Source organism: Paenibacillus sp. MDV22-iso6 (genome assembly GCF_058408365.1).
In genome coordinates, this window is sequence record NZ_JBZVDZ010000012.1 from 1 (window position 1) to 115343 (window position 115343).

At 44.4% G+C, this 115343-nt stretch carries 93 protein-coding genes, 9 tRNA genes, 1 other RNA gene and 1 pseudogene (1 of these 104 running past the window's edge); 93 read left to right on the top strand and 11 right to left on the bottom strand.

Annotated elements, in window-relative coordinates; all coding sequences use genetic code 11:
- The first annotated feature begins 94 nt into the window (after positions 1-94).
- The 39 genes from AC4PM4_RS26760 (at position 95) to AC4PM4_RS26950 (ending at position 36348) form a co-directional block, all read left to right on the top strand.
- A tRNA-Ser gene (locus AC4PM4_RS26760) sits at positions 95-186 on the top strand.
- Positions 187-233: 47 nt separating this feature from the next.
- Positions 234-310, top strand: a tRNA-Met gene (locus tag AC4PM4_RS26765).
- A gap of 9 nt (positions 311-319) precedes the next feature.
- Positions 320-395 (top strand) — tRNA-Val (locus AC4PM4_RS26770).
- Positions 396-400: 5 nt separating this feature from the next.
- Positions 401-476 (top strand) — tRNA-Thr (locus AC4PM4_RS26775).
- A 9-nt stretch (positions 477-485) separates the two neighbouring features.
- Positions 486-563 (top strand) — tRNA-Asp (locus tag AC4PM4_RS26780).
- A gap of 20 nt (positions 564-583) precedes the next feature.
- Positions 584-659 (top strand) — tRNA-Phe (locus AC4PM4_RS26785).
- A gap of 9 nt (positions 660-668) precedes the next feature.
- Positions 669-754 (top strand) — tRNA-Tyr (locus tag AC4PM4_RS26790).
- 8 nt (positions 755-762) lie between these two features.
- Positions 763-835 (top strand) — tRNA-Lys (locus AC4PM4_RS26795).
- 162 nt (positions 836-997) lie between these two features.
- Positions 998-2194 (top strand): PucR family transcriptional regulator, encoded by a 1197-nt coding sequence (locus tag AC4PM4_RS26800; RefSeq protein WP_240321503.1) that lies wholly within the window; start codon positions 998-1000, stop codon positions 2192-2194.
- A gap of 103 nt (positions 2195-2297) precedes the next feature.
- Entirely contained in the window at positions 2298-3422 is a 1125-nt protein-coding gene (locus AC4PM4_RS26805; RefSeq protein WP_063566522.1) for an ABC transporter ATP-binding protein, read from the top strand.
- A 263-nt stretch (positions 3423-3685) separates the two neighbouring features.
- Positions 3686-4624, top strand: coding sequence for an HPr(Ser) kinase/phosphatase (gene hprK, locus AC4PM4_RS26810; protein WP_063566521.1), 939 nt, complete (start codon positions 3686-3688; stop codon positions 4622-4624).
- 126 nt (positions 4625-4750) lie between these two features.
- Positions 4751-5788, top strand: coding sequence for a prolipoprotein diacylglyceryl transferase (gene lgt, locus AC4PM4_RS26815; protein WP_090955404.1), 1038 nt, complete (start codon positions 4751-4753; stop codon positions 5786-5788).
- Between the two features lie 6 nt (positions 5789-5794).
- Positions 5795-6445, top strand: coding sequence for a pyrophosphatase PpaX (ppaX, locus tag AC4PM4_RS26820; RefSeq protein ID WP_063566519.1), 651 nt, complete (start codon positions 5795-5797; stop codon positions 6443-6445).
- Entirely contained in the window at positions 6442-6963 is a 522-nt protein-coding gene (locus AC4PM4_RS26825) for an acyltransferase (RefSeq protein ID WP_063566518.1), read from the top strand. Before ppaX ends, AC4PM4_RS26825 begins: the two co-directional genes overlap by 4 nt.
- A 498-nt stretch (positions 6964-7461) precedes the next feature.
- Complete coding sequence (locus tag AC4PM4_RS26830; RefSeq protein ID WP_090955403.1) at positions 7462-8655, top strand: ATP phosphoribosyltransferase regulatory subunit; 1194 nt, start codon at positions 7462-7464, stop codon at positions 8653-8655.
- Position 8656: 1 nt separating this feature from the next.
- Complete coding sequence (gene hisG, locus AC4PM4_RS26835) at positions 8657-9316, top strand: ATP phosphoribosyltransferase (protein WP_063566516.1); 660 nt, start codon at positions 8657-8659, stop codon at positions 9314-9316.
- 107 nt (positions 9317-9423) lie between these two features.
- The gene (hisD, locus tag AC4PM4_RS26840) at positions 9424-10728 is read left to right on the top strand and encodes a histidinol dehydrogenase (protein WP_063566515.1); all 1305 of its coding nucleotides are present in this window, start codon (positions 9424-9426) and stop codon (positions 10726-10728) included.
- Positions 10721-11350 (top strand): imidazoleglycerol-phosphate dehydratase HisB, encoded by a 630-nt coding sequence (gene hisB, locus AC4PM4_RS26845; protein ID WP_063566514.1) that lies wholly within the window; start codon positions 10721-10723, stop codon positions 11348-11350. The genes hisD and hisB overlap by 8 nt, the downstream gene beginning before the upstream one ends.
- Before the next feature lie 3 nt (positions 11351-11353).
- Entirely contained in the window at positions 11354-11974 is a 621-nt protein-coding gene (gene hisH / locus AC4PM4_RS26850) for an imidazole glycerol phosphate synthase subunit HisH (RefSeq protein WP_072735752.1), read from the top strand.
- A gap of 101 nt (positions 11975-12075) precedes the next feature.
- Positions 12076-12810, top strand: coding sequence for a 1-(5-phosphoribosyl)-5-[(5-phosphoribosylamino)methylideneamino]imidazole-4-carboxamide isomerase (hisA, locus tag AC4PM4_RS26855; protein ID WP_024634114.1), 735 nt, complete (start codon positions 12076-12078; stop codon positions 12808-12810).
- Positions 12811-13041: 231 nt separating this feature from the next.
- Positions 13042-13803, top strand: coding sequence for an imidazole glycerol phosphate synthase subunit HisF (hisF, locus tag AC4PM4_RS26860; protein WP_072735753.1), 762 nt, complete (start codon positions 13042-13044; stop codon positions 13801-13803).
- Positions 13796-14524 (top strand): bifunctional phosphoribosyl-AMP cyclohydrolase/phosphoribosyl-ATP diphosphatase HisIE, encoded by a 729-nt coding sequence (gene hisIE, locus AC4PM4_RS26865; RefSeq protein ID WP_064641184.1) that lies wholly within the window; start codon positions 13796-13798, stop codon positions 14522-14524. Before hisF ends, hisIE begins: the two co-directional genes overlap by 8 nt.
- An 11-nt stretch (positions 14525-14535) precedes the next feature.
- Positions 14536-15360, top strand: a complete 825-nt coding sequence (gene hisJ, locus AC4PM4_RS26870; protein WP_400349247.1) for a histidinol-phosphatase HisJ — start codon at positions 14536-14538, stop codon at positions 15358-15360.
- Between the two features lie 270 nt (positions 15361-15630).
- A complete protein-coding gene (locus AC4PM4_RS26875) occupies positions 15631-16578 on the top strand; it encodes a ribose-phosphate diphosphokinase (RefSeq protein WP_063566509.1) in 948 nt (315 codons plus the stop codon).
- Positions 16579-16871: 293 nt separating this feature from the next.
- Positions 16872-19124 carry a helix-turn-helix domain-containing protein gene (locus tag AC4PM4_RS26880; protein WP_491614937.1) on the top strand — a complete coding sequence of 751 codons (2253 nt, stop codon included), beginning with the start codon at positions 16872-16874 and terminating at the stop codon, positions 19122-19124.
- A 334-nt stretch (positions 19125-19458) separates the two neighbouring features.
- Positions 19459-21060, top strand: a complete 1602-nt coding sequence (locus AC4PM4_RS26885) for an extracellular solute-binding protein (RefSeq protein ID WP_491614939.1) — start codon at positions 19459-19461, stop codon at positions 21058-21060.
- A 142-nt stretch (positions 21061-21202) separates the two neighbouring features.
- Positions 21203-22099, top strand: a complete 897-nt coding sequence (locus AC4PM4_RS26890) for an ABC transporter permease (RefSeq protein ID WP_491614940.1) — start codon at positions 21203-21205, stop codon at positions 22097-22099.
- 62 nt (positions 22100-22161) lie between these two features.
- Complete coding sequence (locus AC4PM4_RS26895; protein ID WP_063566505.1) at positions 22162-23034, top strand: carbohydrate ABC transporter permease; 873 nt, start codon at positions 22162-22164, stop codon at positions 23032-23034.
- Between the two features lie 95 nt (positions 23035-23129).
- The gene (locus AC4PM4_RS26900) at positions 23130-24884 is read left to right on the top strand and encodes a hypothetical protein (RefSeq protein WP_491615001.1); all 1755 of its coding nucleotides are present in this window, start codon (positions 23130-23132) and stop codon (positions 24882-24884) included.
- Between the two features lie 194 nt (positions 24885-25078).
- Positions 25079-26812 (top strand): tetratricopeptide repeat protein, encoded by a 1734-nt coding sequence (locus AC4PM4_RS26905; protein ID WP_491614941.1) that lies wholly within the window; start codon positions 25079-25081, stop codon positions 26810-26812.
- A 170-nt stretch (positions 26813-26982) separates the two neighbouring features.
- Complete coding sequence (trxB, locus tag AC4PM4_RS26910; RefSeq protein ID WP_063566502.1) at positions 26983-27942, top strand: thioredoxin-disulfide reductase; 960 nt, start codon at positions 26983-26985, stop codon at positions 27940-27942.
- A gap of 160 nt (positions 27943-28102) precedes the next feature.
- On the top strand, positions 28103-29134 hold the full coding sequence (locus AC4PM4_RS26915; protein WP_072735810.1) for an AI-2E family transporter: 1032 nt from the start codon (positions 28103-28105) through the stop codon (positions 29132-29134).
- Positions 29135-29625: 491 nt separating this feature from the next.
- Positions 29626-30576, top strand: coding sequence for an ROK family glucokinase (locus tag AC4PM4_RS26920; RefSeq protein WP_064641195.1), 951 nt, complete (start codon positions 29626-29628; stop codon positions 30574-30576).
- Positions 30577-30627: 51 nt separating this feature from the next.
- Entirely contained in the window at positions 30628-31527 is a 900-nt protein-coding gene (gene rapZ, locus AC4PM4_RS26925) for an RNase adapter RapZ (RefSeq protein WP_053782949.1), read from the top strand.
- Between the two features lie 13 nt (positions 31528-31540).
- Positions 31541-32527, top strand: a complete 987-nt coding sequence (locus tag AC4PM4_RS26930; protein WP_063566496.1) for a gluconeogenesis factor YvcK family protein — start codon at positions 31541-31543, stop codon at positions 32525-32527.
- Between the two features lie 6 nt (positions 32528-32533).
- On the top strand, positions 32534-33472 hold the full coding sequence (gene whiA / locus AC4PM4_RS26935) for a DNA-binding protein WhiA (RefSeq protein ID WP_063566495.1): 939 nt from the start codon (positions 32534-32536) through the stop codon (positions 33470-33472).
- Between the two features lie 241 nt (positions 33473-33713).
- A complete protein-coding gene (locus tag AC4PM4_RS26940; protein ID WP_017691248.1) occupies positions 33714-33983 on the top strand; it encodes an HPr family phosphocarrier protein in 270 nt (89 codons plus the stop codon).
- 147 nt (positions 33984-34130) lie between these two features.
- Positions 34131-34886, top strand: a complete 756-nt coding sequence (locus AC4PM4_RS26945; protein ID WP_072735758.1) for an SIMPL domain-containing protein — start codon at positions 34131-34133, stop codon at positions 34884-34886.
- Positions 34887-35250: 364 nt separating this feature from the next.
- Complete coding sequence (locus tag AC4PM4_RS26950) at positions 35251-36348, top strand: stalk domain-containing protein (RefSeq protein WP_072735759.1); 1098 nt, start codon at positions 35251-35253, stop codon at positions 36346-36348.
- Between the two features lie 284 nt (positions 36349-36632).
- On the opposite strand, the gene clpP is transcribed toward AC4PM4_RS26950, so the two are convergent.
- Positions 36633-37229 carry an ATP-dependent Clp endopeptidase proteolytic subunit ClpP gene (gene clpP / locus AC4PM4_RS26955; RefSeq protein WP_063566492.1) on the bottom strand — a complete coding sequence of 199 codons (597 nt, stop codon included), beginning with the start codon at positions 37227-37229 and terminating at the stop codon, positions 36633-36635.
- Positions 37230-37406: 177 nt separating this feature from the next.
- Positions 37407-37481, bottom strand: a tRNA-Arg gene (locus AC4PM4_RS26960).
- A 483-nt stretch (positions 37482-37964) separates the two neighbouring features.
- Here AC4PM4_RS26960 and AC4PM4_RS26965 point away from each other — a divergent pair.
- The 16 genes from AC4PM4_RS26965 (at position 37965) to AC4PM4_RS27040 (ending at position 58122) form a co-directional block, all read left to right on the top strand.
- Complete coding sequence (locus AC4PM4_RS26965) at positions 37965-38990, top strand: sugar-binding transcriptional regulator (protein ID WP_063566491.1); 1026 nt, start codon at positions 37965-37967, stop codon at positions 38988-38990.
- Positions 38991-39098: 108 nt separating this feature from the next.
- Positions 39099-40106, top strand: coding sequence for a type I glyceraldehyde-3-phosphate dehydrogenase (gene gap, locus AC4PM4_RS26970; RefSeq protein ID WP_024629503.1), 1008 nt, complete (start codon positions 39099-39101; stop codon positions 40104-40106).
- A 149-nt stretch (positions 40107-40255) separates the two neighbouring features.
- Positions 40256-41437: a phosphoglycerate kinase gene (locus AC4PM4_RS26975; protein ID WP_024629502.1), complete on the top strand. Its 1182-nt coding sequence runs from the start codon at positions 40256-40258 to the stop codon at positions 41435-41437.
- 33 nt (positions 41438-41470) lie between these two features.
- Entirely contained in the window at positions 41471-42223 is a 753-nt protein-coding gene (gene tpiA, locus AC4PM4_RS26980) for a triose-phosphate isomerase (protein ID WP_063566490.1), read from the top strand.
- Positions 42223-43767 (top strand): 2,3-bisphosphoglycerate-independent phosphoglycerate mutase, encoded by a 1545-nt coding sequence (gene gpmI, locus AC4PM4_RS26985; RefSeq protein WP_491614943.1) that lies wholly within the window; start codon positions 42223-42225, stop codon positions 43765-43767. The genes tpiA and gpmI overlap by 1 nt, the downstream gene beginning before the upstream one ends.
- A gap of 240 nt (positions 43768-44007) precedes the next feature.
- On the top strand, positions 44008-45294 hold the full coding sequence (gene eno, locus AC4PM4_RS26990) for a phosphopyruvate hydratase (protein WP_063566488.1): 1287 nt from the start codon (positions 44008-44010) through the stop codon (positions 45292-45294).
- Positions 45295-45514: 220 nt separating this feature from the next.
- A complete protein-coding gene (gene secG / locus AC4PM4_RS26995; protein WP_024629498.1) occupies positions 45515-45748 on the top strand; it encodes a preprotein translocase subunit SecG in 234 nt (77 codons plus the stop codon).
- Positions 45749-46199: 451 nt separating this feature from the next.
- The gene (gene rnr / locus AC4PM4_RS27000; protein WP_491614944.1) at positions 46200-48977 is read left to right on the top strand and encodes a ribonuclease R; all 2778 of its coding nucleotides are present in this window, start codon (positions 46200-46202) and stop codon (positions 48975-48977) included.
- Positions 48978-49157: 180 nt separating this feature from the next.
- Complete coding sequence (gene smpB, locus AC4PM4_RS27005; RefSeq protein WP_024629496.1) at positions 49158-49640, top strand: SsrA-binding protein SmpB; 483 nt, start codon at positions 49158-49160, stop codon at positions 49638-49640.
- Positions 49641-50255: 615 nt separating this feature from the next.
- Positions 50256-50620, top strand: a transfer-messenger RNA (tmRNA) gene (ssrA, locus tag AC4PM4_RS27010).
- Positions 50621-50941: 321 nt separating this feature from the next.
- On the top strand, positions 50942-52195 hold the full coding sequence (locus AC4PM4_RS27015) for a hypothetical protein (RefSeq protein ID WP_491614945.1): 1254 nt from the start codon (positions 50942-50944) through the stop codon (positions 52193-52195).
- A gap of 55 nt (positions 52196-52250) precedes the next feature.
- Positions 52251-55277 carry an Eco57I restriction-modification methylase domain-containing protein gene (locus AC4PM4_RS27020; RefSeq protein ID WP_491614946.1) on the top strand — a complete coding sequence of 1009 codons (3027 nt, stop codon included), beginning with the start codon at positions 52251-52253 and terminating at the stop codon, positions 55275-55277.
- 9 nt (positions 55278-55286) lie between these two features.
- Positions 55287-56924, top strand: a complete 1638-nt coding sequence (locus tag AC4PM4_RS27025) for an N-6 DNA methylase (protein WP_491614948.1) — start codon at positions 55287-55289, stop codon at positions 56922-56924.
- A 192-nt stretch (positions 56925-57116) separates the two neighbouring features.
- Positions 57117-57722 carry a JAB domain-containing protein gene (locus tag AC4PM4_RS27030; protein WP_491614949.1) on the top strand — a complete coding sequence of 202 codons (606 nt, stop codon included), beginning with the start codon at positions 57117-57119 and terminating at the stop codon, positions 57720-57722.
- A 37-nt stretch (positions 57723-57759) separates the two neighbouring features.
- Positions 57760-57939: a hypothetical protein gene (locus tag AC4PM4_RS27035; RefSeq protein ID WP_491614950.1), complete on the top strand. Its 180-nt coding sequence runs from the start codon at positions 57760-57762 to the stop codon at positions 57937-57939.
- Between the two features lie 12 nt (positions 57940-57951).
- The gene (locus AC4PM4_RS27040; protein WP_491614951.1) at positions 57952-58122 is read left to right on the top strand and encodes a hypothetical protein; all 171 of its coding nucleotides are present in this window, start codon (positions 57952-57954) and stop codon (positions 58120-58122) included.
- A 49-nt stretch (positions 58123-58171) separates the two neighbouring features.
- Here AC4PM4_RS27040 and AC4PM4_RS27045 read toward each other — a convergent pair whose 3' ends face one another.
- Positions 58172-58516 (bottom strand): helix-turn-helix domain-containing protein, encoded by a 345-nt coding sequence (locus AC4PM4_RS27045; protein WP_491614952.1) that lies wholly within the window; start codon positions 58514-58516, stop codon positions 58172-58174.
- A gap of 189 nt (positions 58517-58705) precedes the next feature.
- Between AC4PM4_RS27045 and AC4PM4_RS27050 the strand changes: the two genes are divergently transcribed.
- From AC4PM4_RS27050 to AC4PM4_RS27095, 10 genes are all read left to right on the top strand, one after another.
- Complete coding sequence (locus AC4PM4_RS27050) at positions 58706-59830, top strand: hypothetical protein (RefSeq protein WP_491614953.1); 1125 nt, start codon at positions 58706-58708, stop codon at positions 59828-59830.
- A gap of 8 nt (positions 59831-59838) precedes the next feature.
- Positions 59839-60405, top strand: a complete 567-nt coding sequence (locus AC4PM4_RS27055; protein ID WP_491614954.1) for a hypothetical protein — start codon at positions 59839-59841, stop codon at positions 60403-60405.
- Positions 60406-60524: 119 nt separating this feature from the next.
- Complete coding sequence (locus tag AC4PM4_RS27060) at positions 60525-61742, top strand: hypothetical protein (RefSeq protein WP_491614955.1); 1218 nt, start codon at positions 60525-60527, stop codon at positions 61740-61742.
- A 312-nt stretch (positions 61743-62054) separates the two neighbouring features.
- Entirely contained in the window at positions 62055-62618 is a 564-nt protein-coding gene (locus AC4PM4_RS27065) for a hypothetical protein (protein WP_491614956.1), read from the top strand.
- 7 nt (positions 62619-62625) lie between these two features.
- Positions 62626-64260, top strand: a complete 1635-nt coding sequence (locus tag AC4PM4_RS27070) for a DNA primase family protein (protein ID WP_491614957.1) — start codon at positions 62626-62628, stop codon at positions 64258-64260.
- Between the two features lie 190 nt (positions 64261-64450).
- Positions 64451-64636: a helix-turn-helix domain-containing protein gene (locus AC4PM4_RS27075; protein ID WP_491614958.1), complete on the top strand. Its 186-nt coding sequence runs from the start codon at positions 64451-64453 to the stop codon at positions 64634-64636.
- A complete protein-coding gene (locus tag AC4PM4_RS27080; protein ID WP_491614959.1) occupies positions 64609-65778 on the top strand; it encodes a site-specific integrase in 1170 nt (389 codons plus the stop codon). Before AC4PM4_RS27075 ends, AC4PM4_RS27080 begins: the two co-directional genes overlap by 28 nt.
- Positions 65779-65957: 179 nt before the next feature.
- The gene (locus AC4PM4_RS27085) at positions 65958-66566 is read left to right on the top strand and encodes a recombinase family protein (RefSeq protein ID WP_491614960.1); all 609 of its coding nucleotides are present in this window, start codon (positions 65958-65960) and stop codon (positions 66564-66566) included.
- A 325-nt stretch (positions 66567-66891) separates the two neighbouring features.
- Entirely contained in the window at positions 66892-69162 is a 2271-nt protein-coding gene (locus tag AC4PM4_RS27090; protein WP_491614961.1) for a hypothetical protein, read from the top strand.
- A 204-nt stretch (positions 69163-69366) separates the two neighbouring features.
- Positions 69367-70149 carry a hypothetical protein gene (locus AC4PM4_RS27095; protein WP_491614962.1) on the top strand — a complete coding sequence of 261 codons (783 nt, stop codon included), beginning with the start codon at positions 69367-69369 and terminating at the stop codon, positions 70147-70149.
- A 388-nt stretch (positions 70150-70537) separates the two neighbouring features.
- Here AC4PM4_RS27095 and AC4PM4_RS27100 read toward each other — a convergent pair whose 3' ends face one another.
- Both AC4PM4_RS27100 and AC4PM4_RS27105 read right to left on the bottom strand, forming a co-directional pair.
- The gene (locus tag AC4PM4_RS27100; RefSeq protein ID WP_072735766.1) at positions 70538-71467 is read right to left on the bottom strand and encodes a nucleoside hydrolase; all 930 of its coding nucleotides are present in this window, start codon (positions 71465-71467) and stop codon (positions 70538-70540) included.
- A gap of 23 nt (positions 71468-71490) precedes the next feature.
- A complete protein-coding gene (locus AC4PM4_RS27105; RefSeq protein WP_491614963.1) occupies positions 71491-72672 on the bottom strand; it encodes a NupC/NupG family nucleoside CNT transporter in 1182 nt (393 codons plus the stop codon).
- Positions 72673-72999: 327 nt separating this feature from the next.
- Between AC4PM4_RS27105 and AC4PM4_RS27110 the strand changes: the two genes are divergently transcribed.
- Positions 73000-74094, top strand: a complete 1095-nt coding sequence (locus tag AC4PM4_RS27110) for a carbohydrate kinase (RefSeq protein ID WP_491614964.1) — start codon at positions 73000-73002, stop codon at positions 74092-74094.
- A gap of 325 nt (positions 74095-74419) precedes the next feature.
- On the opposite strand, the gene AC4PM4_RS27115 is transcribed toward AC4PM4_RS27110, so the two are convergent.
- The gene (locus tag AC4PM4_RS27115; protein ID WP_491614965.1) at positions 74420-75142 is read right to left on the bottom strand and encodes a hypothetical protein; all 723 of its coding nucleotides are present in this window, start codon (positions 75140-75142) and stop codon (positions 74420-74422) included.
- A 201-nt stretch (positions 75143-75343) separates the two neighbouring features.
- On the opposite strand from AC4PM4_RS27115, the gene AC4PM4_RS27120 reads away from it, so the two are divergent.
- From AC4PM4_RS27120 to AC4PM4_RS27160, 9 genes and pseudogenes are all read left to right on the top strand, one after another.
- Positions 75344-76597, top strand: a complete 1254-nt coding sequence (locus AC4PM4_RS27120) for a mechanosensitive ion channel family protein (protein ID WP_090811508.1) — start codon at positions 75344-75346, stop codon at positions 76595-76597.
- Between the two features lie 226 nt (positions 76598-76823).
- Positions 76824-78074 carry a macrolide family glycosyltransferase gene (locus AC4PM4_RS27125; protein ID WP_063566481.1) on the top strand — a complete coding sequence of 417 codons (1251 nt, stop codon included), beginning with the start codon at positions 76824-76826 and terminating at the stop codon, positions 78072-78074.
- 167 nt (positions 78075-78241) lie between these two features.
- Positions 78242-79096 (top strand): aldo/keto reductase, encoded by an 855-nt coding sequence (locus tag AC4PM4_RS27130; RefSeq protein WP_491614966.1) that lies wholly within the window; start codon positions 78242-78244, stop codon positions 79094-79096.
- A gap of 106 nt (positions 79097-79202) precedes the next feature.
- Positions 79203-81008: an extracellular solute-binding protein gene (locus tag AC4PM4_RS27135; RefSeq protein ID WP_491614967.1), complete on the top strand. Its 1806-nt coding sequence runs from the start codon at positions 79203-79205 to the stop codon at positions 81006-81008.
- A gap of 80 nt (positions 81009-81088) precedes the next feature.
- Complete coding sequence (locus AC4PM4_RS27140) at positions 81089-82015, top strand: ABC transporter permease (protein WP_491614968.1); 927 nt, start codon at positions 81089-81091, stop codon at positions 82013-82015.
- A 29-nt stretch (positions 82016-82044) separates the two neighbouring features.
- Positions 82045-82929, top strand: coding sequence for a carbohydrate ABC transporter permease (locus AC4PM4_RS27145; protein ID WP_072735774.1), 885 nt, complete (start codon positions 82045-82047; stop codon positions 82927-82929).
- A gap of 49 nt (positions 82930-82978) precedes the next feature.
- On the top strand, positions 82979-85312 hold the full coding sequence (locus AC4PM4_RS27150; protein ID WP_491614969.1) for a helix-turn-helix domain-containing protein: 2334 nt from the start codon (positions 82979-82981) through the stop codon (positions 85310-85312).
- Positions 85313-85345: 33 nt separating this feature from the next.
- Positions 85346-86473, top strand: coding sequence for a glycoside hydrolase family 88 protein (locus AC4PM4_RS27155; protein WP_491614970.1), 1128 nt, complete (start codon positions 85346-85348; stop codon positions 86471-86473).
- Positions 86474-86598: 125 nt separating this feature from the next.
- Positions 86599-87131: pseudogene (locus tag AC4PM4_RS27160) on the top strand (GNAT family N-acetyltransferase).
- A 196-nt stretch (positions 87132-87327) separates the two neighbouring features.
- Here AC4PM4_RS27160 and AC4PM4_RS27165 read toward each other — a convergent pair.
- The 5 genes from AC4PM4_RS27165 to AC4PM4_RS27185 form a co-directional block, all read right to left on the bottom strand.
- Positions 87328-89049: a sulfatase family protein gene (locus AC4PM4_RS27165; protein ID WP_491615002.1), complete on the bottom strand. Its 1722-nt coding sequence runs from the start codon at positions 89047-89049 to the stop codon at positions 87328-87330.
- Between the two features lie 184 nt (positions 89050-89233).
- Positions 89234-90235 (bottom strand): 4-hydroxythreonine-4-phosphate dehydrogenase PdxA, encoded by a 1002-nt coding sequence (gene pdxA, locus AC4PM4_RS27170; protein WP_079697276.1) that lies wholly within the window; start codon positions 90233-90235, stop codon positions 89234-89236.
- Positions 90232-91527, bottom strand: a complete 1296-nt coding sequence (locus AC4PM4_RS27175; protein WP_491614971.1) for a four-carbon acid sugar kinase family protein — start codon at positions 91525-91527, stop codon at positions 90232-90234. The genes pdxA and AC4PM4_RS27175 overlap by 4 nt, the downstream gene beginning before the upstream one ends.
- Before the next feature lie 62 nt (positions 91528-91589).
- Positions 91590-92576 (bottom strand): 2-keto-3-deoxygluconate permease, encoded by a 987-nt coding sequence (locus AC4PM4_RS27180; RefSeq protein WP_063566472.1) that lies wholly within the window; start codon positions 92574-92576, stop codon positions 91590-91592.
- Between the two features lie 166 nt (positions 92577-92742).
- A complete protein-coding gene (locus AC4PM4_RS27185; RefSeq protein WP_256863772.1) occupies positions 92743-94452 on the bottom strand; it encodes a sigma-54-dependent transcriptional regulator in 1710 nt (569 codons plus the stop codon).
- Positions 94453-94656: 204 nt separating this feature from the next.
- Here AC4PM4_RS27185 and AC4PM4_RS27190 point away from each other — a divergent pair, with 204 nt between their 5' ends.
- The 18 genes from AC4PM4_RS27190 to AC4PM4_RS27275 form a co-directional block, all read left to right on the top strand.
- Complete coding sequence (locus tag AC4PM4_RS27190) at positions 94657-95361, top strand: PspA/IM30 family protein (protein ID WP_179132283.1); 705 nt, start codon at positions 94657-94659, stop codon at positions 95359-95361.
- A gap of 46 nt (positions 95362-95407) precedes the next feature.
- Complete coding sequence (locus tag AC4PM4_RS27195; protein ID WP_063566469.1) at positions 95408-96439, top strand: TFIIB-type zinc ribbon-containing protein; 1032 nt, start codon at positions 95408-95410, stop codon at positions 96437-96439.
- Between the two features lie 23 nt (positions 96440-96462).
- Positions 96463-97242, top strand: a complete 780-nt coding sequence (locus tag AC4PM4_RS27200; protein ID WP_491615003.1) for a TPM domain-containing protein — start codon at positions 96463-96465, stop codon at positions 97240-97242.
- Positions 97243-97281: 39 nt separating this feature from the next.
- Positions 97282-98298, top strand: coding sequence for an SPFH domain-containing protein (locus tag AC4PM4_RS27205; RefSeq protein ID WP_063566468.1), 1017 nt, complete (start codon positions 97282-97284; stop codon positions 98296-98298).
- Positions 98299-98500: 202 nt separating this feature from the next.
- Positions 98501-98728 carry a DUF896 domain-containing protein gene (locus AC4PM4_RS27210; protein ID WP_063566529.1) on the top strand — a complete coding sequence of 76 codons (228 nt, stop codon included), beginning with the start codon at positions 98501-98503 and terminating at the stop codon, positions 98726-98728.
- Positions 98729-98796: 68 nt separating this feature from the next.
- Positions 98797-99759: a ring-cleaving dioxygenase gene (locus AC4PM4_RS27215; RefSeq protein ID WP_491614974.1), complete on the top strand. Its 963-nt coding sequence runs from the start codon at positions 98797-98799 to the stop codon at positions 99757-99759.
- A 58-nt stretch (positions 99760-99817) separates the two neighbouring features.
- The gene (locus tag AC4PM4_RS27220) at positions 99818-100906 is read left to right on the top strand and encodes a low temperature requirement protein A (RefSeq protein ID WP_488732449.1); all 1089 of its coding nucleotides are present in this window, start codon (positions 99818-99820) and stop codon (positions 100904-100906) included.
- Positions 100907-101128: 222 nt separating this feature from the next.
- Positions 101129-103915, top strand: a complete 2787-nt coding sequence (locus AC4PM4_RS27225; RefSeq protein ID WP_491614976.1) for a glycoside hydrolase family 3 C-terminal domain-containing protein — start codon at positions 101129-101131, stop codon at positions 103913-103915.
- Between the two features lie 101 nt (positions 103916-104016).
- Complete coding sequence (locus tag AC4PM4_RS27230) at positions 104017-104205, top strand: hypothetical protein (RefSeq protein WP_024629467.1); 189 nt, start codon at positions 104017-104019, stop codon at positions 104203-104205.
- A 186-nt stretch (positions 104206-104391) separates the two neighbouring features.
- A complete protein-coding gene (locus AC4PM4_RS27235; RefSeq protein ID WP_161490621.1) occupies positions 104392-104562 on the top strand; it encodes a hypothetical protein in 171 nt (56 codons plus the stop codon).
- A gap of 170 nt (positions 104563-104732) precedes the next feature.
- Positions 104733-106121, top strand: a complete 1389-nt coding sequence (locus AC4PM4_RS27240; RefSeq protein ID WP_491615004.1) for an alpha-L-fucosidase — start codon at positions 104733-104735, stop codon at positions 106119-106121.
- Positions 106122-106263: 142 nt separating this feature from the next.
- Positions 106264-107130 (top strand): sugar phosphate isomerase/epimerase family protein, encoded by an 867-nt coding sequence (locus AC4PM4_RS27245; RefSeq protein WP_090955361.1) that lies wholly within the window; start codon positions 106264-106266, stop codon positions 107128-107130.
- A 259-nt stretch (positions 107131-107389) separates the two neighbouring features.
- Entirely contained in the window at positions 107390-108448 is a 1059-nt protein-coding gene (locus AC4PM4_RS27250) for a Gfo/Idh/MocA family protein (RefSeq protein WP_491614977.1), read from the top strand.
- Between the two features lie 365 nt (positions 108449-108813).
- Complete coding sequence (locus AC4PM4_RS27255) at positions 108814-110226, top strand: alpha-L-fucosidase (RefSeq protein ID WP_491614979.1); 1413 nt, start codon at positions 108814-108816, stop codon at positions 110224-110226.
- Positions 110227-110539: 313 nt separating this feature from the next.
- Positions 110540-111520 carry an ABC transporter permease gene (locus tag AC4PM4_RS27260; protein WP_090955356.1) on the top strand — a complete coding sequence of 327 codons (981 nt, stop codon included), beginning with the start codon at positions 110540-110542 and terminating at the stop codon, positions 111518-111520.
- Positions 111521-111535: 15 nt separating this feature from the next.
- The gene (locus tag AC4PM4_RS27265) at positions 111536-112444 is read left to right on the top strand and encodes a carbohydrate ABC transporter permease (protein WP_231952803.1); all 909 of its coding nucleotides are present in this window, start codon (positions 111536-111538) and stop codon (positions 112442-112444) included.
- A 142-nt stretch (positions 112445-112586) separates the two neighbouring features.
- On the top strand, positions 112587-114224 hold the full coding sequence (locus tag AC4PM4_RS27270) for a type 2 periplasmic-binding domain-containing protein (RefSeq protein WP_491614980.1): 1638 nt from the start codon (positions 112587-112589) through the stop codon (positions 114222-114224).
- 196 nt (positions 114225-114420) lie between these two features.
- Positions 114421-115343 carry the 5' end (the start) of a helix-turn-helix domain-containing protein gene (locus AC4PM4_RS27275; RefSeq protein ID WP_176854836.1) on the top strand. It continues 1300 nt past the right edge of the window, so the window shows 923 of its 2223 coding nt (coding positions 1-923); the start codon lies at positions 114421-114423; its stop codon lies beyond the right edge, outside the window.

Sequence of the window (115343 nt, forward strand, 5' to 3'; positions counted from 1 at the left end):
CTTATCCAATATGCAAGTTGTAAATCGCACATTTCGTTTCGGATCTAGTTTTCAGGGAGCAATCCTTGTAAGCATTGTTCATGATTCTCTATTTGGAGAGATACCCAAGTGGCTATAAGGGGACCCTCTGCTAAGGGGTTAGACTGCGTAAGCGGTGCGAGGGTTCGAATCCCTCTCTCTCCGCCATCTTTACCTTAAGATGGACAAGCAATCAAGATCAATATTATTAATATGGCGGTGTAGCTCAGCTGGCTAGAGCGTACGGTTCATACCCGTGAGGTCGGGGGTTCGATCCCCTCCGCCGCTACCATATTACCCAGGAGGCTTAGCTCAGCTGGGAGAGCATCTGCCTTACAAGCAGAGGGTCGGGGGTTCGATCCCCTCAGCCTCCACCATATACGCCGGTGTAGCTCAACTGGTAGAGCAACTGACTTGTAATCAGTAGGTTGGGGGTTCAAGTCCTCTCGCCGGCACCATTAATGCCTGGAACCGTGGTGTAGTTGGCCTAACATGCCTGCCTGTCACGCAGGAGATCGCGGGTTCGAATCCCGTCGGTTCCGCCATTAATCTAAAAATTAAATAAGGCTCGGTAGCTCAGTCGGTAGAGCAGAGGACTGAAAATCCTCGTGTCGGCGGTTCGATTCCGTCCCGAGCCACCATATAATTCTGGAGGATTAGCGAAGCGGCCAAACGCATCAGACTGTAAATCTGCTCCCGTACGGGTTCGGTGGTTCGAATCCATCATCCTCCACCAGTTTTTTCGAGTCATTAGCTCAGTTGGTAGAGCACCTGACTTTTAATCAGGGTGTCGAAGGTTCGAGCCCTTCATGACTCATCTTTTGAAAAAGAGTGATTGATCATTAATTTGATTAATCACTCTTTTTTGTTATAGATAAATAAATTAATAATATGGAAACTCTGATAAAGACTGAAAAGGCGATGCTGCGCAAGATATGATAAAATAATAGAAAAAAAGCAGAGTGGTGGCGTTCATTATATGAAGCTCATACCTGATCTAAAAAAACAAATCGAAGCAATTATAGGTACTACATTGGACGAATCCGTGATAACTATAGAAGAATGGAATCAATATGGATTGAGCTCAGCTCACCGTAGAACTGTTCCAGTGGCTCATAATACTCTTACAAAAGAGGCCGAAGGTTTCTTACGTGATGATGAGATGATGGATGGTTTAGCAAAGGATGTAAGCAGTTGGCGTACAGAAGACCAAATATATTTTAAAATCGGGATGAACGAGGAAGAAGGTACTGTTTTATATTGGGGATGCTCTGTTGATGCCGTTACGCTCGAAGTACAGCGTTTAATTGAACTTCTCATTACTAGTCATAGGGAATCGTTAGATGAAGAACAGCCTGTGATATATGAAAACGATAGAGAACAACAGCTTGCTGAATTGGGACAGTGGCTTCGGAAACAGGTTGAGCAAAGAGTTCAGCAGGAACCTATTCCGGATCATTTTTCATTGGATGGAGAATTGAACACAGAGAAAATCCCATTTTTGCTGCAATGTGAGACACCTGATGCTCATCGTATTCGTTCGAAGGAATTGAACAAGTTACTCGAAAGTTACTTCGGTGAAGAGATTATACTGATTCCTGTGGGAGCGCAGGAGTGGGTGTTTCTGGGTGATGAACAGATTGTCACAGGCGAAGCTGAAGAGGATACGACGGAAGCCAGAAAAGATTTATTGAATGCCTTCTGTCAGGGGCTCTATGAATTGGTAGCCAGTGAATGGGCGGGTGTATTTCATTTGTCCGCATCCTTACCGTGTATCCCTGCAAAACAGCTATCTTCTGTCACGGCACTTCTTCAAGAGAGTGTTCACTTGGGCAGAGCTTTCCATGTCGTGCAACACATTCATCTTCCTTGGGATCTGCACCTTGAGCGTTTGGTAGATAGTATTCCTGTGCAACAGCGACTTCGTTTTATACAGGAAACGGGGAAAGGCACTGTGTTGTTTAGTGATAGTGAAACACTGGCTACACTGGAGACCTTCTTCAATCTCGATTGTAATGTCAGCGAGACGGCAAAGCGACTCTTTATTCATCGAAATACCTTGGTATATCGTTTGGATAAGATCAAACAGGAGATTGGATATGATGTTAGAAACTTCGAAAGTGCTGTTCTGGTGCGACTTTTATTGCTTATGTACAAAGTGACGAAAAAGCTTTGATATTTTTGTGCAGTTTGCGAATAGTCAAACATCATGCAAATGGGTTAATATAAAACTACAAAATGTATTCGATTACAAAATGATCTCTGAGGAGGCAACAATCATGGCTGGTGTACGTTTAGAGCATATTTTCAAAAAATACCCGGGTTCTGATAAAGCAACAGTAGTTGATATTAACCTGGACATTAAAGATAAAGAGTTTCTGGTACTGGTAGGTCCGTCCGGTTGTGGTAAATCAACAACACTGCGTATGATCGCAGGCCTTGAGGAAATTTCTGAAGGTAAACTCTATATCGGTGACCGCGTCGTTAATGATGTTGCTCCTAAAGACCGCGATATCGCGATGGTATTCCAATCCTATGCCTTGTATCCGCATATGAGCGTATACCAAAACATGGCGTTTGGTCTGAAATTGCGTAAAGTGAAAAAAGATGAGATCGACAAACGTGTACGTGAAGCAGCTAGAATCCTGGATATCGAGCATTTGCTTGAGCGTAAACCTAAGGCATTGTCCGGTGGTCAACGTCAGCGTGTCGCTCTGGGACGTGCGATCGTCCGTGATCCACAAGTGTTCTTGATGGATGAGCCTCTCTCCAACTTGGATGCAAAATTGCGTGGTCAAATGCGTGCTGAGATCACTAAACTTGCGAAACGTTTGGAAACAACCGTTATCTACGTAACGCATGACCAGATCGAAGCAATGACAATGGGTGATCGAATCGTTGTTATGAAGGATGGTATCATCCAACAAGCTGCTTCTCCGGAAGAGCTTTACAACCTCCCTGCTAATCTGTTCGTAGCTGGTTTCATCGGTTCCCCGACAATGAACTTTATCTCGGGTAAATTGGCTGAGCAAGGTGCTAGCATGCATTTCGTAGCTCCTGGTGTGGACGTTGAAATCCCACAAGGTAAAGCACAAGTGCTGAAATCAAGAGGATACATTGGTAAAGAAGTCATTCTGGGTGTTCGTCCAGAAGACATTCACGAAGAGCCAGTATTCCTGGAAGCATCCCCGAACTCTGTATTCTCTACACACGTAGACGTAACAGAGAACCTGGGTCACGAAATGCTCCTCTACTTGAGCGGTGTAGGTAACGACACTACAATCGCACGTGTAGACGGACGTTCCAACACTCGTGATGGTTCTACAGTTAAAATGGCAATTGACATGAACAAAGTTCATATCTTTGACAAAGAGACTGAAGCAAACGTTCTTCTTCAAGACTAATAGTACTGAGATTCATCGGTAACGATAGAATCTATCAGTTAACGCAATCATACATGGTAATCTGAGCCCCTTCCGTTATTGCTGGAAGGGGCTTTTTTACTCATACACGGGTGGAAGCCAAGATTGCATTCATCCCGGAATTCATTTAAGATTATTTGAAGGTTAGATGCTGTAACAAACAACATGAATGCGCTATTAATGCAATGGAATGACGCTAATGCTGATGTACATAGAGGGCAGCGAATGCTGAAAGGAAGAGACAAATGGCGAAAAAAGTGAAAGTATCTGAATTGGTACAACAATTCCAGTTGGAGGTTGTTTCTGGATCTCACGGACTGAAGAGAGTCATTACTGTAGACGATTTAAACCGTCCTGGTCTGGAAATGGCCGGTTATTTTGAATATCATCCACAAGAACGGGTACAGCTGCTTGGTAGAACAGAGCTGGCCTTTTTTGCAATGTTGCCAGAAGATGAGCGCCGTGATCGGATGCAGCGCCTTTGTACGGAAGAAACGCCATGTATCGTAGTAACCCGGGGACTTGAAGTGCCACAGGAACTGATTGACATCAGTGAAGAACAGAACCTTGCTGTGCTTCGCAGCAACATGGCTACAACGATTCTGTCCAGCCGGATTACTGGATTTCTGGAGAAGAAACTGGCGCCTACAGCAACAATTCACGGTGTACTCTGTGATGTGTATGGAGTAGGCATGTTAATCACCGGAAGCAGTGGCATTGGTAAGAGTGAAACTGCACTGGAACTGGTGAAACGTGGTCACCGATTGATTGCCGATGATGCGGTAGAAATTCGTCAGACATCAGACTTCCAGCTGCACGGAACTGCGCCAGAATTGATCCGTCACCTACTTGAGATCCGTGGTGTCGGCATCATCAACGTAATGACATTGTTCGGTGCGGGTGCGGTTCGTAATAACAAAAGGATTACACTGGTTGTTCGTCTGGAAGCTTGGCAGCAGGATAAACAATATGATCGTCTTGGTCTGGATGAAGAGACGACACGCATCATTGACACAGATGTACCGCTTGTAACGATTCCTGTTCGTCCGGGGCGGAACTTGGCTGTTATCATTGAAGTAGCGGGAATGAACTATCGCTTGAAACAGATGGGGCTGAATGCTGCGTTACAATTTACGAACAAGCTGACAGCAACGATCTCTGAAGATATGGAAGACATGGACTAAGAAGAGAAGGATCTATTATACGATTAAAGGCCAATTGTTGATGTGTTTTACTCCTTTATAGAGCGTTGGAGACATACAGCAGTTGGTCATGCTAGTGAATGAGTCAATTTATAGGAGTGTGAATGAATGGATACATTATTACTGTTGAACCCGATAGCGTTCTCCATCGGAGCGTTAAAGGTTCACTGGTACGGGCTTATTCTCGGTACAGCGGCACTTGTAGGTTTGCTGCTCGTCATCCGGGAAGGCAAACGGTATAACATTCCGCAGGAAGTGTTCATGGACATGGTTCTGCTTGGTGTGCCTTCTGCCATTATCGGTGCCCGCATATACTACGTGGCATTTCGATGGGACGATTATAAGGATAATTTCTGGGATGTCTTTAAAATATGGAATGGTGGTATCGCCATATATGGCGCATTGATTGGTGCGATCATATGTGCAGTCATTTTCTTCCGTCGTAAAGGGTATAATTTCTGGCGTATGGCCGACATCTGTGCACCTGGATTGATCGTTGGACAAATGATCGGACGCTGGGGTAATTTTGTGAATCAGGAGGCCTATGGCGGTCCTGTAGAAGAATCATTTTTGAGAGACAAGCTTCATTTGCCAGACTTTATCGTTAATCAGATGAACGTGGAAGGTGTATTCCATCATCCTGCATTTTTGTATGAATCGATGTGGAGTCTTGTTGGTCTGGTCATCTTACTGGTGCTTCGTCGTCAGAAGTTCCTGCGTGCTGGTGAGCTGTTTATGTCCTATTTTATCTGGTACTCAATCGGTCGATTCTTTATCGAAGCGCTGCGTACCGACAGCCTGGGATTCCAGGCTCCGCAATGGGTTGCCTCCATGGTTAATGGATTATGGTCACCGATGACAGCTATGGGCTTCGAGCAAGGATATCTTGATCCAGCCTACGGTAACGTAAGAATTTCGCAGCTGCTGGCTATTGGGATCATTGTTGTTGCGGTAGTCTTCATCGTCGTGAGAAGAATGACAGGCAAGGCAGATGTACGTTATAGCGATCCTATTGTATCTTCCAAGGTTCCTTCAGAATCATCGGATGATATGGTGCAAACAGGCCCGGTTGCAGGCAAAGAGGACACGGTAACTCCAGTCTCGACCAAAGAGGATCTGAAGCAAGCTGAAGAGAAAAAGGAGTAATGCAACATGATTGACACGGTTTTGTTTGATCTGGATGGAACGATTATCGACACGAATGAACTAATTATTAACTCTTTCCTTCATGTAATGGAGGATTTGCAGTTATCTACCCCTTGGACACGCGAACAGATCATTCCTCATATGGGAGGAACACTGGAGAATCAGATGCGTACGTTTTCTGGGAAAGAGGATGTTGCGGAGTATGTCAAAGGATATCGGGCGTACAACGACGTTCATCATGAGGCGATGGTTCAGCCGTTTCCTCACGTGATTGAGGTTGTTGAGGCTCTTCATGAGGCAGGAATTGTGATGGGTGTTGTCACGACGAAGATTCGTCCATCTACTCTTAAAGTGCTGGAGCGTTTCGACCTGTTGAAGTATATGAAATCGATTGTAACAGTTACCGATGTAACCAATCCCAAACCGCATGCTGAACCGGTGCTAAAGGCGATCGAAGAGTTGGGTGCAGATCCGTCCAAAACATTGATGGTGGGTGACAGCCCTGTCGATATTCAATCGGCACAGAACGCGGGTGCGCTTGCGGCAGGCGTAGCCTGGTCCCTTAAGGGAGAGGCCGTATTGAGCGGCTATAACCCAGATTACATTTTGCACGACATGAAGGACTTGCTTAAGCTGATTGAAACGGAACGTTCATGAGAAAAGTAACCCGCTATCCCGTAGAAGGTCATAACGCACTTTGGCATATCTACAAGACAGTGAGTCCGTGGAAAGGCGTGCGTAATTTTATCTGGATTCAGTTGTCACGGTACTGCCCGATTCTATCGGTCAAGAACTGGATCTATCGTCGCATGCTTGGCATGAAGGTGGGTAAACATACGGCATTTGGTTTGATGGTGATGGTTGATGTGTTCTTTCCGGAGAAAATTACGGTAGGCGAAAATTCCGTGATTGGTTACAACACCACGATCCTGGCTCACGAGTATCTTATTAAAGAGTACAGACTGGGTGAGGTGATTATCGGAGAAAATGTACTGATCGGTGCTAATTCAACCATCCTGCCGGGTGTAACCATTGGAGACGGTGCGGTAGTAGCTGCAGGAGCAGTTGTTCATAAGGATGTAGCTCCGGGGGCTTTTGTTGGAGGAAATCCACTTCGTGATCTGTCTCGCTCGAATGCTTCAGCGGAGGATATTGTCATAAAGGCTGATGAGTAATGATTTTGGGAGACGGCCGAGACGGCCTACGGATATATCTGCAAAAGATCATCGCAAAGAATACACGGACGAAAATTAACCTGAATGGGTTCAGTCAGGGGAAGAGCAATAAGTCGAATTGACTGGAGTAAGGAAGCTGCTGATGGCAGCTTTTTTCGTATACAAATAGTTAGACTCATGTTCAGCATTGGGATCAAAATGGAGGATATAGTACAAGCCCCCCAAAGGGGCTGTATTGTTGACGATGGATAGTCATTCATGTTATCATATCCCATATCCTTTAGTTTGTTAGCACTTTACCATGTTAAAGAAAAGGGACAAAAGTTAAGTATAGTTAAGCAGAAATGAAGAACACTTACTAAACATTTTCTGAAGGCTGCCTGGCAGCAACAATAAAAATTCAGGTTACAAGATAGAATGGGGATTTACACTACATAAATCCTGTTGAAATAGAACGTCTACCAATCTTAAATTACTGACTCGGGGTGAATAATACCAATGTCCAAACCAAAAGGCTTTGAAAAACCGACAGGTTTTCGTGACTATACACCACATGTGGTGACCAAGCTGCGAACCATTGAGCGGAATGTACTGGAATGCATGGAACGCTGGGGTTACCGTCAAATCATTACGCCAACGATTGAATACTACGATACCGTAGGTGTAGCTAGTTCCACATCGGATCGCAAGCTGTTTAAATTATTGAACAGTCGCGGGACTACGCTGGTGCTAAGATCAGATTTGACAGCTCCGATTGCACGGGTGGTCTCTTCTCTATTAAAGGATGAGAAGCTTCCTCTGCGTTTGTCCTATCATGCGAATGTGTTTCGTTCCATTGAAGAGGAAGCAGGACGTGAGGCGGAATTTTTCCAGACAGGTGTAGAGCTTGTCGGTGATGATTCGCCAGAAGCAGATGCAGAAGTTGTAGCACTTGCGATTGCTTCTTTGCAGGCAGCGGGTGTGTCTTCCTTTAAAATTGCGATGGGTCATATGGGATTTCTGAACGGGTTACTGGAAGAAGTCATTCCGGGTCAAACGGTACAACAGGAACAGTTGAAAGAAGGATTGCTGGGACGTGATTATGTCGGCTATCGCCAATCCATTGAAGCATTGAATCTGGAACCGAAACTGAAGGAGCAGCTTGAAGCTATTTTGCGTCTGCGTGGCGGTAAAGAAGTATGTACACACGCAGCAGAGCTGAGTTCAAGTACTGAAGCAGCACAGTCCATTGCACATCTCTGTGCAGTATTCGAAGTGTTGGAAGCGTACGGTGTTTCTGAGCATGTGCTGATTGATCTGACGATGATTGGTGATTTCTCCTATTATACAGGCATGACGTTTGAAGGGTATGCGGCAGAGCTTGGATCCCCGGTATGCAGTGGCGGACGATATGATAATCTGTTACAGCAGTTTGGCCGTTCATTACCGGCTACAGGATTTGCACTCAAAACAAACCGTATTATCGATGGTGTTCATGGAATTACGATGGAAGAGAAGAAGCCTGTACTTATTCAATATACTTCGGAACACCGGGCTGAGGCTCTAACAGAGGCGGCGAGACTACGCAGCATTGGTCAGAATGTAGTAACATACCTCCTTCCTAAAGATGGGGCAGAGGCTCTAACAGGCAACAAGTCAATCCAGGCTGAGCAGGTTATCACGTACGGATCTGAAAATGGAGGGGGACGCTAAGATGTCGGATATTTTGAAGGTAGCTATGCCGAAGGGCCGAATCTATAAGAAAGCCTCCAAACTGTTCCGTGAAGCAGGGCTTGATATTCCGGAAGACGTGGACGATACGCGCAAGCTGGTCATCGAAGTGCCGGAAGCGGGGATGGAGTTCATCATGGCGAAGCCCGTAGACGTGCCAACGTATGTGGAGTATGGAGTAGCGGATATTGGCATAGTGGGTAAAGACGTTCTGCTTGAGGAAAATCGGGACGTATACGAATTGTTGAACTTGGGAATCGCCCAGTGCCGCATGTCTGTTATTGGACTACCGGACTGGACACCTGGCATTCAGCAGCGAGTGGCAACAAAGTACCCGAGAATCGCTTCCCAATATTTCCGCGAGCAAGGACAGCAGGTGGAAGTAATCAAACTGAACGGGTCCATCGAACTGGCGCCGCTGATCGGTTTGGCAGATCGAATCGTCGATCTGGTGGAGACTGGCCAGACGTTGCGTGAGAATGGACTCGTGGAGATGACGGGTATTCTGGATATCACAAGCCGCCTTATTGCCAATCGGGTCAGCTATCGGATGAAGAATGCACGGATTCAAGCATTATGCGATGCTCTCCAACAGGTCATTCCAGCCTCGAATGAGGTGTCTTCGGGGATCTTTCGGGGATAAATCAAGCATGTAAGATGGAGCAGAAGTAACTAATCGATGATTGATCATATAGCATAAACGGATATTAGAGGTATCACAGGTTATACAGGGATAGGGAGGTTGTACTCATGAAAATTGTACCTGCACGGGAGTTTGATTTGAAGCGGGAAGTGGAATACGGTACACCTGAGCAAAATGAAGCGGTACGGCGCATTGTCAGCGACATTCGCCGGGAAGGAGATGCGGCACTGCTGCGTTACACAGAGCAGCTGGATCGCACGAAGCTGACGGCTGCGGAGCTTCGCGTGCCGCAGGAAGAGCTGCAAGCAGCCTATGCAGCTGTGGAGCCTTCCTTCGTGACGGCGATCCGTCAGGCCGCCGCTAACATTCGTGCGTTTCATGAGAAGCAGAAGCGCAACTCATGGATGGATTGGCAGCCGGACGGCAGTCTGCTGGGCCAGGTAATCCGACCGCTGAAGCGGGTCGGCGTTTATGTACCTGGCGGCAAAGCAGCGTACCCTTCGTCGGTGCTGATGAATGTGATTCCGGCACAGGTGGCTGGCGTGCCGGAGATTGTTTTGGTGACGCCGCCGTCAACAAATGGCGGTGAAGGTATTAACCCGTACATTCTCGTGGCTGCTGCGGAAGCAGGCGTGAGCGAAATGTACCGGGTTGGCGGCGCTCAGGCAATCGCCGCCCTCGCTTACGGCACGGAGAGTATTGCCCCGGTCGACAAGATCTGTGGACCGGGCAATATTTACGTGGCGCTCGCGAAGCGCGAGGTTTATGGCGCAGTCGATATCGATAGTATCGCCGGGCCGAGTGAGATTGTGGTACTCGCCGATGATACGGCGAATCCGGTATATGTCGCCGCCGACCTGTTGTCGCAGGCGGAGCATGACGAGATGGCATCGGCCATTCTCGTCACGACCTCGGCCGTGCTGGCGGAAGCCGTGCAGGCCGAAGTGCGGCAGCAGCTAGAAGTGCTGCCGCGGCGCGATATCGCTGCTGCTTCCGTGGAGCAGCATGGCGCGATTATTGTGGTCGACTCCATCGATGAGGGAATCGATGTGGTGAACCGGCTCGCACCGGAGCATCTGGAGATCATGGTGCAGGAGCCCATGGCTTACGCTGGCCGGATCGAGAATGCCGGAGCGATCTTCCTCGGCCCGTATAGCTCGGAGCCGGTAGGGGATTATTTTGCGGGACCGAATCATATTATTCCGACAAATGGAACGGCACGATTCAGCTCACCTGTGGATGTGGATGATTTTATCAAAAAATCAAGTTTGATCTATTACAGCAAGGAAGCGTTGCTCCAAAATGGAGCGGCGATTATAGAGCTGGCCCGGCATGAAGGGCTCGAAGGACACGCCCGTGCGATCGCTGTACGGTTAGAACAGGAAGGAAAGGCGGAATCGGATAATGGATAAGCAGAATAATGGTTTGGACCTTCAGAATAAGGGTGCTGTACGTCAGGCAGAGGTAGACCGCAAAACAAATGAAACGAACATTCAGCTTTCTTTTGCCGTAGATGGAACCGGGCAATCCGAGATTGAAACGGACGTACCTTTCCTGAATCATATGCTCGATCTGTTCACAAAGCATGGACAATTCGATCTGAACGTACAAGCGCGCGGCGATGTTGATATTGATGACCACCACACGGTGGAGGATATCGGGATCTGTCTGGGACAGACCCTTCGTGAAGCATTGGGTGACAAGCGGGGCATCAAACGTTATGCGAGTGTTTTTGTGCCTATGGATGAGGCTCTCGCTCAGGTAGTCATCGATGTCAGCAACCGCCCTCACTTTGAGTACCGCGCACAATACCCGTCTCAGCAAGTGGGCAGCTTCTCAACCGAGCTGGTACATGAGTTCCTGTGGAAATTGGCGCTGGAAGCGCGCATTACCTTGCACGTTATCGTGCACTACGGACAAAATACGCACCACATGATCGAGGCGATCTTCAAAGCACTGGGACGTGCATTGGATGAGGCAACAACGATTGATCCACGTGTAACGGGTGTGCCTTCCACGAAGGGAGTGCTGTAGACGATGGCGATTGCAATTGTCGATTATGGTATGGGGAACCTGCACAGCGTCGGCAAAGCGGTCGAACGTCTTGGCTACGAAGCGCTGGTCACAGGTGACCGTGATGCGATTCTTGGTGCAGATGGTGTGATATTGCCAGGTGTAGGTGCATTTGGCGATGCCATGGTGCACTTGAGAGAGAGTGGCTTGGACGCAGTGGTGAAGGAAGCGGCAGCTGGACCAACACCGCTACTCGGCATCTGTCTGGGCATGCAGCTGTTGTTCAGCTCAAGTGAGGAGCATGGCGAGCATGAAGGATTGAATATTTTGCCGGGTAAAGTTGTGCGATTCGCACCGGGAGAATTAAAGGTTCCGCATATGGGCTGGAATCGATTGCAGTTCCTGCACCCGGAAAATCCGCTATTCGCGGGGCTTGAGGCAAGTCATGTCTATTTTGTCCATTCATATCATGCACGTACGGACGTAGAGAGCGATCTATTGGCAGTAACGGATTACGGACATCCGGTTACGGCGATTGTTGGCAGAGGCTCCAATTTCGGTATGCAGTTCCACCCGGAGAAGAGCGGAGAGCTGGGTATGAAGCTGCTTGGCAACTTCCTTGCGTTGACTGGATCAAAGGCGTAATCATAATCAGCGATCATATGATTTTTTAATTCCATCCTTATAAAATAATACGTAGCTAAACTTATATAGAGACAAATATGAATATATTCAGGAGGCCTTGTATGTCATCTTTTATCATATATCCGGCAATTGATATCCGGGACGGCAAATGTGTAAGACTGGTGCAGGGAGATTACAATCAGGAGACGGTATATAACGATGACCCGGTTCAAGTTGCTCTTTCCTGGGAGAAGCAAGGTGGTACATACGTTCATCTGGTGGATCTGGACGGTGCAAAAGCAGGTCATCCCGTGAATGATGAGCTGATCGGGCGTATTGCTTCGGCCGTGAACGTGCCTGTTCAGGTCGGTGGAGGTCTTCGTACAGTGGCTGATGTAGAACGTTTGTTGGGCCTCGGCGTAAGTCGTCTTATTATCGGAACAGCTGCGATTGAAGATCGCGCTTTTACAGAAGAAGTACTGGGGCGTTACGGAGATAAAGTAGCTATTGGTATCGATGCACGCAATGGCTATGTGGCGACACGCGGATGGCTGGAGACATCGGAAGTTCAGGCCGAGGTACTTGCGAAGGAACTGGCGGCATTTGGTGCCGAAACCTTCATCTTCACAGACATCTCCCGTGATGGCATGATGCAGGGTCCTAACGTGGAAGCGATCGTGTCTCTTGCAAAGGCGAGTGGCCGTACGGTGATTGCTTCCGGGGGAGTTAGTGTCATGGATGATCTGCTTCGTTTAAGCAAGCATGCGGAAGATGGTGTCGGAGGAGCAATCGTAGGGAAAGCGCTGTATACTGGTAGTATTGATCTGTCCGAAGCGGTACGTGCGGTAAATAAATAATAGCGATACTATATAGGCTCAAATAAACATTTGCACGATAACGGAGAGGACAGAAAAAACCTGAAGAAGTGAAACGTTCGCCTTTATCCCCGGATTTACCCTTTAAAAAAGGATCAAAAAATCTGGGGATAACAGCGATCGTAAGGTTGTTCTGTCATCGGAGTGGCTAGTGTGAATATTCTAAGTTGAACTTATACAGGAATGCGATCATGAGGAGAGAGGAAGAGGAGCATGCTGGCAAAAAGAATCATTCCTTGTCTGGACGTGAAGGACGGCCGGGTTGTCAAAGGCGTTAACTTCGTCAATCTCCGCGATGCGGGTGATCCGGTGGAGCTGGCGGCGCTGTATGACCGCGAGGGTGCGGACGAACTGGTGTTTCTCGATATCTCCGCTTCGGTGGAAGGCCGCGAAACGATGGAAGAAGTGGTGCGACAAACCGCAGGCGAGATCGCCATTCCTTTTACCGTAGGTGGAGGGATCTCCAAGGTGGAAGACATGAAGCGCATTCTGCGTGCAGGAGCGGACAAGATTGCGGTAAATACGGCAGCTGTGCTTAATCCTCAGCTGATTGCAGACGGAGCACGTCGCTTTGGTTCCCAGTGTATCGTCGTTGCAATAGACGCCAAGTATAATGAGGCTTGGGGCGAATGGGAAGTGTACACGCATGGTGGACGTAAACCTTCAGGAATTAAGGCGCTTGATTGGGTTAAACAGGCGGAGACCTTAGGCGCTGGCGAAATTCTGCTGACAAGCATGGACGCGGACGGAACGAAGGACGGATTCGATCTTAAGCTGACTGCAGCGGTATCCGAATCGGTACGTATTCCGGTCATTGCTTCAGGCGGTGCAGGCAAGGAATCCCATTTCTATGATGTCTTCACTACAGGCAAAGCGGACGCAGGTCTAGCAGCAACGATATTCCATTACAAAGAAATCGCCGTTCCGGCGTTAAAACAACATTTGAGAGAGCAAGGGGTGGAGATCCGTGACTAATGTAAGCAATGAGATTAAGGAGCAGTTATCCTTGGAGCAGGTTGTGGAACACATTCGCTGGAGCGATGGTTTGGTACCTGCCATTGTGCAGGATGCAGAGACACGTCAAGTTCTGATGATGGCTTATATGAATCGGGAATCCCTAAAATTGTCGCTGGAATCCGGTGAAACGTGGTTCTGGTCACGCTCGCGTCAAGAGCTGTGGCACAAGGGCGCAACTTCAGGTAACGTACAGACGATTACTTCATTGAAATACGATTGTGATGGTGACACCTTGCTGGTTGAAGTGAAGCCGAACGGACCTGCTTGCCACACCGGAGCAGTGACGTGTTTCCATAATGAAATCGTGGGCTTGCCAGAGCAATCAGCAAATCAGACTTCAGGTGATTCTATTGCAACGACTGCAAGTGCCAGCTCCGAAAGCCGTTTTGAAGTACTGGCTGAACTGGAATCGGTCATTGCAGAGCGTGAACGTGAGCGTCCGGAAGGTGCATATACGACGTACCTGTTCGATAAAGGCGTTGATAAAATTCTGAAAAAAATCGGTGAAGAAGCGTCCGAGACGATCATTGCCGCCAAAAATAAAGACAATGACGAGCTTCGTCTTGAGGTCAGTGACCTGATGTACCACTTGCTCGTTCTGTTGCAAGAGCGCAAGCTGCCGCTGGATGACATCATGTCAGAGCTGAGCCGTCGCCACGAGCGGCCTCGCCGCGATTAGGAGGCGAGCCTGTGCGTATAGACTATCATACACACCATGAGCGGTGTGGTCATGCGGTTGGCAAGCTGGAGGCTTATGTGCAGCGTGGGGTGGAGATTGGCTTGTCGCAGATTGGGCTGTCGGATCACATGCCTTTGCTGCATGTAGACCCTGCTCACTATTATCCTGAGATGGCAATGTCCATGGATGAGCTGCCGCGTTACGTGGAAGAGTGTTTTTCTCTGAAAGAGCGGTACCGTGGTCAGATCGATGTGCGTGTCGGCCTCGAAGGCGACTATATTGAAGGCTGGGAGACCGAAATTCGGGCCATTATTGAGCGGTATCCATGGGACTATGTGATTGGATCGGTTCATTTTCTCGGGGAATGGGACATTACGGATTTTCGCCAGACCCATCATTGGGAAGGCAAAGACGTACTAGGAGTCTATCGTCAGTACTATGATGCTGTGAGCAAAGCGGCAGCGACGGGAATGTACGATATTATGGGTCATACAGATGTGATCAAGCGCTTTGGCTTCACTCCGGCACCAGAGCAGACTGAAGAGCGTATAGCCCTTGAAAACGCAGCACTGCAAGCTATCGCAAAAAGTGGCTGTGCTATGGAGCTCAATGCATCAGGATTATCGAAGCCATGCGCAGAGATGTTCCCTGGTCGCCGGATGTTAACGGAGGCCATTCGATTGGGAATTCCGCTGACCCTTGGCTCCGATGCACATGATCCGCTGAAGCTAGGCGATTATCTGCCTGAGGCCGAGGCGCTCTTGCGTGAGCTGGGCTGTACGGAGGTAGCCGTTTTTGAAGGTCGACAGCGCTCGTTCCTTTCTTTAAATGTATAAGGTAGTGGAGTATAATGAGGGTAGGAAATAACCTTTTTAGAGGTAGTTCAAAAAAGTCCGCTTTTGATTACGAAGGATGCCTAATGGCATCATCAGCGTCGAAGCTGGAATTCAGCCGAAATGTTCGTTGCTCACGTAGTTTTGCCTACGCTCCGCTACTCCATTTCTAGCTTTATCCCATCTTCTCGGTACTGAAAACGGGTCTTTTTGAACATTCACTTTTAGACTGATAAAGGATCATATTGGGACTTCAACCCTCGGGAGGGCATTATGCAGCATTCGTTACGTATTTTTTCCGGTTCATCGAACCCTAAGCTGGCAGAACAGGTATGCGACAAGCTGGGTGTACAACTAGGCAAGATCAAACTGTCCCGGTTCAAGAGCGGAGAAATATACGTTCACTACGAAGAGACGATCCGCAACTGTGATGTATTTCTGATACAATCATTATCTCATCCGATCAATGAGTTGTTCGTAGAACTGCTCGTCATGATTGATGCAGCCAAAAGGGCTTCTGCCCGTACGGTAAATATTATTGTTCCTTATTACGGATATGCCCGTCAGGAACGCAAGTCTGCTCCGCGTGAGCCGATCTCGGCCAAGATGGTTGCGGATGTGTTAACTACTGCTGGGGCAAACCGGGTAGTTACCATTGATCTGCATGCAGCGGCAATTCAAGGGTTTTTCAATATTCCTGTGGATCACATGACATCATTGGATCTCATCAGTGATTATTTGCTGAGTAAAGGGATTGAAAATCCGGTAGTTGTCTCCCCTGATGCGGGACGAGCCTCGATGGCAGAGAAACTGGCGAATCGTCTGGATTCACCTTTTGCCATTATGATCAAAAAGCGGCCAAGCCACAATGAATCGATCATTACGCACGTTATTGGGGATGTTGAAGGTCGAACTCCAATTATTATTGAGGATCTGATCGATACCGGAACGACAATTCTCAATGTTGTTGAAGGATTGAAGGAGCGAGGCTCCAAAAACGTATATGTATGTGCAACACATGGTCTGTTCTCGGACGGAGCTCTAAGTAAACTTAATCACCCGTCTATAGCCGAGGTGGTGGTCACAGACTCCATCGCACTGCCGGATGATCACCCAGAATGCTTCAAAGTGTTGCCCGTAGCTCCAATGCTTGCACGTGCTGTTCGCATTATTGTGGATGGCGGCTCCATGGCGACATTGTTTAAAGATTCAGGGATTTAATCATGCAGCACAGATCTGTGCGAATCCAGGTGTATTGTACCGTGTTTGAGTGGTTTGCTGCTCAGCACGGTTTTTGTTTTTTTATGATGGATTAGGGTAAAGATGCGGATGAGTTAAGGAGAAGGAGGGAATCGATTACTGATTTGCTGCCTGGGGGCTTGTGCTATAATAACTTAAAATTGATTTTATGGCTGCGTATATAGGGAATTCAATCCCAGAGATGTAACTGATGTGATGAACAGTAGAACCACGGCTATTATACAACGGTGTCGTGGAGTGAGGAGTGGGGTCTATTGTCCCGGACTTGGTATTATCGTTTACTGTTTTCTTATTTTCCTATTTTCTTTCTTACCATGACCGTACTCATTTTTATCGCTTTTGTTTTCATTAATGACATCTCCAGGGAAGAAACAAGGAAAGCAGACCGTATCTCCTCCAGCTATTTGGTGGACAGTCTGGACCGGACGATCCGGGATATTGAGTTGTCGGTTATGGAAGCGGTGCAGAGTGAGCAGGCCTATAAGTACTATTTTAATAGCCAGAACCAGGTGGGCAAAGAGACCGTGTATAGCATTGCTCAAAACTTGCGTGAGCTGACGAGTTCCAACCCTTGGATCCAATCCATTTATTTGTATGACAAGAAAAATGAAAGCGTTTTAACATCAAGCGGCTCTAAGGAGGTAGATAGCTTTTCAGACAAGGCATGGATCGACCGAATCGAATCTGGTTCTCTTACTTCAGGCTGGCAGCCTGTCAGGGAATACGATGCAGGAGTTAATCAGCGTACGCCTATTCGGGTGTTGACGGTAGATAAGGATATGCCCTTGCCATTTGGCTCTGATGGGGTGCTTGTCATTAATATCAAGATGAGTAGCATCGAGCAGAGCATTGATAGTATGGTTAATGGACAGCTTTCTTTCATGAGCATTCTTGACCGTGGCGGTCAGGTTGTGTACGATGCGCATTCAGATCGTGAAGGTGCTGTAGAAGGCCAAGAGCTGAACACCCTTTCGCTGGAAAGATTGGGTTGGACGATCTCCAGTGGGATCAAGGAGGGGAACTTATATGGTTGGGTCTCGGTGGTTTCCTATGTATGGGTGATTATTGCGGTTGTTACCGTCATTTGTGCGATCGTCTATATTATCTATATCACTCGTCGCAACTATAAACCCATCCAGATTATTATGAATCGGATTGAGGCGCATCAGATTCGGGTGCTGGAGCAATCGGGCTCACGGACCGATGAGATGAAATTGATTGATGGCGTGTTGGAAAACCTAATAAACCATATGATGGATTCGGACAAAAAGAGCAGGGAAAACGTGCTGCTGCAGCGCAGCAAACTATTTAACGATCTACTGAATGGGGAGAATCTGGATCATGCGGTAGAGCGATTAAAGGATCTTTCCCCGTTAACTGGCGTGGATACTTCGTCATGCTTCGCTGTTGTGGTTGGCGAAATCAACCGATATGAGAAGGGATTCCAGGAACGGTTTACGAGAGGCGAGCAGAATACACTCAAATTTGCGTTAATGAATGTGCTGCAGGAGCTCTCACGCGATGCGGGTATGCAATGCTGGACCGAATGGGTCAGCTCAGATCAGATTGCGATCCTTTTCCTGTCCACAGACGGTAACGCGGATATGACGGAGCAAATTCGCTTAGTTGCGGAGGAATGCCGATCCTGGGTTGAGCAGAATCTGCGTATATCATTGAGTTTCGGTATCGGACCGATCGCGGAGGGCATCAAGGCTATTCGTGAATCATACGTAGCGGCTGAGACTGTGATGCACCGCAGATTACTGAGAGACGGTGATGTCGCTCTGGCTGGATATGGAGAAACTCAGCAGCAGCTACTTGATACCTATACCTATTTGCAGATGATTGCTGATTTTGTTAAACGGTTTCGGATGTCGAGCAGTCAGTGGCGTGATCAACTGGAGGAGATCTTCACGGCTTTTGAACGTGATAAGCTGCCAGATGATGAGATTCACTCCTTGATTCAGGCGATGCTACAGATGCTCAGCCGGGAAGTAGCGGTCATGTCCGAACAGCTGCAGGAGAAATTATCGGAGGAAAACATAAACAAGTGGTTGATGCTGATGAAAGAAGCGGAGACACTTGAAGGTGTCAAAGACATTCTGTTTGATGACCTGACGGACTTGTTCAGAACTTATGTGTCGGTAACTGAAACCAAGAGCTACAAAGCGATGGTCAATGAAATGAAAAACTATATCGAGGAACAGTTTGCGAATCCTGATCTTTCGCTGAAACATCTGAGCGATCGATTCCAGATTACCGGCAAACATGCAAGTTATTTGTTCAAGACAGAGTTCAATATGAAGTTTGTAGACTTTCTTACAGAATTGCGGATGAAGGAAACGGAGCGTCTTCTGCGGAGTACGGATCTTTCCCTACAGGACATTGCCTTGAAGGTGGGGTATGCCAATGGAATTACCTTGGGACGTGTATTTAAACGGGTTGAGGGTATTACACCGGGAGACTATCGCCGTATGAAACGTGAACATCACGATTCCGAGTCGTAATTCAAAGGCTCATGCTACGTATTATACCGTGCTAAGCACAGGGTGGAATTCATGCAGGTTTTTCTCAGGAGAAGCCATGTAGGAGTCCGCCTTTTTTGCTGCTAGTGTAAACCTATATTCCGTCTTGGAAGCTTGCGCTTATGCAAGAAATCCTTGATTTACGCCTGTTTTCGGGTCCTTTACGAATATAGTCAGTCTGCGAAAATCGTCGCTCGGGATAAACCATTATCCTTATGTAAGCGTTTCCGAAACGAGTTTATTGCCAGAGCGCGGAAAGATGTGGAATACTCTGGGCAAGCTTTAAACATTCACGCAATGCTAAGGAGATGACAAAATGACAGGAAAAGCAACCAAAGGGAGTCTAAAGAAATGGATGGGATTGGCGCTTACTATGGTAATGGGAGTTTCCTTGCTAGCCGGCTGTTCATCTGCATCGAATCAGGAATCAGAAGGCAGTGCATCAGGCAATGGCGAGCGTGTCACTTTAAAAGTGGAGGTGTTTGACCGCGGGAATAGTCCTTCACCTTATACCATTACGAATAACTATTTGTCCAAACTGATCCAGGAACGGTTCGGCGATCCGAATAACATTGATATACAATTCGTACCGATTCAGCGCTCGGAGGAAGTAACCAAGCTGAATGTCCTAATGGCGAGTAATACGGATGTTCCGGATATTGTATTTGTTTATGACTCAAGTGTATTTTATCGTTACGCCGAACAAGGCGGTCTGACTGATGTGGGAGAGTTGATTGATCAATACGGACCTAACCTGAAAAAATTCCTTGGCGAGGACACCCTTAAGTTTGGTCAATTAGAGGGCCAGCAGTTCGCAGTTCCTGGCAAACGTGCCATCACAGGCAGATATAGCTCTTATATTCGTCAGGATTGGCTGGATAAACTGGGATTGCCAGTACCGAAGACGACGGATGAATTGTATACCACTTTGAAAGCATTTAAAGATAAAGACCCTGGTGGACTTGGCAGCAAAAACATTCCAATGGGAATGGCACTGGCGCCAGCTCAGTTCGAAACGCTGATCTACTCATTCATCAAGCCAATCAGCGGAGATCTGACTTATGCCCAACGTTATGAATTGCCTCTCCATGAGGGCTTCAAGGATGCCATGAAGTTCATGAACAAGCTGTACAATGAAGGCTTGATCAGCAAGGACTTCAGTTTGGATGAAGATAAGGCCCAACTGGTGAAGGATGTACAGAACGGAAACATTGGCTACTGGTCTGAGGATGTCGACGCTATTTTCTATGCAGATGGCACTCTGGATAACTTGCTTAAAAATACGCAGGGCAGTAAAGTGCTTCCGGTTGATGCGTACACCAACGCAAACGTAGACAACAAACATATCAAATCCCGTTACGGTTCAAACGGCATGTACATCATGATTCCGAAGAGCAGCAAACGTTCGGTGGAAGCAATCAAATATTTGGATTGGATGGCATCAGACAATAATCTGATTGATATTTACAGCGGCGTGGAAGGAGAGAACTACGATTTGGTAGACGGAATTCCTGTTGTCAAAGAGGATGCTTTTCAGGAAGCGAAGGATCGTCTGTTCAACGCAGGGGATACAGCTATTATCTCAAATGGTAAAAATATCGGTGATCAGGCTACCAACGAAAAAGCATGGATCATGGGCTTCCCGCAAAATAATCAGGAAATGCTTAAACAGTCGATTGATATTGCTAACACCGATACGGTAGGACCCATCATTTTTGACAAACCGATTCAGGCAGAGATGAAGTACAGCACGGCGCTCAAAGATAAGCTTAATGTCATTATCGTAAAAACAGCAATGGCTAAACCGGAAGAATTCGACGCAGTGTATGAACGGGAAATGAATGATTTCATGTCCCTGGGCGGCACAGAATTGAAGAAGGAACTGGATCAAGCGGTTCAGGAGCTTGCTGCGAAGTAGCAGTCGGAGATATGTGTGAATGTACGAATCCAAAGTAATCCAACTTACACAAGCTTGATATCGGATCATTTATGAAGGGACTTGTGCCGTCGGCTGAGGTTAAGGCGGCACAGTGTTTCTTCGTTGTTAGGAGGAGACCGACTTGACCGCATACTTGAAGAGGTATTGGCAATTATACGCGTTGATTTCACTGCCCCTCATCTATTTCGTGGTGTTTCGCTACGGACCGATGTATGGCGTTCAGATCGCATTTAAAGATTTTAATCTGTTTCAAGGTATTAACGGCAGTGAGTGGATCGGTTTTGATGCCTTTCGCGAGGTATTCGGGATGCGAGATTTCTACACCACGTTGCGCAACACCTTTATGTTGAATTTTCTTGATCTGATCGTTTCGTTTCCTGCTCCCATTATATTAGCCATCATGCTCTATGAAATCCGGTTTAAGTGGTTTCAAAAAATATCGCAGACGATTCTGTATATCCCTCACTTTATTTCGTGGGTCATTATTGGGGGTATTGTGTACCAGTTATTCGGTAACCAATCCGGTATGGTAAACGGTGTACTTGAAAGTATCGGCTTAAATCCGATTCCATTTTTGACGGAGAAAAACCCGTGGCTTGTGACCTACCTGTTCACAGGTGTCTGGCAAAGTGCAGGCTGGGGAACTATTCTATATCTGGCTGCGCTGACGGGTGTTAATAAGGAATTGTTCGAAGCGGCAGAGATTGATGGAGCGACACGGCTGAAGAAAATCTGGCATATAACCCTGCCAAGCATCAAGCCTACTATTGTTACTCTGCTCATTCTTAATTTGGGACATATGGTCAGCATCGGATTTGATCGTCCTTATATTATCGGGAACACGGCAGTACGTGAATATTCTGATGTGCTCAGTACCTTTGCATACCGGGTCGGGCTGGAATCGGGACAATATACGCTGGCAACCGTCGTTGGACTGTTCCAGGCAGTCGTGGGACTTATATTTGTACTCGGTTCGAACTATATATCGAAAAAGACAACAGGTGAAGGAATTCTTTAAAAGAACAGAAGGTACGCTTAGCTGCTTTATATGTATACCATCAGTAAAGGAGTTGTGCGCATATGAGTGAACGCACCTCAAACCGGATTTTTGATACCGTTATCATCCTGTTTATTAGCTTGTTCGTCGTGTTCTGTCTCGCTCCGTTTCTGCACACGATTGCCATATCATTAAGCTCCAATCGTGCCATTACATCGGGTGAAGTCACCATTTTTCCTAAGGAGTTCAATTGGGATGCGTATGTTAAGGTGTTCTCCGATCATTCGATGCTGTATTCCTTGGGATATACGACCCTGTTAACGATTGTGACAACGGTGTTATGCATGGTGTTCACAATCGCAGCTGCATACCCGTTGACCAAGAAAAAAATGAAGGGCCGCAAGCTTTTCATGTACGTGATCATCATTACGATGTTCTTTAGCGGGGGGATCATTCCTGAGTACTTGCTCATTCGTGACCTGCACTTGCTTAATTCGCCGTGGGCGCTAATTCTGCCAGGTCTGGTCAGTCCGTTTAACCTGATTATCCTGATCTCATTTTTCAATGGTATACCAGAAAGTCTGGAGGAGTCCGCTGAAATTGACGGCAGTTCACATCTGCATACACTGTTGAAAATCATATTACCGCTGTCAATGCCGGTCATGGCAACTTTGGCGTTGTTCTATGCTGTTGGCCGCTGGAATGGCTTTCAGGATTCCCTGATGTACATTAATGATCCTAAGCTGTATCCACTTCAGCTCAAACTGTTCCAAATGGTGCAAAACAACATGGTGAGTGAGCTCACACAGATGGAAGGTGCCAACCGCGCTCCATTAACCCCGGAAAGTCTTAAGGCGGCCACCGTTATTTTTGCAACCGTACCGATTCTGCTCGTCTATCCATGGCTGCAAAAATATTTTGTTAGCGGTGCCATGCTTGGAGCTGTTAAGGGCTGATCATAGGTTTTCTTAAGCCAATCGTGATTAACGAGATGACAAGAATTATTGCGCCGAATATTCCGTTCATCGGCATTTGTTTGGAGGGACTGGACATGTACAGACAACTGGTGGAAAGCAATGACAGAGCAGTGCAAAAAGGGATATCGCGGCAAGTGCTTGATCCGGACAGCCGCTATTATGGAGGAACGATTGACCCCTCTACAGGTATCGCCTGGGTCAACCATACGACCGGAACACCTACGGACATGTGTTACTGGGGAGCTGCACTCGCCAATCCGGATTCGATCTATTATCGGGATGAAGATCTGTTAAATCGTCTGCAGCTTGCATCGGAGTACGTACTCCGTAATCAGCATGCAGACGGCTCCATCTCCCCCGGTTGGACCAATTCCCATTCTCCGCCGGATACCGCATTTCTTGTCGTGGGATATGCCCAGTTATATCAACTTCTTCAGCAGCAAGACTTGGAGCCATTGCAACCTGTGCTGGACAATATGCGCCTGTTTCTGGAACGAACTGCTCCAGTCTTGCTGACTGGAGGCTGTCATACGCCGAATCATCGCTGGGTGCTATGCGCGGCGCTCGGTTTCCTGCATCAATTGTTTGACCTGGAGGAAGCTGTGCAGCGTGCAGAGCAGTGGCTGGCTGAAGGTATGGATATTACGCCTGATGGGGAGTGGACTGAACGAAGCAACGGAATCTACAGCGCGGTTAGCGACATCATGCTGATTCATGCGGCACGCCTGTTGAACCGTCCCGAATTGCTGGACCCGGTGAGACTCAATCTTCGTATGATGGTGTATCTTGTACATCCAACAGGTGAGGTTGTTACAGAATACTCAGGTCGCCAGGATCTGGGGAGCGTGCATGATTTATCACCGTATTACTTGCCGTATGCCATTATGGCTCGGTTGGACGGTGATCCGATCTTTGCCGGCATGGCCGATTGGGCTGGAGAAATGTTAACAGATCCCGGCGTCTGCTCGGTCAATGCGCTCGTTCGGCTGCTGCTGGAGCCTGAGCTTCAGCAGCAGGCTGGTAAGGCACGGGAACAGCTGCCTGAGCGGTACGAGATCATACTGAACGAACGATTTGTGCGGGAGGGCTATTTACAGCGAATGGATTCGGCAGGTCATCATGGACACATCTCGCACAGCCGGTTGCATACGGACTTCGGCGCACCTGTAGCACGTATTCGTTCCGGTAATACAAGTGCGACTGTAATGACGGAGGTGCCTTCATTCTTTGCCCTTCGTCATGGTGCCGTACGTCTGCTGGCCGTTCAGTTGGCCTCCTATTTTAATCCAGGGTATGTGCTGATGCAGCATATGTCTCGATTGCCAGCAGGTTACCGTCTGACGGGCGAACAGAGGAAAGGCTATTACGGCCCGATCCCGGATAGCCAACTGCCTGAGACGGCGGGAACAGCTATCAGTCCGTGGTATTTGTTGCCCCATCAGAGTCGAGATCTCACCCATGAACAGACGTTCCTTGTACAGACGGAAGTATTAAGAACGGAAAATGGCTGGACCCTGAAGCTGGCGGGAGAGCAGCCGGAGCAGCTTATGGTGCAGCTGTCTTTCGTGTTCGGCAGCGAGGGCGAGCTTTCCCAGGGGGAATTGCTTGAGACAGATGAAGGCCATTATCTGTGGAAGAGCGGCACATTGCGTTATTCCTGTGGAGATGACTGGATTGAGCTGACCGGAGGCGAGGTAGGGCATTTGGCAGCAACCGTACGTGAGGCAAAGCTGCCAAATAAGTGTAAGGTTGTACTGGTTAACTTTATGACCCCTTTCCACAAGACAGTTCATATCTCTCTTTCGCCATCCATGGCGTTGAAGCTGTAATTCTGATGAATCTCTCTATAAGGAAGAGTACATGAAGCAAAAAGATGACATTTCATTCGAAAGGGATGAGGGGGTGTCATCTTTTTTTGCGCATTTTTGGCATAAACGACATGAAACTACATATTGAGAAGTGGGCCTTAAGATGTGGTATACTGGAGAGTATGAATGAAAGCAAAGAGGAGGTGCCTTGGAAGATGAAGGGCAAGCTACTGCGGGCTGAGGGACACCTTGCCAATGTAATACCGATTCACTTGGATGCTTCTTTCTTTTTTGAGAGAGCTGTCCGCTCGCTGGACCGTAATCACGTCGACAAGGCATTAAAATATTTTCGTAAAGCTGTTGAATATGAGCCGGAAAATCCGGTGAATCATTGTAATATGGCGGGTATATTATCAGAGAAGGGGGATTACGAGGCTTCCAATGCCGTTCTTGCGCATGTGCTCGACTTGGTAGATCCGTCCATGACGGAATGTTATTTCTACATGGCGAACAATTATGCGAATATGGATCGGTTTGAAGAAGCTGAGCAAGCGCTTGTTACGTATTTGGAGGAGGATACCCAAGGTCAGTTTATGACGGAAGCCGAAGAGATGATGGAGCTTCTGTACTACGAGCTGGATCGACCAGCCAAACTGAACCGGATCAAATCACGTAAGGGTGTCGTTGAACACGATCAGGCGCGGGAATTGTTGGAACAAGGGAAGTTTGCACAGGCGGCTGAGCTGCTGGAAGGCATGTCACCCGAGTATCCTGATTATTTGGCTGCTCGCAACAACTTGGCGCTTGCCTATTATTATATGGGGCTGTTTCCCAAGGCGAAAGAGACGATTGCCGAGGTACTGGAGCAGGAGCCTGGTAATTTGCATGCACTGTGTAATCTGGCGATCTTTCATCAGAACGAGAATCGAGCCGACCAAGTGCTGCTTCTGATCAAAAAATTGCGTGTCATCGTGCCTTTCCAGCACGAACAGGTCTACAAACTGGCTACCACGATGGGTATCCTAGGTCAACATGATACGGCTTATGTACATTTCCGTCGCCTGTTGAAGGATGAAGAAACCGCTGCGGACCCAGCTCTCGCACATTATGCAGCAGTCGCAGCTTATAATACCGAACGTTACGATTCCGCTGAACGTCTGTGGCGTCATGTAGGCAAGCTGGATCCAGATTCGGAAGTATCCCGGTACTATCTGTCGGGTCTTGAGGCTGTGAGACAGGGAGAGAAAGATCCGGAGAAACTAAGTTATCACTATCATCTGCCATTTGACGAGCAATTCAGACAATGGGAGAACTATGGCAACGGCATACCTGAAGAGATGAAAAATGATCCCTTGATCCGTTCCTCTTTCTTCTGGGCGTTGCGACATGGGGATCGGGCAACTAAGCTCCAGGTCATTCATGCTCTTGGCATGATTGGTGATTACGAGGTGCAGCAGGCGCTGCAATCCTTTATCGAGGAACCTGGTGAAGATCCGGATCTGGTGGAAGCCGCTCGTTCTGTATTAAACGGTCTTGGTTCAGAAGGAACTAAGCAGGATGATTCTCCTGTTTTACGACCGCTAACTGCGTTGAGCAAACGCACTATTCCGAAGATCGAGTCGATGACGGAACAAACGGAGACGAAAGCTTCTTCGCATTGGCAGGCGGTCGTGGACCGTGCGTTACAGATGTCTGAAGCCAAAGCCGAATTGCAGCAAGAAATGGAGCGGTTGTGGACCGACTATGTATCTCGCGTACACCTGGAGGTGCCTGGCACGAAGCAAATTGAAGGCTTGGCTGCGGGATTGGAATATCTGGCTGCTAAAATTCATAGTCGTCCAGTGACCTACCAGAGCATAGCCGACCGGTATGGCATATCAGCTGCCACAGTCAGCAAATATGCACGGCAAATCAATAAAGTGTGCAATTCCAACCCACCGGTCCAGTAAATGTTCCTTGAAATTCTCGCTTTGGGATAGACTTCATTGCGTGAAGGATACATAAGCCTGGAAAACGGGTAAACTTAACGAATAGGTCTCGACATGCCTGTAGGATATCATCATAGCAAGTTAATCGCCACTCAACACACTCTCAACCTTATTAAGGAGGCTGTATCTATATGTCTAAATACAGAACGATTGTGATCGGAACCGGACCTGCGGGTCTGACAGCAGCGATATATCTGGCTCGTGCTAATCTTAACCCACTGGTTATCGAAGGTCTTCAGCCGGGTGGTCAATTGACGACGACAACGGAAGTTGAGAATTTCCCTGGTTTTCCGCAAGGCATTATGGGTCCGGAACTGATGGACAATATGCGCAAGCAAGCGGAGCGTTTTGGAGCTGAGTTCAAAAATGGTTGGGTGGAAGAAGTGGATTTCAGTAAACCGCCCTTCAAGGTTAAAGTTGGAGGCATCGGTGAACTGGAAGCCGAATCAATCATTATCTCTACCGGTGCATCGGCCCGTTATCTCGGTATTCCCGGAGAGCAGGAGAATGTGGGACGTGGGGTAAGTACATGTGCCACCTGTGATGGATTCTTTTTCCGTGGTAAAAAGATCGTCGTTGTTGGCGGTGGAGACTCCGCGATGGAGGAAGCCAGCTTCCTGACCCGTTTTGCAACAGACGTTACCTTGGTTCACCGCCGGGACGAATTACGTGCATCGAAAATTATGCAGGATCGGGCTCGCAGCAACGAGAAGGTGAAATGGGCTTTGAACCGTACACCGCTCGAAGTTGTGCCTGAGGCTCTTGGTGTTAAAGGGCTTAAGGTACGTAATAACGAGACTGGACAGGAAGAATTGCTTGAAGCCGATGGCGTATTCATTGCCATTGGACATACACCGAATACGGGTTTCCTGAGCAACCAGATTACTTTGGATGAACACGGCTATGTTGTCGTTAAACCGGGTACAACCGAGACCAACATTCCGGGTGTGTTCGCCTGTGGTGATGTTCAGGATACGAAGTATCGTCAGGCCATTACAGCAGCAGGTTCAGGGTGTATGGCCGCAATGGACTGCGAGAAATTCCTTGAAGGCAGTATTGTGCATGACTGGAGCGAAACACTGGATAAGTAAGCATGAAAAGGGTATGGTTTGGCATAAATTAAGTAGAAGAGACAACGGGAAGTCTCATAATGTGAGAAGCCGGAAGGCTTCTCTTTTTTTGAAACCAAAGTGGGCATGAGATCGTATACATAATGGGCATATTAGCTGTGAGGTGAAGACTTTGGGGGAAATGATAAAAGATTGGTTACAGAATGCAACAGTGCGGCGATTTTTGATCCTGCTGTTGTTTTGTTTGGTTCTATTCAGCATGGGGAGTATGCTGCACATGATTTTGCTGTTATTCCTGGTGACCTATGTCATGAACAGGTTGCAGCATTTTATCACAGAGAAGTTGAATCGTTTATTTCCGGTTAACTATAAAGTTGTAGTCATCCTGCTCTATCTTATCGTTATTGCAGCCATTGTACTGGGCATCTCCAAGTATTCACCACGAATTGTGGATCAGGTCGTTCAGTTAACGAATGAGATCATGAAATTTCTTGATACCGCTGACGGAGATAATTTTGCTTCCAAAATTGCCGGTTATCTTCAATCGTTCGATATCAAAAACTATACCAACGATGCATTGAAGTATATTTTTGCGTTAAGCAAATGGTTGGAGTTCATTCTGTTGGTTATCATCCTGAGTCTGTTCTTCTTGTTGCAGAAGCGGGAGATTTCCAAGTTTACCTCCAAGTTCAAAACAAGCAAAATCGGCTGGTTCTATAATGAAGTGGCCTATCTCGGAGATAAGTTTGTATCTTCTTTTGGTAAAGTAATCGAGGCACAATTGATGATTGCTGTGTTTAATACGGCTTTGACGATCCTAGGATTATGGATACTTGGCTTCCCGTACTTGTTCGCCTTGACCATTCTGGTGTTTATGCTGAGTCTGGTACCCGTTGCGGGGGTTATCATCTCACTAGTTCCGCTGTGTCTGATCGGTTATCAACTGGGAGGATTACAGCTCAGCGTGATCGTGATTATTATGATCATCATCATTCATGCGCTGGAAACGTATTTCCTGAATCCGAAGCTGATGGCTCACAAAACCAAATTGCCGATGTTTTACACGTTTATCGTACTGATTCTGTCTCAACATTTCCTGGGGATCTGGGGGCTTATCATCGGTATACCGATCTTTGTCTTCCTGCTCGATATTCTGGACGTCAACAAGATGGAAAAAACGGAAGAGCCCGTACGTGTGGAAACGAAGCTGTGACCAGTAGCTGAATAGCTGCTGAAGGTATAGGTTTAGGTAATGTTCATAAAAGTAGAGAAACGCCTCCTGTTATGGGAAGGCGTTTTTTGCGCCGTTAGGCTAAGGGTTGCAACAACTGAACCACGAGTGAACTTATCCTGAATCACGTCTGGTCTATAAGATATTTCCATCTTACCGAACTGTCTGAGACGTGATTAGTAAGGATTGTCATGAAATTCAGATGACAATTGTCATCTTTTACGCATGGAACGAGTGGATATGCAATATCATGAGTTGAGGCTTCCTCCTCTATGGAGGAAGGAATGAAGCCTGCGTTTTTAATAGAGACAAATAAGGTTGTATACGTATTCAAAAATAGCCTGTGATGTTGTTCACAATAGCGAGGAAGCTAATCACAGCAAAGGTCTTATCGTCTTGACCCAGGCGTATCCTTCAATTATAGTTGGTACGTAGGATTAAACTATTATAGATAGATAAAGGTGGCTTGTAGCATGTCTGAGAAAATCTACGTTGGGGTCGATCTCGGCGGAACAGCAATCAAGGTCGGTATATGTGATGAACACGGTCAGCTTATGCATACGTATGAAGGACCGACTGAAGTGGATAAGGGCGTTGACACGGTCATTGCCAACATCGAGAAGTATGTCCGTCATATCGTTGCTGAATCGCCTTACAGCTGGGAACAGCTTGAAGGTGTAGGAGCAGGAGTGGCTGGGTTCACCAATGTACGCGAGGGAATTATCGTTCTTGCCCCTAACATTGGATTTCGGAATGTAGCCATTCGTTCGATTTTGGAAGAACGTCTGGGCAAGCCAGTCAAAATAGATAACGATGCAAACGTGGCTGCACTGGGTGAAGCTTGGGCAGGTGCTGGCAAGGGTGTGGACAACTGTGTATGTTATACGCTTGGTACAGGCGTTGGTGGCGGACTGATCTTGAACGGCAAGATCTATCAAGGTTTCTCCGGTATGGCTGGTGAGCTTGGTCATGTCAGTGTTGTTCCTGATCTGGAAGCCATTCAGTGCGGATGCGGCAAAATGGGATGCGTGGAAACTGTATCTTCAGCAACCGGAATTATTCGTATGGCCAAAGACGCTGTAGAGCGTGGAGATCATACATCACTGGCACTCGTGGACAAGATTGCAGCTAAAGAAGTATTTGATGCAGCTAAGGAGGGCGATGAAGTTGCTCTTCGTATCGTCAATCGTGCAGCGTTCTATCTGGGCAAATCAATGGCGGCTGTAGCGGCTGTGATTAACCCTGAGATGTTCATTATCGGTGGCGGTGTATCCAAAGCGGGTAATATTTTGTTTGATGAAGTACGGACTGTATTTGCGAAACTGACACCTGAACCGCTGCAAGAAGGGGTTAAGATTCTTGAAGCAACGCTTGGCAATAATGCAGGTATTGTTGGCGCGGCAGGTCTTCTCTTGCGTTCCTAGTAACCTCGTAACAGTATAATCCGACAGCAATATGATAAGGAGGGGACATTTATGCTTGAAGGTGAAGTTTCACCGGGCACAGGCGCCACGCTCATTATCATTACGGGCATGTCCGGAGCAGGCAAGACGATTGCAGTACAAAGCCTGGAGGATCTTGGTTTCTTCTGTGTGGATAATCTTCCACCGGTATTGATTCCAAAATTTGCGGAGTTGATTGAGCAATCGAACGGCAAAATTGGCAAGGTCGCACTGGTTATCGACCTTCGCGGTCGTGAATTCTTTACGGCTTTGTCCGAGTCACTGAACTATATTAAAGATCATTTTACCATTCATTGTGAAATATTATTCCTGGACGCGACAGACTCTGTATTAGTCCAGCGCTATAAGGAGAGCAGGCGCAGACATCCACTGGCTCCTGAGGGCATGCCGCTGGACGGCATCCGGCTGGAACGTAAGATGCTGGAGGAACTCAAAAATTCCGCCACTCAGGTACTGAATACCAGTACGATGAAGCCTGCTCAATTGAAAGAGCGCATCATATCCCGCTTTTCTCATCTGGAAAGCCATATGCTGTCGGTAAATATTACGTCGTTTGGGTTCAAATACGGTATTCCTATCGATGCGGATCTGGTGTTTGATGTTCGTTTCTTGCCAAATCCGCATTATATTGAACATTTACGTCCGAATACGGGACAGAATAGTGATGTATATGAATATGTTATGAAATGGCCGGAGACGCAGGCGTTTCTGACCAAGCTGCTGGATATGCTGCATTTTCTGATTCCGCAATACCGGAAGGAAGGCAAAAGCCAGGTTATTATTGGAATCGGCTGTACCGGAGGCAAGCATCGTTCGGTAGCAATATCGGAATATTTGGGCAAAATGTTGGGAAGCAGCGAAACTGAGGCTGTCACCGTGAGCCATCGCGACGCCGACCGGGACCGTCATTGAAGAGGGTGAAGGGATGAAAGAAGCCGGACCACGAAGAGAACGTCCGAGAATTGTAGTCATGGGCGGCGGAACCGGATTATCCGTGATGCTGCGCGGTTTGAAGGAAAAGCCGCTGGACATCACGGCCATCGTGACGGTGGCGGATGACGGAGGGAGTTCGGGCATCCTGCGTAATGAGTTGCAAATGCCGCCTCCGGGCGACATTCGTAACGTACTCACGGCGCTAGCAGATGTAGAACCGTTATTGTCGGATATGCTGAATTATCGCTTCAATACAGGCGCGGGGCTTGCAGGCCACAGCCTGGGTAACTTGATTTTGGCTGCAATGACGGATATATCGGGCGACTTTGTGACCGCTGTGCGGGAACTTAGCCGCGTGTTTGCCGTTCGGGGTGAGGTATTGCCCGCAGCCGGGCAGGCCGTTATACTGCATGCAGAGATGGAGGACGGATCGATTGTTACTGGCGAGTCCAAGATCCCTGAAGCTGGCTTACGGATCAAACGCGTTTTCCTTGAACCGGATCACGTGGAGCCGTTGCCAGAGGCTGTTGAGGCTATTCGTCAGGCAGACGCCATCCTGATTGGGCCAGGTAGTCTCTACACGAGCATTCTGCCCAATCTGCTTGTACCTAAGCTGGCTGAAGCTGTCGTTGAGGCTGACGCAGTAAAAATGTTTATTTGTAATGTGATGACACAGCCAGGAGAGACGGATAATTACACGGTGAGTGACCACCTCAAGGCGGTACATGAGCATGTAGGACAACAAATTTTCGACTATGTCATTGTAAATAATGGTGATATTCCGCTGCAGGTGCAGAATAAGTATGCGGAAAAAGGAGCTAAACCAGTTGTGCTGGATATGAATGTGCTGAAGAGTGCCGGCTATCAAGTGGTTGCGGATACGTTGGTCCTATTCCGGACTTATCTGCGTCATGATGCCGACAAGCTGAGCCATCACATCTATCAACTTGTACAAAATTGGATGTTACGGAAGAGGTGAAGTCCCATGTCGTTTGCAGCACAGACCAAAAAAGAACTAACGATGATCGAAAGCGAACCGTGCTGCGAAAAGGCGGAACTTTCAGCCCTCATCCGTATGCTTGGTGCGGTGCAGTTATCGAATAAAAAAGTCATCTTGGATATTTCGACGGAGAATGCCGCCATTGCAAGACGGGCATACTCTCTGCTTAAAAAGCATTTTCAAGTGCATACGGAATTGCTTGTCCGCAAAAAAATGCGGCTGAAAAAGAACAATGTATATATTGTTCGGATTCCAACCATGGTACAGGTGATTTTAAAAGATCTGTACATTGTTTCCGAAGGATTTCTGTTTACTCCAGGGATCAGTGGAGAGCTGTTCAAAAATAACTGCTGTAAACGTGCTTATCTTCGAGGAGCATTTATGGCAGGAGGCTCGGTCAACAATCCCGAAGGTTCGTCCTACCACCTGGAGATTGCGTCCATGTATGAGGAACACTGTCAGGCCCTGGTGGACCTGGCGAATGAATTTCATCTCAATGCCCGGTGTATAGAACGCAAAAAAGGATTCATCCTATACATTAAGGAAGGCGAGAAAATCATTGAACTGCTCAGTATCATTGGTGCACATCAGGCCCTTTTCAAGTTCGAGGATGTGCGTATCATGCGAGATATGCGTAATTCCGTCAACCGAATCGTCAATTGTGAGACGGCGAACCTGAACAAAACGATTGGAGCAGCCGTCAGACAGATCGATAACATCAGATTGTTGCAAAAGGAAGTTGGTCTGGAGTCGTTGCCCGAAAAGCTTCGTGAAGTGGCTGAAGTCAGACTTGCCCATCCGGATATCAACTTGAAGGAAGTAGGCGAACTGCTTAAGGGTACAGTAAGTAAGTCCGGGGTGAATCACCGGCTTCGCAAGATTGATGAGCTGGCAGAGAAGGTTCGTACCGAGCGTTACGGTTAAATAAAGGGTAGGGCTGCTAGCAAAACTGATTGCTTTGGTTTTTCACCAAAAGGTCAGTAATTATCTTGGAGAGCTACTCAGGTGTAATGAGGTGATGTAAAAAGGCTAAAATGGGTCATAATAATGACATCCAATCACCCTGAGTTTTTTCTTCTAGTGTCCTGCTCTGGTTATATGGTATAATGTTATAAATATAATTGTGTATTTAATGTCCAGATTTCATAATAGGGGGTAAGTTTCCATGACAAAGCACCCGGTAGTTGTCCGTTTGAAAACGGGTCTCCATGCCAGACCTGCGGCACTGTTCGTTCAAGAAGCGAATAAGTACTCATCTGAAGTGTTCGTCGAGAAGGACGACAAAAAAGTAAATGCAAAAAGTATCATGGGGATCATGAGCCTTGCAATCAGTACTGGTACGGAAATCCAGATTAGTGCAGAAGGCGCGGATGCCGAACAGGCTGTAAACGCTTTAGTTAGTCTGGTAAGCAAGGAAGAGCTTGAGAACCAATAAGATATGATTTGAACTCAATGAAGAAGTCCCGAAAGGGGCTTTTTTGCGTTTTATGACTGTCAAGTGCAACATTATGGAATTAAGCCCGTCTGTTAGGTATCAAATCGATTTGAGTTTGAGATGTTAAAACTTAAGGAGGCTAACGTGATGGGTAAATTATGGATGAAACCGCTGGGCGCGGTGATGGTCGCAGGTACATTGCTAGTAGGAGGTACTGCGTGGGTGGCACCAAGTAACTACGCATATGCTGCTGAGGTACAGGGGGTACAGCAAAACGTGATTAACGTTGTGGGTACAGGTGAGATTCAGGTGAAGCCTGACATCGCTTATCTTTCCATTGGAGTGAACAGTACGGCAGATACCGCAGCCTCTGCGCAAAAAGCGAATGCAGCGAAAATTCAAAAGGTTAGCAATCTGCTGAAAAGTACGTGGAAAATCAGTGCGGATGATATTCAAACCAGCCAGTTCTACGTACAGCCTGACTACACGTATAGTGAAAAAGACGGACAGAAGATCAAAGGGTACACAGCTCATCACACATTGACTGTAACTTACCGGGAGATGGACAAGATTGGTGAACTCCTGGATGCTGCATCCCAAGCTGGTGCCAACAATATTGAAAATGTACGTTTTACGGTAGAAAAACCAGAGAGCTTTGAAGCTCAAGTGATTGAAAAAGCTGTTGCCAATGCTGATGTGAAAGCTGGAGCTATTGCAAAAGCGGTTAAACGTCAACTGGGTGCTGTTCTGTCTGTGAGCCAAGGTGACGCGAATGTACCTGTATTCTATGCAAGTGAGGCTTTGATGTCCAAGTCGTTAGCTGATTCTGCTGGTAGCACACAAATTGAAACAGGACAGGTTAAAGTAAGTACTACGTTGAATATTACTTATGAAATGAAATAAGTGAAATAAATAAGGCTGGATGTCCGTTAAAGATATGCTTGAGCGGGCGAAAGGCAATAATGACAAAGACGTTGTCCATCGGACAGCGTCTTTTTTGTTATAAAGGCGCACTTTGATGAAGTTTGGAAAGAAGAGGTGAAATATGACGAAATGAATTGCTGGTTTTTGGTATCTTTTTTGTCCATTTGTTCGTAACAAAACCTTCATTATAGACATCTGGATCGAACAACATTGTAACTGGAGCTGTAAACCTTTCCGCAATCGGGTTAATTATAATAAAGAGGTGAGCGTATGAGGCATACGATCAAATCAGGATACATACGCAATGACACTCAAATTTGAATTCGAGAGAGGAGTTTTATATATGACATCATGGAAAAAATGGACTAGTGCACTACTGGCGGCAGGAATTATTGTGGGGAGCGGGGCTGTATGGCAGGATAGTTCTGTACAGGCAGCTTCAGTATCCACGAAAGTGACAACACCTACTGAGGTAACTCTGAAGTCGGGAGGCAAAACTCTTACTCAAAAAGGGCTCCTTCAAGGTGGCTCCACTTGGGTATCGCTTACCGCAGTGAAAGATGTTGCAGGTGGAAGCTTGAAATATGATGCAAAGGCTAAGGAGTACTCCTTAACGGCAGCTAATAATACGATGACCATCAGCCTGATTGATGGGGCACCGAGTGTTAGAATTAATAACTACTATCCACAAGTGGAAGCGAAGCTGATCAATGGCCGATTGTATATTCCGTTTTCTGCAATGAGAGATTATTTGGGTGTTCAGGGCAACTGGGATGGCAAAGCCAAGACACTGACGCTGAGCAAAGTGAAGCAAAATAGCGTGACAGTCAAAGCGGCAACAGTGAAAGTCAGCATCAAGAACGCTGAAGTCGATATTCAATATCCTCAGGTTAGCGGACTGGCTAACGATAAAGCAGAAGCAGCTATCAACAAGGTGCTGAAAGATGAAGTCGATGCTTTTGTAGCAGATTTCAAAAAACAAACTAAGGAATTTGGTGACGCAGCAGCGAACCGTCCATATGCATTTGAGAGTTCTTATGTCGTGACATACAACGAAAATGGTGTGCTTGGACTCATTACGCAAAGTTATCAGGACTATGCAGGTGCACATGGCATGACGTTCCGTTCAGGTCACACCTTTGCTCTGGATTCCGGCAAGGAATTGAGTCTGGATGATGTAATTCAAAATAACAAAACTGTGCGTCAGACAGTAAGCAAAAAAGTTGGAGATCAGCTTAAAGCTAGCGGTGGTTACCTTGAAGGCTATAAAGGTCTGAATAAAGATCAGGATTTCTATGTAACACCAACAGGTGTAGTTGTATTCTTCCAGTTGTATGAGTATACAGCTTATGCGGAAGGCTTCCCAGAATTCCCGTTCACATACAAAGAGTTGCTTCCTAAAGGCACAGAGCCGTTCAGTGGCTTAACAGCAGACAAGTAAAGTATTAGAATTTCATTTCGTTGAAATGATGGCTAATAGCGTATGCGTAGCTCGGTTCGTAAATGTAACTTTAGTATTAGTCTTGGGCTTATTGCAAACGTAACGCTAAGAGAGTTAAAGTGAATCAATTAAATATGTATCATGCACTTTTAAATTATCTTCAAAAAAAGGACGCCCTCGTCATATTGACGAGAGCGTCCTTTTTTCATATAGCCCACTCAACTGGGCGTTGCCGTTTGAGTGGGCTATATGGTATATCCGTTTAATTGGCGATTCGCCTCGGCTTAGATGCCTTGGGAACCTACGTTTTCAATAACTTTATCGATGATACCGTAATCGGCAGCTTCAGCAGCGCTCATAAAGTAGTCACGATCTGTATCTTTCTCAATACGCTCCAGCGGTTGGCCTGAGCGCTCAGCGATGATGCGGTTCAACGTATCACGCATTTTCAGGATGCGGCGGGCACGAATTTCGATGTCCGAAGCTTGACCTTGCGCACCACCAAGTGGTTGGTGAATCATGATTTCGCTGTTAGGCAATGCAAAACGTTTACCTTTGGCACCTGCATTCAACAGGAATGCACCCATCGAAGCCGCCATACCTACACAGATGGTAGATACATCCGGTTTGATGAATTGCATAGTATCGTAAATCGCCATACCGGCTGTAATGGAGCCGCCGGGGCTATTGATGTATAAGTGAATGTCTTTCTCCGGATCTTCCGCAGTAAGGAACAACATCTGTGCCATGATGGAATTCGCCACAACGTCATTTACATCACTGCCAAGGAAGATGATACGATCCTTCAGCAATCTGGAATAGATGTCATAGGCGCGCTCACCGCGGTTGCTCTGTTCAACGACCATTGGAATATAACTCACGTGAAAAACCTCCTCAGAAATGTAAATGTTAATTGGTGTTATATATAAACTGTTACCGTATTACCCACATCATAAACAATTCCAAACAAAAAGTCAAAGAAAGTCAAACTAAGTTTGAAAAAAAAGAAACCTATTCGGTTTCATTGGTTAAGAGTGTTATGAGCTACTAATTAAGAATGGCGCGCCCGCCAAGAATCGAACTTGGATCTCAGGCTTCGGAGGCCTACGTCATATCCATTGGACCACGGGCGCACATTGATTATTGCTGCAAACATAGTTGCATAAAAGCAGTTTTGTAATAGAAGCTTCAAATATGTGACAGCAATAATGATTATAGCTCATGAGTAATTTAATTGCAAGCTGATGTTCGCTGTTTTGGTTTGGAATACCCTGAAATTGATCATGATGAAAATAAGTGGATAAAGAGCGCAAATAGGTAAATGCTAAAAGAGGTTTTGGACATGCCATATGAAAAACCATAGCAAGCAATATGTAGATGAGAATTTTACTTTGCTTCTATATATGGTGTCGAACAGGTTGTTCTCGATCATAGTAGATTGACATTGTGAAAATAGGCGCGTACAAACGCCTGAAACGTGTCGATTTAACGCTTCGAAACACTTGCATGTCACGTCAGTTTTAGGTAGAATAGACGTGGGACTTAAAAAGTTAACCCGGGACGTTTTGGGGCCATGAAAGAAAGCTTGGAACGAGAAGCTTGCGGGAGTGGAAAGCATGCGAACGATTTTAGAAGTGCAAAAGCAGCTTCTGCCTGATCTCATGGATGTCTTGAAGAAGAGGTATACGATTCTGCACCAGATCATGTTATCGGATGTGATCGGACGAAGAACGTTAGCTAATTCCATGCAGATGACCGAGCGGGTTCTGAGGGCTGAGACCGATTTGTTAAAGGCTCAGGGACTTATTGAAATTGACAGTGCAGGCATGAAGATCAGTGAGGCAGGGCATGAATTGCTGCAGCAGTTGGAACCCGTCGCCAAAGAGCTGTTCGGATTATCCGAACTGGAAGAGCGCATCAAGCAAGCCTACGGTCTGCAAAAGGTAGTTGTGGTTCCTGGTGATTCGGACATTTCTCCATTTGCCAAACGGGAACTGGGTAGAGCCGGAGCGAAGGCTCTGGGTAATATTATGACTGATAACGATGTTGTCGCCGTAACTGGCGGTTCAACAACGGCTGGAGTCGCAGAGCAACTGACTCCGCCAACATCGCTGAAAGGTGTCTGGTTTGTACCGGCACGCGGTGGGCTGGGAGAAAGCCTTGAAATTCAGGCCAATACGATTGCATCCACGATGGCAAAACGGGTAGGGGCCCAATACAAACTCCTGCATGTACCGGATTTGCTTAGTGATCATGCTTACGAATCACTAATCCAGGACCCAAGTGTTCAGGAGATTCTGCAGCTGATTCGAAAATCGCGGATCGTCATTCATGGAATCGGTGATGCCGTAGAGATGGCACGGCGCCGTAAACTTGCGACAGAGATCATAGATGAACTTCAGGCGCAAGGGGCCGTATCTGAATCCTTCGGTTATTACTTTAATGATCAGGGTGAGGTGGTACACACCATGCTTACGCTGGGCATGCGACTCCAGGATATTGAACGAACCGATGTCGTGATCGGAATTGCAGGTGGCAAAAGCAAAGCTGCTGCTATTCACTCCGTGCTGCGATTTGGCCAGGAAGATATTCTGATTATTGACGAGGCTGCTGCCGAAGTCATCGTTGCCGAAATGGAATAAGAGTTTACTTTTCACCACAACCATTGTTGTCTTGACGGACTTCACGGTCTGTCTTGAATATATAAGTTTCATAAAAAAAATTAATCAAAACTTGGGAGGAACTTACTCATGATTAAAGTAGGTATTAACGGTTTTGGACGTATTGGACGCTTGGCATTCCGCCGTATTCAAAATGTAGAGGGCATTGAAGTAGTAGCAATCAACGACTTGACTGATGCTAAAATGCTGGCTCATTTGCTCAAATATGATACAACTCAAGGTCGCTTCGATGGCGATGTTGAAGTACACGATGGCTTCTTCAAAGTGAACGGTAAAGAAGTTAAAGTATTGGCTAACCGTAACCCAGAAGAACTTCCTTGGGGCGACCTGGGCGTAGATATCGTTCTGGAATGTACTGGTTTCTTCACAACTAAAGAAGCAGCTGAGAAACACCTGAAAGGTGGAGCTAAGAAAGTTGTTATCTCCGCACCAGCTACTGGCGACATGAAAACCATCGTTTACAACGTAAACCATGAAATCCTCGACGGTACTGAAACTGTAATCTCCGGCGCATCTTGCACAACAAACTGCCTGGCACCTATGGCAAAAACACTGCAAGACAAATTCGGAATCGTTCAAGGTTTGATGACTACAATTCACGCTTACACTGGCGACCAAAACACTTTGGATGCTCCACACCCTAAAGGTGACTTCCGTCGTGCTCGCGCAGCAGCTGAAAACATCATCCCTAACACAACTGGTGCTGCTAAAGCAATCGGTCTGGTTATTCCAGAACTGCAAGGTATCCTCGACGGTGCAGCTCAACGTGTGCCAGTAGCTACTGGTTCCCTGACTGAGCTCGTAACTGTTTTGAACAAAAAAGTAACTGCTGAAGAAGTTAACGCAGCTATGAAAGAAGCTTCCGATCCACAAACTTTCGGATACACTGAAGACGAAATCGTATCTTCCGATATCCAAGGTATCACTTTCGGTTCCCTGTTTGATGCAACTCAAACTAAAGTTCTGACTGTTGGCGACCAACAATTGGTTAAAACTGTAGCTTGGTATGACAATGAAATGTCCTACACTGCTCAACTGGTTCGCACTTTGGAGCACTTTGCAAAAATGATTAAGTAATATCTGCAATAACATAGAGCGGAAACAGATGCTATTGTTTCCGCTCTTTATATATCAACATTTTGCAAATTTCTCAAAAACACCAGGATTGACAAGGGATTTCAGCTCTTGATTGGTCCACCAAATACATGGGTGCGGAGGAAATACAGATGAACAAAAAAAGTGTACGCGATATCGAATTGACAGGAAAACGGGCTTTTGTCCGTGTAGATTTTAATGTGCCGCTCGAAGATGGTAAAATTACAGATGACAAACGTATTCGTGCCACGCTTCCTACGATCAACTACTTGATCGAAAAAGGCGCTAAAGTTATTTTGGCAAGCCACATGGGCCGTCCAAAAGGCGAAGTGGTTGAATCCATGCGTTTGACTCCAGCTGCTGAGCGTTTGTCCGAATTGCTCGGTAAAAAAGTCGTTAAAGCGGATGATTCCGTTGGCGAAACAGTAAAAGCTCAAATCGCTGAACTGAACAATGGCGACGTATTGTTGCTTGAGAACGTTCGTTTCCACGCAGGCGAAGAGAAAAACGATCCTGAATTGGCAAAACAATTTGCTGAACTGGCTGACGTATTCGTTAACGATGCATTCGGCGCAGCTCACAGAGCACACGCTTCGACAGAAGGTATCGCTCATTTGTTGCCAGCAGTATCCGGTCTATTGATGGAGAAAGAACTTGAAGTGTTGGGCAAAGCAATCTCCAACCCTGAGCGTCCTTTCACAGCAATCATCGGTGGTTCCAAAGTTAAAGACAAAATCGATGTGATCGACAACCTGTTGAACATTGCAGACAACGTAATCATCGGTGGCGGCCTGACTTACACGTTCTTCAAAGCACAAGGACATGAAATCGGACAATCTCTGTTGGATGATTCCAAACTGGACGTTGCTCTTGGTTTCATTGAAAAAGCGAAAAAATTGGGCAAAAACTTCTACCTGCCGGTAGATATCGTTGTATCTGACGACTTCAGTGCAAGTGCAAACACACAAATCGTTGGTATCGACGGCATCCCTGCAGACTGGGAAGGCGTGGACATCGGACCGAAAACTCGTGCAATCTATGCTGAAGTGATCAAAAACTCCAAGCTGGTTGTATGGAACGGACCAATGGGCGTATTCGAAATTGAGCCTTTCTCTAACGGTACACGTGAGGTTGCTGAAGCTTGTGCAGAGACAGAAGCATACACCATCATTGGTGGTGGTGACTCCGCAGCAGCAGCTGAGAAGTTCAAATTGGCTGACAAAATGGACCACATCTCTACAGGTGGCGGTGCATCGCTCGAGTTCATGGAAGGCAAAGTGCTTCCTGGCGTAGTTGCATTGAACGACAAGTAAGCTTTAAGCTATAGCATGAAGGAGTTGAAAACCATGAGAACACCGATTATCGCAGGTAACTGGAAAATGTTCAAAACGGTTTCCGAATCCAATGACTTCATTCAGGAAGTTAAAGGAAAAGCGGAAGTTGAAGGCGTAGAGACTGTTATTTGCGCACCGTTTACGAATCTGCCATCCCTGGTAGAAGCCGTTAAAGGCACAAACATCAAAATTGGTGCACAAAATCTTCATTTTGAAGACAACGGTGCATTCACAGGTGAAATCAGCGGCGTGATGCTGAAAGACCTGGGTGTGGATTACGTCATTATTGGTCACTCGGAGCGCCGTCAATATTTTGCGGAAACCGATGAGACTGTCAATAAAAAGTTGCATGCAGCATTCCGTCACGGATTGACTCCAATCTTTTGTCTTGGTGAGACGCTTGAAGAGCGCGAAGCTGATCAAACGAAAGACGTGTGCAAAGTGCAAACGGAAGCTGCTTTTGCAGGTCTGTCCGCAGATCAGGCAGCACAAGTGGTTATCGCTTATGAGCCAATCTGGGCGATTGGTACAGGCAAATCCTCCACTTCCCAAGATGCGAATGAAGTTATTGCTTACATTCGTACGCTGGTGAAGGATCTGTACGACCAAAAGGTAGCAGATGCAGTTCGTATTCAATACGGCGGCAGTGTTAAACCTGAGAACGTAACAGAATACCTCGGACAAAGCGACATCGACGGCGCGCTTGTTGGCGGTGCCAGCTTGCAGCCGGCTTCGTTCATCGCGCTTGTTGAGGGGGCGAAGTAATGACAGCTCCAAAACCTGTAGCACTGATCATTATGGACGGCTTTGGTCTTCGTAACACGGTGGAAGGCAACGCGGTAGCGCAAGCCAAGAAACCGAACTATGACCGTTTTATGAGCCAATTCCCACACACAACTCTCACTGCTTGCGGTGAAGCGGTAGGTTTGCCTGAAGGGCAAATGGGGAACTCCGAGGTAGGTCACCTGAATATTGGTGCCGGCCGGATCGTATACCAGGATTTGACTCGTATCTCCAAATCGATTCGTGACGGTGAATTTTACGACAATGAGACACTCGTTAAAGCTGTTCGCGAAGCGAAACAAAGCGGTAAAAAGCTTCACTTGTATGGTTTGTTGTCCGATGGCGGCGTACATAGTCACATCGACCACTTGTTCGCTATGCTGGATCTCGCCAAAAAAGAAGGAATGAATGACGTATACATTCATGCTTTCATGGATGGCCGTGATGTTATGCCAGATAGCGGTAAAGAGTTCATGCAGAAGCTGATTGCCAAAATCGAGGAAGTCGGTGTAGGACAAATCGCAACGGTTCAAGGTCGCTACTATGCGATGGACCGTGACAAACGTTGGGAACGTGTTGAGAAATCATATCGTGCCATCGTTTATGGTGATGGACCAAAATACACTGATCCACTCAAAGCAGTTGAAGAATCGTATGAAAAATCCGTATTTGACGAATTCGTTGAACCAACGGTTATCGTTAAAGCGGATGGCCAGCCGGTAGGTTTGGTGGAGAGCGGCGATTCCGTCATTTTCCTCAACTTCCGTCCTGACCGTGCGATCCAACTGTCGCAAGTATTCACGAACCAGGATTTCCGTGGTTTCGACCGCGGTCCGAAGTTCCCTGTGGGCTTGCACTTCGTGTGCCTGACCTTGTTCAGCGAGACCGTTGAAGGTTACGTGGCTTACTCGCCTAAAAACCTCGACAACACGCTGGGTGAAGTTCTGGTACAGAACAACAAGAAACAATTGCGTATTGCAGAAACCGAGAAATACCCGCACGTAACCTTCTTCTTCAGCGGCGGCCGTGATGTTGAGCTTCCAGGGGAAACACGCGTGCTGATCAACTCACCAAAAGTTGCAACGTACGACTTGCAGCCGGAGATGAGCGCGTATGAAGTAGCTGACGCATGTGTTCGTGAGATTGAAGCAGACAAACATGACGCCATCATTCTGAACTTCGCTAACCCTGATATGGTTGGACACTCCGGCATGCTGGAGCCTACCATTAAGGCAGTAGAAGTAACAGACGAATGCATGGGCCGTGTTGTGGATGCAGTTCTCGCTAAAGGCGGCGTTGTGCTGATTACTGCGGATCATGGTAACGCGGATATGGTGTTCGATGAGCAAGGACGTCCGTTCACTGCTCACACAACGAACCCGGTTCCACTCATCGTTACAGATGCTAACGTTACCCTGCGTGAAGGCGGAATCCTCGCGGATATCGCTCCAACGATTCTTGACCTGATGCAATTGCCTAAACCGGCTGAAATGACAGGTGCATCTGTCATCGCTACCGGTAAATAATATAATTTTAATAGGTTATTGAATAAGGCCTAAGTTGAACCTTAACGAAGCGGGCAGAACCGATCTGTAGAAGCGAAGCGTTCGCCTTTATCACATGATTTCAACTTATAAAAACAATTTCAAAGAAATCAGGGGATAACAGCGATCGGAAGACGGTACTGCATGCGGAGTGGCCTGGTGAAACTCAACTATTCTGAACGTATTAAAATAAAATTCCAAATTAAAAGGAGATTATCACTCATGACTATTATTTCTGACGTGTACGCTCGCGAAGTCCTCGACTCCCGCGGTAACCCTACAGTTGAAGTTGAAGTATACCTGGAGTCCGGCGCAATCGGACGCGCTATCGTTCCATCCGGTGCATCTACTGGTGCCCACGAAGCTGTTGAGCTTCGCGATGGCGACAAATCCCGTTACCTGGGTAAAGGCGTTCTGCAAGCTGTTAAAAACGTAAACGAAACAATCGCTCCAGAAGTAATCGGTATGGATGCATTGGATCAACTGGGTATCGACAAATTGATGATCACTTTGGATGGTACGCCAAACAAAGGTAAACTGGGTGCTAACGCAATCTTGGCTGTATCCATGGCAGTAGCTCGCGCAGCTGCTGACGCTTTGGATCTACCATTGTACGTTTACCTGGGCGGATTCAACGCTAAAGTACTGCCAGTACCAATGATGAACATCATCAATGGTGGTGAGCATGCTGACAACAACATCGATGTTCAAGAGTTCATGGTTCTTCCAGTTGGAGCACCAAGCTTCAAAGAAGCTCTTCGCGTAGGTGCGGAAATCTTCCACAACCTGAAATCCGTACTAAGCTCCAAAGGCCTGAACACAGCTGTTGGTGACGAAGGCGGCTTCGCACCGAACCTTGGTTCTAACGAAGAAGCAATCACTACAATCATCGAAGCGATTGAAAAAGCAGGTTACAAACCAGGCGTTGACGTATTCCTGGGTATGGACGTAGCTTCCACTGAGTTCTACAAAGATGGTAAGTACACACTTGCTGGCGAAGGTAAATCTTACACTTCCGCTGAGTATGTTGACCTTCTGGCTTCATGGGTTGAGAAATACCCAATCATCACAATCGAAGACGGTATGTCCGAAGATGACTGGGATGGTTGGAAATTGCTCACTGAGAAATTGGGAGACAAAGTACAACTCGTTGGTGATGACCTGTTCGTAACGAACACAGAGCGTCTGGGTAGAGGTATCGAACAAGGTATCGGTAACTCCATCCTGATCAAAGTTAACCAAATCGGTACATTGACTGAAACATTCGATGCAATCGAAATGGCTAAACGTGCAGGATACACTGCTGTAATCTCTCACCGTTCCGGTGAGTCCGAAGACAGCACAATCGCTGACATCGCTGTTGCAACAAACGCGGGTCAAATTAAAACGGGTGCTCCTTCCCGTACAGACCGTATCGCGAAGTACAACCAATTGCTCCGCATCGAGGATCAACTGGGCGAACTGGCTCAATACAATGGTCTCAAAGGTTTCTACAACCTCAAAAAATAAGTTGTCTTACGACAACTCATGGGCAAGCCGGGTAACCGGCTTGTCTTTTTTATTAAGTTGATTTTAATTACTAAAGAAGATTAAAAGGGTTGAAAATGTTGGCTATATCTCAGTAATTGAGGAAATGCCACTACTTGTATCACGTTAATAGCTGTGTTACAATTAAAGTAACTGTTTTTATGGTGAGATGTTATGCCCACATGGGTAGGAGGTGGAAAGAATGGATATTGCTTTGAAATTGCTGCTCGTGGTGTTTTCGATCGGTCTAATCACTGTAGTATTGCTGCAGCACGGGAAAAGCGCTGGTTTGGCGGGTGCCATCTCCGGTGGTGCGGAACATCTTTTCGGTAAAACGAAAGCGCGCGGACTGGATCTTTTCCTGCAACGTGCAACAGTTGTACTGGGTGCAGGATTCTTCATTTTGTCTATCATCGTTACGGTTGTCTCCAAGTAAGAGTTGGAGTGCCTTATGTAACGCGATAGTTTCGAGCAGGAACGCTTGAATGATTAACCTTCGTTTCGAGAAGAAACGGAGGTTTTTTAATAAATTCATTCATAACCAGTCTTTTCCAATGAACTACATGATTCTGATCTTCGATTTCTTCTCACTTCCGTTCGGTTACCTTCCTACATATTCGCCCTGTTCTGGGCCGATTCTTTTCTGTCTTTTCGAGAGCAAAACACATGTAGCATAAATGCTGTTATGATGCATGAAAGCGCGGTTATGCAAGGGGCCATGCATGCTTGGTTTATTTTGCAGGGTACGGATGCGCCGGATTGAATTCGTGTATACTAGGGTATGAGATAGTGAGGCCTGAGTTAAATGGCTTTTCTATTTGTAAGGTTTCTGATACATAGAGAGATGAAACAAGATTACACTTTTATGTTTCCCGAGGTGAATATTAATGATAACAGAACAACAATTGCTCGACTTCATGCGGGATACCGCTTATAAACCGATGACTTATCAGGAACTGGAACAGCACTTCGAGATTGAAGACGCGGCTGATTTCAAAGCCTTTTTAATTATGCTTAATACGTTGGAGGAATCCGGCAAAGTCTTGCTGACTCGCAATAACCGCTACGGCATGCCAGAACGTATGGATTTGGTGCGCGGACGTTTGCAGGCTCATGCGAAGGGGTTTGCTTTCCTCATCCCTGAGGATCGGGAACACCCGGATGTGTACATCCATGCCAATGATATGAAAAGCGCGATGAACGGAGATACGGTATTTGTTAAAGTGACTTCTCAAGGTCCTTCCGGTGGGCGTTTGGAGGGCGAGATTGTCCGTATTGTTACCCGTGCGGTCACGCAAGTGGTCGGTGTATTCCAAAGCCACGAGGTTTATGGCTTCGTCATTCCGGACGACAAGCGGATTAACCGGGATATCTTCATCCCACGGACGAACTTTAATGGAGCTGTTGATGGGCAAAAAGTTGTTGCGAAAATCGTCAGCTATCCAGAGGGCCGGGCAGCAGCAGAAGGTGAAGTGATCGAGATTCTCGGTCATAAGGATGAACCGGGCATTGATATTTTGTCAGTGATCCGTAAACATCAGCTGCCTGAAGCTTTCCCGGATGAAGTGGTGGAAGAATCCGAAAAAGCACCGGATGCCATTACGGAAGAAGAAATTATCCAGCAAGGTCGCCGCGATCTGCGTGGGTTGAATATCGTTACGATTGATGGCGAAGACGCGAAGGATCTCGATGACGCTGTCAATGTGGAGAAACTACCTAACGGTAACTATCGTCTGGGCGTTCATATTGCCGATGTAGGCTATTATGTGCAGGAGAACTCCAAGCTGGACCAGGAAGCGTACAATCGGGGATGCAGCGTGTATCTGGTGGACCGTGTTATTCCGATGCTTCCGCAACGGTTGTCCAACGGGATCTGTAGTTTGAACCCGCAGGTAGACCGCTTGACCCTGTCTTGTGAGATGGAGTTCAACGACCAGATGAAGGTTGTGAAACACGACATTTTCACAAGTGTTATCAAGACCAAAGAGCGGATGACGTATTCCAACGTTCGTAAAATTCTTGAAGGTGAAGAGCCTGAATTGTTGGAGCGTTACAAGGACCTAGTGGATGATTTCCACTTGATGAAAGAGATTGCTTTGAAGCTTCGTGCGATGCGTATGCGCCGCGGTGCGGTTGACTTTGATTTTGAAGAATCCAAAATCATCGTGGATGAAGAATGCAAACCAGTCGATATCGTGAAACGGGAGCGTTCGATTGCGGAGCAAATCATTGAGGAATTCATGCTGGCAGCCAATGAAACGGTAGCAGAGCATTTCCACTGGTTGAAGGTTCCGTTCATTTATCGTGTGCATGAAGATCCAGATCAGGAAAAACTGCAAAATTTTCTCGCCTTTGCGGCGAATTTCGGACACCACGTCAAAGGACGTGGCAACGCGATTCATCCACGGGCGCTTCAATCCCTTCTTGAGGATATCAAAGAAACGAAAGAACAAACCGTTATTAGTACAATGATGCTGCGTTCCATGAAACAGGCGAAGTATGATTCTGAGATGTCTGGTCACTTTGGTCTGGCGGCAGAGTTCTACAGTCACTTCACATCACCGATCCGTCGTTATCCCGACCTCGTCATTCACCGTGTTATTCGGGAAGTGATTGAGAACAATGGGGCTTTGCCTGAGAACCGTCAGGAGTATTTGGCTGGACGTATGGCCGATATTGCGCAACAGTCTTCGGAACGCGAGCGAGTGGCGGTTGAAGCTGAGCGCGATACAGAGAAAATGAAGAAAGCCGAGTATATGCTTGATAAGGTCGGCGAAGAGTTCGAAGGCATGATCAGCAGTGTTACCAGCTTCGGTATGTTCATTGAACTGGAAAATACGGTAGAGGGTCTGATTCGCCTGAGTGCGCTCACAGACGACTATTACCATTTTGACGACCAACATATGGCTCTGATTGGCGAACGCACCTCCAAGGTCTTCCGCATCGGTGATGAGGTGAAGATTCGTGTAGCGCGTGTGAGCATGGAAGAGTACACGATTGACTTTGAAATGGTTGACATGAAACCTCGCGGCGAACGTCCAGGTGGCTTCAGCGGTGGACGTGGCGGTAAAGGTGGACGTCCTGCTGGTGGCGGAGCACGCGGCGGCGCGAAGAGTGGTTCTGGTGGATTCAGTGGCTCGCGTGGTGGTAAAGGCGCGCCAATCGGTGCTGGAGGCAGCCGTGGCGGCAGATCAGCCGATGAAAGCAGCAAAGGCGGACGTGGCGGTCGTAGCGGAGCTTCGAACACAGTAGGAAGCGCGGGTGGCAAAGGTGGCGGCAAACCGAGAGGTGAGCGTCGTGCTGGAGATGCCGGCGGATCAGCAGGCCGGAGCAAGGGAGCGGTAAGCTTTGGTTTTGGTTCGGGCAAAGGTGGTTATAGCTCTACCGCAGGTGGCCAGGAAGGCACTTCAGCTAGTGGACAAGGGAATGCTCTGAACAGCGGCAGCAGTCGTGGTGAAGGAAGCTTCAAATCCGGTAAAGGCGGAGGTAAAGGTGGCAAAGGCGGTAGTGGACGCAAAAACACCTCACCTAGCGGTGTGTTTATCGGAGAAGGAGCTACACCGGGCGGTGTTCAGGAAGGCGGAGCACCACGCCGTAAGCGCAAGAAGAGTAAAGGCGCACCAGCCAACGGAACGGCGGCTTTTGTACGGAAGAAGAAAAAGTAATCGCGTTTCGCTGAGCATGAAATGAGTGTAATGGGAAGGGGCGGCGCAGACCGCCTCTTTCTTGATTTTAACAGCGGTCCTTGCTACAATTAAGGTCTGGCATGTGGTACCTGAGGAAATGTATGGTGCGCTGCTGTAGAGCATAGGTACCGGCTTATTTTACGGAGAAGGAGTGAGGACATGGGCAAGAATGATGGACAGAGTAAAGTGCTTGCACAGAATAAAAAGGCTTCCCATGACTACTTCATTGAAGATACGTATGAAGCGGGCATGGTGCTTACCGGAACGGAGATTAAATCTCTTCGTAACGGCCGTGCGAATATTGGAGATGCATTTGCCACGATTCGGAACGGTGAGATTCATATTCACAATATGCATATTAGTCCTTTTGAACAAGGGAACCGTCATAATCCAATTGATCCAACACGTACACGCAAACTGCTGATGCATAAAGTGCAGATTCACAAGCTGCTTGGGCTGTCGAAGCAGGATGGATACAGCATTGTACCGCTGAAGATCTATATTCGTAACGGGTATGCGAAGCTATTGCTCGGACTGGGTAAAGGTAAGAAGCAGTATGATAAACGGGAGTCTGCTGCAAAACGCGATGCACAACGTGATATTCAACGGGTACTGCGCGAGAAGCAGAAAGTTGCTCGTTGATTGGGTTGCTATGTGTTGAATGACGCATGGTAAGTTAGTTAGTGATAAGCAGGTTATGCTAGAAATTAGGATCTCAGGTTTTACCCGTAGTTGGGTAGAGCTTGGGATTTTTGTTTTGATTAGAGGTCCCAGTTACGGTGGTCTGTCAGATTTTTGTGCCAGGTCTGATAGGAGATACAACACTTTGCCATGTAACCTGTCTATTAAGATGTTAGGTTAGTAAAAGTTAAAACTGTATGGTTTATTGGCAAGGTTGATGGAGTAAGTTTGCAGATGGCTGCGTAGTTTGTTCGGATCGTGGGTAAGATAGTTAAGTGGAACTGTTTGTGAATCGTTGGCATTCGGTACTCAACTTTACTTCCCTTGAGGGACGCGGTATAATATGTAGACGCTTGAGCATCATATGTGTGTTGGTTAAACTTGCACAGTTGCTCAGTCTGCTGGAACGTCTTCCAGCACTCTGTACTATATCGGTGATTGTTCCTGTGTTATGATGTTCTTGTAGCAGACAGGAATGCCGAGTTTGAAAGAAGCATCTTTTTACCTTGGAGGAAAAAGATGTGCAGCACCTTTGCTCCGTATTCACGGATTAATCCTGGAGCCCTTCTTATATGAGGGGGCGTTTATGGATTCGACGGGGATAGTTCGAGCATGGGTAGCGGGTAGTGGGGACGCGTCCGCTTCATCAACGCTAAAGCCTATTAAACGGCAAACAACAAACAAACTACGCTTTCGCAGCCTAAGAAACTGTGTGCGTGCTTCTAACCTGCATCGCCCATGTGACAGGATTAGGGGCTAACAAGTAGTGGGATACGCTGTCACATCTCCGCCTGGGGTGTGCTGAAGAAGACAATCAGGCTGACCCAACGTATAGCCGGTTACGGGGCGATACTCGGGTGACATCAAAACTGTGACTACACCCGTAGAAGCTTATGTGTCGTTATCTTCGGACAGGGGTTCGACTCCCCTCGCCTCCATTTTAAAAACCCGCTCAGTGAGCGGGTTTTTTTCATTTATATGGTGATTTGTAGACGATATGTAGACGGAAGGGTTATATAAGTATAGATTTAGCGAACATTGTAGACCTGGTGCCTACAATATTTTATTATTTAAGGATATGGTTATAGTCTAGCATTTCATAGTTGAGATGAAGTCAAAGTCTAGATTTTAATGATTAATTTTTTTATATGTTGCTCTTGTGTCCCCAAGATACTTAAGGGTACAGCTGGCGATTGTTGAGTAGTAGTGGGAGCCACATATCTTATTGGAATCAAATAAGTATGGGAAATGGAGTGCGGTATATGGATATCAAATTTTTAGCCCAAGGGTATCAGAGAACAGAGGAAGATAACCAAATAGGAGAGATTTTAAAGCAATCATTTTTAGATGTAAGATATAACGATTTTATGGGTTTTATTGCTTTTGTAACAGAGGGTGGTATTAACCGAGTTATGAACGAATACATATCTTTTTCAAAAAAACATGGGAACAGGTCGCGATTATTTATTGGAGTAGATCAAGAAAGTACACCGAAAACTGCACTAGATCTGTTATTACTTTTAGGGTTTCCAGTTTACATTTTTCATAACTTAAATCCATCTGTCATTTACCATCCAAAAATTTACATATTTAAAGGTGTTGAGAATAACCGAGTAATTATTGGCTCCTCAAACCTTACAGGGACAGGACTGTTCAGTAGTATTGAAGCTTCAATAATGATAGATTTTACAAAAGAAGAAGAAGAAGAGCGCAAAATAATTTCTGCTATTGAAAAATACTTCGATGGTTTTGTTACAGTTCCTCCAACCAACCCGAACTTACAATTACTTTCAACAGAATTAATAGATGGACTTGTTGAGGCTGGGATAGTACCAGAAAAAAGAAAGAGGAATGTAACATATTCTATAGCAAAAGATAGAGAAACAAGTGAAATAAGAGAGAAACTGACTAATTATTTTCCAATAACGGCTGCAAAAAAATTACCACCTAGGATAAAGAATGTAATACCTGGTGTGGAACTTGGAGATGTTGAAGATGACTCCTTGGATGTACTAAAAAGTGAACTGACATCAGTACCAGTTCCAGTAGTAGCACCAACACGAGTGCGATCCCTTGTATGGAGAAAATCTAATCTTCCCAGATCAGATGCTCAATTTATTCCTATTGGAAAAGGCAGCAGCAATCTAACAGGGAATTTAAAATTGGCACAAGCGAAATTCAGAGATAATTCTGGAAAAATAATAGATCAAAAGACTTATTTTAGAAATAATGTTTTTGGAGCGTTATCATGGAACAGAGTATCAAAATATGGTAATACATCAGTATACGAAACAGCAAGTGCCCTATTTCATATTGAAATCAAAGGAGTTAGTTGTGGGGAGTTTCAATTAAATATAAGCCATGATCTGGGTAGAGTCGCGGGTCAAGGGAATATTCCTACAATAATACATTGGGGTACCGCGATGCCAACTATTAGAAGTAATAATCTTACAGGTCTTGATTTAGAACTTTATAACTTATCTGGAACAAATGAATATGTAATCACTATAAGTTAGTTGAAATTGTTATGGGATTAATATTATCGAGAAAGATTAAAGGCGGTGCACTACGATGGAATATACATTAGATAAATTAGTGGAGAACTTCAGAAAAAATATTAGTACTTTCAAAGATAACAAGGCAAAATATAACGAACACTCAACCAGAGTTGAATATATTGATCCCCTCTTAGAGCTTATGGGATGGGATGTGAAAAATACTAAAGGGCTATCTCCAGGGATTAGAGAGGTCATTCCTGAAAATTATTCAAAACAAGGTAGTAGACCTGACTATACTTTTACAGTCAGAGGAGTTAAAAAATTTTTTCTTGAGGCAAAAAAGCCAGGTATAGACTTGTTAAATGAGCAATCACCTGCATTACAAGCGAGAAGCTATGGAGTTTCGGCTGGACACTACATCTCAGTTTTAACTAATTTTGAGCACTTACTAATTTATGATACAACCGTGATACCTAATGAGAAAGACAATCCAAGAGTTGCCCTTCTTAAAGTTTTTCATTTTGAGGAATATATACAGAAATGGGACGAGATTGTATCACTAATTGGACGTAATACTGTCTATAGTGCAAAATTTGAAGAGAATTTTAAAGACTTTACGAAAAACCGCACGATCATCTCTATTGATCAATACTTTTTAACTCAAATAAATGGATGGCGAATTTTACTCGCTAATGATTTGTATAACAAGAATCCAGATTATACGTTGGAGTATATTAACGATTCAATTCAGGATTTCATTAACCAAATGATTTTTTTAAGAATATGTGAAGATAGAAATTTACCAACGTATCATAGGCTCCAGGAAACAATAGCAGAAGAAGATACCCTAAAAGACCAATTAATCGAGGTACTAAGGGATGCTGATACTAGGTATGATTCTGGGTTGTTTTCTAACAATGAGCTTGTGTTGGATTTAAAGAATGAAATTATCCATAGTATAATAGAAAGTCTGTATTTTCCTAAGAGTGTTTTTGCTTTTAACGTGATAGAGGCTAACATTCTTGGAGACATTTATGAACTTTTTTTGGCTGAAAAATTAGTTATTATTGATAATGTTATTACGTTGGCTAAAAAGGCTGAAAATTTAAATAGAGATATTGTCTCTACACCATATGAAATTGTTAAATATATGGTAGAAAAATCACTAGGACCACTTTGTATTGGAAAAAATCCTGATCAAATACTAAAACTTAAAATAGCTGATATCGCCTGCGGTTCTGGAATATTTTTGACCGAGATCTTTAACTATCTTTTAGAATATAATAAACAGTGGTATTTTGAAAATGATAAGAATCATTTGATTGAAGGAGAGAATGGAGACTACTTCCTTCCCTTTACTGAAAAGCGTGAACTATTAATATCTTGTGTTTACGGAATTGATATTGATCCCAGCGCTGTTGAAGTAGCCAAATTTAGTCTTTTGTTAAAACTTCTTGAAGGCGAGACTACTCCTACTTTAGGTAATTCGAATAAATTGTTACCTACGTTAACTGAGAATATTAAAGTAGGTAATTCCCTAGTTGAATATAGCCATATTCGAGGTAAGAATATAAGCCTTATAGATAAAATAGCATTGTCTCCTTTTGAATGGAAATTTAAGAGTGAGGAGATTTCATTTGATGCTATAATTTGTAATCCTCCTTATGTAGCAACTTCTGATATGAAAAGTATACTCCCCAGCGAGGAAATTAATGTTTATGAAAAAAAATATTCTTCATCATTTAAACAATATGACAAATATATGATATTCCTCGAAAGGGCAATACAAAAAGTGAAAAAAGAAGGGTTTGTATGTTTCATAATCCCTAACAAATTCTCAAAGATCATTGCAGGCAAGAATCTAAGAGATTTATTGACAAGTGAGTCTTATGTAAAAGAATTTATTGATTTTGGATCAGCACAGCTTTTTAAACAGAAAAACGTTACAGTTTATAGTTCAATCTTACTCTTGAAGAAAGAACGAAATAGTACATTTGATTTTGAGGAAGTATTCAACTTACAAGAATGGTGGGCAACTCAGGAAGGAACAAAAAGAAATAAAGTCGTTGTTAATAGCAATATTATTAAAGATACTCCATGGGTACTTGTTTCAGATAAGAGCAAAGCAGAATTAGTTAACAAGTTATATACAAATTCATCACTCTTGGGCGAAGCTAAGTTAGCTGATATTTTTAATGGAATCCAAACAAGTGCAGAACGACCTGTGCCTATTTACTGGTTTAGTGCCGAAGAGATAGAAAACAGAGGGGATAATGAAATAGTTATTAAAGTGGCAAGAAATGGTAAGTCATATTTTATAGAAAAAGATATTCTTAAACCCTTTTTTAAACCGACAAAACACTATGAAAAAAATCTTAAAACTTATGATGTGGTAACTCCTAGTAAGTGGATTATATTCCCTTATGATGTTAATGGTAAATTGCTAAGTGAGGAGATAATGAAACGAAACTACTCTGGTACGTGGGAATACCTTCTTGACCATTATGATAATTTACTACCAAAACAAATTTCTGGAAATAAAAACGGACGGGATGTACCACATGCAAATAAAGGTACGTGGTATCACTATGGTAGGATTCAAGCACTTACAAGATTCATAAATACACCAAAACTTATCGTTGGCATACTCAGCAAAAATCCACTATACTTGTATGATGATCAAGATATGCTGATAGCATCTGGTGGGACAGCAGGCTATTGTTCTATAGCTGAAAGTGCAGAAAGTCAATATAAATTAGAATTCATACAAGCCGTATTAACTCATCCTGCAATTGATTGGCTATGTAGTATTATTGGTAGTGATTTTGACAATGATTTTTATTCAAGAGGAACTTCTGTTTTGCAAAGATTACCTATTGTTAATGTGGATTTTAACGACACAAAACAGTTGCAACTATATAACGATATCATCTCTGATACCCAAAGGATTAACGAGATAAATAAATATTTATCCGGGAATACCTTGGAGCGCAGAAGTAGGTCTGTATTGGAAAGCGAAAAAGAGGTACTAATTAATCAAATTAGTGAGAATGTTTCTGATTTGTATGGAATTAAAGAGTTAATGCACGTAATAAAGTGAGGGTTAGTTATGAAATTAATGGCTCAGAATACAGAGCAAAAATTGCGTGGGGGCTACTATACCCCAAAAGAGCTATCTGATTTCATTGTTAAGTGGGCATTTGACGATGGACTAAAAAAAACAGTATTGGAGCCGAGTTGCGGAGATGGAGCATTTCTTGAAAGCTTAGTCAAGCTAAAGGCTGATGAAGTTATAAGTTGTACAGGTGTAGAACTTGATCCTGCTGAGGCGGAAAAGTCAAAGTTAGTTATAAAAGATAAACCTGATTTTAGAGTTATAACTGATGATTTTTTTAATGTTTTTGAGAGTACTTTGGTTCATAATGAATATGATCTAGTAGTTGGAAATCCCCCATATATTCGCTATCAATATTTAACGCCTAACCAAAGGGAAGTGCAGTCTCAAATACTGATAAACAATCAAATGAGAGCGAACAAGTTAATTAACGCTTGGGTCTCTTTTGTTGTTGCGTCGGTGCAACTCCTTAAGTTTGGGGGGAAGATTGGTTTAGTTATTCCAGCAGAACTTTTGCAAGTTGCTTATGCAGAAAATTTACGACTATTCCTTGTAAACAGTTTATCTAAAATTACTGTAATCACTTTTACCGAATTGGTTTTTCCGGATGTTCAGCAAGAGGTTGTTGTTTTGTTAGGTGAAAAAGGGACTGATGTAACTGGTGATAATCGTATATCACTAGTAGAGCTTTCTAATCTTCAAGATTTGGAGAAATTAGATTTGAGTTCTCCGACTGAATATAAAGAGGTTGATCATAACTCTGAGAAGTGGACTCAATACTTTCTCTCAAATGATGAAATAAACCTTGTAAGGCAGATCAGGTCGGATAAACGGTTTAACTCCTTCTGGGAGATCGCTCAGATAGATATAGGGATTACAACCGGTAATAATAAATATTTTTCAGTGTCTAAAGATGTGGTTGAACGTTATGATTTATCCTCAGTTTCACTTCCATTAATTGGAAGGAGCGCTCATGCATCAGGTATCTTTTTTGATTATGAAAACTGGCAAGATAATGTTAATAAAGATTTACTTGCTCAATTGGTGTACTTTCCTGATGTTGCGATAGATCAGCTTTCCCCTCTGCAACAGGAGTATGTAAGGTGGGGAGAAGAGAATGGACATAATAAAGGCTATAAACTTGGACTTAGAAGGAATTGGTACCATATCCCTTCTGTGTGGAAGCCGGATGCTTTCCTTTTAAGAAGAAATGACTTATTTCCGAAATTTGTACTAAATAAGATTGAGGCAGTAAGTACAGATACAATGCATCGTATTCGCTTTAATGAGGGTTATGATGCTAATAAGGTTTTGCTTTCATATTATAACAGTGTTACTTTAGCCTTTACAGAGATTGAGGGAAGAAGTTATGGTGGTGGGGTTTTAGAAGTACTGCCAGGTGAAGTTGAAAAAATCAGGCTTCCTGATCTTCAACACTTTGATACCAAACTGACAATGGAACTTCTAGATAAAATTAATTATACAATTAAAAATAACATTGAAATTGAGCCTTTGCTTGATGAAATTGATAAAATTGTATTAGTTAAATTTTTGGGAATTAAGCAAAGTGTGGTTAATCATTATAGGGTTATTTGGAAGAAATTAATGGAAAGAAGAAGGCGGAGAAAATAAAAAGAAAACAGGCGGTATGTTTCATTATTCTAAATGAAACATACCGCCTGTTTTTATTGATTTTATAATAGACTAAGTGATCGTCCGACTGATATATCTTATTACTAATCGTTAAATTAGTTGAAGTATTTATATATTATGCTACTGTATAGTGTTTACCAGAGTTCTAGTATCTATATAGGAGTGATGAGGGTGGCCCTTTTTAATGAAGAACTAAAAATTCTTTTCTCACAAGCGCTAATGATAGATTCAAATTCCAAACTTTTAACTGATTTGTCGGAAAATTATTCTACTATTTCAGAGTTAGTAAGTACTTCTGAGATAGAACTAAAGATGAGGATAGGAAATACGGGCAATAGAGCAAAGCAAATAATTTCGATTTTGAGTCTTTTCAGAATTTTGCAAATTCAAGAAGTAAGTGATCAGTATATTAGAACGCCTAGTGATGTAGTAACACACTTAGTTGCAGACTATAAATTTGCTCATAAAGAATACTTTATTGGGATCTTCTTGAACAGCAAAAATAAAGTGATTCACAATGAAGTAATATCTATAGGTACACTAAACGCTTCCATCGTCCATCCTAGAGAAGTATTCAATGCAGCTATTAGGCATTGTAGTGCTTCTCTTATTTGTGTTCATAACCATCCTAGTGGCGACCCTACACCTTCTCAGGAGGATATCCAGATAACAAAGCGATTGGTTGAAGCAGGGAATATCATTGGTATTGACGTGTTGGATCATGTAATTATAGGGGGAGATCGTTTTTATAGCTTGAAAGAACACGGACATATGTGACGTGTTCTTTTGTTTTATGGAAAGGAGGTGAGGGAACTTGATTAAAAAGCCAGTATCAGTAATTGTAGAGACATTAAATATGGCAACAGGAACATTGGTTGGAGGGGCTGCAGGAGCTAGTGTTGGAACGTTGGTTTTACCTGGTGTTGGGACAGCAATAGGATACCTCTTGGGGGCAAGGATGGGCATAAGAGTTGCAACTAAACTTAAAAGCTAGGAGAGTGATGGAATGATTAACCGTTGGAAACAAGCGCAAAATGCTGCTTCTGATGCCATTGTAAAAACGTTGGAAAATGGATTCGACTTATTCAAAACCGCAAAAGATTTACATGAGAAGCATAGTAGTAGGGAAAGTGAGTCTAAGGATGTAATTAAGCTGTATGAGAAAAACCAGCAGTAGCAATCTACATCTAATAAAGAGGTGGCCACTAAATATGGGGGCCACCTCTTTATTTTTTATCTTTAAATATGAGAAGTTGTTGAATGAAATGATAAACATCTTTTTGTTCTTCTGTTGTTCTTCCATTTAGTTCATAGACAATTCTATCAATGAATTCTGTAGTAATTATGCTTTCTTGTTTAAGATCAGATTCAAAAATATCTTTGATATCAATCAACAGAGCTGAAGCGATTTTGTCTATCACTGATATAGTAGGGCTCTTTTCGCCACGTTCTATTTGTCCCAGATAAGATGTGTTTAACCCAGCTTTGAGGGCTAATCTTTCTTGACTCAGTCCCCTTTTTTGTCGTGAGTTTCTTATATTTTCCCCAACAAGTGCGTTAATTTTATTCATTCATACCACCTGTTTCCTAAGAGATACTATAAGGAAACGATAATGGTATAATCAGAACACCTCAACGTGCTATAGTCACTTATTAAATAAGTTTCTAAAAGCATTGAATATGTAGTTCATTTTACCTATAATCAAGTAAGTGCTTTGTAATTTATGTAATTATATCTAAATTCATTAGGGGAGAATATTATGAAAAAGGCTGTATTTCTTATGTTGTTGGTTGTTCTAGCTGGGTGTAGCACAGAAACCGACCAAGTTGTTCAGGATGTAACTTCAAAAGTACAAGATCAAATCAGTAATATCTCAGATCAAAGCAATGAGAATGTGCTGAATGTAAAGAATGGGCACTTTCAATCTTATCCCGATAAATCAATTGGTGAGGCATTTGACCGATTTTTCGAGGGCAATACGTGGAAATATTTCAAGGCAGAATCGGGCGAGGACGTGGTAGAATTCACGGGATATACGGAGTATAGAGATGCAAAGGTTAAAGCCAGGCTTCAATTTATTTTAAATGGAACTAGCACCTTTGAAACAGCAGCACTTTCCTTCAATGATGTTCCGCAAGATAACATGGTTAGAGCCGCATTGCTTAAAAGTATTTTCGAGAGAAAGGTTAATGAGTTAGAGATTGAATCTACGTCACTTAGTAATAATGAAATCGCAACTGGATCAGAAGAGAAAAGCGAGGAAATAGCGAAAGAAACTGAGAGTGAACAAGCTATTTCATCTAAGAAAGATGTATTTTCTAAACTAAGTTATGACGAAAAGAAGAAGCTAAATCTATTCTTCAGCAATTTAAGTGAAGCTTACTTTAGCCAGTTCAACAAGGATAATTATGATGTAGAGCAATTAATTGATTTTGCAGTCGTACATAACAAAATCAATTACGCAAATCGAGTAAAAACGACTCAGGTTAAAGGTGGATCTTATGATGAACTTGACAGTAAGCATGTAATTGATACAGTAAAAAGGTTTTTCGGGATTGAAATCAAGGCAAAGGCAACGGAGGTATATCCATTAGAGGGACGAGACTATCAGTGGCCCTCTGCTGATGGTGAGCAGTATATGAACTTCTCTCAGATTAATAATTTCTACGATAACGGTAACGGTACATTTACAGCAGAAATCCAAATATATACTTCTGATTTTGAGAGCCAAGGAGAGAGTGTTTTGTACGAACCTAAGGATGAGGCATGGGGAAATGATATAGGATATGATAACTACGGAACTGCTACTGCTGTTGTAAAGAAGGCGAAGTTGTTAAATAAGGATACGTACCAAGTTATTGAATATAAAGTTATAAATAAGTAGAGATAATAATGAATGGAGATGTGGATCAGTTGCCTGGTTTAGTTACTGAAATTAATGATGATAAAACAGAACTGCTAGTCCCTATTAACGGGTTTAAAAAATATTATTTCTTTCTTATTGCTTTTGGAGGAATTGTATCAATAAGCGGTGGATTATTCTTGATGTGTGCAGGCATGGTTATTGGTTGGGCGCTAGCATATCTGATAACAAACGGCATTGCAGGATTTAGAGTATTGAAAATGAATTTTAAAACATACCCGTTACAAATTGAGATTTCAAATGACGAACTTTATGAGCAACTTAATTCTACTTTCTCTCATCCAGACTTTAAAGTAGAGATAAGAAAAAATGGTGTTTACTTCATCTTCAAGGGGAGATCTCAGCATCGAATTTGGATTGATAGTAAGAAGAGTGAATTTTCAATAATTTCTAAGATGAAAAGTTCGGTATTCAATAAACATAATTTAGGGATTAAAGAGTTGATGTACGCTTATGCAGCGACACCAATAATCATACCGGCAATTAACAATGTGCTACTCTTGAAAGATACCGATCAGGGGCATAATGAAAATTAACTGAACTCACCAGAAGATATCAATTATCTTCTGTTTTTTTTGTCTCTATAATATCCAAGTAGCTCAATGTCGATAATATTCATTGACTAGTTGAAGTATATTATGTTAGGAGACAAATGATGAGGTATAATCACTATTTAAATCCAGAGGACAGAAAGTTAGTGTTGGATACATTTATTATTGGAGATGACAAGAGTGAAGTGAAAGAAAGTACAGAGGAAGAAATTTTACAGTCAGCTCTTATAATTTGTATAGATCACATGCCAGATGAGTTGCAGAGTTTAATTATTCAAAGCGATAGAATCACTGCATTTAGAAATAGTATGATAGAACATCTGAAGATTAACAGTTACATCATAAAAAAAATTGTTGACGCAGAAGACAGGGAAAAAAACAGTGATGGCTTCAAAAAAATGTCTGATTACATTAATGGATATGAGGAACGAAATATACTAGGGGTAATAAATTCATCAAAATCAAGTCGTACATTCCAAAAGGCAGTGGAGGGAATTATAAGCAAGTACTTTAAAATTGAAAATAGAACTTCGAACTCTGAAAATATTACTGGATATAAAGACAATCTTTATATTCCGTTTCTAGCAAAACCTTTTATTTTTTTTATAACTTGGATAAGCACTCTGGATAAATTAGACAGAGAAGATCTGAGCATTAAGGAACTACGCAATATATTTATAAGTGTTATAGAGAATTATACAGAAGAGCAACAGCTAGTAAGTAAATACTTATTTGAAAAAGAATATAATGTTGATCTATTTGAATCAATTAGAAAAAATATTATATATTTTCCTGCTAATCAGAGAGAGAAAGTTATAGAACTTCTAAGTTTGATATCTATTTTACCCAACGTGAATTTTAGACCTCAGTTAGTAGAAATGATGTGTAGATTATTACTTAATAAAGATTATAATGAGAATGATAAAGTTGGGCATTATGGATACTATACTTCGGATGATTTCGCAGATAAAATAAATATTCTTCAAGAAGCTATTTTATACTTAGCCTTCATAACGATACCTTTAGCAGAAATATACTTTTACGATCTGATAGATAAGAACTGTTTAGAAATCAATATTAATGAGAAGTATTCAGAGGAAACGGAAGGTGATCTGTCGCATATACTAAAAGCAATTGAAAATTATAGCGGCTTAATAGATTCATTAGTGAACTTTCATCTTAAAGACTTTGTACAAAAACAAACGGAGATGAAACAAAATAAGAAAGTAGAGTCAGAAGACAGTTTATTGGATGATCATATGGAATATAAAACGGCAATAACTAATTTTATTGGAGCAGTGAAATCAGAATTTAATTTATAAGCTTAAGAGGAAAAGACACAATTCGAGGAATTGTGTCTTTTCTTATACAATGAGATGTTTAATGATCAATTAAAAGTGTGAATGCTGTTGTACTATTTTTACGGTTGATTATCAGTTGAAATATATGCGGTGTGTTGAACTTTGTGAAATAACGATAAATGAGAATAATACCTCAATTCAAAAAAAGATATATTATACCATAAAAATCAGGGTTACATAGTATCATTTTGGGGCAACACTCTGCAACACTTCGATTGGATGATAGGTATATTATTAATTTTGTACTCAACATCCAAAGGAGCTGAACATTGAATGAATACTAATAACAAATCAGAGCTAGCGTATTACCTTAAGAACCTTGATCGTGCTGAAGTAAAGAAGATAAATGATTTAACTAAAGGAGAAAACAAAATTAGTTTGCTCGCACACAGTTCAAGTTTATCTCACACTACATTATTTGGGGTGAACAGAAAACCGTATATAGTAGTTGTCGCTATAATTACTGAGAACAGCCGTGCATACTACGGAGATTTCGGAAACGGATCATTGCAGTTTGGCAATCATTCAATTGATGAGGATTTTGTAAGAGTGATTATTGATTCAAGAAATACTCTAAATAAGAAGATGTGTGTTCACTATAACAATAATACTTCTTCATATAGCACTAAAGACGAAGTCAATAATAATCTTATTTTTATGTATGTAGAAACCAAAGATTATGCTCATTACTGTCTTTATGATGGGCTAGTAATGGGGAAATTCTCAGAAATCTATGTTCGTGAATCTAGCGCTAAAGAATCACTTAGGACAATTACAACTTCTACAATAAGAAGAATGTTTCCCGAACACGCTAATGAACACTTTTATGGGGAGTGAATTAGTAATGACAGAAAGAAGAAGAATAGACCTCGATGCAAACATTCCTCCTCAAAATGATTTGGATAAGGAGCAGTTTAACTGCGATTACTTTGATGAAAATTGTTCTACTAGTAGCCCGATAGATTCTTTTTCTATGATGAGGCCTACTGATTTTGACCAATTAAGACTTAGTGATATTGAAGCGACTCTTTCCATAGAGCAGGATATGGATGGTGCACAGAGTAACTTTTCAGAGTTTTTGGATCAGAATGCTATCCCGGAAAGTATAATTTCCGAAAAGAGTGATACAGATTTTACAACAGCTAGTGTCTTCCCTAATAGAAGTAAGCGGGTTACTTTCGAGACTCAAGTAGAAAATATCATGCTTACTAGGTATGAAATAATTAGCACTGGTGATAATTTAATGATCTACCAGCCAGAAGAAGGGTATTTTAGACAAATGACAGATAGAGAAGTGGCGGTTTTGATTCGGAAAAGTTTAACTGATGATCAAGATCGATTGGTACGGAAGCAGAAGATTGATGAAATTATTTATCGTCTAAAGACACATCCTGAGCTTCAGAGAGAGCTAAATCAGAATAATGACTCTGGGCTAATAAACTTTCGTAATGGGGTGTATGATTTATTCCGTCAAGAGCTTATTCCGCATAATTCACACTACTGTTTCACGAGATATATAGATGCGGATTATGATTCTTATTTGAGTAGGGAACTCCATATTGATAGTTGTTTTCACTCAAGTAATTTTCTTCGTTTCCTTGAAGACTGCACTAATGGAGAGGAATTAAAAATGAAGTCGTTGCAACAAATGGTTGGCTACATCATTTCTAATCATACTAGAGCAAAGAAAATGTTTATTTTAATTGGTAAGCCGCATACCGGAAAGAGCGTTTGGTTGAGCTTGCTACAGAACTTGGTTGGAATACGCAACACCACATCAATGACTCTTAAACAACTTGCTGAGAACCGCTTTATGCAGTCGAGATTGGCTCATTCACAACTGAATATTTCTCCAGAAATGAGCGAAGATACTGATTTAAAAGGCATTGAATTTATAAAAGCAGTTACTGGTGGCGACTTAATTACAGGAGATAGGAAAGGAGAAGCCCCAATTGATTTTAGGGGACAAACAAAGTTGGTTGCAGCAGGGAACCACATGCCTAAGATCTCGAGATATGATGGAACCAATGCATTTATGGATCGTTTGATGTTCATTACATTTAATTTATCAACACCGGAGCACAAGCGGGATAGGTTTCTACTTGATAAGTTGTTAGAAGAGCGGAGTTTGATTGTTCAATGGGCTTTAGAGGGTCTCCATGAGCTTATTGAGAATAATTTTAAATTTATTGAATGTGATGATGGCATCCAGTTTAAACGACAATATATGAACGAATTAAGTAATTTCTCAGAATTTATCTATGATATGTGCTACATCGAACCGCATAACCTAGAGCTGAAGGTGCACAGGAAGATGCTTTACGAGGCCTATAAAGAGTACTGCAAAGATAATGCATCTCAAGTACTGACCAAAACTGAACTCTGGAGAGAAGTTGAAAAATTAGAAGTCAAGAGTGAAAAGTTGAGAATAGAAGGATCGAATCCATTAATGGGTTTTAGGGGTATAGCTTTAAAGTAAGGTATAAGTATGTCTAGATGGATCTGGTATTCATGGCTACGTTAGCTACGCTTTTTGAAAAAGACTCGTAAATCATAGCTTATAAGATTAAAGTACGAAGATTTTTGAAGATTCTCGATTCTACTAGATGACTACGGACAAGAAGTATTTTGCATTTTTTCGTTCATATATTATTAAAGGAGATGACAGGATGAGTGAAACAGATAGTAAGTTGTTCTACACTATGAACGAACTTCACGAAATTTTACCTCTAGGGAAAAATACTCTTTATAGACTGGTCAAGGAGGAGGGATTTCCTAAAATAAAAGTAGGAAAAAAAATACTGATTCCCGTAAAAGGGTTCAAGTCATGGGTGGAGCAAAATACGTATATTTAAAACAAAATACAGAGGTGAACAACTTGGCTGGAAGTATCAAAAAGATAGGGAGAAAATTTAGAGTAACCTTTGAATTAGGAAAAGATATCAATGGGGTAAGAATGAGAGAAACCAAAACTGTTGCAACGGAAGCAGAAGCAAAGAAACTTCTTAATGAATTTGAGTATAATAAAAATCGTAACCTTGTAGTACAAACTAGTGGAATGAAATTTGTAGAGACAATCCATCATTGGATGGATAACTATGTAAAGTACAATTGTGAAGAGACTACGATTTATGGTTACCGGAATATTCAAAATAAGCACATAGCTCCTTTTTTCAAAATTCTTGAACTACAAAAGCTCCAGCCAGGCCACATTCAACAATATTACAAACATCTGATGGAAGAGAAGGGGTTATCGCCAAACACAGTCCACAAACATCACGCACTCATTCGTAAGACTTTGGACTATGCTTTGAAACAACAATTAGTCCATAGAAATGTAGCCGACGCTGTATCTTTACCAAAAAAGAGGAGGTTTGAAGGGAAGGCTTACACCAAAGAACAACTTATTGTGCTGTTGGAAAAGGTAAAGAATACAAGGTTGGAGGTCCCAGTTAACCTAGCTATACATTTAGGGCTTAGAAGAGAAGAAATCGTTGGCCTTAAATGGGACTATGTTGACCTGGATCAAAGGAAAATTCATATAGAAGAGGTTCGTACAAGTGCGGGTAACAAGGTAATAACAAAACTACCAAAAACAGATAAAAGCAGGCGATCACTTCATATGAGTGATGACCTACACTATTTACTATCAGATTTAAAAGTTATACATGAAGAAATGAAGATACTGTTTGGAACTGAGTATGATGATTCTGGCTACTTGTACTGTCATGATAATGGAAAGCCTTATCGAGTGAACTCAGTAACTGAGCAGTTCAAGGACTTTCTTGAAAAAAATGAGTTTCCTAAAATTCGTCTTCATGATCTTAGACATTCTTTCGCAAGTGTGCTGCACAATGAGGGAGTAGACTTAAAATCAATTTCCGAGGCATTGGGGCACTCAGACATAGGTACAACCAATAAAATATATACTCATGTATTTGATAAAACGCACAAAGAAACCTTAAACCTAATGAGTAATGCACTCAGGGGTCGATGATATGAGAATAGGCACATAAAAGAAGCGGAGAGTACTGCTTCTTTTGTGTGCCTAAAAGCATGCTTTTAGGCACGTCTCCAAGAGTTATCTCTTAACGTGCCAAAATATTAATAATTTACTTTTGGCATGTGCCATGGTCGTCGCATATATTTTGGCACAAATTTTTGGAGGTATAGTTGATGGAGATGGGGTATGGAAGAGTATCAGCTAAGGATCAGAATCCGGAAAGGCAACTTTTAAAATTTCGAGATATTGGAATTGACGAAAGATATATATTTGTTGATAAGCTAAGTGGAAAGGACTTTAATCGACCACAATATCAAGCTATGCGTCTAATGATTCGCGAAGGTGACTTAATCTATATTGATGCTTTGGACCGATTAGGGCGTGATTATGAGGGAATCATAAATGAGTGGAAGTATGTTACTCGTGAAGTGAAAGCAGATATTGTTTGTCTGGATAACGAGACACTTTTTGATTCAAGAAAATTCAAAACCATGGGTGATTTCGGAAAGGTGATGGAGGATCAATTTTTGAGTTTGCTGGCGTATGTAGCAGAACAAGAAAGGAAGAAAAATAAGCAACGTCAGGCAGAGGGGATTCAAGTTGCTAAGAGTGATGGAGTTAAGTTTGGTCGTCCGAAGATTGAAGTAAACGAAGCATTCATTGAAGTGTATCAGGATTGGAAGTCTGGTTTGGTGACGGCTACATGTGCTATGAATAAATTGGGGATGAAACATAGAACGTTTTATAGGAGAGTTAAAGAATATGAAATGTTTAATCTCTAATTTTGGTGAGAACCTGATGGGAATATGGGTTAGTTATAATTAATAGTATATATTTGTTGCGGGGGAATGAGAGTTAGTTAATGCCATCTAACAGTGTTAGAAAATATTACACAAGAGCGATCCCATTTAATGGGATCGCTCTTGTGCCTTCACTGAGTAAAATAATACGTCAATTGGTCACAAAGGAGAAATTAATAAACTTTTTTTCTTCTATAAAAACATAAGTTGAAGAAAGAAGTTGACTCATGTTTCTCCTAAGTGTATCATCTTTTTTAGATTAGTGTTGATGTGTTATTAAGTTACTACAAAAAAAGGAGCGCTATTTATGACAAGTACAGATGAATTTAGTGGTTCGTTAATTTCGGATAACGGCTATCACAAGATTTTATTTTCCAAGGATGGGAGAAGCTTGAAGTTTGCGGTAGGTAAGATATTTGGTGATGAATTAACAACAGAAAAAGCACTAGCGATCGTTGAAGAAGTCAATGTGCTTGTTAACGGTAAATATACAAAGAGTTTTCTTGAAAATGCACTTATGTATAGCATTAAGCACGGATTGAAGGGAAGATTCGACAATAGGGCTTTAGAATTGGCTCTTCGAATAATAGATTTTGATGAGGCAAAAGTAGAGGGGTTAAAAAAATGTTTTACAGTTTTGAACATGGGGGTGAGTACTGCTGGTAAATCTTCTTTTACTCTAAATGGGGCGGTTAAACAAGAATATCGTTCATGTTTTTCACCGTTAGTGAGCTTAAGAGAGACCACATCATTTGAAATGGGGATAACCTTAAACGACAACAACTCCGAAACAGAAATTCAAGTGTATGCTTTTTTAAAGGATAGTATGGAGATAATTAATAGTATTGAAAATATTATTTCAGATTTATATATTGAGACATTCAATGCAATGGGGAACATATTAATTGATAACCCGCAAGCAAATGATGCCTTTGAACAGGCGACGGTAGACCTTGTAGATAGATTGAAAAAAACACAGGATAATACGATTAACTTAAACAGAGCAATTGGGAAAGAAATTGAAAAATTGCGAACAGATTTTGATAGCGGGCTGAGAAACATGTTCTTATCCGTGGAAAGGAAGTTACTGAACAGTTCATCTTATGCAAAAAGCGAATATGATGAAGTGATTATAAGAGGGATAGAAAAAGTGGCATATGAAGAGAAAAACAAAGTTGAAGCGGGTGAATTAGATAAAAGATTAATGGTTTTGATGGAGACAAATGAGGCGAGAGAAACAATAGAGAAGGTTACAAATCTGCTCGAAGAAAGAATGAATAAATTCAAGAGTGATTATAATGAAGTATTTAAAGAACTTAAAATGAAAGATCTAAGTGGGAATACAAGAACATGTTATGTTATTACTAAAGAAATTGGAGAAACAAAGAAGGAAAAACTTGAAACCAAAAAATTTTTATCGGTAATATTCGACAATAAAAGCATGACAAGTGTAGAAGGATTTTATACTATTGCACCTTTTATTGCATCTGCTGAAATTAAGCTCCCTTACTATGATGTGTTAAGTGAACTTCCTACAATAAGAGTAGTGGATACAGTTGGCTTGAATCAAAAAAAAAATGATGTCAGAAGTCAAATTTCGAGTAATCTTCAAAAATATAAACCGGACATCATTTTATATCACACTAGATTGGATGAGAAGGATGAATCATTGAATGGTAATGTAGAGTTTATTAATGCACTAGGCTACGGGAAAAGAACAAGAGTAATCTATGGTAGAATTGATACTTGTCTAGAAAGGTACGCTGAGACCTTCTTTGACATTGAACAAGATGAATTGAACGGTGAAATTCTTCAAGACATAGATATTTTAAAATTTGAAGCTCATATAGATGATGAATACTTAGTGTCGGAAAAGCAACATCTTAGTAAAATTGTAGGGAATGAAAATATCTATTTATGTGACAAGAAACAAGTGTATCCGTATTTTAAGGATTATTCTCCACAAATTCTTATGCTTAAAATTTTATCGATTAAATTTGAAGAGACTAGAGTTAGATACCCTGAAGGATTTAAAGATGGGTTTATCAAACTCTTATATAGAACAAGTCTTATGCAGGATATATTTACTGAATTTACTGAAAAAAGAATAGAAGAAATGATACCTTTGCAGTATCGTCTTCTAATTTGGAGTCCTTTGCAAAAAGCTATAGAAGAAATGTATTCTGATCGTGAGGGATGGAGGAGAATCCAGCCAGCACTAGAATTTAAGAGTTGTATAGTGAAAATGATGGAGACGCAACAAGTTTCAATATTCCTTGACGAAAACTATAAAGATAAGGATAATTTTATTAGAGAGTTTCTTGAAACGATTTATGATGTTGTAAAGTTTCACTTGATTTCTCAATACAAAGATGAGTTTTATGCTTTGTTGAAGCTAAGATTTGATTATAAATATCGAAAGATGATTTGGTGTTCAATGACGGATGAAAGAAAACATAGGTTACGAAGTGATCTAAAGATGCACTTAACTGGTGATGGATTTATAGGAAAAACGGCAGTAGTAGAGAATATTATTGACACAACTTTGTCGATAATGGAGGAAAACGGAGAAAAGTAATTCGCTAGTCGATACAAATAACTTCATTAATTAAATTCAATATTATGTTTGAGCATTTTACAATTGGGAGCAACCTTTTGAAGTTGCTTCCTTTCCTTTTTTGTTTTTTTAAGCACAATTCAACTCGAAATAAATATGTGTGGAAACACCCACACTAATTTTTTGGATTTTGGATTTTGTAATAGAATTATAGGGGTGGAGCTAATGGATTTGGTTAATTTATTTAGAAACTATTCATCTACTGAGGTAGAATCAACTGATTACTATCTTGAAAAATTACTGGGAATTGTGCTAACTCACGAAAATGATAATGATAATTATAAAAGTGCTTTAATAAAGCGCATGATTTCGACGATTAAAAGTATTAAGGTGTTGAGGGAGAATGTCTACTACTTAGAAACCCCCGTACTGTTAAGGGTTACATTTGAAAGTGCAGCGAGACTATATCAATATACATACTATAAGTCATCAGTTTCTAGAAGATCCCCTGATGCATTCAAAATCCTTGGTAGAAGTCCTGGGCCTAATTATGCTATTAATAGAATAGGGGAAGGTAGTGATTTTCTAAAATATATTTATCGTTTTCTATGTAGTTTTGCGCATCCAGATGTGTTATCCCTAATCCTATCTTTGGAAGACGAAGAAAAAAACAAGACAACAATTGATATGATTTCAAGGTACAGCATTATTGGAATCCTTTATGTGTTGTCTAAGGTTTATCCTGGAGAAGTAGATGAAACCGATTTGGCTTCAATGACAGTAGGGCTTGGGGCATTTATTCTAGATCAAACGATAATATCAACTCAACAAAAAAATAACGTTGAGGGGCTGAATAATCTAAATGAGCAAGGCATCGAAGTTTTTGCTGACGAATTCCTTAATGAGGCCATGGTACATTTATCTGAAACACTGTCTAGTTCTCAAGGTGAGAATGGGGTAAAGGAAGCTCTGATAAACTATATGATTAGAAACATTCCTAAGGATTGACATTCTCAAAACTCCTGTCCGATTTCTGTAGACAATAGTAGTCAAAGAAAAGAAAACTTGATAATTAGGTTTAATATGTGTTAAAAAGTTACAGAAGTTATCCGAGTTAAAAGAAGCGTATGATAAGGGTTTGTGAGATAGAGAGGTTTAAATTAATCTTTGTTAAAATTGGTAGTACAGGGGTTCGACTCCCCTCGCCTCCATTAGAGTGAGCAAAAACCATCAATCAGCGTTCTGATTGGTGGTTTTTCAGTTTTTAATATAATAACCTTAACAATAATAAAAACGGAGGTGGTCAAGACGTTTGGAGATCGAAAACAGCTCCAGGAAATTTTAAAAAAAGTAAATCAACATGCACGAAGCAAACCAAAGGTGCTATCACTAGATTCTAGTATTTTTTAAGTGCGTCAATCATTAGTTTCCAAAAACCGTCTACATCAAGTTCTAAACCAAACTTAGCATTAACTTTTCTACCAGTAACCCCGTGCAGATCAACTAGGGTTGTTCCCGCGGTATACTCACCTTTCGTTTCCACGACAATATTCACATCTTTAGTCTTGAACAATTCTGGTGCCACACAATAGGCCACAGTTAAGACATCGTGTACCGGTGCCCCATCAAAATCGAACATTTCTTTATAGGTCGATGCAAAAAATACTAGTAGTTCGCCCACTATTTTAGCGACATGGTTATCGATTTTATTTACTTCGTCGATGACTTCTTTGGTCGCCAAGGCTTGATGTGTAATATCCAGTCCCATTACTACGGTTGGAATACCGCTATCAAAAACTTTTTTTGCGGCTTCTGGATCAGCCCAAATATTAAACTCAGCAGTTGGTGTCCAGTTGCCGATAGTTCCGCCGCCCATGAGTACAATTTCATCAATATTGCTTTTTATTTCCGGTGCTTTTGTTAATGCTAACGCAATATTGGTTAACGGTCCTGTTGGAAGAAGGGTAACTGGCTCTGTCGACTCTTTTACAAGTCTAATAATGGTATCAACGCCATGTTCTTCGCTCCAGCTGCGGGAAGGTTCAGGAAACTTAGGACCATCCAAGCCTGACTCCCCATGAATGCCAGGAGCATTTTCACGTAATCGGACCAAAGGCTCACTGGCACCTTTTGAAACCACAACATCATTTAACGAAATCAAATCACAAATTTGTAAAGCATTTTGAGTCGTTTTTTCAATTTCTGCATTTCCGGAAACTGTTGTAATCGCTAGAATCTCCAATTCCGGTTGTGCAGCAGCTAAAATAATCGCAATGGCGTCATCATGTCCTGGATCACAATCCATAATCACTTTTCTTGTTGTCATTATATTTCACCTCTACGTTTTATTTACATGACAAGTCCCATCATTGTGCCTGAAATAACAGATGCTAATGTTGAACCTAACAGCAATTTAAGAGCAAACTTCGCAACATGGTCTCCTTGCTTGTCGCTGATCGATTTGATTGATCCGGAGATGATGCCTAGCGTTCCGAAATTTGCGAAACTAACTAAATAAACAGATATAATAGCGACCGTTTTCGAGGAGAATTGGTTCGACATATCACCAAAGCTCAACATAGCAACAAATTCATTCGTAATCAGTTTGGTAGCCATAATTCCGCCTGCTTGTACAGCTTCTGTCCACGGAACTCCCATTAAGAAGGCGATTGGCGCAAAAATATAACCAATTACCGTAACGAATGAAATGTGTAATGCGCTTTGGAAAATCACATTGACCAGCTCCATCAGGGAGATAAATCCGAGCAGCATGGCACCAACAATAATGGCGATTTTAAAACCATCGATTACGCTTTCCCCAACCATTCGGAAGAATGGTAGTCGTTCTTTTTCCTCAATTTCAACTAAGTCCTCATCCTCATCCAGATCATATGGATTAATTATATTGGCAACGATAAGAGCGCTGAAAATATTCAATACAACAGCCGTTACAACAAACTTGGGCTCCAGCATATTGGCGTATGCTCCAACCATCGCCATGCTTATTGCACTCATTGCAGATGTACAAATCGTATATAATCTTTCTTTGGACAGATGAGGGATTTGTTTGAGAATGGTTAAAAATACTTCCGGTTGTCCAAGTGCAGATGTAGATATGGCAAAATAACTTTCAAGTCTGCCCATTCCCGTTATTTTGCTTAGAAACAGACCTAAATATTTAATGAGGAAAGGCAATACTTTGATATAATTCAGAATTCCAATCAATACAGACATGAACACAAGGGGCATTAACACGCCAAGGAAAAACGGGACTTGACCTTCATTCGCCAAGCCGCCAAATACAAACTGTATTCCCGCATTGGCAATCCCCATCAGCTTTTCAAACAACAAGCCCACTTTTGTAATCGCAATGATCCCTATACTCGTGTTCATCATAGAGTAAACCAAAAGGATCTGTATGACCAACATGATCAGAACACGGTTGTATTTTATTTTTTTGCGATTGTTGCTTACTGCAAAACCAATAATAAAAACAAGAAGAAGGCCAGTTAGTAAGAAAACAAAATCCATGTATATCTCCTCCATGTTAATGCCAATGTCTCATGCAAGATTGACTTGTCTGTCCACAAGATAATTAACAGCCAATGTACACCTCCTAATAGTTACAAACAAATGTTTATATATAAAACATATGTTTAGTATACGCTTTCATTTTATTGTGTCAATACACAAAATTAAATCATGATGCTAGAGATCCATAACAATCCATAACAAATGGCTAAATTTCGCATGGCACTACTGCATGAATTCATTTGAAGGTAATTTTAGTTGTATAATGAATACGACAGACAAACACGCGGTTGTATTGAGGAATATAAGAAGAAATGAGGTTACTTCGTGGATAAAGAAAAACAAATTTTAGACCATATAAAAATGAATCCTTATATATCTCAACAAGAGTTATCCGCTAAGGTTGGTTTATCCCGTCCGACGGTTGCCAATTATATTGCCAGCTTGACCAGACGCGGTGAAATCAAGGGACGGGCTTATATTTTACGGGAAGACTCGTCGGTTGTTTGTATTGGAGGGGCCAACATAGACAAGAAAGCGCGATCCAATCAGATGATCAGTTATTCTTCATCCAATCCGGTAAAAATCAATGAATCCTGCGGCGGCGCAGCACGCAACGTTGCTGAAAATTTAAGCCGGCTCAATTGTAATACTTCCATTATGACTTGTGTTGGAGACGATAAAGAAGGCGACTGGATCCTAAATGAAATAAAGAGCCAAGGTGTTGATGTTAGTCAAGTTTGGGTGTTGCCAACTGAGCGGACTGGGATTTTCATCACTCTTCTGGATCCAACCGGTGAGAGCGTGGTCTCGATGGATGATATGCAAATATATGAAAAAATGACGACGTCCATGTTTGAGGAGAAGTGGTCCTACATCGTTTCCTCGCAAGCCGTTTTTATGGATACGAATATTCCTAAGGAATGTATCAGCTATATCATTAAACGTTGTGCCGATGAACATATTCCTTTGTACATAGATCCTACATCTGCAGCCAAGGCGCAAAAACTTCCATTTCGTCTCGACGGAGTAGAACTGTTGCTCCCCAACCGAGTTGAAGCAGAGGTGCTTGCCGACATGAGAATTGACTCAATTGAGGATTGCCAGATCGCGTGTGAAAAAATTAGAGAACGTGGCGTTAAACAAGTAATGATTACGCTTGGCGATCAGGGGGCGTATTATTCTTCCTCGGAGGAATCTGGACATTTACCTGCTATCCAGACGGATATTGTGGATACCACAGGGGTTGGTGACGCGTTTTCTTCTTGTGCCATATATGGAATCATGAACAATGAATCGCTTCATAGCGCGTGCCAGCTGGGACTTGCCGGTGCTGTTCTTACCCTTCAAACGGAAGAATCAATTTGCACATCTTTAAAACCTGAAAAAATACATGAAGTCGTACAGGTATATTCACGATAATATTTACTTCTTCGCTACATTAAATGCGCGATGTCTATGGCGAGTCAAATAGGACGTTGGTTTAACAATAACTATGTAGGCGATCCCCATGCCTCCACCAAACTTTGAAAAAAGCGACCGTATTAGGTCGCTTTTTTGCTTTTCCGTAATCTGTCGGGGATCATGAAATCGTGTGGTTGAGGCAACATTAAATAAACTGGCATCTATAAGGTCAAAAAAGGGCGAATCCAAAGTGACCTCATGCACAGGTATGAGGTGAACGAGTACGTCATTGCAATCTACGCAAAGATTTCATCGTCAATAACAGTGAATCTTTTAATTCATATTAATTATTGAACAACGGCTCCGTGCGAAGCAAATAGTTACCCCTTACCTCTGCAGCCCAATAAGCAAAAACTTCTCTCCATTGAACACTGTTAAAGAAATCGTCTACGGATTGGTTGTCGGAATCCCAGTCAACAAATATGTTGAGAGGTGTGATTCCTCCGGCCCAAATTCCATTACTGACGTCAGTGCCTTTCTCCCTCACTAATAAGATTGGAATACCGAATTGAAAGGCCATGGCAGGCTCGATTTGAGAAAAGGTCGATCCTTCCCAGAACGGAGTGGTCGTTGGTGGCTCCCCTACATTGGATTCAAGAATTTGAACAAAAAATCTGCGGAAGTTGATCGCGAGCAGACCATAGCTTGAAAAAACCAAGCGTCGTATATTCGTTAGAATGTTTTCCGGGTATTGTTCACTAACGGGCAATGTGCGGGGAAAGAGCAATGCATCTTCAATTTCCCTAATCAGACGGTTCAAAAATTGCTCTTGCGGGCCATTTACCGTGTTGGTTGTACTCAAAAATATAGGAATACGAAAAGCACGGTCTACACATGCATCGATAGCGGATGTTTTGTCCTTTTCATTATGAATGGCCTTATTTGGATTTGAGGAAGAGGTTCTTAAATTACCGCGGACGGGAGGAAGCTCCGTTACCATGCTTACGGGGGAAAGCTTTTTCATGGCAATAGGCTGAGTCTTAGCCTTATTTTTTGTATTACTCAATGTTCACATCTCCAATGCAAGAGTCTGGTTTATATTTAGCCCAGTCTATGCACATTAGCCCATTTGTGTGAAGTGATACTCATGAGCGGGGGCAAGTACCCTTTACCCATCAACCGATTACTGTATTATTTTGAAATTTTACTTCGTACTAGAATGTAATTTATAATAATAAGTTAATATAAACCGCGTCAGGAGGATACAATGGACTTTATTAAAAATCAACTAGACGGAACTGGCATGAGTGAACAAACCATTGGATATCTTTCGAATTTGATCATGGTGGTATTTATAGCTGTGGTCTCCATACTGGCCAATTTTATAGCCAAAAAAATCGTACTGAAGATTATTATCCAAATCATCAACAACAATCGGTACACGTGGGATAAAATCATTGTGGAGAAAAAAGTGTTCCACAACCTCTCGCATCTGGTACCGGCGATTATCATTTATTATTCTGCGTATGTCTTCCCGTCCTATCAAGCTTTGATTGAAAAAGCAGCTTTAACTTATATGATCGTCATAACCATCACGGTATTAAATGCGCTGCTTAATGCCTTTGATACCATATATCGTTCCTATGAAATCTCTAAGATCAGACCCATTAAGGGATACATTCAGGTAGCCAAGATCATTCTTTTCATCATTGGAGGCATTATCGTCATCTCGAGCCTCATTGGTCAGAATCCGTTGATTATTCTCAGTGGACTCGGCGCTTTATCTGCCGTTCTGATGCTCGTCTTCAAGGACTCCATATTGGGACTGGTGGCAGGCGTGCAATTATCATCGAATGACATGGTGCGTGTCGGTGACTGGATTGAAATGCCCAAATATAATGCAGACGGCGACGTCATCGATATTACATTAAACACGGTGAAGGTTATGAATTTCGATAAAACGATCACGATGATTCCGAGCTACGCGCTCATCTCGGATTCTTTCAAAAATTGGAGAGGCATGCAGGTATCCGGTGGTAGAAGGATTAAGCGAAGCGTCTATATCGATACAAGCAGCATAAGCTTCTGCACCAAGGAAATGATTGGGGAATTTCAGAAGATCCACTATCTTACGGATTATATCGCGACAAAATTAAATGAAATTAACGAATACAACATGGAACACCACATTAATACGGACAGCATTGTGAACGGTAGACAGCTTACGAATGTGGGTGTATTCAGGGAGTATATCCATCAATATCTAAGGAATCATCCGAAAATTCATAAGGATATGACGTTGATCGTGAGACAGTTGGCGCCTGGAGATAACGGACTACCTCTTGAAATCTATGCATTCAGCAATGATATCACCTGGGGTGTGTATGAATCGGTTCAAGCGGATATTTTTGACCACATCTTCGCGGTTGCGCCGACCTTTGGCCTTCGTGCCTTCCAAAATCCAACAGGACATGATATCGTGCAACTAAAAGAAAGCCCCCAATATTCGAGAGGATATTGAGATCTGTTATTTACCTGATCCAAAATGAATATGAACAGAGAGAGCACCGTAAAGGTGTTTTTTTTGTTCAAAAAGTGACATATACACTATTTACAAAATTGGAAATAATTAATAGTATATTCATATGGGCATGATTTCCAGATTTTATTTTACACGTATCGTATCTTGAAGCTAGAAATAAAATGTCCCGCTTTGAAGATTGGAAAATTTAATGGAGGTGAATTTCGTGGCACGTGTATTAGTTGTAATGATGCCTGCAGAAGGGCATATCAATCCGACGCTCGGAATAATCAAGGAACTGATAGAGAACGGCGATGAAGTCGTCTACTGTTGTACGGAAAAATATCGGACGAAGATTGAAGCGTTAGGCGCACAATTTAAAGCGTACTCCTTCAACGAGGCAAGCCTGCTCAACAACCCAGATATGAAGCCATTTGAAATCAAGCACCCTTACCAATTTTTATATATGGTTTTGAAAAAAATTATTCAGCGGTTTATTCCGGATGTTCTGAATCTGATCGAAAATGAAACCTACGATTATTTGATTTTTGACTCCATAATAGGCTGGGGAGGGCAAATTTTAGGCGAAAAGCTGGGTATTCCAGCGGTATGCTCAACCACCACTTTTGTTTTTGTGGAGCCTCTCGGATCAGGTAATCAAAATCAACTGAAGGATGACGATGAGGAGGTCAAGGAGCTGTATAACAGCATCATTGAGATGTCCCAGCAATTAGCTTCCCAGTTCAATGTGGCTGTTCCTTCTCTAGCGGATCTTTCAGGGCACCCAGGACAACTGAAGATTGTTTATACAAGCCGTTATTTTCAACCCATGGGGGACAAGCTGGACGACAGCTTTGTGTTCACTGGCCCATCTATTACCCCCCGCAAGGATGCACCATCCTTTGCAAAGGAATCTCTGCATGCCGTTTATAAACAGGCGGTTTATATTTCGATGGGAACCATTTTAAATAAGGATCTTGATTTTTATAAGCTGTGCTTTACGGCTTTTCGTGATTTGCCTGTGCAGTTTATATTGTCTTCAGGGAAGGATACTGATTTGGAGCCCATTGCTGATCTTATTCCTGACAACTTCATCATCAGACCCTATCTCCCACAATTGGAAGTGCTGCAGGGTGTAGATGCTTTTCTGACACATGCGGGCATGAACAGTGCAAGTGAAGCTTTGTATTATAATGTACCGTTGGTCATGCTCCCGTTAACCTCGGATCAGCCACGTGTAGCAGGCCGGGTGCAGGAGCTCGGAGCAGGTGTCATCGTGGATAAAAATAACCTTACACCCGACGTACTGAGAACCGCGGTGTTAGAAGTGCTCGGTAATGCCTCCTACAAGGAACATGCTGAGGTTATTGGGAAAACGTTACGCGATGCTGGTGGGTACAAGCAGGCTGCTATCGCCATTCAGAACTTTATGGGCAAGCGGTCGTTATCGGCCACGCCCATCTCTTCGCTTGAATAAAGAGGCGACTTGCCTCTATTAAAATTAGACGAGAAAGCCACCACCCCATCAACGGGGTGGTGGCTTATATTTGATTCATCCGCGTATGGAGGGGTAGAATAAACGGAGAGGGCATATCACCTTTTCCATATCGTTTTAGTATATCTTTCGCAAAGGAGAGTTTACAGATGAATCATACAATTCCGGAATATACGTTGAATGATGGCTTAAAGGTACCTGCCATTGGCTTTGGTACCTATAGCTTAAAAGGAGAAAAAGGTGTTAAATCCATAGCGTCCGCGATGGATGCAGGTTACCGACTAATTGATACAGCGTATAACTATGAGAACGAGGCGACTGTTGGGAAGGCCATTAAACAGAGCTCCGTTTCCAGAGAAGACCTGCTCATTTCATCTAAACTGCCAGGGCGTTACCATGCCTTTGAAAAGGCGATTGTAGCCATCCAAGAATCTCTATACAGAGCAGATCTTGATTATTATGATCTATATCTGATTCACTGGCCAAATCCCAAGCAGGATATGTATGTGGAAGCGTGGCAGGCACTCATTGAGGCGAAGAAACGCGGATATATCCGTTCAATCGGAGTTAGCAATTTCCTTCCGGAACACAATGAACGCCTGATTAAGGAGACCGGAGTAGCGCCAAGTCTGAATCAGATTGAACTGCATCCATTCTTTGATCAAGCGGATCAGCGGGAGAAGGATTCGCAGCATGGCATTGTTAACGAATCGTGGAGTCCGATTGGTCGTGGCAATGATGCTGTACAAGATATCGTAAAAGATGAGCAGATCCTTCGTATTGCCGAGGCTCATGGCAAAGCGGGTACGCAGGTTATTTTGCGCTGGCATACCCAGCTTGGGTCAATTCCGATCCCTAAAGCAGGCTCGCTTCAACACCAGCAAGAAAATATCGATATTTTTGATTTCGAGCTGAGCGAGAAGGAGATGGAAGTCATTTCTTCTTATAATCGTAAAGATGGACGGTTGTGGAATCAGGACCCGAGTGAATACGAAGAATTTTAAATGCTTATTATAAAAAGTTCGGTTCACCTTACGGTGAGTTGAATGGTTATAAAATAAAAATAGCCTCCTAACCTACAGAGATGTAGATTAGGAGGCTTTTTGATGTATGTTTTTACAAACGTTCATCACTTATTTACTCACCGTTCAATCTGGATATATGATCTTGATCTCTTGCATTCATGTGCAAATCCTGCGCCGCGCATGGAAATATCAAATTTTGGATATGTCGGCAAGAATGGAGGATAGCCAATATAGCGGACAAACGGTAACTTTATGGAGAGAGATGACAGGGCTGCTTATCCACGATACAAATTCAATGGGGGGACGTGAAGTGATGAAAAGGTCATGGAGAAAACGACTGACAATTGGAATCTGTCTAATGATGAGCATTGCTGCTCTTGGGGGCTGTTCAGGAGACAACGGAAGTGCAGGTGAAGCAGGAGGAGATGGACCTACCCCCATTTCAATCTGGATGTCGATGAATACCAATGCTTCCATCACACTCAAGAGCATGAATGAAATCACGGCGATTAAGGAATGGGAGAAGAAAACCAATACCAAAATCGAATTCCAGCATCCCGCTGTGGGTGCCGAGACCGAACAGTTCAATGTCATGATTGCCTCGAATCAGCTGCCTGATGCCATGTTTGTCAATGGAGATTACGCCAAGCTATTCAATGATGGTATCATCATTCGACTTAACGATCTTATTGATGAATACGCTCCCAATTTGAAAAAGATCCTGGACGAGAATCCCGAGGTTGCCAAACAGTTAAAAGCCGACAACGGAGATATCTATGCGATACCGCATCTGCGGCTTGGGGAATACAAAACCTTCGGCGGTACGTTCATCCGTCAGGATTGGTTGGATGAGCTGAAGCTGGAGAAACCGGAAACGATTGAGGAATGGGAGACGGTACTCAAGGCCTTCAAGGAGAAAAAAGGCGTAGCAGCGCCCCTGTTGTTTGGTGCACCACCCAAAATGAGCACGATGGGACCAGCCGCACCGACATATCTGGAGGCTTACGGCATCACTAATAATACGTTTATGAAAGATGGCAAGGTGGTCTATGGACCAATCGAGCCAGAATATAAGGAATTTCTAACGATGTTCCATCGCTGGTATCAGGAGGGATTGATTGATCCCGATTTTGCTACCAATGATCAGAAAACATACGACGCCAAAATTTTGAGCAGTCAAGCTGGTGCGTTTTTCACCTTCATCGGTGGAGGTGTAGGCCGCTACCTGCCCGCTCTGCAGGAAACGGATCCGAACGCCAACCTGACAGCCACTCAATATCCGGTGCTGAATAAGGGTGATGAACCACTGTTTACCGGACGCTCCTGGGAGTGGAGCAGTAGCGGCGTTGTGCTCACCAATAGCAACAAACATCCGGAGGAAACGGTCAAAGCACTCGATTATTTCTTCAGTGAAGAAGGACATATGCTGAAAAATTTCGGTATGGAGGGCCTCACCTATACGATGAAGGACGGTTACCCGACCTATACTGATGAGATTTTGAAAAATCCAGACGGTCTGTCGGTTGCTCGGGCCATGGCCAAACATTTTATTGCGAACTATCCCTTCGTGGGGGAGGATGACGATCGGTACAACGAGCAATATTATCAGCTCCAACAGCAGAAGGATGCGGCGGTTCTGTTCTCCAAATACAGCGAGAATACACTGAAGGTGGGCCTTCCTCCAACCAGTCTGACAACAGAAGAATCTACGGAGTACAGCAAGATCATGAGTGATATTGGAACCTACCGGGACGAGATGTTCGTCAAATTTGTCATTGGGGTTGAGCCGATTGAGAACTTTGACAAGTTTGTGGATCAGATCAACAAGTTTAACGTGAAACGGGCTATTGAAATTCAGCAAGCTGCCCTGGACCGTTATAACGCCAGATAAGGAAGAGATGTCCACGGTGGTGTAGCCGTTTTACGACTTTGCTGCCGTGGATGCCCTCTTTGGAATGAAAAAGGAAGGGGATGAAGGAGTTGTCGCACAAGCTTTCCTTGTTATGGCTCAATTACAAAAAGAATAAAGCCATCTATTGGATGGCTTTTCCCGTCGTTTTATATTTTCTCGTCTTCAAATACCTGCCGATGTACGGAGCCATCATTGCGTTCAAAGACTACTCGGTAGGCAAAGGTATATGGGGCAGTGATTGGGTCGGATTGCAGCATTTTCGTGATTTCTTTCAGAGCTATTATTTCTGGCGGATTCTGAAGAATACTCTTTTGCTAAGCTTTTATCAGCTGTTGTTCGGTTTTCCGGCTCCCATTCTTCTTGCTCTTCTGCTTAACGAGCTCAGACATGAAATCTTCAAACGTACGGTGCAGACGATCTCGTATATTCCTCACTTTATTTCCATTGTTGTCATCTGTGGCATGATTGTTGATTTCTCATCTCGTGATGGACTGTTTAACACCATCATTGGCTATTTTGGCGGTCAGAGCAGCGCGCTTCTCAGCGATCCGGCCAATTTCCGTACCATTTATACCGCCTCATCGATCTGGCAGGAGCTCGGCTTCTCCAGCATCATTTATTTGGCTGCACTTAGCGGCATTAACCCTGAGCTCTACGATGCTGCCAACGTGGACGGAGCGAGTCGGCTTCGCCAGGTGTGGCATATCACGCTTCCCGGCATCATTCCGATGATTATGATCCTCCTCATACTCCGCATTGGTGGACTGATGGAGATTGGGTTCGAGAAAATTATTCTGCTCTATAATCCGAATGTGTATGATACAGCAGATGTGATCTCGACGTTTGTCTACCGCAAAGGGATTAGTGAAAGTGCCGAGTTCAGCTATACCACCGCGGTGGGTCTCTTCCAGTCGGTCATCAACTTTACGCTGCTAATCGGTGCCAATCGCCTGTCCAAGGCGATATCCAATACCAAGCTGTTCTAGCCAAGAACGAGGTGAAGGGAGGGATTTCTTTGCGAATGAAAAGGTCCATTGGAGAGCGTCTGTTTGGCGGTGCGAACGCAATTCTGATGACAGGGCTAATTATCGTAACCTTGTATCCGCTGCTGCATGTGCTGAATGCATCGCTTAGCGACTCAGGTCAACTCATGGCCCATAGAGGCCTGCTGCTTTTCCCCAAAGGAATTACAATGGAGAGCTACAAGCTGGTGCTAAGCAACCCCAATATTCTGTCCGGATACCGGAATACGATATTCATTGTGGTGGTGGGCACGGCGCTTAATCTGCTGTTCACCATTCTGGGGGCGTACACGTTGTCCCGCAAAAGCTTTATGCTCCGCAATCCGATTATGCTGGCGATTGTATTTACGATGTTTTTTAACGGCGGAATCATACCGTCTTATCTTTTGATCAATAACACGCTTCATATGGGCAACAGCCTCTGGGCTCTGATTGTACCCGGTCTGATCAGCAGCTATAATCTGATTATTATGCGAACTTCCTTTGCGGAAATCTCGGAAAGTCTACTAGAATCGGCCCGTATAGACGGGGCGGGAGAGATGCTCATTCTGTGGCGGATCGTCGTACCATTGTCCATGCCCGTTATTGCGGTGATGATTCTCTTTTACGGCGTCGGTCACTGGAATTCATGGTTCAGTGCGATCTTGTATATTCGGGACCGGAACCTGTTTCCACTTCAACTGGTGCTGCGAGAAATTCTGATTCAGAACAGTACAGACTCGATGACCACAGGAGCGACCGCTATGGACAAAGAAGCCATCGGGGAAAGTGTAAAATACGCAACCGTCATGGTAGCCACCCTGCCTATATTGTTCATCTATCCGTTTCTGCAGAAATACTTTGTTAAAGGTGTTATGATCGGAGCAATCAAAGAATAGAGTTGCCTTATCAAGCCATACCAAATAACAAACGGTGAGGAGGAGACGCATGAAGAGAAAAAGCATCCTGTTATCCTGGGGCATTTCTTACATGGTCATTCTGCTCATACCGATTGTGATCGGTGCTGCTGTTTTTGCCGAGTCTCGGATGTTGCTTGAGGAAGAAGTGAATCGTTCCAACATGGTGCTGTTATCTCAGGTACAGGAAACCATTGATAACCAGATTGGTGATATTGGCAGCATTAGCAATCAATTAATGGCTGACTCCCAACTCATGAGCTTCATTAATCATGCGTCTGAACAGGATGCCCGCTGGAGGTTCATGGGGATTGATCTAATCAAAAACCTGAAATCTACACGCGTCGGAAACGGCTTGATTAGTGAACTGTATATTTATATCAAACAATCCGATATCGCGTTGTCCTCGTCTTCACTTATTCAAAAAAATTATCTATATGACATGTTCTATCAGGGCACCAATGTAACCGAGGAAGCTTGGACCCGGCTTATGCATGATTCCGGTAAGAGCATGTACCGAAAGATGGAGGTTCGGAGTGAAGATCGACGGATTGAAGACACGCTGGTCTATATTCAGCCGTTTCCTATTCAGAATGGCGCTGACAGCCCTGCGACCTTCGTTGTTAGCCTGGACCCTAACCGATTCCAGCAAGCCATTGATAACGTACGTTTGGAAAAAGAGAGCACTGTGTTCATTCTGGATCACGACGGTCAAACGTTATTTTCTACCGGATCACTTGAAACCCCTTACATGAGTGGGGAGGACCTTAACCTTTTCAATGATGCTGGGAAAAGAACGGAAACGATCGATTGGAACGGAGAATCCGTGACCATATCGCAGATTTCTTCTAAGATCCAGGACTGGAAGTATGTATCCATCATACCTACCCGAATCTATGCCAAGAAGCTGACGGTAATCCGCGATATTACGCTTGGAGGTGTTGCCGCAGGGCTTATCCTTGGTGGGGTGGCAGCCTGGTGGTTCACCAGACGGAATTACCGTCCGCTGGGACGGATCATGAACATTATCTCGGATAAGGTCAAATGGAAACTGGAGCAGCCAGACGATGAATATGGCATTTTGCAATCTGTTCTGATCCAAGCTTGGGAAGAGCAGGATCAATTTGCGAACAGGCTTAAGGATCAGCAAAGCGTTATAAGGAGCAGTCTGCTCACCAAGTTGATGAAGGGTAGGGTACAGGTGGGTGAGGGGTTTGCTTCGACCTTGGAACGTTCAGGTATTCGATTCGAGACGGAGTCTTTTGCTGTATTGCTCCTGCACATTGAGGATGTTGAAGGGCTGTTCCGTTCCAGAGTACGTGAGCAGGACCAGGAGGAGAAGCATCAATTTGTGCATCTGATTCTGACCAATGTGCTGGAGGAGATGATCGGCTCAATCGGTCATGTATACTCTGCGGACATTGATGGAAGAATTGCGTTCCTGATCAATATTCGGGAGTGTGAGGAGGATACCAGTCATCGGTTAATTCGTGCAGTCGAAGAAGCCCAGCGTTTCATCGGCTCCCGATTCTGCGTGTACTTCACTGTTGGCGTTAGCCATGTTCATCACCGTATTGGGGAAATCGCGGATTGTTTCCGGGAATCGGAAGAAGCGCTGGAATACAGGCTGATTCTGGGGATCGGTCAAATTATTGATCCGAACCGGATTCGTCGGCCCAAGGAGGAGCTGTATTACCCTCTTGATCTGGAGAGACAGCTCATCAATTATATTGCTACTGGAAATTATGCCCGTTCCACGGAAGTGATGAATGAGATTCTCATGACTAATTTTGCGGGAGAGCCCTTGTCTGTTGAACTGGCTCGCTGTCTGATGTTTGAGTTGATCGGTACCTTTCTGAAAGCTACGGAGCAGATCAAGACGGACGACCAGAACGAGATGACGCAGCGCAACGATCTGATTCGGCAATTGTTTGCATGTGAGACCTTTGAGGAGATTGAGTCCGAATTGCTGCGGATACTGGAGACGGTATGCCAGACGGTGCATGAGCGCAAGCGGTCCCGCAGTGAGGAATTGAGGGATCAACTGGTGGAATTCATTCATGAGAGTTATGCAGATGTCAATCTGGGCTTGACCCATTTATCCGAGCGCTTTCGGTTTCATCCAACCTATGTCTCAAAGTACTTCAAGGAACAGACCGGAGTCAACGTGATCGATTACATCAACCAATATCGAATTGAGCAATCCAAGAAAATTCTACAGGCAGAGGAACTGACGATCCAGGACGTATCCGAGCGGGTAGGTTTCCTGAACAGCAATTCGTTCATTCGTGTTTTCAAGAAATATGAGGGGATCACTCCCGGTCAATATAAGCAAAATAGCAGACTTGTCCAGCAAGAGGCTTGAAGAATATGACTTGTCTAGAGGAGGAACTGTTCCATGTGGAAAAAAGCTATTGAAGATGCACTCCATGTCACTCGGCATAATATAGATCGATTCGAAGGACGCTTTCCCCATGTTAGTAATGGGGATGAGCATTATGTGCTTAACGATAATATGGAGTGGACGGCAGGGTTCTGGTCAGGCATCCTGTGGTTATGCACGGAGTATACTCAGGACCAGAGGTTTCGTGAGGCTGCCGTGGATAGCGTCGATAACTTCCGTCGGCGAATGGAGCAGAAAATCATTTTCGATCATCATGATATTGGCTTCCTTTATTCGTTGTCTTCTAAGGCACAATGGATTGTGGAGCATGACGCCGCTGCAAGGAAACTTACGCTGGAGGCAGCCGATATGCTGATGAAACGCTGGCGGGAGGATGCTGGACTGATTCAGGCCTGGGGGCGGAAAGGTGATGTGAATAACGGAGGGCGAATTATTATCGATTGCCTGCTCAATCTTCCACTGCTGTTCTGGGCGTATGAGCAGACCAATAACGAGGAGTATCGCCGCGTTGCCGAACTGCATGCACTGAAAAGCCGCCGCTTCCTCGTTCGTGGAGACGACTCAAGTTATCATACCTTTTATTTTGACCAGGCTACCGGAGAGGCTATTCGAGGCGGTACGCATCAAGGCTACAATGATGGCTCTACCTGGACTCGCGGACAGGCATGGGGAATATACGGATTTGCACTGTGCAGCCGCTATCTGCAAAGTACAGAGATGCTGGAGACAGCCAAACGTCTTGCCCGTTATTTCCTTGCCCATCTTCCGGAGGACGAAGTAGCGTATTGGGATTTTGATGCCCCGCAGACGTCAGACACGAAGCGGGACAGTTCTGCATCGGCTATTGTTGCCTGTGGTCTGCTGGAAATTGCCGGGCGGCTTGATGAAGCCGATCCTGAGCGGGAGGTTTTTCAGAACGCAGCGGAATCGTCCATGAAATCCTTAATTAATCACTACTCCACGCAGGGCTCGGATACAGCTGAGGGTCTGCTGAAGCATGGTTCATACTCCGTAAGAGGTGGAGATTCACCTGATGATTACACGATCTGGGGCGATTATTTTTATCTTGAGGCGCTGATGCGTCTGGAAAGAGGTATTCCTGGATATTGGTACGATCGATAAGGTGACTCCTTATATACATTAGTTTTTTGTTGTATCAACTTGTGAAGTAAGATTAAGGGTCAGTATAATGTTATCTATTGAGAGTATTGGGCCAAACATTTATATTCTGGTGGGTTTCATCGTCCATGCTCCAGAAGGGGGATGTTTTCTTGAAAGTTCTTGAAACAGATCGGTTAAACCTTCGTTGGCTGTCACCGGATGATGGGGAGTTTATGCTTGAGCTTTTGAATGATCCTTCCTGGCTGGAGTTATTGGCGACAGAGGTGTGAGAACCGTGGAAGGCGCACGTGAATATATCCTGAATGGCCCAGTCGAGATGTACAACCGCTTAGGGTTCGGGCTGTTCTTGATGGAGCGGAAAGCGGATGGTGTTCCGGTCGGGATTTGTGGGCTGATCAAACGAGATTCTTTGGAAGATGTGGACATCGGGTATGCTTTTCTTCCACAGTTCTGGGGGAATGGATATGCGTACGAGTCCGCTGCGGCAACATTGGACCATGGAAGAACGGTGCTGGGCTTCGATCGGATCGTGGCGATCACTTCATCAAATAATCAAAAATCTGCAAAGCTTCTTGAAAAACTGGGATTAAAATTTGAAAAAATGATCCGGTTTTCGGATGATGCAGAAGAGCTAAGATTGTATGGTTCAGATAAATAACGAAATTGGGCTTGGATGATGAGTCTTCATTTCAATATAAATATACAAAGGGGATGTCCCATAAGTCATGAACATGACGAGGACATCCTTTTTAGCTTATTACTATTTAACGAACCGAGCACATGTTAATAGCTGCAATTTCCATAAGTCTACGATTTGGTTTAACGAATGATAGGGATGTTATTTCTCCAAATCTCTATATCGTAGATTGATGAGGATACAAACGTTTTTGTTTCCGTTGTTCCTCCAGAAGTTGCATCATCCATTGCTGAATGTTCATCGTCTGCGGAGTGGCATAAGCAGAATGGGCCAGATTGCAGGTCTCCAGCGGGTCGTCCGTCAAGTTGTACAATTCATATTCATCAGGTACCGGCTGTGTTTTCGTTAACGTTACACATTGTCCTGAAGCGGGCTTTCCAACGGGCTGTGTGATGACATCTTTTACCCCAGGCTGACTCCAAAATTGAGTATTGTCAAAGTACCGGGAAAACTTCCAGATTTCCGGTTTGTTGTTTTTATAAAGGGTGGTAATTACGGTTTCGATATGGTTGGGTTGTACCACAGACGAATAGGGCATGCCTAATGGATTGGTTTGGTGCTGACCACGTGTGACATCATCGTCCGTCATAAAATAGACCGGTTGCTGGGTCCGCGACGGATTATCATCTCCATAAATTAGAGGTGTGAGATTCCGTCCTACCAAATGGCGGGCTTCACTGAAATTCTTTTGCAATCGTCCATGGATTTCGGAAACGTTAATATGGGCCAGACCCAGCATGGTTGGCAGCAGATCGACATGACTTGTCAGGCTATGCACATGTTGTTGCTCGGGAAACAGTTGTTTATTGTGAATCAAAAAAGGAACATGAAGGTATTCCTCATAGGCACAGTACCATTTTTGATGAAGATTGCCGTGAGCGCCCAACAGGTCGCCATGATCCGATGTGAAAATAACAATGGTATTGTCATAGAAGGAGGAGCGCGTAAGAGCCTCATACACTTTGAACATTTGGCAATCCGCATTTTTTTGCAATTGGTAATATAGCTGGCGATAGAAGCTCTGATCGGTGATAGGCTGTAAAGCTCTTGGATACAAGTCTCGGTAATTTGCCTGACAACGTGGTTTGGTACCCAGCCACTCGTGTATTGTCGGGGGAGCGTCGACTGCGGGCATCGGATCTACCTCGAATTTGAAATCGGGTAGGCGCGCGGCGAGATCACCATATAACGTAATATCATGGGGATTCACAAAGGAAGAGACAATGAGCCAGGGCTCGACTTGTTGGTGTTCATTCTTCCTGCGATCAAGGGACTCAATGAGATGAACTGTTTCGGCGGCGTATACCTCATCACGTCCACTTAAGCCAAAAGCGGCGGAGGAAGCGGAGTTTCGGGGGTTTCTGCCTATGGGATCAGGGCCGATCCAATCGGAGAATCCGAAGTCCTCCAAACGACTCGCGTGAAGGTACAGGCTTTCCAACTGGGGTTCAGGAACCCCGGTCAGGGGGTGGTAACTGGGAACGCTTTGGTGGGTGCCGGGAGAGATGATATCCGCATTGGATATATGCCATTTTCCCTTATAGTACGTCTGGTATCCTGCTGCTCGGAAGTAATTGCCCATCGTAGGCACCGTATTAGGATTCAGCCAGAACATGTCAGAGTCATACGATTCCTTGGCAATGCCGACAGTCTGACTGACACCGTGCAGTGATGGATACTGACCTGTGAAAATGGTAGCCCGGCTGGGACAGCAGGCGGTTGTTCCGATATAATGCCGATGGAATTCCATACTATGAGACTTTAAACGTTCCTGGGTAATCAGATTTTCTCTACGCCATGCCTGTATTTCTTTGCTCTCATATACAGGAGGATAACGCTCTTCATCCACAAGGATGACGAGAAAGTTGGGTTTCTCCATAGTAGAAGATGGCAGGGAAGTATTGTTCACGGAGTTCATACACCCTCAATCGTTTTTTTACTTTAAGGTATGTGATGATGATTACGAAAAGTCCATATCCACTGACTGCGCTTGTACACAAAACGACCGTTTCCCAGTAGAAGAATGGGGAACGGTCGTTACTGTATATATCTCTTGGATTACTTTAAATTTGCGTTTTGGGCGCAAGTTCAATGGCGGAACGGATGGCGGCCAGCATGCTTTTGTCATCGGCGATGTTTTTGCCTGCGATGTCAAAGGCTGTTCCATGGTCTACAGAAGTACGGATAATGCCGCCTTTGAGACCCACCGTAATGTTCACGCCTTCTTCAATGCCCATGACCTTAATTGGTGCATGTCCTTGGTCGTGATAACAAGCCACAACGATATCAAAATCGCCACGGCCAGCGCGGAAGAATAACGTGTCCGCCGGAAGTGGACCAACGACGTTAATGCCTTCCTTTTGCGCACGTTCGATGCCGGGCTGCAGTTTTTCTTCCTCTTCACCATTACCGAACAGTCCGTTCTCACCTGCATGCGGGTTAATACCGCAAACAGCTACACGCGGATTTTCGAAGCCAGCTTTTTTCAAAGTATCATGAGCCAGTTTAACCACAGTGTATGTTCTTTCCGGGTTGATGCTGGCAATGGCATCAATCAGACCCATATGCGTCGTAAGGTGAATCACTCGCAGATTGGGTGTAGTCAGCATCATGGAGAAATCCTCAGTATCGGTCAAATCAGCCAAAATCTCGGTGTGACCTGGATACAAGTGCCCACCTAGGTGCAGGGCTTCCTTGTTCAGAGGCGCTGTGCAGATGGAGTGAATTTGCTGTTTTTTCGCTAGATCAATGGCCTTCGCCAGAAACTGAAATGCTGCATCTCCCGCAACGGCAGACACTTTTCCATATTCCAGATCTGCAGGAATGAGATCCAAATCAATAACGTCCACTGTACCGAATTCATACTTGGCTTCGGATGGTTCATGAATGGCATTTACTTTCAGGCTCGATCCGATGACAGGCAGGACACGCTCCAATATTTTTGCATCGCCAATGACGAGTGGATTGCAATTTTTGTAGACCTCCTGATGGCCCAATGCTTTCATAATGATCTCGGGTCCAATACCTGCTGCATCGCCCATTGTAATTCCTACGGTTGGTTTCATACGGTAACTCCTCCTTTTAATTTTTCTATTGCATGGATGAAGACGTCGGGCTTGCCGAACCCGCCCGCTTTGGTAATCACGTGCAGATCCTCAATTCCAATAAATTTCGATATCGGTACACCAATTTCAAGCTCATCAAGCAGCTCAAAACCGCTGATATTCCACTTCATACAAATTTGTTTAGCTGTATCTCCGCCCGTCATAGATACACCTTTGAAATACCCATTCTCCAGCAGCTTGGCGCAGATTTCACCTATGGCCCGTACAATTTCATTGCTGACCTCGGTGTGATTAAGTCCTCTGACTTCACCCGTAGCACGTGCTAGTTCAATATCTACCTGTTCGGCGGTTGAATAGAGGACAACGTCATTGCCTTCTACGGCTTTGGCCATCACTTCCTCATACACACGCTCGATTTCTTGCTCACGATCTGCTGCTCCCGATACGGCTTTGAACGAGTGGAACGGGATGGGTGATACGTCGGTTTTCTGTAGCAACTGCTTGAGCTGCTCACGAGAGTTTTTGTTCACACTCCCTACAACGGTGAGGATCGGACCTGGATTTGCCGGAATGGTCAATTCCGCAGATTTGGCTCCCAAGCCGTAATGAGTGGGAAGATAGTTCGCAATTCCCGCCGATCCTGCCCAGGCAAATGAATAATCAAGCTTGCTGGTGATGCTTAGTACCTGCTCCAAATGCTGCTCATCCGTCGAGTCGACGAGGATATAGGGAATGCCGTTTGCCTTAAAGGTTTCCAGTTGCGTCTTCATATGATCTGTACCCGATTCAAGATCACTCACCGTAATCTCGCCCACTTCATACTTGGTCTGAAGCTTGAGCAAATCCGGAAGATATGAAAGGGTCACAGGTGTCTTTGGATCATTCGCAATCTCGGTATCGGCCAGTGGAACGCCGTTCAGATAATGCGTGCCATTAAGAATGGTGCGATTGTTCTTGGGATAGCCTGGGGCGATCATCATAAAATCGGGTTTGACCACATCATACAAAGCGTCGATCTCGATCCCGATGTTTCCGCGCATGGTTGAATCCATTTTTTTGAAAATGGTGCCAAATCCGTTCTTTAACAGCAGTTCGGCTGCTCGACTAACCCGCTGATACGCATCCTCCGGTGTGATGGAACGGCTGTCGGTATCAAACACGACCGCATCGTAATTACGAATGTTATTTTCGTCCATGTTGAATAGTACGCTTGTCTTTAATCCATGGCGGGCAAGCTGCACCCCGCTGTCATTGGCGCCGGTCAAATCATCTGCAATAATGGCTAATTTCATGCAGTCATCCCTCCTTGAAAATCAAAATTAAATATAAGTCCGGTCAGCTAAATTCAATGCATTTATGTGGACGGTCTTTGATTGTATTTCTCGACACCGCCTGATTTCTCCAGCCTTTTGGAGAGGAATCCGATGAAGATCGGCAGTAGAATGGCAGTCGTCACAACACTCGCAGCAATTTGTACTGTAGCAATCTCGGCAATCGGGGCAAATGAAGCATTGGCAGCCACGATGGCAGCAGGTGTACCTACAGCGTTACCGGCTGTGGAACCTTCCGAAGCTCCGACAATGGGATTCCAGCCAATGGCTTTGAAGAGCAGGTAGCCGACGCCGCCAGTAATCAATACAGTAATTACACCCAGCATGATGCCGCTAAGTCCGCCTTGAATGATGGACGAGAAGTTGATGCCCATACCGAGTGAAAAGGCGAAGAATGGAACGAGCTTGTCACTGCCTTTGTGCAGCCATTCAGCAAGGTTACGATCCAGGTTACCGATAACAACACCGACGATCAGTGGAAGCAGTACGGCTACAAAAGCCATCGGGGAGAACATGCCGTTGGCAAAGCCCATCGCACCGAAAATGGAAAGAGCAACCATGGTGAGGAACGGTCCGTCGCTGAGTGCGAGGAACGGATAAGCCGCTTTGTCATCTTCTTTGCCGTATTGTCCAGCCAGCGCGATGTACAGTCCACCATTGGAATTCGTCATTGCAGCGATAATGGCAAGCGGTGCCAAACCAAGGAATAAACCATTGGAATCCGCAAAATAGATGGCGATCAAACCTAATACTGCACCAACTGCCCACTTGAACACAAGCAAGGTAACGCCTTTACCAACCGAAGAACCGGCCGTCTTGAACGTAATTTGCGTACCAGCAATCAACAGGAACAGGGCGATCAATGTGCTTGAGCTATTTACGAACAGGGCTTCCGTGAAACCCCCGATTCGCAAAGCATTCGGAAAGAATGTGTTAATGGTTGCACCGAGCAACAGGGGAACAACCATCATACCGCCAGGAATACGATCTAATGTTGCTTTAATGTTCATAGTAGTGGCTCCTTATGAAGTAATCGTTTTTATAAAGCGTTTGCAGGGATTATGTTATCTCATATTGTTTATTTTAGCAACACTTAATTATTGTAAATTTTAAGTGATAGTTATAAGTGTTTAATTATGCAACACATATAATCGTAAAAAAAGCGTAAACCTAAAGTTACTCTTTAAGTTTACGCCATAACGTGGCACGGTTAATCCCTAAGCGTTCGGCCGCCTTGGATTGATTATTGTTTTCCTCATGTAGAACGAGTTGAATAATCTCTTTTTCGATTTCTTTCAGCGTACCACTAAGCTTCATCGTATTGGGTGAGGGTTGTTCACCGAGCAGGTGTGATAAGGTTTCGGCTGAGATCACGTAATCCTGCTCATTCAGTGCAGCCTGTTTGATAAGATGCCTCAACTGGTTCACAGTCATATGCGGGACTTGATCCCTAATTAGCTGCAACGCGTCCTCTTTCATCTTCACCGCAACCGTCCCATACTTCTGGTAGTAATCGCTGAGGAAATGCTGGATCAGTGGAGCGAGATCCTCCTGCCTGTCCACAAGGCTCGGCATAATGATCGTATTCAGCTCGACATCCAGCGTTCTGTTAGGATTCAATCCCTGTTCCCCCAGGATGAATACCCCGATCTGCCTCTGTAGACAGGTCTGAATGAATGAGATCAATTCCTCATCTTTCGAACCATTTTCCAAATGATTAATTTCTACGTTTCGCACTTTGGAGAGTGGTATTTTGTGCAAATGTCCTGGAGGAACCTGGGCAAGATCGATTTGGAGCATCAGCCCACCGCTGGAGTACATTTGATGAATATGTTTTACGAGAAAAGACTTGCCCGAATCCGCTTCGCCTAGCAGATAAATGGGTTCATGGTTTTCGTAAAGCGCCCGGATATTCTTCAATACGGCCTGCATGGCAGGGGATTCGGCAACAATCGGCTCCATGGATATATCGGTATATGCCGTTATGCCGAATTGTGCAAAAGCATAGGGCTGTCCTTTTTCAAGGGAGTATACTTTATAGGTTTTTTTACTTAACGTCGTTTCGTAGGCCGTCACCGTAAGCTGGTAATCATCCACGATGAACACATTTTGAACTTGGGATTGATGGAAATCCAGGTTGGTATTGGTGAGGTGAATCTGATTATCGGTCAGCGGATTCTGCTCAAAATCAGTTAAATTCTCGAATACAACTTCGTTCTGGTCGTCCAAGATCATGAGATTTGGATGCTCCTGGGTAACCAGGTTGTTCAGTATGATGGATATCGCGTGATTTTTGCTCAAGTACCGATATACCAACTGTGCATCTTCAAGCGCTCTGAGAATGGATTCCTTGCCAGACTGGATCAGCAATCCTTCCATTCCATAGGTTTTGGCTGTATTCACGGTGATAACATCGCCAACAATCTGACGGTAACCTGACGCTTTCAGCTCCAGCAGCAGCCTTGCCACATCCTCGGAGCTGCCTATGGTATACACCTTTAAAGGCAGTTCCATCAGATCGATAATCGACTGTGCTCCTGAAGTAATATTGGCAAAGCCAACGATAGCGGTTTGGCCGTTGAACTGGCTTGCCAGCGTTAGCGAACGAATCATGTCATATCCGGACAACTGCACATCAATGACGGGAATGGTTACGGCTTCCTTGATTAGTTGGGCAGTACCGCCGCGGCTAATCATAATCTCCGCTCCGTTTCGTTCAGCCTGAGCCGCCAATTCGGCGCCTTTCATCAGGTCGCCCACCTCATATTGAATGGCTAACTGGGGAAATAGCGGAATACATTCTTCTATAATAGTGGTCATGGATTCGTAAGGAGCGATAATATGAACTCGTGTACGCATAATTTTCCTGCCTTTTATAAAAATCATTCATGGTTCCTGCTGGTACATCAGACCAGAGGGCTTTCCTTATTATAGCCAACTTGCAGAGGAATGGCATCCCTGGCTCCTGACGGACAGGGAATATCCCTTAACCATCAGCAATGGTTATTGTTGCAGTGGCAGTAAATGAAACCTTCAACCTCATATTCATGTATTATAGTACATATGAACTGATCGAAGGAGGAACGGATGATGGGAATCTTATCGAGGTTTAGGGACGTGATGAAAGCGAATGTGAACCATGTGCTGGCTCGGTCGCAAGATCCGGAGAAGACGGTGAATGAATATATGCGGAGCTTGAGCAGTGATTTGGGTCAGGTGAAGGCAGAGACGGCTGCGGTTCTCTCGGATGAGAGCCGGGCGAAGAGAGCTCTGGACGAATGCAGCGCAGAGGTTAAGAAATTACAGCGGTATGCAGAGAAATCTGCGGAGTCCGGTGATGAAGCCAAGGCACGTGGTTTTTTGGAAAAGAAGGCAGAGCAGGCTAAGAAACGGAATGAATTACAAGCTGCCTATGATCGGGCTTCTGCCAAAGCCAAAATGATGAAGCATATGCACGAGAAGCTGGTTGCGGATATGGGGCAATTGGAAGCTCGGCATTCCGAGGTGAAGGGAAGAATGGCCGCTGCCAATGCGCAACAACTGGCCAATGAACGGAACGCCTCCGCTACCAATGCGAATGCTGCTTTGAAGGCGATGGAAGACAAAGCGAATCAGGCACTTAACGAAGCTGAGGCTTTGGCTGAACTTCGTGCTGGGGCACAGGAAGATGATCTGGATGTACTCATTGCGCAGTTGGAGCAGCAAATGAATGCCGAAGCGGGTAATAATGCACAGGTGACGCCGAGTCCAGAGGAAGAGCTTGCAGCAATTCAGAAGAAATTGGAAGATAAATAATGATATATATCATGTAGTACATTTCGTTAAACATTGAGGTGAGCAAATGCCGGTAATCGAGTACAAATGTCCCAACTGCGGCAGTGGAATGCTTTTTGACAGTGCAACTGGAGCGTTATCCTGCCCCAGCTGCGGACGACAGGATAATATCGAACAGATCCCCGATCCGCTGAAGAAACAGGTGTTCACGGAGAATGAGGTCAAGGAGTATCACTGTAACAGCTGCGGCGCGGATATTGTGACTGAGCCGGAGACAAGTGCAACGACATGCAGCTTCTGTGGAGCTGCCGTTGTTCTGAGTGATCGACTGACGGGAGATCTGGCACCGGCCATGGTCTTACCCTTTTCGATCAGTAAGGATGAGGCCAAGCAGGCGTTCAAAAAGTGGTGCAGAAACGGCTTGCTGACACCTAGTGGATTCATGACAGCTGATCGGGTCAAGAGCATTACCGGGATATATGTGCCTTTCTGGTTATATGAGTTACATAACAAAATCGAAGTTCATGGCCGTGGCACAAAAATTAGAACCTACACGCAGGGTGATTACCATTACACGGAAACGCAGCATTTCGATATTTACCGGAGAATACGGCTTAATTATGTGAATCTGCCCATTGATGCTTCGGAAAAAATGAAAGATGAACTGATGGATAAGCTGGAGCCATTTCCGTATAACCAGTTAAAGCTTTTCAAAACCCCGTATCTCGCCGGGTATATTGCGGAAAAATATAGTTATACCGATGAGGAGCTGTACCCGCGCGCCAAGGAAAAAACGAGCTCTTATATCGATTCTTATATTGCATCAACGGTTTCTGGTTATAACAGTGTCAGTTACACAGACAAACAGATTGATACTACGTTAAAAAATGCAGACTATGTGCTGCTCCCGGTATGGATGGTTTACTATGACTATAATCGTTCGCAGTATACCTTTGCCATGAATGGACAGACAGGTAAAGTGGTTGGTAAACCGCCTATTAGCAAAGCTAAAGTTGCCGGATGGTTCGCAGGAATTTCAGCCGTTTCTTTGTTGTCATTGAAACTGGTCTCCTGGATGATGGGAGGTGGATTCCTGTGAGGAAAAGAAAACATCCGGGATGGATGGCAACGCTCATTTTATTTGTGATTACTCTCTTGTCTCCATTGATTCCAATGTCAGTTGTATCGGCAGCAGACAGCAAAAACCTGATTTACGATGAAGCTAATCTGCTGAACGAGCAGGAGAAAAGTGAACTGAACGCATTGGCGAATGAGTATGGGGCGGAGAGGCAGACGGATTTTGTTATTTACACCTCAAATAATGAGGAGCAAAAGAGTGAAAAACTGCTGACTGAGGATTTCTACGATGATCAGGGGCTTGGTTATGATAAGGCTCATGGCAATGCAGTTATTTTGACAATTGATATGTATAACCGGAAGATGTATCTTGCTGGTTTTTATAAAGGGGAAGAGTATATCGACAACGGCAGAGCCGATAAAATCACAGCCAAGATTGCACCAGATGTAACGGACGGTAATTATAAACTGGCTTTTGAAAAGTATATCAAGCTGTCCTACGAATATATGGGAATTAGACCGGGAGTAAATCCTGATAATATCCTCTTCAATATTTGGTTCCAACTTGCTGCGTCAGTAGCGATTGGAGGTATTGCTGTTGGGGTAATGGCCTATCGTTCCGGTGGGCGAGTTACAGTCAATCGTGCTACTTATGAGGATTCAAGTACTTCCAGTGTGATCGATCGTCAGGATCGGTATATCCGTACTACCGTAACCAAACGCAAAATTGAGAAGAACAACAATAACGGTGGCGGAGGAGGAGGCGGGGGCGGAGGTACCAGCCGAGGCGGTCATTCACACAGTGGTAGCAGCAGATCTTTCTAAGATACGAAGTAAGACCAAATAGAAGGGATGGGAACGAGTATGGGATTTTTCAAAAATCAATTTTCGAATGTGGTGGAATGGGAAGAGTTCAGAGATGATATGATTTTCTGGAAGTGGAGTAACCGTGAGATCAAGAAGGGAAGTAAATTGATTATCCGTTCGGGGCAGGATGCGATCTTCCTGAATAACGGCAAGGTGGAAGGGATTTTTGAGGACGAAGGGTCGTTTAATATCGATTCCGAGATCATTCCGTTTCTGTCTACCTTAAAAGGCTTCAAATTCGGATTCAACAGCGGCATGCGGGTCGAAGTGCTGTTTGTGAATACGAAGGAGTTTACGGTTCGATGGGGTACGCAAAGTCCGGTATTGATTCCAACTCCTCAACTTCCAGGTGGAATGCCGGTTCGTGCGAATGGTACGTTTAATTTTAAAGTGAGTGACTATGTTACATTGATCGATAAAATCGCGGGTATCAAGCAGAGCTATCTGGTCGAGGATGTCAAAATCCGGATTACGTCTGTGCTGGATCAGTTGCTAATGAAATGGATTAGCCGTGAAGGTAAGGACATGTTCAACCTGCAGGCGAATGCCTCGGATATTGCCAAAGGTATTCAGGAAGATCTGGATATGCAAATGATGGACATCGGGATCGGAATCACAGGCTTCCAGGTGATGAGCTTCAATTATCCGCAGGAGATCCAGGATATGATTACGAAGACGGCTTCACATGAAATGATCGGCAATTTGCAAAAATATCAGCAGGTCAGCATGACGGATGGCATCTCATCCGGTAAAGTTAAGGGTGGCGGCGCTGCTTCGGATATGGCGGGCATGATGATGGGCATGAACATGGCAAATGAAATGATGAAGAATATGAATCAGAATCAGAACAACCAGAATCAGAATTCGGATCAAAAGCCTGCGGCTAATCAAAACAGCGATGCAGGTGCATCTTCTTCGTCTGGAGACAATAAAAAGCCGAACTTCTGTCCAAACTGTGGCGCCAAGAATGAAGGTGCAAACTTCTGTCCAAACTGTGGTCAGAAGTTGGGTTAACCTATATCTAAATATAAGAAGGGCTTACTCCAAGGTCAAACTTTGGAGTAGGCCCTTTTTTTCATTCTATTTTTAATGGTAGAAAACGGTTGACAACGGAGCATAAATCATTTATCTTTAAATTAAGATATTTAATTTGAATATAAATTACATCGAGAAAAGCAAATATCTTAATTCCGATTTACAAGGAGAGATCAAGATGATGATTCCAACATTGACCAGAATAAATGAACTTTCAAGAAAAGCCAACGCGGCAGGATTGACGGAGATGGAGAAAGCAGAACAAATTCGTCTGCGCCAGGAATATCTGCAAACCTTTCGCGGTTCGATCAACGATATTCTGCTGAATGTAACCATCTATGATCCGAACGGCGATGACGTCACTCCGGATAAACTGAAACAGGAACAGGCCCAACAAAATAATAACTGAATCAGTTCGGTTTAATATCTTAATATTAAGATAGTATAAATGATCTATAAACCTAGGAGGAAATGATGATGACCATTCAAACTGCAGGTATTCACCATATTACAGCTTTTGCGGGAGATCCGCAGGCTAATGTCGACTTTTATGCTGGTGTCTTGGGACTTCGGCTTGTGAAAAAAACAATCAACTTCGATGCACCTGATGTGTACCATCTGTATTTTGGGGATGAGAACGGAAGTCCAGGGACCATTATCACATTCTTCCCATCAGCCGGATCACCGCGAGGCAAAATTGGTGGCGGTCAGGTTGGCATCACCTCATATGTGATTCCGCCTGGGACTATTGGCTTCTGGCAGGATCGGCTGGAGCAGTATAACATTGAGGTAACCAAAACAAGTCGTTTTAACGAAGAGCTGCTGCAATTCGAAGACAGTGAGGGCTTGCGTCTTGAACTGGTTGAACGTGAAGAGGGGCCAGCCAGTACCTGGGTGCATGAAAGCATTCCAGCGGACAAAGCCATCAAAGGATTTGGAGGTGCCGTGCTATTCAGCGTCAATCCGCAGAGAACGATGGATGCGCTGGACAAAATACTCGGATTCACCAAAGTAGACGAAGATGAGGAGTATGTACGATTCCGGTCCGTCGGAGATATCGGTAATGTCGTGGATGTTCCTGTCACCCGGATGGCTTTGGGCGCAGGCGGAGCAGGGACGGTCCACCATATTGCGTGGCGTGCCAAAGATTTTGCAGAGCACGAGCAGTGGAGAGAAGCTGTACAACAGTACGGCTATCAACCAACCCCAGTTCGGGATCGTCAATATTTTAACGCAATCTATTTCAGAGAAGCTGGCGGAATCTTGTTCGAAATTGCTACCGATCCTCCTGGATTTGCGAAAGATGAGCCTGCGGAGTCGCTTGGACAGAAACTCATGCTGCCTGAGTGGTTTGAGCCATATCGTGCCCAAATTGAAGGCAATTTGCAGCCGATCCAAGTAAGAACGTTAGAGCCTTCGCATTCTATGATGGCACGTTAAAGAAGGGCCAGAACAAGCAATCTTTTTGATATGAGTTCAACTAAAGGAGCATTGAAGGATGATGGAGAAAAAGGTTACCTGGCTGGAGCTGTTCTATGATTTGCTTTTTGTAGCAGCGGTCTCCAAAGCGGGACATGTCCTGCTGCATGCCGAACACGGCGTGATTTCCTTTGAATATCTGATGAAATTTGTTTTGATTTTTATTCCTGTCTGGTGGGCATGGGTCGGTCAGACCCTATTTATTAACCGTTATGGTCAGGACATTTTCATCCATCGAGTCTTTCTTATCCTTCAACTCCTGTCTGTTCTGGTGATGACGGCGAGTCTCTCGGTTGATTTTGATCAATACTATCTTCCTTTCTTTGCGGGTTATATCGGTTCGAGGGCATTGACTGCCATTCAATATTTTATGATTCATAATTCCAAAAGCGAACATCAACAAAAAGCCGCTCGTTATCTGGGTGTATGCTTCATCATCGGCATATTGATCTCAACAGGTTCCCTGTTCTTTGATTCGTGGCTGCGATATGCCATTTTGTATGTGGGAATTGCCGTGGATATCATTCTCCCGCTCATTGGGCGCAAAAATCTGGTGAAGGTGCCGATACACACCCATCATTTATTGGAACGTTTCGCTCTGTTCACGCTTATCCTGCTCGGTGAGTCGGTTGTCAGTATCATCGCTGTGCTGCAAATGGATCACTGGGATGTACGATCTGTTCTGTTCGCGGCATTTACATCCATATTCGTGATTGCGATGTGGTGGCAGTATTTTGATAATGTTGAGAAAAAGGTCAGCAAAGAGATCCAGACCGCCGGGCAAGCGATCATATACGGCCATCTGTTCATCTATATATCCATGAGCATGATTGCCGCTTCTATTCAACTGTTATACCTGGATGAACTCAATTATGGTTTCATGTTAGCCTTTGTTTTTGGTTCAGTTCTGCTGTATTTTCTGTCCACCTCGCTGGTGTTCCACCGATATAGGCATGCTCATCTGCGGTTACGTCCGCGTCACTTGGTGTTAATGCTGGGGATAATGGCCGCGTTTATCGTTGTGGATCTGATCTATCGGGTGCCTAATTATGCTATCGTGGGAGAGAACATGGTGTTCTTCCTTGTCTATGCCAAATTAACGACATAATGCATAGGTCGCACAAGAATAAAAGTCACGAACGAATGACGTTCGTGGCTTTTTTAGTTGGATAATCGTAAAATCATGTCCACTGTGAGAAAAAACGTTTAACCTGATTTATTTTCTACTATAGAATCTGTTAATATGAGACTAGATACCAGTGAATCTACCAGATTAACGAATATATATAGTGATTCGTGGGTATGGAGATGACAATCAGGAGGGAAATCATTGAGCACACATCAAATCGGAGTTCCATTGGAAGGGTTTGCAGAGTTTAGCCGCACGGTTGCCGCTGAAGGCGCAGTGCTTTTGAAGAATGAAGGACAGGCTCTTCCGATTCAAAAAGACGAAAACGTTTCAGTGTTTGGACGGATTCAAGTCAACTATTATCGCAGTGGTACAGGCTCAGGCGGCAGCGTTCATGTGGCGTATACTACCAATTTGTTGGATGGTCTTCGCAGCAAAAAAGGACTTAAAGTTAATGAAGAATTGGCAGCTGTCTATGAAAAATGGATTGAGGAAAACCCGTTTGATGACGGTGGAAAAGTATGGGCGGCAGAGCCTTGGAATCAGAAAGAAATGCCTTTAACGGATGAAGTGGTATCCCAAGCCAGAAGTAAATCCAGCAAAGCAATCGTGGTGATTGGACGAACAGCAGGCGAAGATCAGGATAATGTGGATGCACCAGGCAGCTACCGGTTGACGGAAGATGAGAAAGCGATGCTGAAGCAGGTCACGAATCATTTTGAACAAACAATCGTCGTGTTGAATGTATCGAACATCATGGACATGAGCTGGTTGAATGATGAAAGTTACGTTCATCCGATCCAAAGTGTCATTTACTCGTGGCATGGCGGTATGGAGGGTGGTAATGCGATCGCCGATGTACTGGCCGGAGACGTTACACCAAGTGGTAAATTAACGGATACGATTGCGTATTCCATTGAAGATTATCCTTCCACAAACAATTATGGCAATGAGTTTAAGAACCTTTATCAAGAAGATATCTACGTAGGCTACCGTTATTTCGAAACGTTTCGACCTGAAAAAGTACAATTTGAATTTGGATACGGCTTGTCCTATACCACGTTCACAACCAAGGCAGAAGACGCAAAATGGATCTCCCAAGACGGAGAAAATAGCATTAAGGTGAATGTAACCGTAACCAATACGGGCACGACCTATGCCGGTAAAGAAGTAGTGCAGATCTATTATGAAGCCCCACAAGGTCAATTAGGGAAACCTGCAAAATCTCTGGTGGCATTCGGCAAAACGAATTTGCTTCAGCCGGGTGAGTCTCAGCGCCTGACCGTGAGCTTCCCTGTGGATTCCATGGCTTCCTATGATGATGCTGGCGTAACAGGACATGCATCGGCGTATGTACTTGAGGCAGGAACATATCGTTTGTACGTAGGAACCAGTGTCAAAAATGTGGAGCATGTCAGCATTGATGGCCAAGATGGCTACGTCGTAGAAACGATTCAACTCGTGGAACAGCTCCAGGAGGCAATGGCACCGACTGAAGGCTTTACGAGAATGAAGCCGGGAGCGCGCAAAGAAGACGGATCTTACGAGCTGATTTTTGCAGATGTACCGACGCGCCAAGTATCCATGGCTGAACGAATTGAACAATGCTTACCGCAAACGCTGGAGCAAACGGGCAATCAGGGCTACAAGCTGAGAGATGTGAAGGATGGCAAAGTCAGCCTGGAAGCATTTATTGCCCAACTGAGTGATCAGGATCTGGCAGCCATTGTAAGAGGCGAAGGTATGAGCAGCCCGCTCGTTACATCGGGTACAGCTTCCGCATTTGGCGGCGTGAGTGACAGTCTGTTCAATTACGGAATCCCTGTTGCATGTACTGCAGATGGTCCATCCGGTATTCGTATGGATAGCGGGGAGAAGGCTACACAAGTTTCCATTGGAACTTTGCTGGCCGCAACATGGAATGCAGAACTCGTCGAAGAGCTGTATGTGATGGAAGGTCAGGAATTGCTGAGAAATCAGGTGGATGCATTGCTCGGGCCTGGATTGAATATTCGCCGGAGTCCGATGAATGGACGTAACTTTGAGTATTTCTCAGAAGATCCGTTGATTTCTGGTGTATTTGCTGCTGCTTGCACAAAAGGAATCATGAAGGGTGGCTCTAATGCTACACTGAAACATTTCGCCTGCAACAATCAGGAGAAACATCGCAGTAAAGTGGATGCTGTTGTATCTGAACGTGCATTGCGTGAGATCTATCTGAAAGGGTTCGAGATTGCCGTGAAAGAAGGCGGTGCGAACTCAATCATGACCTCCTACAATCCGATTAATGGACATTGGGCGGCTTCGAACTACGATCTGAACACGACCATTCTTCGTGGGGAGTGGGGCTTCCAAGGTATCGTGATGACCGACTGGTGGGCTATTATGAACGATGGCGTTGAAGGTGGACCAGCAGATCGGAAAAACACCAACTGGATGGTTCGCGCTCAAAACGATCTGTACATGGTTGTACCTAACTATGGCGCAGAAATCAACGGCTGGGATGATAACACGATCGAATCTCTGGAAAATGGGACGTTGACACGCGGAGAGCTTCAGCGCTCGGCTATGAATATTTGTGAGTTCATCATGAATGCACCTGTCTTCTCCAGAAAACATGAGATTGTAGAGAATGTCGCTTCATTCCAAGCGAATGCTTCACTTTCCTCAGAGCAGGCACAAGTGCTGGCTAATGATGCACAGGTCAAACCCGCTGTGGGCGAACCTGTCTACATGAAAGTGGATGAAGCAGGTCAATATCGGATTATTGTACAGATCATGTCTCCTGAGCCGGAACTGGCTCAAAGTGCATGTAATGTGATTCTCAATGATCAATTGATGACGACCATTCAAACCAATGGTACTGAAGGTAAGTGGATCAGACAGAAACTTGTCAAAGTGGAGCTGGAAGCAGGCTTGTACGAATTGAAGCTGGACTTCACCAAACCGGGTCTGCAGATCGACTGGATCGAATTCAAACAAGTGTAACGCAGGATCGTCTGATCTGTTGTAACTGAACATGACGACTGTTATGATTGTGTTATGAGATCCGGAATTTCTGAACAATCTGGTCAGGAGTGTTGCGAAGGATGAGAAGGTATAATTTTTGGAGCCCCATTCTGCTGATTGCGGTTGCGCTGATTGTCAGAGGCCTGGTTACCAATCTGGGCGTTCTGTTCGGCATGTCGCATGATGCAGCAAGTAATATCGCAATTGTTGCCATGTTGATTGCTGCACTGATCATGTTTAATCGAATGACAAAGGCAAAGCGAAAATGAACATATATTATTCGATATCGATCAAGAGAGAGGCACCCTTAGGGGTGTCTTTTTTGTGTATTGACGTTTCATTCATAACGTCTTAGACTGTTTATGAATAAAACAATAACATTTTTATGATAACGAAAATAACAAATGTGATTACTCCAATGGCTAACCCATCATTTTCCGAAAGGAGACCCATTCATGAAGGTTATGGCGGCATGGTTTGCAGGCAAGCATGAAAAGGCAATGGATGTGGTGAGCAGGATGTGGGGACAGCAGGAGGGTTCGTGGATCGTTCCGCTGAGATTGGTAGAGTCTTCGTGGCACAGGGATCGAATTGCAATCAGGCAGCTGACTTTCAACGACAGATGAACATAATTAAGGACCGCTGGAGATGCTGTGCTCTGTCGGTCCTTTATGGCATTTGACGGAAAGCGGACAGAGAACCGGCATGAGAGGAGAGGAATCCAGTAAATACAACCGATTGGGTGAAGGTAGCAGCACAGGTCGTGCCATCAGAACGTCAGCTGAAATGGCAGGAGATGGAGTTCTATGCATTTATTCATTTTACCATGAATACGTTTACAGATCAGGAGTGGGGAACGGGAAATGAAGATCCCGATATCTTTAACCCTTCTCATCTGAGTGCCCGGCAATGGGTTCAGGCGTGCAAATCTGCCGGTATGACCGGATTAATTCTCACATGCAAGCATCACGACGGGTTTTGTTTGTGGCCAAGCCAGTACACGAAACATACGGTAGCCGCCAGCCCTTGGCGAAATGGTGCGGGTGATCTGGTGAAAGAAGTTGCCGATGCCTGCCGTGAAGGCGGGTTGAAGTTCGGTATCTATCTGTCTCCTTGGGACCGTCATGAAGCATCCTACGGAGATTCAGAGCGATACAACGAATTTTTCGAAAATCAGCTGCGTGAGCTGTTAACCCAATATGGTGAAATTTTCTGCGTGTGGTTCGACGGAGCTTGCGGAGAGGGGCCGAATGGGAAAAGGCAGGTCTACGATTGGGATTCCTATTATGCGCTGATCCGGGAGTTGCAGCCAGAGACTGTAATCTCGGTATGTGGACCGGATGTTCGCTGGTGCGGCAATGAGGCAGGTCATACCCGGACTTCGGAATGGAGCGTCGTACCTGCCTACTTGCAAGATAATGAGAAGATCCAGGAGCAATCGCAGCAGGTGGATGATGGTGAGTTTGCCAGCAGAATTAATACACAGGATGCCGATTTGGGGAGTCGGGAAGTGATCCGGCAACATGAGGGCAAGCTCATCTGGTATCCCGCAGAAGTGAATACATCCATCCGTCCGGGTTGGTTCTATCATGCAAGCGAGGACGATCAAGTCAAATCGCTGGAGGAACTGCTTGGCATCTATGATGGAGCGGTTGGCGGCAACGCCAATTTTCTACTAAACCTTCCACCAGATCGACGCGGCCTTATTCACGAACAGGATATTGAGCGGCTGCAGCAACTCGGAGACTTTTTGCGCAGTACTTATCGACAAAGTCTAGCTGTTGGGGCGAGAATTCAGGCATCGGATACCATGGGTGATGAACATGTGGCTACCCAGGTATTGCTTGAGGAATCTGATACGTTCTGGTGCCCATCTGAAGGAACTGAACTGGCTTGGCTGGAAGTAGAGCTGCCGGAGGAAAAGCGGTTCGACCGAGTTGTTCTCATGGAGCATATCCGTTCAGGCCAACGAATTGAGCGGTTTACGCTGGAGGCAAAGGGTGAGGGTGGGGATTGGCAGGAGCTGTATCGCGGCACGATTGTTGGTCATAAACGAATCTGTAGTTTCGAACCTTTTACCGCCAGAACTATTCGTCTGACCATTCATGAATCCAGATGGTATCCAACGTTGTCCTGGCTGGGTGTATATCTGAGCAAACAAGAGGTGCATGAAGCTGGCGATTGAGCCGTAACATTTGTAGATAAGCCGATTTTGGATTCATCCCATGGAAAATAGAGTAGCAAACGATTATTGGTAATTGTATGATCTTATGGAAAAAGGTATATGTAAGGTAGAGCCACACACCAGCAGGAGAGGATGAGAGGATATGAAAGTAGGACTCAGCACATACAGTCTGCAACAGGCATTGGATGCCAAGGAACTGACTGTACCCGACGCCATCCGTTACATCGCCGAGCAGGGCGGAGAACATGTGGAGATTGTTCCGATCGGGTACAGCCTGATCGACCAACCGGAATTAATTGACCAGATTCGAGAGGCTGCGCAAGACGTGGGAATTGATATTTCCAATTACGCAATAGGTGCCAACTTCGTTACTAGAGAAGGCCCGGATGCACTTGAAAATGAGATTGCTACTGTCATGAAGCATGTGGATGTCGCTGCCGCACTTGGCGTTACTAGAATGCGCCATGATGTTGCGTTTCGTCCTGCACAGGAGGGCACTGTCGCTCAGTTTGAGGCGGATCTGCCTGTTCTGGTGAAGGCCTGTCAGCGAATTGCCGATTACGCAGCGAGTCACGGCATTACCACAAGTGTGGAGAATCATGGTTACTATGTGCAGTCCAGTGAGCGAGTCCGGCGGTTGGTGCATGAGACGGCACGTGAGAACTTCAAGACAACGCTGGATATCGGCAACTTCCTGTGTGTGGATGAAGACCCGGTTAGCGCTGTTAAAAACAATATTCCTTATGCATCCATGGTGCACGCCAAAGATTTCTATCGGAGACCTTCCTACCGTAATCCCGGAGAGGGCTGGTTCCAGACCGCACACGGCAATTACCTGCGCGGAGCGATTGTGGGTCACGGGGATATCGACATGCCGGAAGTATTCCGTGTGTTGAAGCAGTCCGGTTACGACGGATACATCTCTGTAGAATTTGAAGGTATGGAAAATTGCAAAACAGCATCCCGAATCGCGATGGATAACGTCCGCCGCTTCTGGGAGGAAGTATAAGCAGCTACTTACTACTATATAAGTGGAATCAATTTTTATATGTAAGGCTGAAGTAACAGAGGTGAAGTTTGGAACTGTAGGAGCGGTAGCGTCCGCCTTTGTCTGCGGATTTCAACTGCTGAGAGCAGTTGATACAAGAAATCTGTAGACAACAGCGGCCGAAAGTCCAAACATTCACCGTTGTTACGTTAAGCCGATTATCATATGTTTTGAATCAACTGATATGACCATCATTCAACTTATTATGGAGGGAAAATCCATGTCCAAACTTAAAATTGCCGTTATCGGTGCAGGTTCAATTTCCGATTTTCATTTACAAGCGTATGACAGTAATCCCGAAGTTGAAATATACGCTATATGCGACCTGAATGAAGCACGTGCCCAGGAAGCGGCGAAAAAATATAACGCTACCCATGTATTCACCGATTATAAGGAACTCCTCGCACTACCTGAAATCCATTCGGTCAGCATCTGTACCTGGAATGATACACATGCAGAGATCAGCATTGCTGCTCTGGATGCTGGTAAAAACGTACTTTGCGAGAAGCCGCTCTGTCAGACGGTAGAAGATGCGTTGGAAGTGGAGAAGGCTGTTCATCGCAGTGGAAAGCTGCTTCAAGTTGGCTTTGTACGCCGTTATAGCGACAATGCGCAGATCCTGAAGAAGTTCATTGATGAAGGTGAGCTGGGAGAGATCTACTATGCCAAGGCATCCTGTCTGCGGCGTTTGGGCAATCCGGGTGGATGGTTTGCAGATGTGGAGCGTTCTGGCGGGGGCCCATTGATCGATATTGGCGTGCACATTATTGATATCTCCTGGTACCTGATGGGCAAACCGAAAGTGAAAACCGTCTCCGCGAATGTCTCCAATCGATTGGGTAACCGTGCAAATATCCGTAATCTGTCATTCTATCAGGCAGCGGATTATGATGCGAACAAAAACACCGTGGAGGATATGGCTAATGCGTTGATTCGTTTCGAGAACGGGGCAAGCCTGCTGGTGGATGTAAGCTTCACACTGCACGCGAAGCAGGATGAAACTTCGGTCAGACTCTATGGCGATAAAGGTGGCGCTGAACTGGAACCGGAAATTTCACTGATCGGTGAGAAATTCGATACCATTTTGAACATGACGCCACAGGTGGATTTCAAATCCCTTGATTTCGCAGGTTCTTTCCGTAATGAAGTCAATCATTTTATCGACAGTACCCAAGGGCGCAAAGAGACGCTAAGCCCCGTTGAGGATGGCGTTGAAATCATGAAAATCCTATGTGCCATCTACGAGTCCGCACGAGAAAGACGCGAAATTTCACTGTAGATATGGTGTTTCGATCCGAAAATGGCAACGCCACTCGAAGTAGTGAGGTCTAACAAGTCTATACTTGTTGAACCAAACATTTCGCCAAAACGGAGTTAGAACCAATCTGAAGAATGCACTGCAATCGAAATGACTGGGCTTATAGGTCTTTATAAGTTGAAACTGAACGTTTAAGCCAAAACGGAGATTGCAGAACCAATCTGAAGAAGCGAAGCGCTCGCCTTTATCCCCGGATTTCGACCAATTATAAAGTGAAATCAAAGAAATCCGGGGATAACAGCGATCGGAAGATGGTACTGCAATTGGAGTGACAGAGCTTAACTTGTGTAGTTTATCTTATATCCAATCCAAAGGAGATGAACGGGATGAGCGAAACCAAAGATACGGTGCTGGAACAGGAAGAACAGGTCGTCGAAGCAGGCGTGCATAACTTTAGCAAGGAAGAGGAATGGGTGAAGCCTGAAGATCCGTTGCTGAATGAACGCCTGGAATGGTTCAAGGATCAGAAGCTGGGGTTGATGATGCATTGGGGTCCCTATTCCCAGCTTGGCCTTGTGGAGTCATGGGCGTTAAGTGACGAGGATGGCGATTGGTCGCGCAATGATATCGACTGGACTGACGACATGGAGCATTTCAAGCAGGAATACTTTGATCTCAACAAAACCTTCAATCCCATTCGCTTTCAGCCTGAAGAGTGGGCACAGATGGCCGCTGATAACGGGTTCAAATATTTCCTGTTCACCACCAAACATCATGATGGTTTCTGCATGTGGGATACACATACCACCGATTATCGCATCACGGGCAAAGATACTCCTTTTCACACTCATAAGTATGCGGACATTTGCCGGGCGCTTTTTGACGCTTTTCGTGCCAAGGGGCTTGGGATCTCAGCTTACTTCTCCAAAGCGGACTGGCATACGCCATATTACTGGACACCTGGCATGGAGCGGGGAAGCCATATGTGGCGTGGACCATCCTATGATCCGAAAGCGTATCCATGGCTGTGGGAGAAATTCGTGGAGTTCACGCATGAGCAAATTATGGAACTGCTGACCAACTACGGACGAATCGAATGTCTGTGGCTGGATGCAGGCTGGGTACGTGAAGGACGCCACGGTCAGGATATTCGATTAGGCGAAGTGGTGGAGCGGGCGCGTCAGACAACACAGCCGTGGCTCCTCGCAGCAGATCGCACAGTAGGCGGACCGTATGAGAATATCGTAACTCCGGAACAGACCATCCCTGAGCATCCAATGAATATTCCTTGGGAGAGCTGCATCACGGTGGGCAATTCCTTTGCGTTTGGATATGATGATCAGTATAAATCAGCAAGACAGCTGGCGCATATTCTGCTTGAGGTAGTATCCAAAGGTGGTAACCTTGCGCTGAATGTGGGGCCACAACCGGACGGGCGTCTTCCAAAAGGGGCAGTGCAAAGCATTAAAGCCCTCGGAGAATGGATCGGTACTCACGGGGAGGGCATCTATGGTACGCGGATTTGCGGACCATACTTCACAGGAGAGTGGGCCTTTACACGTAAGGAAGATCTCAACGTATCGTATGCCTTCCGTCTGTACAGAAGCGAGAACGAGGCAGTACAATCACAGGTAATCATTCCATACGTGGAAAAGGTGGAGCGAATTGAACTCGTCGGCACAGATGATGTGCTGTCATTCCAACGGACAGAAGATGGACTTGCTGTAGAGTTGCCGCAAGCGGTAGTTACAGAAGTAGCACCTATCACGCTGACGTTCAGATTGTTGACAAACAAATAAATCTATACTTCAAATCCCGGGGGACTTTTAAAGTCCCCCGGGATTTTTTGGGTTGGTGATTTTTGCGATATACCTATCCTAAAGGACGATTTTCCCTTGTCCGGCAAGGGTTTTGGGAATAAGGAGAGGTGGGAGAAAATTGCAAATTGATAAAAGAACACCGCTCAAGGTACTATCGATTTAAGAAAGCGTTACCTGACATTAATCTTCACACGGATGACACTATTACAGAAAAAAGAGTCAAAGAAAAGGATGTTTAAGGGATGTAAATGTAATGTATTATTACACTTAAGGTGTAGAAGGAGTGACGCGAATGAGTCGAGCTACGGAAAGCATACCTGCACCGGTGGAGTTCCAGCAAGGAAGGAATGACGCAGAGCCCAAGCGACAGCATCCATTTATCAGAAGCCTAAAAAAGCATTGGGAGCTCTATCTACTGGTGCTTCCTCCCGTATTGTATCTATTGATCTTCAAGTACATTCCAATGGTCGGTGTACAGATTGCCTTCAAAGACTTCAGTGTCGTCAAAGGAATCTGGGGCAGCCCATGGGTTGGACTGAAACACTTTGAAGCCTTTTTTGAATCCCCAAACTTCTGGCTGCTGATCAAAAATACGATTGGGATCAGTTTCTACTCGTTACTCGCCGGATTTCCCATTCCGATCCTGCTGGCGCTCGCGCTGAATGAGATCCGAACAGGTTACTTTAAAAAGACCGTCCAGATGGTCACGTACGCTCCGCATTTTATCTCCACAGTCGTTATGGTATCCATTATCATTCTGATGCTGTCACCGCATGTGGGTGTTGTAGACAAGCTATTTACCTTCCTGGGTTTCCCGATGACCAACTTTATGGGCATTCCCGAATACTTCAAATCCATCTATGTGTGGTCGGGTGTCTGGCAAGGCATGGGCTATTCATCGATCATTTATATCGCGGCTCTCGCTGGGGTTGATCCATCCCTCTATGAGGCAGCGAAGATGGACGGCGCTTCAAGGCTTCGGAAAATTTGGCATATCGATCTTCCAACGCTCGTACCGGTCACCGTCATCATGCTGATTCTGAGTTTGGGCAGCATTATGGGCGTGGGCTTTGAAAAAATATATCTAATGCAGAATCCGCTCAACACGAGTGCTTCGGAAGTCATCTCCACGTATGTGTACAAGGTCGGTCTGATCGGGGCCAACTTCAGCTTCTCCTCGGCGGTAGGATTGTTCAACTCCGTTATCAACCTGATCCTGCTGGTTATCGTCAACGGCATTTCCCGCAAAGTATCCCAGAACAGCTTGTGGTAAAGGAGGAGCTCATCCATGTTTAACCTGATGAATCGTAACCGGATCAAGGACCCGCTCGGTGACCGTATCTTCATGACATTCAACTATATCTTTCTGTTCGCCATACTTCTAACAGTGTTTTACCCGCTCTTGTATATCATCAGTTCTTCGTTCAGCTCCTCGCGTGCCGTTACATCCGGTCAGGTGTGGCTGTTCCCGGTAGACTTTAACATCAAGGCCTATATCTCCATTTTCAAAAGCCAGCAGCTCATGCTTGGTTTCTACAACACGATCATCTATACCGTTGTAGGCACATTTATCAATGTGGCGCTAACGGTCATGCTCGCGTATCCGCTATCGCGCAAGTCGTTTTACGGACGGGGTGCCATCATTATTTTCATGATGATCACGATGTTCTTTGATGGCGGTCTGATTCCAACCTATCTCTTGATGAAAGACCTTCATCTGCTGGATACACGCTGGGCGATGTGGCTGCCAGGGGCGCTCGCAGTGTTCCAAGTTATCGTAGCGAGAACCTTCTTCCAATCTTCCATCCCGGAAGAGCTGGGGGAGGCGGCGGAAATGGACGGATGTCGGGACATCCGGTATTTGATCAGCGTAGTTCTTCCGTTATCAAAGCCGATTCTGGCGGTCATGACCCTGATGTATGCGGTGGGCCACTGGAATGCGTACTTTGATGCCCTGATCTATCTTCGTTCCGAGAAGCTGTTCCCACTCCAGTATGTGCTGCGCAATCTACTAATTCTAAACGCCGCAGACCCAGCAATGTTGGCCAATACGAGCCAGCAGCTAAGAGATCAGGGGTTCGAGCAGGTCCTGAAATACGCACTGATCGTAGTTGCCAGCATTCCTATTCTCATCATGTACCCGTTTGTGCAGAAGCATTTTGTTAAAGGGGTTATGGTTGGCTCGCTCAAAGGATGATCTTTGTCATCTGCGTCCGTTACGCCACTTGAAAGGAGGTGGGGGAACACTCCGGCTTCCGGCTTCCGGCTTCCGGGATAAGGTTTAACACGAGTACGTAATCAGAATGTTATGCCGTTTTCAACAAAAAGGAGGAGTCAGATTGAAAAAATCTTGGATTTCGATGTTGTTTCTGGTTATTGCTTCGATGGCTTTGTTGTCCGCATGTGGTTCATCCGAGGATGCGGGTACAGGGAGCGACGGTAGCGGGGAGAGCGGTGGCCCGGTAACGATGACCTTCTTTGCCCCACAAGGTAAAGCGTCCATGGAAGAAAATGAGTTCACCAAATTAATCGAAGACAAGTTCGATGTTACCCTGAAATGGGATCTGGCCCCGACGGACGCTCTGCAAGACCGCAGACAATTGCTGCTGGCGAGTGGGGATTATCCCGAAGTGTTCCTCCATGGCAAGTTCACGACCTCAGACCTTCAAACGTACGGAAAACAGGGCGTGTTCCTTCCACTGCAGGATCTGATCAAGCAGTACGGTCCGAATCTGACCAAGATGATGGAGGAGAAGCCGTACTTTAAAGAAGCGGTAACTGCGCCGGATGGCAACATCTATGCTCTGCCGATTTTCAATGAATGTTACCACTGTACGTACGCTCAGAAATACTGGATTAACACCGAGTGGCTGGACAATCTGGGTCTGAAAATGCCTACCACGACTGATGAACTCTACACAGTTCTGAAGGCATTTAAAACACAAGACCCGAATGGCAACGGCAAAGCCGATGAGATTCCACTCACGGGTGCACCCAACAAGTACGTGTGGAACGGCAACATCGATGCCTATTTAATGAACAGCTTTATCTATAATGACAACGATAAATATCTGATCGTGAATGATGGCAAGGTTGATTTTGCAGCGAATAAGGAAGAGTGGAAAAAAGGGCTGGAGTACATGCATAAGTTGTATGCAGAAGGCCTGATTGACCCGGCTTCCTTCACACAGAACGATCAGGCAATCGGGCAGTTGGGTAACAAGGAAGGTGATGAGGTGGTCGGCTCTATAACGACAGCGCTGGTCAGTTACCTCGTGAACACGTATGACAAAGATATCACCCGCCACCAGCACTGGGACATCGTGCCTCCGCTGAAAGGGCCGGATGGTGTGCAGACGACAGGTGCTACGCAAAGCGTAGGTGAGTTTGAGTTCGCCATCACCAATAAAGCGACCGAAGCACAACAGATCGCTGCGATCAAAATTGTAGATTATATGTTCAGTGAAGAAGGCGCTTTATATGCAGAGTACGGGCCGACCGAAGGCAAAGGCTGGAAGAAGGCGGATGCCGATGAGAAAAACATCAATGGTGAGCCTGCCAAATACAGCTACTACAACCTGCCTGAGCGTGACCCAAATGTTGTAGTCAACGAGAGTTGGTCACAGATCGGAGCACATGACTTGTCCAATACGTTCCGCAATCTGTTTGCAGAAGGTCAGAACCCACTGGAAGCGGAGGGTTACGGTACACGTCTAGCGCAAGCAACCAATGTATATGAACCTTATGCGCCAAAAGAAGTCTATCCTGCGAACGTATTTATCCGTCCTGAAGATACAGAAACCGCTGCGCAGCTCACGACAGCCGTCAAGGATTACGTGATGACCAATATGGCTCAATTCATTATCGGCAGCAAGAGCATCGATAAGGAATGGGACGCGTACGTGAAAGGTTTTGATGGTCTGGGACTCAGCAATTACCTTGAGATTTACCAGCGTGCGATTGAGAAGAATCAATAAAGATTAATGGATTCATGAATGAGGCTGTCCCGATGCCAACACAGGAATCGGGACGGTCTTCTCCTTTTGACTACCCCACTTCATTCGATATAATTTACTGAATATTTATGGAAACTTAGCGACCAGATTGGCGCGGTTGTCATTCTAACTTATGCAAAATGCTCATGCGTATAAACAGTGGTGGGGGGCCTCGGAGATGAACAACAGTTGGTTTAGACGTTTGCTGCTTTCGTATTTGCCTGTTTTTTTTATCGTGACCACAATCCTGTTTATTATCTTCTTTCAGGTATTCAATGAACAGAACCGGAGAGAAGCACTCAAGGCCAATGAATTTCTGGCGTCACAGGTAACGCAATATTTGGACAATTCACTGCGCTCCATCGACTTCAAGGTACTGCGTGATATTTTGACCAATCCCAACCTGAAAAATTATTATTCGGTAACCGGAAGCGAGGATGTGTATGCCGGAATTCAAGCAGTCCAGGTTATTGATGAATTAAAAATAGAGTATCCGCTGATTGATTCCATATATCTGGTGAGATACAACGACGATACGGTATTCAGCAACGGCAAGGCAGTGCCGATTGAGGAATTCCCGGATGCAGCGTTTATTAAAGACAGTCGTGCTGCGGCAACGCAAAAGTGGGTGGGGGCGAGATCCTTTAAGGCATTCCCGACAGAGGAAGGAAAACAGGTCATTACACTCATTCGCGGTGTCGGAAACGGCACGGGTCTTGTGGTTGTTAACGTCGATCTGCCGACCTTGCAGAAATCCATCATGCAGATGTATGACCCTGAATTCACCTTCGTGAATATCTTCAATCGCTCGGGTGGCAATCTGTGGGACGGAGGAATTCAGGATGGAATTACAGCGGTTTCTCCCAAAACAGACTCAGGTGAAGTATTCTCCGAGTTTACATCCAGCTACAGCGGCTGGAAGGTACAGACGGGACTGAATAATGGCAAGATCGTCAAATTTGCCCTGAAATTTTATAATATCTGGTTTGTTTTTGCCGTTGCAGTTGTCCTGATTGGTGTGGTGTGGGTGATCTATGTGACACGGAGAAATTACAAGCCCATCCAGCAGATTGTCACGTTGATTGAGACGGTGGCTTCGCA

Coding starts and splice junctions, on each gene's coding strand:
- AC4PM4_RS26800 (WP_240321503.1), top strand. CDS start 998: ATGAAGCTCATACCTGATCTAAAAAAACAAATCGAAGCAATTATAGGT.
- AC4PM4_RS26805 (WP_063566522.1), top strand. CDS start 2,298: ATGGCTGGTGTACGTTTAGAGCATATTTTCAAAAAATACCCGGGTTCT.
- hprK (WP_063566521.1), top strand. CDS start 3,686: ATGGCGAAAAAAGTGAAAGTATCTGAATTGGTACAACAATTCCAGTTG.
- lgt (WP_090955404.1), top strand. CDS start 4,751: ATGGATACATTATTACTGTTGAACCCGATAGCGTTCTCCATCGGAGCG.
- ppaX (WP_063566519.1), top strand. CDS start 5,795: ATGATTGACACGGTTTTGTTTGATCTGGATGGAACGATTATCGACACG.
- AC4PM4_RS26825 (WP_063566518.1), top strand. CDS start 6,442: ATGAGAAAAGTAACCCGCTATCCCGTAGAAGGTCATAACGCACTTTGG.
- AC4PM4_RS26830 (WP_090955403.1), top strand. CDS start 7,462: ATGTCCAAACCAAAAGGCTTTGAAAAACCGACAGGTTTTCGTGACTAT.
- hisG (WP_063566516.1), top strand. CDS start 8,657: ATGTCGGATATTTTGAAGGTAGCTATGCCGAAGGGCCGAATCTATAAG.
- hisD (WP_063566515.1), top strand. CDS start 9,424: ATGAAAATTGTACCTGCACGGGAGTTTGATTTGAAGCGGGAAGTGGAA.
- hisB (WP_063566514.1), top strand. CDS start 10,721: ATGGATAAGCAGAATAATGGTTTGGACCTTCAGAATAAGGGTGCTGTA.
- hisH (WP_072735752.1), top strand. CDS start 11,354: ATGGCGATTGCAATTGTCGATTATGGTATGGGGAACCTGCACAGCGTC.
- hisA (WP_024634114.1), top strand. CDS start 12,076: ATGTCATCTTTTATCATATATCCGGCAATTGATATCCGGGACGGCAAA.
- hisF (WP_072735753.1), top strand. CDS start 13,042: ATGCTGGCAAAAAGAATCATTCCTTGTCTGGACGTGAAGGACGGCCGG.
- AC4PM4_RS26875 (WP_063566509.1), top strand. CDS start 15,631: ATGCAGCATTCGTTACGTATTTTTTCCGGTTCATCGAACCCTAAGCTG.
- AC4PM4_RS26885 (WP_491614939.1), top strand. CDS start 19,459: ATGACAGGAAAAGCAACCAAAGGGAGTCTAAAGAAATGGATGGGATTG.
- AC4PM4_RS26895 (WP_063566505.1), top strand. CDS start 22,162: ATGAGTGAACGCACCTCAAACCGGATTTTTGATACCGTTATCATCCTG.
- AC4PM4_RS26900 (WP_491615001.1), top strand. CDS start 23,130: ATGTACAGACAACTGGTGGAAAGCAATGACAGAGCAGTGCAAAAAGGG.
- AC4PM4_RS26905 (WP_491614941.1), top strand. CDS start 25,079: ATGAAGGGCAAGCTACTGCGGGCTGAGGGACACCTTGCCAATGTAATA.
- trxB (WP_063566502.1), top strand. CDS start 26,983: ATGTCTAAATACAGAACGATTGTGATCGGAACCGGACCTGCGGGTCTG.
- AC4PM4_RS26915 (WP_072735810.1), top strand. CDS start 28,103: ATGATAAAAGATTGGTTACAGAATGCAACAGTGCGGCGATTTTTGATC.
- AC4PM4_RS26920 (WP_064641195.1), top strand. CDS start 29,626: ATGTCTGAGAAAATCTACGTTGGGGTCGATCTCGGCGGAACAGCAATC.
- rapZ (WP_053782949.1), top strand. CDS start 30,628: ATGCTTGAAGGTGAAGTTTCACCGGGCACAGGCGCCACGCTCATTATC.
- AC4PM4_RS26930 (WP_063566496.1), top strand. CDS start 31,541: ATGAAAGAAGCCGGACCACGAAGAGAACGTCCGAGAATTGTAGTCATG.
- whiA (WP_063566495.1), top strand. CDS start 32,534: ATGTCGTTTGCAGCACAGACCAAAAAAGAACTAACGATGATCGAAAGC.
- AC4PM4_RS26940 (WP_017691248.1), top strand. CDS start 33,714: ATGACAAAGCACCCGGTAGTTGTCCGTTTGAAAACGGGTCTCCATGCC.
- AC4PM4_RS26945 (WP_072735758.1), top strand. CDS start 34,131: ATGGGTAAATTATGGATGAAACCGCTGGGCGCGGTGATGGTCGCAGGT.
- AC4PM4_RS26950 (WP_072735759.1), top strand. CDS start 35,251: ATGACATCATGGAAAAAATGGACTAGTGCACTACTGGCGGCAGGAATT.
- AC4PM4_RS26965 (WP_063566491.1), top strand. CDS start 37,965: ATGCGAACGATTTTAGAAGTGCAAAAGCAGCTTCTGCCTGATCTCATG.
- gap (WP_024629503.1), top strand. CDS start 39,099: ATGATTAAAGTAGGTATTAACGGTTTTGGACGTATTGGACGCTTGGCA.
- AC4PM4_RS26975 (WP_024629502.1), top strand. CDS start 40,256: ATGAACAAAAAAAGTGTACGCGATATCGAATTGACAGGAAAACGGGCT.
- tpiA (WP_063566490.1), top strand. CDS start 41,471: ATGAGAACACCGATTATCGCAGGTAACTGGAAAATGTTCAAAACGGTT.
- gpmI (WP_491614943.1), top strand. CDS start 42,223: ATGACAGCTCCAAAACCTGTAGCACTGATCATTATGGACGGCTTTGGT.
- eno (WP_063566488.1), top strand. CDS start 44,008: ATGACTATTATTTCTGACGTGTACGCTCGCGAAGTCCTCGACTCCCGC.
- secG (WP_024629498.1), top strand. CDS start 45,515: ATGGATATTGCTTTGAAATTGCTGCTCGTGGTGTTTTCGATCGGTCTA.
- rnr (WP_491614944.1), top strand. CDS start 46,200: ATGATAACAGAACAACAATTGCTCGACTTCATGCGGGATACCGCTTAT.
- smpB (WP_024629496.1), top strand. CDS start 49,158: ATGGGCAAGAATGATGGACAGAGTAAAGTGCTTGCACAGAATAAAAAG.
- AC4PM4_RS27015 (WP_491614945.1), top strand. CDS start 50,942: ATGGATATCAAATTTTTAGCCCAAGGGTATCAGAGAACAGAGGAAGAT.
- AC4PM4_RS27020 (WP_491614946.1), top strand. CDS start 52,251: ATGGAATATACATTAGATAAATTAGTGGAGAACTTCAGAAAAAATATT.
- AC4PM4_RS27025 (WP_491614948.1), top strand. CDS start 55,287: ATGAAATTAATGGCTCAGAATACAGAGCAAAAATTGCGTGGGGGCTAC.
- AC4PM4_RS27040 (WP_491614951.1), top strand. CDS start 57,952: ATGATTAACCGTTGGAAACAAGCGCAAAATGCTGCTTCTGATGCCATT.
- AC4PM4_RS27045 (WP_491614952.1), bottom strand. CDS start 58,516: ATGAATAAAATTAACGCACTTGTTGGGGAAAATATAAGAAACTCACGA.
- AC4PM4_RS27050 (WP_491614953.1), top strand. CDS start 58,706: ATGAAAAAGGCTGTATTTCTTATGTTGTTGGTTGTTCTAGCTGGGTGT.
- AC4PM4_RS27055 (WP_491614954.1), top strand. CDS start 59,839: ATGAATGGAGATGTGGATCAGTTGCCTGGTTTAGTTACTGAAATTAAT.
- AC4PM4_RS27060 (WP_491614955.1), top strand. CDS start 60,525: ATGAGGTATAATCACTATTTAAATCCAGAGGACAGAAAGTTAGTGTTG.
- AC4PM4_RS27065 (WP_491614956.1), top strand. CDS start 62,055: ATGAATACTAATAACAAATCAGAGCTAGCGTATTACCTTAAGAACCTT.
- AC4PM4_RS27070 (WP_491614957.1), top strand. CDS start 62,626: ATGACAGAAAGAAGAAGAATAGACCTCGATGCAAACATTCCTCCTCAA.
- AC4PM4_RS27075 (WP_491614958.1), top strand. CDS start 64,451: ATGAGTGAAACAGATAGTAAGTTGTTCTACACTATGAACGAACTTCAC.
- AC4PM4_RS27080 (WP_491614959.1), top strand. CDS start 64,609: ATGGGTGGAGCAAAATACGTATATTTAAAACAAAATACAGAGGTGAAC.
- AC4PM4_RS27085 (WP_491614960.1), top strand. CDS start 65,958: ATGGAGATGGGGTATGGAAGAGTATCAGCTAAGGATCAGAATCCGGAA.
- AC4PM4_RS27090 (WP_491614961.1), top strand. CDS start 66,892: ATGACAAGTACAGATGAATTTAGTGGTTCGTTAATTTCGGATAACGGC.
- AC4PM4_RS27095 (WP_491614962.1), top strand. CDS start 69,367: ATGGATTTGGTTAATTTATTTAGAAACTATTCATCTACTGAGGTAGAA.
- AC4PM4_RS27100 (WP_072735766.1), bottom strand. CDS start 71,467: ATGACAACAAGAAAAGTGATTATGGATTGTGATCCAGGACATGATGAC.
- AC4PM4_RS27105 (WP_491614963.1), bottom strand. CDS start 72,672: ATGGATTTTGTTTTCTTACTAACTGGCCTTCTTCTTGTTTTTATTATT.
- AC4PM4_RS27120 (WP_090811508.1), top strand. CDS start 75,344: ATGGACTTTATTAAAAATCAACTAGACGGAACTGGCATGAGTGAACAA.
- AC4PM4_RS27130 (WP_491614966.1), top strand. CDS start 78,242: ATGAATCATACAATTCCGGAATATACGTTGAATGATGGCTTAAAGGTA.
- AC4PM4_RS27135 (WP_491614967.1), top strand. CDS start 79,203: ATGTTTTTACAAACGTTCATCACTTATTTACTCACCGTTCAATCTGGA.
- AC4PM4_RS27140 (WP_491614968.1), top strand. CDS start 81,089: ATGAAGGAGTTGTCGCACAAGCTTTCCTTGTTATGGCTCAATTACAAA.
- AC4PM4_RS27150 (WP_491614969.1), top strand. CDS start 82,979: ATGAAGAGAAAAAGCATCCTGTTATCCTGGGGCATTTCTTACATGGTC.
- AC4PM4_RS27155 (WP_491614970.1), top strand. CDS start 85,346: ATGTGGAAAAAAGCTATTGAAGATGCACTCCATGTCACTCGGCATAAT.
- AC4PM4_RS27165 (WP_491615002.1), bottom strand. CDS start 89,049: ATGGAGAAACCCAACTTTCTCGTCATCCTTGTGGATGAAGAGCGTTAT.
- pdxA (WP_079697276.1), bottom strand. CDS start 90,235: ATGAAACCAACCGTAGGAATTACAATGGGCGATGCAGCAGGTATTGGA.
- AC4PM4_RS27175 (WP_491614971.1), bottom strand. CDS start 91,527: ATGAAATTAGCCATTATTGCAGATGATTTGACCGGCGCCAATGACAGC.
- AC4PM4_RS27180 (WP_063566472.1), bottom strand. CDS start 92,576: ATGAACATTAAAGCAACATTAGATCGTATTCCTGGCGGTATGATGGTT.
- AC4PM4_RS27185 (WP_256863772.1), bottom strand. CDS start 94,452: ATGATTTTTATAAAAGGCAGGAAAATTATGCGTACACGAGTTCATATT.
- AC4PM4_RS27190 (WP_179132283.1), top strand. CDS start 94,657: ATGGGAATCTTATCGAGGTTTAGGGACGTGATGAAAGCGAATGTGAAC.
- AC4PM4_RS27195 (WP_063566469.1), top strand. CDS start 95,408: ATGCCGGTAATCGAGTACAAATGTCCCAACTGCGGCAGTGGAATGCTT.
- AC4PM4_RS27200 (WP_491615003.1), top strand. CDS start 96,463: ATGGCAACGCTCATTTTATTTGTGATTACTCTCTTGTCTCCATTGATT.
- AC4PM4_RS27205 (WP_063566468.1), top strand. CDS start 97,282: ATGGGATTTTTCAAAAATCAATTTTCGAATGTGGTGGAATGGGAAGAG.
- AC4PM4_RS27210 (WP_063566529.1), top strand. CDS start 98,501: ATGATTCCAACATTGACCAGAATAAATGAACTTTCAAGAAAAGCCAAC.
- AC4PM4_RS27215 (WP_491614974.1), top strand. CDS start 98,797: ATGACCATTCAAACTGCAGGTATTCACCATATTACAGCTTTTGCGGGA.
- AC4PM4_RS27220 (WP_488732449.1), top strand. CDS start 99,818: ATGATGGAGAAAAAGGTTACCTGGCTGGAGCTGTTCTATGATTTGCTT.
- AC4PM4_RS27230 (WP_024629467.1), top strand. CDS start 104,017: ATGAGAAGGTATAATTTTTGGAGCCCCATTCTGCTGATTGCGGTTGCG.
- AC4PM4_RS27235 (WP_161490621.1), top strand. CDS start 104,392: ATGAAGGTTATGGCGGCATGGTTTGCAGGCAAGCATGAAAAGGCAATG.
- AC4PM4_RS27240 (WP_491615004.1), top strand. CDS start 104,733: ATGGAGTTCTATGCATTTATTCATTTTACCATGAATACGTTTACAGAT.
- AC4PM4_RS27245 (WP_090955361.1), top strand. CDS start 106,264: ATGAAAGTAGGACTCAGCACATACAGTCTGCAACAGGCATTGGATGCC.
- AC4PM4_RS27250 (WP_491614977.1), top strand. CDS start 107,390: ATGTCCAAACTTAAAATTGCCGTTATCGGTGCAGGTTCAATTTCCGAT.
- AC4PM4_RS27255 (WP_491614979.1), top strand. CDS start 108,814: ATGAGCGAAACCAAAGATACGGTGCTGGAACAGGAAGAACAGGTCGTC.
- AC4PM4_RS27260 (WP_090955356.1), top strand. CDS start 110,540: ATGAGTCGAGCTACGGAAAGCATACCTGCACCGGTGGAGTTCCAGCAA.
- AC4PM4_RS27265 (WP_231952803.1), top strand. CDS start 111,536: ATGTTTAACCTGATGAATCGTAACCGGATCAAGGACCCGCTCGGTGAC.